The organism is Bradyrhizobium sp. SPXBL-04 (assembly GCF_051853035.1).
GTDB lineage: Bacteria > Pseudomonadota > Alphaproteobacteria > Rhizobiales > Xanthobacteraceae > Bradyrhizobium > Bradyrhizobium zhanjiangense.
The window spans coordinates 967,501-1,080,186 of record NZ_CP182472.1 but is presented as its reverse complement, the minus strand read 5'-3'; the positions used below and the strand labels follow the sequence as shown (position 1 = coordinate 1,080,186).

The 112,686-nt window shown below is 64.7% G+C and carries 108 protein-coding genes and 1 tRNA gene (1 of these 109 only partly in view); 48 read left to right on the top strand and 61 right to left on the bottom strand.

Annotated elements, in window-relative coordinates:
* Positions 1-277, top strand: the end of a protein-coding gene (gene hydA, locus ACNJX8_RS05045; RefSeq protein WP_439359801.1) for a dihydropyrimidinase. The gene continues 1,178 nt to the left of window position 1, outside the view; 277 of the gene's 1,455 nt are visible here — the last part of the coding sequence; its start codon lies beyond the left edge, outside the window; its stop codon occupies positions 275-277.
* 61 nt (positions 278-338) lie between these two features.
* Here the strand turns inward: hydA and ACNJX8_RS05040 are convergent, their stop codons facing one another.
* Positions 339-1,709 (bottom strand): glycoside hydrolase family 3 N-terminal domain-containing protein, encoded by a 1,371-nt coding sequence (locus tag ACNJX8_RS05040; protein WP_439359800.1) that lies wholly within the window; start codon positions 1,707-1,709, stop codon positions 339-341.
* 189 nt (positions 1,710-1,898) lie between these two features.
* On the opposite strand from ACNJX8_RS05040, the gene ACNJX8_RS05035 reads away from it, so the two are divergent.
* The 3 genes from ACNJX8_RS05035 to ACNJX8_RS05025 are packed head-to-tail and all read left to right on the top strand — an operon-like array spanning position 1,899 to position 5,714.
* Complete coding sequence (locus ACNJX8_RS05035; protein WP_439359799.1) at positions 1,899-3,407, top strand: DUF4153 domain-containing protein; 1,509 nt, start codon at positions 1,899-1,901, stop codon at positions 3,405-3,407.
* A gap of 19 nt (positions 3,408-3,426) precedes the next feature.
* Positions 3,427-4,131 carry a response regulator gene (locus ACNJX8_RS05030; RefSeq protein ID WP_439359798.1) on the top strand — a complete coding sequence of 235 codons (705 nt, stop codon included), beginning with the start codon at positions 3,427-3,429 and terminating at the stop codon, positions 4,129-4,131.
* Positions 4,128-5,714, top strand: coding sequence for an ATP-binding protein (locus tag ACNJX8_RS05025; protein ID WP_439359797.1), 1,587 nt, complete (start codon positions 4,128-4,130; stop codon positions 5,712-5,714). Before ACNJX8_RS05030 ends, ACNJX8_RS05025 begins: the two co-directional genes overlap by 4 nt.
* On the opposite strand, the gene ACNJX8_RS05020 is transcribed toward ACNJX8_RS05025, so the two are convergent.
* Both ACNJX8_RS05020 and ACNJX8_RS05015 read right to left on the bottom strand, forming a co-directional pair.
* Positions 5,711-5,851 carry a hypothetical protein gene (locus tag ACNJX8_RS05020; RefSeq protein ID WP_164934688.1) on the bottom strand — a complete coding sequence of 47 codons (141 nt, stop codon included), beginning with the start codon at positions 5,849-5,851 and terminating at the stop codon, positions 5,711-5,713. The genes ACNJX8_RS05025 and ACNJX8_RS05020 overlap by 4 nt on opposite strands.
* Before the next feature lie 62 nt (positions 5,852-5,913).
* Positions 5,914-6,210 carry a hypothetical protein gene (locus tag ACNJX8_RS05015; protein ID WP_439359796.1) on the bottom strand — a complete coding sequence of 99 codons (297 nt, stop codon included), beginning with the start codon at positions 6,208-6,210 and terminating at the stop codon, positions 5,914-5,916.
* Between the two features lie 123 nt (positions 6,211-6,333).
* Between ACNJX8_RS05015 and ACNJX8_RS05010 the strand changes: the two genes are divergently transcribed.
* The 3 genes from ACNJX8_RS05010 to ACNJX8_RS05000 all read left to right on the top strand — a co-directional run bounded on the left by ACNJX8_RS05010 (position 6,334) and on the right by ACNJX8_RS05000 (position 10,382).
* Positions 6,334-7,263, top strand: a complete 930-nt coding sequence (locus ACNJX8_RS05010) for an alpha/beta hydrolase (protein ID WP_128939987.1) — start codon at positions 6,334-6,336, stop codon at positions 7,261-7,263.
* Positions 7,264-7,667: 404 nt separating this feature from the next.
* Positions 7,668-8,891 (top strand): ABC transporter substrate-binding protein, encoded by a 1,224-nt coding sequence (locus ACNJX8_RS05005; RefSeq protein WP_439361810.1) that lies wholly within the window; start codon positions 7,668-7,670, stop codon positions 8,889-8,891.
* 399 nt (positions 8,892-9,290) lie between these two features.
* Positions 9,291-10,382, top strand: coding sequence for an enolase C-terminal domain-like protein (locus tag ACNJX8_RS05000; RefSeq protein WP_439359795.1), 1,092 nt, complete (start codon positions 9,291-9,293; stop codon positions 10,380-10,382).
* A 228-nt stretch (positions 10,383-10,610) separates the two neighbouring features.
* Here ACNJX8_RS05000 and ubiV read toward each other — a convergent pair whose 3' ends face one another.
* From ubiV to ubiT, 3 genes are all read right to left on the bottom strand, one after another.
* The gene (gene ubiV, locus ACNJX8_RS04995) at positions 10,611-11,495 is read right to left on the bottom strand and encodes a ubiquinone anaerobic biosynthesis protein UbiV (RefSeq protein WP_439359794.1); all 885 of its coding nucleotides are present in this window, start codon (positions 11,493-11,495) and stop codon (positions 10,611-10,613) included.
* Positions 11,496-11,562: 67 nt separating this feature from the next.
* Positions 11,563-12,540, bottom strand: coding sequence for a ubiquinone anaerobic biosynthesis protein UbiU (gene ubiU, locus ACNJX8_RS04990; protein WP_439359793.1), 978 nt, complete (start codon positions 12,538-12,540; stop codon positions 11,563-11,565).
* Complete coding sequence (ubiT, locus tag ACNJX8_RS04985) at positions 12,540-13,073, bottom strand: ubiquinone anaerobic biosynthesis accessory factor UbiT (protein ID WP_439359792.1); 534 nt, start codon at positions 13,071-13,073, stop codon at positions 12,540-12,542. The genes ubiU and ubiT overlap by 1 nt, the downstream gene beginning before the upstream one ends.
* A gap of 99 nt (positions 13,074-13,172) precedes the next feature.
* Between ubiT and ACNJX8_RS04980 the strand changes: the two genes are divergently transcribed.
* Together ACNJX8_RS04980 and ACNJX8_RS04975 are read left to right on the top strand one after the other, a co-directional pair.
* Positions 13,173-14,705, top strand: a complete 1,533-nt coding sequence (locus tag ACNJX8_RS04980) for a UbiD family decarboxylase (protein ID WP_439359791.1) — start codon at positions 13,173-13,175, stop codon at positions 14,703-14,705.
* On the top strand, positions 14,702-15,298 hold the full coding sequence (locus ACNJX8_RS04975; RefSeq protein ID WP_439359790.1) for a UbiX family flavin prenyltransferase: 597 nt from the start codon (positions 14,702-14,704) through the stop codon (positions 15,296-15,298). Before ACNJX8_RS04980 ends, ACNJX8_RS04975 begins: the two co-directional genes overlap by 4 nt.
* Before the next feature lie 3 nt (positions 15,299-15,301).
* Here the strand turns inward: ACNJX8_RS04975 and ACNJX8_RS04970 are convergent, their stop codons facing one another.
* Positions 15,302-16,729: a sulfatase family protein gene (locus ACNJX8_RS04970; RefSeq protein WP_439359789.1), complete on the bottom strand. Its 1,428-nt coding sequence runs from the start codon at positions 16,727-16,729 to the stop codon at positions 15,302-15,304.
* Between the two features lie 173 nt (positions 16,730-16,902).
* On the opposite strand from ACNJX8_RS04970, the gene ACNJX8_RS04965 reads away from it, so the two are divergent.
* From ACNJX8_RS04965 to ACNJX8_RS04945, 5 genes are read left to right on the top strand one after another with little or no spacing between them, the layout of a single operon-like run.
* Complete coding sequence (locus tag ACNJX8_RS04965; protein ID WP_439359788.1) at positions 16,903-17,667, top strand: FadR/GntR family transcriptional regulator; 765 nt, start codon at positions 16,903-16,905, stop codon at positions 17,665-17,667.
* A 29-nt stretch (positions 17,668-17,696) separates the two neighbouring features.
* The gene (locus ACNJX8_RS04960) at positions 17,697-19,049 is read left to right on the top strand and encodes an ABC transporter substrate-binding protein (protein WP_245473394.1); all 1,353 of its coding nucleotides are present in this window, start codon (positions 17,697-17,699) and stop codon (positions 19,047-19,049) included.
* Positions 19,046-19,942, top strand: a complete 897-nt coding sequence (locus ACNJX8_RS04955; RefSeq protein WP_091892059.1) for a carbohydrate ABC transporter permease — start codon at positions 19,046-19,048, stop codon at positions 19,940-19,942. Before ACNJX8_RS04960 ends, ACNJX8_RS04955 begins: the two co-directional genes overlap by 4 nt.
* A complete protein-coding gene (locus ACNJX8_RS04950) occupies positions 19,939-20,766 on the top strand; it encodes a carbohydrate ABC transporter permease (RefSeq protein ID WP_439359787.1) in 828 nt (275 codons plus the stop codon). The genes ACNJX8_RS04955 and ACNJX8_RS04950 overlap by 4 nt, the downstream gene beginning before the upstream one ends.
* A gap of 4 nt (positions 20,767-20,770) precedes the next feature.
* Positions 20,771-21,562 carry a shikimate dehydrogenase family protein gene (locus ACNJX8_RS04945; protein WP_439359786.1) on the top strand — a complete coding sequence of 264 codons (792 nt, stop codon included), beginning with the start codon at positions 20,771-20,773 and terminating at the stop codon, positions 21,560-21,562.
* Positions 21,563-21,616: 54 nt separating this feature from the next.
* Here the strand turns inward: ACNJX8_RS04945 and ACNJX8_RS04940 are convergent, their stop codons facing one another.
* The 5 genes from ACNJX8_RS04940 to cpdR form a co-directional block, all read right to left on the bottom strand.
* Positions 21,617-22,096, bottom strand: a complete 480-nt coding sequence (locus ACNJX8_RS04940; RefSeq protein WP_439359785.1) for an L-2-amino-thiazoline-4-carboxylic acid hydrolase — start codon at positions 22,094-22,096, stop codon at positions 21,617-21,619.
* Between the two features lie 128 nt (positions 22,097-22,224).
* On the bottom strand, positions 22,225-22,767 hold the full coding sequence (locus ACNJX8_RS04935) for a DUF488 domain-containing protein (RefSeq protein WP_439359784.1): 543 nt from the start codon (positions 22,765-22,767) through the stop codon (positions 22,225-22,227).
* Positions 22,768-22,790: 23 nt separating this feature from the next.
* Positions 22,791-23,018 carry a DUF2945 domain-containing protein gene (locus ACNJX8_RS04930; RefSeq protein WP_439359783.1) on the bottom strand — a complete coding sequence of 76 codons (228 nt, stop codon included), beginning with the start codon at positions 23,016-23,018 and terminating at the stop codon, positions 22,791-22,793.
* A gap of 199 nt (positions 23,019-23,217) precedes the next feature.
* Positions 23,218-23,292 (bottom strand) — tRNA-Val (locus tag ACNJX8_RS04925).
* A 74-nt stretch (positions 23,293-23,366) separates the two neighbouring features.
* Entirely contained in the window at positions 23,367-23,726 is a 360-nt protein-coding gene (cpdR, locus tag ACNJX8_RS04920; RefSeq protein ID WP_007597092.1) for a cell cycle two-component system response regulator CpdR, read from the bottom strand.
* Between the two features lie 331 nt (positions 23,727-24,057).
* Here cpdR and ACNJX8_RS04915 point away from each other — a divergent pair, with 331 nt between their 5' ends.
* Complete coding sequence (locus ACNJX8_RS04915; protein ID WP_128931305.1) at positions 24,058-24,948, top strand: N-formylglutamate amidohydrolase; 891 nt, start codon at positions 24,058-24,060, stop codon at positions 24,946-24,948.
* Between the two features lie 287 nt (positions 24,949-25,235).
* Here ACNJX8_RS04915 and ACNJX8_RS04910 read toward each other — a convergent pair whose 3' ends face one another.
* Positions 25,236-25,502, bottom strand: a complete 267-nt coding sequence (locus ACNJX8_RS04910; RefSeq protein WP_128939917.1) for a hypothetical protein — start codon at positions 25,500-25,502, stop codon at positions 25,236-25,238.
* On the opposite strand from ACNJX8_RS04910, the gene hisN reads away from it, so the two are divergent.
* Together hisN and ACNJX8_RS04900 are read left to right on the top strand one after the other, a co-directional pair.
* Complete coding sequence (hisN, locus tag ACNJX8_RS04905) at positions 25,474-26,256, top strand: histidinol-phosphatase (protein ID WP_439359782.1); 783 nt, start codon at positions 25,474-25,476, stop codon at positions 26,254-26,256. The genes ACNJX8_RS04910 and hisN overlap by 29 nt on opposite strands.
* A 21-nt stretch (positions 26,257-26,277) precedes the next feature.
* On the top strand, positions 26,278-27,255 hold the full coding sequence (locus tag ACNJX8_RS04900; RefSeq protein WP_439359781.1) for a Bug family tripartite tricarboxylate transporter substrate binding protein: 978 nt from the start codon (positions 26,278-26,280) through the stop codon (positions 27,253-27,255).
* A gap of 153 nt (positions 27,256-27,408) precedes the next feature.
* On the opposite strand, the gene ACNJX8_RS04895 is transcribed toward ACNJX8_RS04900, so the two are convergent.
* On the bottom strand, positions 27,409-28,299 hold the full coding sequence (locus ACNJX8_RS04895; RefSeq protein ID WP_439359780.1) for a LysR substrate-binding domain-containing protein: 891 nt from the start codon (positions 28,297-28,299) through the stop codon (positions 27,409-27,411).
* Between the two features lie 174 nt (positions 28,300-28,473).
* Between ACNJX8_RS04895 and ACNJX8_RS04890 the strand changes: the two genes are divergently transcribed.
* Positions 28,474-29,226, top strand: a complete 753-nt coding sequence (locus ACNJX8_RS04890; RefSeq protein WP_128944478.1) for a sulfite exporter TauE/SafE family protein — start codon at positions 28,474-28,476, stop codon at positions 29,224-29,226.
* 163 nt (positions 29,227-29,389) lie between these two features.
* Here the strand turns inward: ACNJX8_RS04890 and ACNJX8_RS04885 are convergent, their stop codons facing one another.
* Complete coding sequence (locus tag ACNJX8_RS04885; protein WP_439359779.1) at positions 29,390-29,641, bottom strand: GFA family protein; 252 nt, start codon at positions 29,639-29,641, stop codon at positions 29,390-29,392.
* Positions 29,642-29,707: 66 nt separating this feature from the next.
* Positions 29,708-30,340 carry a LysE family translocator gene (locus ACNJX8_RS04880; protein WP_128939922.1) on the bottom strand — a complete coding sequence of 211 codons (633 nt, stop codon included), beginning with the start codon at positions 30,338-30,340 and terminating at the stop codon, positions 29,708-29,710.
* 211 nt (positions 30,341-30,551) lie between these two features.
* Here ACNJX8_RS04880 and ACNJX8_RS04875 point away from each other — a divergent pair, with 211 nt between their 5' ends.
* A complete protein-coding gene (locus tag ACNJX8_RS04875) occupies positions 30,552-32,348 on the top strand; it encodes an adenylate/guanylate cyclase domain-containing protein (protein ID WP_439359778.1) in 1,797 nt (598 codons plus the stop codon).
* Between the two features lie 184 nt (positions 32,349-32,532).
* A complete protein-coding gene (locus ACNJX8_RS04870; protein WP_439359777.1) occupies positions 32,533-35,343 on the top strand; it encodes a di-heme-cytochrome C peroxidase in 2,811 nt (936 codons plus the stop codon).
* A gap of 217 nt (positions 35,344-35,560) precedes the next feature.
* Here ACNJX8_RS04870 and ACNJX8_RS04865 read toward each other — a convergent pair whose 3' ends face one another.
* A complete protein-coding gene (locus tag ACNJX8_RS04865) occupies positions 35,561-36,508 on the bottom strand; it encodes an alpha/beta fold hydrolase (RefSeq protein WP_128937129.1) in 948 nt (315 codons plus the stop codon).
* 207 nt (positions 36,509-36,715) lie between these two features.
* Here ACNJX8_RS04865 and ACNJX8_RS04860 point away from each other — a divergent pair, with 207 nt between their 5' ends.
* The gene (locus tag ACNJX8_RS04860) at positions 36,716-37,180 is read left to right on the top strand and encodes an Hsp20 family protein (RefSeq protein WP_164934697.1); all 465 of its coding nucleotides are present in this window, start codon (positions 36,716-36,718) and stop codon (positions 37,178-37,180) included.
* Positions 37,181-37,391: 211 nt separating this feature from the next.
* Here the strand turns inward: ACNJX8_RS04860 and ACNJX8_RS04855 are convergent, their stop codons facing one another.
* Positions 37,392-38,156, bottom strand: coding sequence for a hypothetical protein (locus ACNJX8_RS04855; protein ID WP_439359776.1), 765 nt, complete (start codon positions 38,154-38,156; stop codon positions 37,392-37,394).
* Positions 38,157-38,646: 490 nt separating this feature from the next.
* On the opposite strand from ACNJX8_RS04855, the gene gltB reads away from it, so the two are divergent.
* Both gltB and ACNJX8_RS04845 read left to right on the top strand, forming a co-directional pair.
* Positions 38,647-43,380 carry a glutamate synthase large subunit gene (gene gltB, locus ACNJX8_RS04850; protein WP_439359775.1) on the top strand — a complete coding sequence of 1,578 codons (4,734 nt, stop codon included), beginning with the start codon at positions 38,647-38,649 and terminating at the stop codon, positions 43,378-43,380.
* Positions 43,381-43,524: 144 nt separating this feature from the next.
* A complete protein-coding gene (locus tag ACNJX8_RS04845; protein WP_439359774.1) occupies positions 43,525-44,976 on the top strand; it encodes a glutamate synthase subunit beta in 1,452 nt (483 codons plus the stop codon).
* 176 nt (positions 44,977-45,152) lie between these two features.
* Here the strand turns inward: ACNJX8_RS04845 and ACNJX8_RS04840 are convergent, their stop codons facing one another.
* Positions 45,153-46,907 (bottom strand): outer membrane beta-barrel protein, encoded by a 1,755-nt coding sequence (locus ACNJX8_RS04840; RefSeq protein WP_128939928.1) that lies wholly within the window; start codon positions 46,905-46,907, stop codon positions 45,153-45,155.
* A gap of 193 nt (positions 46,908-47,100) precedes the next feature.
* On the opposite strand from ACNJX8_RS04840, the gene ACNJX8_RS04835 reads away from it, so the two are divergent.
* On the top strand, positions 47,101-48,108 hold the full coding sequence (locus ACNJX8_RS04835; RefSeq protein WP_249759474.1) for a KpsF/GutQ family sugar-phosphate isomerase: 1,008 nt from the start codon (positions 47,101-47,103) through the stop codon (positions 48,106-48,108).
* Positions 48,109-48,283: 175 nt separating this feature from the next.
* Here the strand turns inward: ACNJX8_RS04835 and ACNJX8_RS04830 are convergent, their stop codons facing one another.
* Positions 48,284-48,841, bottom strand: coding sequence for a carboxymuconolactone decarboxylase family protein (locus tag ACNJX8_RS04830; protein ID WP_439359773.1), 558 nt, complete (start codon positions 48,839-48,841; stop codon positions 48,284-48,286).
* A 71-nt stretch (positions 48,842-48,912) separates the two neighbouring features.
* Between ACNJX8_RS04830 and ACNJX8_RS04825 the strand changes: the two genes are divergently transcribed.
* Positions 48,913-49,308: a winged helix-turn-helix transcriptional regulator gene (locus ACNJX8_RS04825; protein WP_128931289.1), complete on the top strand. Its 396-nt coding sequence runs from the start codon at positions 48,913-48,915 to the stop codon at positions 49,306-49,308.
* A gap of 84 nt (positions 49,309-49,392) precedes the next feature.
* Here ACNJX8_RS04825 and ACNJX8_RS04820 read toward each other — a convergent pair whose 3' ends face one another.
* The 4 genes from ACNJX8_RS04820 to hemH all read right to left on the bottom strand — a co-directional run bounded on the left by ACNJX8_RS04820 (position 49,393) and on the right by hemH (position 53,163).
* A complete protein-coding gene (locus ACNJX8_RS04820; RefSeq protein WP_439359772.1) occupies positions 49,393-49,836 on the bottom strand; it encodes an NfeD family protein in 444 nt (147 codons plus the stop codon).
* Positions 49,837-49,906: 70 nt separating this feature from the next.
* On the bottom strand, positions 49,907-50,908 hold the full coding sequence (locus ACNJX8_RS04815) for an SPFH domain-containing protein (RefSeq protein WP_128931287.1): 1,002 nt from the start codon (positions 50,906-50,908) through the stop codon (positions 49,907-49,909).
* A gap of 228 nt (positions 50,909-51,136) precedes the next feature.
* Positions 51,137-52,114, bottom strand: coding sequence for an ABC transporter substrate-binding protein (locus ACNJX8_RS04810; protein WP_439359771.1), 978 nt, complete (start codon positions 52,112-52,114; stop codon positions 51,137-51,139).
* Positions 52,115-52,125: 11 nt separating this feature from the next.
* On the bottom strand, positions 52,126-53,163 hold the full coding sequence (gene hemH, locus ACNJX8_RS04805) for a ferrochelatase (RefSeq protein ID WP_439359770.1): 1,038 nt from the start codon (positions 53,161-53,163) through the stop codon (positions 52,126-52,128).
* Positions 53,164-53,242: 79 nt separating this feature from the next.
* On the opposite strand from hemH, the gene ACNJX8_RS04800 reads away from it, so the two are divergent.
* The gene (locus ACNJX8_RS04800) at positions 53,243-53,641 is read left to right on the top strand and encodes an MAPEG family protein (RefSeq protein ID WP_439359769.1); all 399 of its coding nucleotides are present in this window, start codon (positions 53,243-53,245) and stop codon (positions 53,639-53,641) included.
* A 158-nt stretch (positions 53,642-53,799) separates the two neighbouring features.
* Here the strand turns inward: ACNJX8_RS04800 and ACNJX8_RS04795 are convergent, their stop codons facing one another.
* The 3 genes from ACNJX8_RS04795 to ACNJX8_RS04785 are packed head-to-tail and all read right to left on the bottom strand — an operon-like array spanning position 53,800 to position 57,631.
* Positions 53,800-54,915: a nickel/cobalt transporter gene (locus ACNJX8_RS04795; RefSeq protein ID WP_439359768.1), complete on the bottom strand. Its 1,116-nt coding sequence runs from the start codon at positions 54,913-54,915 to the stop codon at positions 53,800-53,802.
* The gene (locus ACNJX8_RS04790; RefSeq protein ID WP_439359767.1) at positions 54,912-55,550 is read right to left on the bottom strand and encodes a DUF1007 family protein; all 639 of its coding nucleotides are present in this window, start codon (positions 55,548-55,550) and stop codon (positions 54,912-54,914) included. The genes ACNJX8_RS04795 and ACNJX8_RS04790 overlap by 4 nt, the downstream gene beginning before the upstream one ends.
* Positions 55,550-57,631 (bottom strand): M3 family metallopeptidase, encoded by a 2,082-nt coding sequence (locus tag ACNJX8_RS04785; protein WP_439359766.1) that lies wholly within the window; start codon positions 57,629-57,631, stop codon positions 55,550-55,552. The genes ACNJX8_RS04790 and ACNJX8_RS04785 overlap by 1 nt, the downstream gene beginning before the upstream one ends.
* 137 nt (positions 57,632-57,768) lie before the next feature.
* Between ACNJX8_RS04785 and ACNJX8_RS04780 the strand changes: the two genes are divergently transcribed.
* The 5 genes from ACNJX8_RS04780 (at position 57,769) to ACNJX8_RS04760 (ending at position 62,588) form a co-directional block, all read left to right on the top strand.
* Positions 57,769-58,023, top strand: coding sequence for a hypothetical protein (locus tag ACNJX8_RS04780; RefSeq protein WP_091892120.1), 255 nt, complete (start codon positions 57,769-57,771; stop codon positions 58,021-58,023).
* A gap of 674 nt (positions 58,024-58,697) precedes the next feature.
* Positions 58,698-59,840 (top strand): type III PLP-dependent enzyme, encoded by a 1,143-nt coding sequence (locus ACNJX8_RS04775; RefSeq protein WP_249759466.1) that lies wholly within the window; start codon positions 58,698-58,700, stop codon positions 59,838-59,840.
* A gap of 130 nt (positions 59,841-59,970) precedes the next feature.
* Positions 59,971-60,558: a GNAT family N-acetyltransferase gene (locus ACNJX8_RS04770; protein ID WP_439359765.1), complete on the top strand. Its 588-nt coding sequence runs from the start codon at positions 59,971-59,973 to the stop codon at positions 60,556-60,558.
* A 149-nt stretch (positions 60,559-60,707) separates the two neighbouring features.
* Entirely contained in the window at positions 60,708-61,097 is a 390-nt protein-coding gene (locus tag ACNJX8_RS04765; RefSeq protein WP_128939939.1) for a RidA family protein, read from the top strand.
* Positions 61,098-61,145: 48 nt separating this feature from the next.
* Entirely contained in the window at positions 61,146-62,588 is a 1,443-nt protein-coding gene (locus tag ACNJX8_RS04760) for a homospermidine synthase (RefSeq protein WP_439359764.1), read from the top strand.
* Between the two features lie 157 nt (positions 62,589-62,745).
* On the opposite strand, the gene ACNJX8_RS04755 is transcribed toward ACNJX8_RS04760, so the two are convergent.
* The 11 genes from ACNJX8_RS04755 to ACNJX8_RS04705 all read right to left on the bottom strand — a co-directional run bounded on the left by ACNJX8_RS04755 (position 62,746) and on the right by ACNJX8_RS04705 (position 70,773).
* Positions 62,746-63,075 carry a hypothetical protein gene (locus tag ACNJX8_RS04755; protein ID WP_164934711.1) on the bottom strand — a complete coding sequence of 110 codons (330 nt, stop codon included), beginning with the start codon at positions 63,073-63,075 and terminating at the stop codon, positions 62,746-62,748.
* 101 nt (positions 63,076-63,176) lie between these two features.
* Complete coding sequence (locus ACNJX8_RS04750; RefSeq protein WP_439361809.1) at positions 63,177-63,896, bottom strand: MgtC/SapB family protein; 720 nt, start codon at positions 63,894-63,896, stop codon at positions 63,177-63,179.
* Between the two features lie 20 nt (positions 63,897-63,916).
* Positions 63,917-64,936 carry a WD40 repeat domain-containing protein gene (locus tag ACNJX8_RS04745; RefSeq protein WP_164934712.1) on the bottom strand — a complete coding sequence of 340 codons (1,020 nt, stop codon included), beginning with the start codon at positions 64,934-64,936 and terminating at the stop codon, positions 63,917-63,919.
* A complete protein-coding gene (locus ACNJX8_RS04740; RefSeq protein WP_439359763.1) occupies positions 64,936-65,982 on the bottom strand; it encodes a CobW family GTP-binding protein in 1,047 nt (348 codons plus the stop codon). The genes ACNJX8_RS04745 and ACNJX8_RS04740 overlap by 1 nt, the downstream gene beginning before the upstream one ends.
* A 55-nt stretch (positions 65,983-66,037) precedes the next feature.
* Positions 66,038-66,901 (bottom strand): metal ABC transporter solute-binding protein, Zn/Mn family, encoded by an 864-nt coding sequence (locus ACNJX8_RS04735; protein ID WP_128931274.1) that lies wholly within the window; start codon positions 66,899-66,901, stop codon positions 66,038-66,040.
* Between the two features lie 2 nt (positions 66,902-66,903).
* Entirely contained in the window at positions 66,904-67,773 is an 870-nt protein-coding gene (locus ACNJX8_RS04730) for a metal ABC transporter permease (RefSeq protein ID WP_439359762.1), read from the bottom strand.
* A 6-nt stretch (positions 67,774-67,779) separates the two neighbouring features.
* Positions 67,780-68,535 carry a metal ABC transporter ATP-binding protein gene (locus ACNJX8_RS04725; protein WP_164939302.1) on the bottom strand — a complete coding sequence of 252 codons (756 nt, stop codon included), beginning with the start codon at positions 68,533-68,535 and terminating at the stop codon, positions 67,780-67,782.
* 2 nt (positions 68,536-68,537) lie between these two features.
* The gene (locus tag ACNJX8_RS04720) at positions 68,538-68,762 is read right to left on the bottom strand and encodes a hypothetical protein (protein ID WP_249759463.1); all 225 of its coding nucleotides are present in this window, start codon (positions 68,760-68,762) and stop codon (positions 68,538-68,540) included.
* A 43-nt stretch (positions 68,763-68,805) separates the two neighbouring features.
* A complete protein-coding gene (locus ACNJX8_RS04715) occupies positions 68,806-69,306 on the bottom strand; it encodes a hypothetical protein (protein WP_128931270.1) in 501 nt (166 codons plus the stop codon).
* Complete coding sequence (locus ACNJX8_RS04710; RefSeq protein ID WP_249759462.1) at positions 69,303-69,914, bottom strand: permease; 612 nt, start codon at positions 69,912-69,914, stop codon at positions 69,303-69,305. The genes ACNJX8_RS04715 and ACNJX8_RS04710 overlap by 4 nt, the downstream gene beginning before the upstream one ends.
* 262 nt (positions 69,915-70,176) lie before the next feature.
* Positions 70,177-70,773 (bottom strand): superoxide dismutase, encoded by a 597-nt coding sequence (locus ACNJX8_RS04705; RefSeq protein ID WP_061846478.1) that lies wholly within the window; start codon positions 70,771-70,773, stop codon positions 70,177-70,179.
* Between the two features lie 245 nt (positions 70,774-71,018).
* Here ACNJX8_RS04705 and ACNJX8_RS04700 point away from each other — a divergent pair, with 245 nt between their 5' ends.
* The 3 genes from ACNJX8_RS04700 to ACNJX8_RS04690 all read left to right on the top strand — a co-directional run bounded on the left by ACNJX8_RS04700 (position 71,019) and on the right by ACNJX8_RS04690 (position 73,558).
* A complete protein-coding gene (locus ACNJX8_RS04700; protein ID WP_439359761.1) occupies positions 71,019-71,546 on the top strand; it encodes a GNAT family N-acetyltransferase in 528 nt (175 codons plus the stop codon).
* Positions 71,547-71,628: 82 nt separating this feature from the next.
* Entirely contained in the window at positions 71,629-73,014 is a 1,386-nt protein-coding gene (locus ACNJX8_RS04695; protein WP_439359760.1) for an MATE family efflux transporter, read from the top strand.
* 109 nt (positions 73,015-73,123) lie between these two features.
* On the top strand, positions 73,124-73,558 hold the full coding sequence (locus ACNJX8_RS04690) for a DUF2147 domain-containing protein (RefSeq protein WP_249759460.1): 435 nt from the start codon (positions 73,124-73,126) through the stop codon (positions 73,556-73,558).
* A gap of 7 nt (positions 73,559-73,565) precedes the next feature.
* Here the strand turns inward: ACNJX8_RS04690 and ACNJX8_RS04685 are convergent, their stop codons facing one another.
* Positions 73,566-74,711 (bottom strand): DUF3095 domain-containing protein, encoded by a 1,146-nt coding sequence (locus ACNJX8_RS04685; RefSeq protein ID WP_439359759.1) that lies wholly within the window; start codon positions 74,709-74,711, stop codon positions 73,566-73,568.
* 227 nt (positions 74,712-74,938) lie between these two features.
* Here ACNJX8_RS04685 and ACNJX8_RS04680 point away from each other — a divergent pair, with 227 nt between their 5' ends.
* Positions 74,939-75,325 (top strand): hypothetical protein, encoded by a 387-nt coding sequence (locus ACNJX8_RS04680; RefSeq protein WP_439361808.1) that lies wholly within the window; start codon positions 74,939-74,941, stop codon positions 75,323-75,325.
* 4 nt (positions 75,326-75,329) lie between these two features.
* Here the strand turns inward: ACNJX8_RS04680 and ACNJX8_RS04675 are convergent, their stop codons facing one another.
* The 7 genes from ACNJX8_RS04675 to ACNJX8_RS04645 form a co-directional block, all read right to left on the bottom strand.
* Entirely contained in the window at positions 75,330-75,530 is a 201-nt protein-coding gene (locus tag ACNJX8_RS04675; RefSeq protein ID WP_439359758.1) for a hypothetical protein, read from the bottom strand.
* A 125-nt stretch (positions 75,531-75,655) separates the two neighbouring features.
* Positions 75,656-76,378 carry an SDR family NAD(P)-dependent oxidoreductase gene (locus ACNJX8_RS04670; RefSeq protein ID WP_439359757.1) on the bottom strand — a complete coding sequence of 241 codons (723 nt, stop codon included), beginning with the start codon at positions 76,376-76,378 and terminating at the stop codon, positions 75,656-75,658.
* On the bottom strand, positions 76,371-77,753 hold the full coding sequence (locus ACNJX8_RS04665; RefSeq protein WP_439359756.1) for a class I adenylate-forming enzyme family protein: 1,383 nt from the start codon (positions 77,751-77,753) through the stop codon (positions 76,371-76,373). The genes ACNJX8_RS04670 and ACNJX8_RS04665 overlap by 8 nt, the downstream gene beginning before the upstream one ends.
* A complete protein-coding gene (locus ACNJX8_RS04660) occupies positions 77,740-77,985 on the bottom strand; it encodes an acyl carrier protein (RefSeq protein ID WP_015688794.1) in 246 nt (81 codons plus the stop codon). The genes ACNJX8_RS04665 and ACNJX8_RS04660 overlap by 14 nt, the downstream gene beginning before the upstream one ends.
* Before the next feature lie 147 nt (positions 77,986-78,132).
* Positions 78,133-79,947 (bottom strand): long-chain-acyl-CoA synthetase, encoded by a 1,815-nt coding sequence (locus ACNJX8_RS04655; protein WP_439359755.1) that lies wholly within the window; start codon positions 79,945-79,947, stop codon positions 78,133-78,135.
* 235 nt (positions 79,948-80,182) lie between these two features.
* On the bottom strand, positions 80,183-80,452 hold the full coding sequence (locus tag ACNJX8_RS04650) for a DUF3551 domain-containing protein (protein ID WP_128931260.1): 270 nt from the start codon (positions 80,450-80,452) through the stop codon (positions 80,183-80,185).
* A gap of 34 nt (positions 80,453-80,486) precedes the next feature.
* Positions 80,487-80,765: a DUF3551 domain-containing protein gene (locus ACNJX8_RS04645; RefSeq protein WP_128939955.1), complete on the bottom strand. Its 279-nt coding sequence runs from the start codon at positions 80,763-80,765 to the stop codon at positions 80,487-80,489.
* Positions 80,766-81,189: 424 nt separating this feature from the next.
* On the opposite strand from ACNJX8_RS04645, the gene ACNJX8_RS04640 reads away from it, so the two are divergent.
* Positions 81,190-84,324, top strand: coding sequence for a multidrug efflux RND transporter permease subunit (locus ACNJX8_RS04640; protein WP_439359754.1), 3,135 nt, complete (start codon positions 81,190-81,192; stop codon positions 84,322-84,324).
* 463 nt (positions 84,325-84,787) lie between these two features.
* The gene (locus ACNJX8_RS04635; protein ID WP_439359753.1) at positions 84,788-85,741 is read left to right on the top strand and encodes an IS110 family transposase; all 954 of its coding nucleotides are present in this window, start codon (positions 84,788-84,790) and stop codon (positions 85,739-85,741) included.
* A gap of 64 nt (positions 85,742-85,805) precedes the next feature.
* On the opposite strand, the gene htpG is transcribed toward ACNJX8_RS04635, so the two are convergent.
* The 4 genes from htpG to ACNJX8_RS04615 form a co-directional block, all read right to left on the bottom strand.
* Positions 85,806-87,680 carry a molecular chaperone HtpG gene (gene htpG, locus ACNJX8_RS04630; RefSeq protein ID WP_439359752.1) on the bottom strand — a complete coding sequence of 625 codons (1,875 nt, stop codon included), beginning with the start codon at positions 87,678-87,680 and terminating at the stop codon, positions 85,806-85,808.
* A 126-nt stretch (positions 87,681-87,806) separates the two neighbouring features.
* Positions 87,807-88,238, bottom strand: a complete 432-nt coding sequence (locus ACNJX8_RS04625) for a hypothetical protein (RefSeq protein ID WP_439359751.1) — start codon at positions 88,236-88,238, stop codon at positions 87,807-87,809.
* A 249-nt stretch (positions 88,239-88,487) separates the two neighbouring features.
* On the bottom strand, positions 88,488-89,102 hold the full coding sequence (locus ACNJX8_RS04620; protein ID WP_439359750.1) for a nuclear transport factor 2 family protein: 615 nt from the start codon (positions 89,100-89,102) through the stop codon (positions 88,488-88,490).
* Between the two features lie 146 nt (positions 89,103-89,248).
* A complete protein-coding gene (locus ACNJX8_RS04615; RefSeq protein ID WP_164934704.1) occupies positions 89,249-90,055 on the bottom strand; it encodes a response regulator in 807 nt (268 codons plus the stop codon).
* A 226-nt stretch (positions 90,056-90,281) separates the two neighbouring features.
* Here ACNJX8_RS04615 and ACNJX8_RS04610 point away from each other — a divergent pair, with 226 nt between their 5' ends.
* Together ACNJX8_RS04610 and ACNJX8_RS04605 are read left to right on the top strand one after the other, a co-directional pair.
* The gene (locus ACNJX8_RS04610) at positions 90,282-90,515 is read left to right on the top strand and encodes a NepR family anti-sigma factor (protein ID WP_164934705.1); all 234 of its coding nucleotides are present in this window, start codon (positions 90,282-90,284) and stop codon (positions 90,513-90,515) included.
* A complete protein-coding gene (locus ACNJX8_RS04605; protein ID WP_008543571.1) occupies positions 90,515-91,063 on the top strand; it encodes a sigma-70 family RNA polymerase sigma factor in 549 nt (182 codons plus the stop codon). Before ACNJX8_RS04610 ends, ACNJX8_RS04605 begins: the two co-directional genes overlap by 1 nt.
* A gap of 101 nt (positions 91,064-91,164) precedes the next feature.
* On the opposite strand, the gene ACNJX8_RS04600 is transcribed toward ACNJX8_RS04605, so the two are convergent.
* From ACNJX8_RS04600 to ACNJX8_RS04565, 8 genes are all read right to left on the bottom strand, one after another.
* A complete protein-coding gene (locus tag ACNJX8_RS04600) occupies positions 91,165-91,866 on the bottom strand; it encodes a nitroreductase (RefSeq protein WP_439359749.1) in 702 nt (233 codons plus the stop codon).
* 134 nt (positions 91,867-92,000) lie between these two features.
* Entirely contained in the window at positions 92,001-93,245 is a 1,245-nt protein-coding gene (locus ACNJX8_RS04595) for an acyl-CoA dehydrogenase (protein ID WP_439359748.1), read from the bottom strand.
* Positions 93,246-93,254: 9 nt separating this feature from the next.
* Complete coding sequence (locus tag ACNJX8_RS04590; protein ID WP_439359747.1) at positions 93,255-94,502, bottom strand: acyl-CoA dehydrogenase; 1,248 nt, start codon at positions 94,500-94,502, stop codon at positions 93,255-93,257.
* A gap of 15 nt (positions 94,503-94,517) precedes the next feature.
* Positions 94,518-95,645, bottom strand: a complete 1,128-nt coding sequence (locus tag ACNJX8_RS04585; RefSeq protein WP_439359746.1) for an acyl-CoA dehydrogenase family protein — start codon at positions 95,643-95,645, stop codon at positions 94,518-94,520.
* Between the two features lie 188 nt (positions 95,646-95,833).
* Positions 95,834-97,705: an AMP-binding protein gene (locus ACNJX8_RS04580; RefSeq protein WP_439359745.1), complete on the bottom strand. Its 1,872-nt coding sequence runs from the start codon at positions 97,703-97,705 to the stop codon at positions 95,834-95,836.
* A 43-nt stretch (positions 97,706-97,748) separates the two neighbouring features.
* Positions 97,749-98,555, bottom strand: coding sequence for an enoyl-CoA hydratase/isomerase family protein (locus ACNJX8_RS04575; protein ID WP_128931248.1), 807 nt, complete (start codon positions 98,553-98,555; stop codon positions 97,749-97,751).
* 197 nt (positions 98,556-98,752) lie between these two features.
* Entirely contained in the window at positions 98,753-99,511 is a 759-nt protein-coding gene (locus ACNJX8_RS04570) for an SDR family NAD(P)-dependent oxidoreductase (protein ID WP_128931247.1), read from the bottom strand.
* Between the two features lie 53 nt (positions 99,512-99,564).
* Positions 99,565-100,224 (bottom strand): TetR family transcriptional regulator, encoded by a 660-nt coding sequence (locus ACNJX8_RS04565; protein ID WP_206734307.1) that lies wholly within the window; start codon positions 100,222-100,224, stop codon positions 99,565-99,567.
* A 151-nt stretch (positions 100,225-100,375) separates the two neighbouring features.
* On the opposite strand from ACNJX8_RS04565, the gene ACNJX8_RS04560 reads away from it, so the two are divergent.
* On the top strand, positions 100,376-101,548 hold the full coding sequence (locus ACNJX8_RS04560; protein WP_128931245.1) for an acetyl-CoA C-acetyltransferase: 1,173 nt from the start codon (positions 100,376-100,378) through the stop codon (positions 101,546-101,548).
* A gap of 177 nt (positions 101,549-101,725) precedes the next feature.
* Positions 101,726-103,270: an acyl-CoA synthetase gene (locus ACNJX8_RS04555; protein WP_439359744.1), complete on the top strand. Its 1,545-nt coding sequence runs from the start codon at positions 101,726-101,728 to the stop codon at positions 103,268-103,270.
* A 103-nt stretch (positions 103,271-103,373) separates the two neighbouring features.
* Here ACNJX8_RS04555 and ACNJX8_RS04550 read toward each other — a convergent pair whose 3' ends face one another.
* The gene (locus tag ACNJX8_RS04550) at positions 103,374-103,916 is read right to left on the bottom strand and encodes a methylated-DNA--[protein]-cysteine S-methyltransferase (protein ID WP_128931243.1); all 543 of its coding nucleotides are present in this window, start codon (positions 103,914-103,916) and stop codon (positions 103,374-103,376) included.
* Positions 103,917-104,053: 137 nt separating this feature from the next.
* Between ACNJX8_RS04550 and ACNJX8_RS04545 the strand changes: the two genes are divergently transcribed.
* Positions 104,054-104,872, top strand: a complete 819-nt coding sequence (locus tag ACNJX8_RS04545) for an alpha/beta fold hydrolase (protein WP_439359743.1) — start codon at positions 104,054-104,056, stop codon at positions 104,870-104,872.
* A gap of 2 nt (positions 104,873-104,874) precedes the next feature.
* Positions 104,875-105,687, top strand: a complete 813-nt coding sequence (locus ACNJX8_RS04540; RefSeq protein WP_439359742.1) for an alpha/beta fold hydrolase — start codon at positions 104,875-104,877, stop codon at positions 105,685-105,687.
* 68 nt (positions 105,688-105,755) lie between these two features.
* On the opposite strand, the gene ACNJX8_RS04535 is transcribed toward ACNJX8_RS04540, so the two are convergent.
* Positions 105,756-106,211, bottom strand: a complete 456-nt coding sequence (locus ACNJX8_RS04535) for a carboxymuconolactone decarboxylase family protein (protein WP_439361807.1) — start codon at positions 106,209-106,211, stop codon at positions 105,756-105,758.
* A 99-nt stretch (positions 106,212-106,310) separates the two neighbouring features.
* Here ACNJX8_RS04535 and ACNJX8_RS04530 point away from each other — a divergent pair, with 99 nt between their 5' ends.
* From ACNJX8_RS04530 to ACNJX8_RS04510, 5 genes are all read left to right on the top strand, one after another.
* Complete coding sequence (locus ACNJX8_RS04530) at positions 106,311-107,168, top strand: sigma-70 family RNA polymerase sigma factor (protein WP_439359741.1); 858 nt, start codon at positions 106,311-106,313, stop codon at positions 107,166-107,168.
* A gap of 199 nt (positions 107,169-107,367) precedes the next feature.
* The gene (locus ACNJX8_RS04525; RefSeq protein ID WP_439359740.1) at positions 107,368-108,045 is read left to right on the top strand and encodes a GntR family transcriptional regulator; all 678 of its coding nucleotides are present in this window, start codon (positions 107,368-107,370) and stop codon (positions 108,043-108,045) included.
* Between the two features lie 137 nt (positions 108,046-108,182).
* Positions 108,183-108,983: a phytanoyl-CoA dioxygenase family protein gene (locus ACNJX8_RS04520; protein WP_439359739.1), complete on the top strand. Its 801-nt coding sequence runs from the start codon at positions 108,183-108,185 to the stop codon at positions 108,981-108,983.
* 169 nt (positions 108,984-109,152) lie between these two features.
* Positions 109,153-110,466, top strand: a complete 1,314-nt coding sequence (locus tag ACNJX8_RS04515; protein WP_439359738.1) for an NAD(P)H-dependent oxidoreductase — start codon at positions 109,153-109,155, stop codon at positions 110,464-110,466.
* Positions 110,467-110,646: 180 nt separating this feature from the next.
* Positions 110,647-111,735, top strand: a complete 1,089-nt coding sequence (locus ACNJX8_RS04510; RefSeq protein WP_128931236.1) for a TRAP transporter substrate-binding protein — start codon at positions 110,647-110,649, stop codon at positions 111,733-111,735.
* A 271-nt stretch (positions 111,736-112,006) separates the two neighbouring features.
* Here the strand turns inward: ACNJX8_RS04510 and ACNJX8_RS04505 are convergent, their stop codons facing one another.
* Positions 112,007-112,606, bottom strand: coding sequence for a hypothetical protein (locus ACNJX8_RS04505; RefSeq protein WP_439359737.1), 600 nt, complete (start codon positions 112,604-112,606; stop codon positions 112,007-112,009).
* Positions 112,607-112,686: the final 80 nt, after the last annotated feature.

Sequence of the window (112,686 nt, the reverse complement as noted above, 5' to 3'; positions counted from 1 at the left end):
CGTGGTGTGGGATCCCAAGGCGACCAGGACCATCAGCGCCAAGCGGCAGATGAGCCGGATCGATTACAACGTGTTCGAGGGCTTTTCCTGCATCGGCGGGCCGGCGGTGACGCTGTCGCGCGGCCGCATCGCGTGGAAGGATGGAAGCTTGCGCGCCGAGGCCGGCGACGGCCGTTATGTCGAGCGGCCGCCATTTTCGCCGGTACATCTGGCCAATTCGACCTGGAAAAAGCTGACGGCCCCACACGCGGTCGAACGCGGCGCGGTGACGCCGTAACACTTCTCGCCGCGCGAAGAGCTCAGCCATCTCGGTTGCCTGGCACGGATGCACGCCGCGTTCAATCGCCCCTCGCGCGTGGGGCGGCACGCGCTATCTCAAGTGTACTTCTGGTGAGTAAGGCGGCTCGCGCCTGCTCGGTCGCGAAGCCTCTTTCGAGCCGCGCCGCGCTCGCGCGCAGCATCGCCGCGTCGAGCTTGCCCTGACGCGATCCGTTCAGCGCGCAGGCGAAGACGCGGTAGAACTGCGCACCGTCATAGGCAACCAGCAGCAGATCGACGCCGGCATTGATCGCCTCGACCACGGCCTTGCAGACGTCGTGCTGGTAGATCGCGCCCATGACGAGATCGTCGGTCATCACCATGCCCTGGTAGTTCCAGGTGTCGCGGATGATCCCTTCGACGACGCGTTTCGAATGCGAGGCGGCGCGATCGGGATCGACGGCGGTGAGCGTGACATGACCGACCATGAGCGCGCTGCGCGAATGCGACAGCACCTCGCGGAACGGGAGCCAATCCGTTGCTTCCAGCTCCTTCACCGGCGCATCGAGGTTGGCGCTGAAGTGATGGGTGTCGGTGCGCACGCGGCCGATGCCGGGAAAATGCTTCAGCGTGGCGCCGACGCCTGACTCTTCCAGCCCGCGCACATAGGCGCTCGCGATCGTGCTGACGACAGCGGGATCGGTCGCAATCGCGCGTTGGCCGATCAGCGTGTGGAAATCGAGGCGGTTGCGCCTCGCCGGCGGCTTCAGGTCGAGCACCGGCGCGAGATTGAGATTGACGCCGAGGCCCGCGAGCTCGCGGCCATGGATGCGGCCGAACTCTTCGGCTTTGGCCTGCTGGTCGTCGGGCGCGAGCCCGCTGAGCGTCGCCAGCGCAGGCACCTTCGTCAGCGGCGGCGCGAGGTGCCCGACGATGCCGCCCTCCTGGTCCGCGGCGACGACCAGCGGCGGCAGGCCGGCGGCGCGCCTGATATCCTGGAGCGCTGCGATCTCGGCACGCAGCGCCTCGACCGTCCGTCCCCGGATGTTGTGCCGGGTGACATAGACGCCGCCGATCAGGCCCTCCTCGGCCAAGCGCGCAACCTCAGGAAAGGAGGAATAGCCGACCATGAAGTGAGGCCCGAGTTGTCGCGCCTCAGCGGGGCTCGCGGCGAGGACATCATGCTTGCGCAGCTCGAACTTCAGATGCGCTGCAGACATAAGAACCGGCGGCAGGCACCAGAGCATGACGAGCAGCTTGCCCGCCGTGCTGCGCCAATGCTTTCTGCGCAGCAGGACGATGACGATCATGATGCTTGCGACGACAAGCGCGATGTTTCCGGCGCCGCGCAGTGGCAGCAGATAAGGATCGTTCTTGTTCGCTGCCGCGAACGCGACGACAGGCGCGGCAAGCCAGAGCAGGACGAGACCGATGCGGCGGAGCAATTGCATGATGCATCACGTGCGAGGAGCGGCGAATGCTCCGCACCTATCAAGGCGATTTGCGCTACGCGAGCGGCAAAAGCGCGCCTGCACGAAAACTGCAAAAGACTCCTGAAACCGTGCAGACGATGATCGCGGCTTCTGCACAAGCACCGTTCAGACTTCGTGATGCCACATATCACGAAAGGTCTCTTAGACATGACGAGCCTGGCTTCGACGATCGCAGCGGATATCCAACCGATCAGGCATTCCTCGATTGCGGCCAAGCTTGGCTGCACGCTGGCACTGGCTGCGTTGGCGGACTGGCTGTTCTACGGCGAACGGATCGGGCTGTCGCTGACACTGTTTGCAATTGCGACGGTCTGCGTGTCGGTGCCCTTCAATCATGACTCGCTTGATTCGCGGCGCGCGACGATCGGCGCCGCCATTCTCGTCGCCGGCCTCGTGCCGGCCATCGAGGAGCTCAACACGCTGTCGTTCCTGATCCTCGTTGCGGCGCTGCTCATGGCTCTGCTGCTCGCGACCAATCCGGAAACGACCGAGTTCGCCGAGCGGACCCGCGCGCTACGCAACTTCGTCCTGCTCGGTCCCTTCAGGTTCTTCCTCGATGCGCCCCAGGTGTTCAACATGTCGGCGTTCACCCGCGGCGTCGCGCTGTGGCTGCTGCCGGCAGCGCTCGGCACCGTCTTCGTCGCGCTGTTCGCAGCAGCCAATCCGGTCATCGAGCAGTGGGTGTCCCTGCTCAATCCAAAGCTCATCCTCGAATATGTCAGCCTCCCGCGCGTGCTGTTCTGGGCCTTGATGCTGGCGCTGGTCTGGCCGTTCATTCATGTGCGCTGGCGGCGCAAGACGATTGTCACCACGACCGTTGCCGATGGTCCCGTGCCGCCGCCGCTCCCGTCCCAAGTCTCGGCGGAATTTCTCGGTCCCTCCACCATCCTGCGCTCGCTGATCCTGTTCAACCTGCTGTTCGCGGCACAGTCCATTCTCGACGGCATCTATCTCTGGGGCCACGTGGCGCTGCCCGACAATTTGACCTATGCGTGGTACGCCCATCGTGGCGCCTATCCACTGATCGTAACCGCCCTGCTCGCCGCCGCCTTCGTACTGGTGGCGATGCGGCCGGGCGGGCCGGCCGAGAAATCAAGCGTGATCCGGCCGCTGGTCTATCTCTGGGTGGGCCAGAACGTGCTGCTCGTCGCCTCCTCCATCCTGCGCCTCGAGCTCTACGTGGACGTCTACACGCTGACTTACTGGCGCATCGCGGCCTTCATCTGGATGGGGCTGGTCGCGCTCGGACTGGTCCTGATCGTGACCCGCATCGCCCTCAACCGGTCCAACCAATGGCTCGTCGGCGTCAATCTGATCGCGCTCGCAATCGTGCTCTATGGTTGCTCGCTCGTGAACTTCGATGCCTTCATTGCCGACTACAATGTCGCCCACAGCCGAGAAGCATCAGGTCAAGGCGTGCAGATCGACATCAACTATCTCCTGACGCTCGGGCCGCAGGCGCTGCCCGCCATCGACAAGGCCATCTTGCTGCGGTCTGGCACCCCCGAGAGCTGCCTTGTGTCGCGCCGCGACCGCCTTGTAGAACAGCAGCGCCGGGATCTGGCCTGGCGAAGCTGGGGCTTTCGCAACTGGAGGCTCCAGCGCAGGCTGAACGCCCAGGCGAAAGCTCAGTCCGGCAGCCAACCGGCAGGCTGACGAGCTAGCGGAGAGGTTCTTGGCGCATCGCATTCTCATCGTCGACGACGAGGGTCATATCCGCGAGGTCATCCGTGTCGCCCTCAAGAAGGCCGGCATGGACGTGATCGAAGCGCGCGACGGCAAGGAGGCGCTCGCCCGCTTCGCCGCCGACAGGCCCGATCTGATCGTGCTCGACATCGGCATGCCGGAGTTCGACGGCCTCGACGTCTGCCGCGAGGTGCGCAAAAGCTCCGACGTGCCGATCCTGTTCCTGTCGGCGCGTGACGAGGAGATCGACCGCATCCTTGGTCTCGAGATCGGCGGCGACGACTATGTGACGAAGCCGTTCAGCCCGCGCGAGCTGGTGGCGCGGGTCAACGTCATCCTGCGCCGTCTCGGCCCGCGCAACGGCGAGATCAAGGCCGGTCCCACCGCGCTGGCGCAAGGCAATCTTCTGATCGATCCCGAGCAACATCTGGCATCCTTCGCCGGCACGCCGCTGAAACTGACGGCAATCGAGTTCGGCATTTTGCGCGCCTTCCTGACCCGCCCGACCTCGGTGTTCAACCGCGAGCAGCTGATGCGGGCCGCCTACCAGCTCAACATCCAGGTCTCCGACCGCACCATCGACAGCCACATCCGCAACATCCGCGCCAAGCTCGCGGCGCTGAATTGCGAGAACGTCATCGAGACCATCCACGGCGTCGGCTTCAAGCTTGGCCGCTGCGAGAAAGAGGCATGAGCGCAGCGCCCGACAAATGGCGGCCGTCGCTTGGGCTCGTCATCTTTACGGTGCTGACCACCGTCGCCGTGCTGCCGCTGGTCGGCCTGTTCTTCTTCCGCCTCTACGACAACCAGCTCATCCGCCAGACCCAGGCCGAGCTGATCGCGCAGAGCCGCGTGCTCGCGACGATCTATGCTCAGGAAGTCATTGCAAGGCTCGACAGCGGCCTGACGCTCGGCGCCGAGATGCCGCCGGGCGTGCTGCCCGATCCCGGCGACCAGGTCACGCCGATCCGCCCCGCGCTCGACCTCACCGCCAATGATTTGTTGCGGCGCAGGCCGGATGCGCAGGCCGCAGCCCGGCCGGCAGAGCAGGCCTATGTCGAGATCGGCGCAAAACTGACGCCGATCATCCGCGAGACCCAGAAGGTGACGCTGGCGGGCTTTCGCATCCTCGATCCACAGGGCGTGGTGATCGCCGGCCGACAGGAGGTCGGGCAGTCGCTCGCCCATATCGAGGAGGTCGCGGACGCGCTGCACGGGCAATACCGCGCCACCTTGCGTAACCGCGTGCCGGACAAGCCGCCGCCGCCGATCTATTCCTTCAGCCGCGGTCTCGGCGTGCACGTGTTCTCGGCGATGCCGGTCATCGTCAACAACCGCGTCGCCGGGGTGATCTACACCACGCGGACACCGAGCAACATTTTTGACCATCTCTACCAGGAGCGGGCGAAGTTCGTGCTGGCGGGGCTCGCCGTGGTCCTCGGCACGATCGCGATCGGCCTCGTTTTCTCGCGCACCATTACTCTGCCGATGCGCGAGCTGATCGACCGCGCGACGCGCATCGGCCGCGGCGACCGCGAGGCGTTCCGGCCGCTGCGGCACTACGGCACGCGCGAGTTCGCCCAGCTCTCGCACAGCTTCCTCGGCATGGCCGAGCAACTGGCGCGTCGCTCGGACTATATCGCGACGTTCTCGGCCCACCTCACCCACGAGTTGAAATCGCCGCTGACGTCCATCAAGGGCGCGGCCGAGCTCTTACAGGATTCACTTCAGGGCAAATCGGGCAGCCTGACGCCGGCCGAGCAGACGACGTTCATCGCCAACATCCTGTCCGACACCCAGCGGCTGGAGGCAATGGCGCAGCGGCTGCGTGAGCTCGCACGCGCCGAAAGCCTGCCGCAGAACGAACGAACCGAGCTTGCTCCCGTGATTGCCGATCTCAAGAACCGGTTTCCGGAAAGCGCGATCTCGGCCAGCGGCAGCCTCGACCGCGCGATCGGCATGTCCGGCGAGAAGGCGCTGATCGTGCTGTCGCATCTCGCCGACAACGCGGTGCGGCACAGGGCGAGGACGATCAGGCTGGAGGCGACCTTCGAGCGCACGACCCTGCTGCTGACGGTGAGCAATGACGGCGAGCCGATCTCGGCGCCCAACCGCGACAGGATTTTTGACGCCTTCTTCACCACCCGCCGCGACCAGGGCGGCACCGGGATGGGGCTGGCGATCGCACGCGCGGTGATGGCGAGCCATGGCGGCTCGATCAGGCTCAAGCCGACCGACGAGGGTGCGGCCTTCGAGCTCCAGTTTCCAGCTGCCTAAATGGCGAACACCCAGGCGGCGACGATGGCGGCGATGGTGACGAGACCGGCGATGGTCCAGCCGGCGGCATATTCCAGCTCAGGATGACCGGTCGCCCGCATGATCTCTGCCGGATCGGCGGTATGCTTCTCTGCCATGACAGCCTCGCACGTTACTTCCCGCGTCATATGTAAGTCGCACCAGTCGCCATTAGGTTCCATCACGGACGTGCGAGGAAATCTTTGCGGTCGAGCAGGACTTGATCGGCCGCATCGCAGCATTGCCGCTTCAGCGCTTCCAGTTCGGCGCCTTTGAGGGCAATCGCCGAGCTGCCACCGGGCGGCGTCCGGCACGTGCTGTGCCGGCCGTCCAAAACAAAAACTGCGAAAACAACCCCATGCACAGTAGAAAGCCGTTTCCGGCGCGAGGCTGGATGGCGCTGGGCAACGCCTTGACGGATCGAGATAAAAAAGCCGCGCTGCGCAATCGTCCGGCCGGCTGCGAACTTGCGTTGCAAAAGCGGCCACGTGCCGACCAAAGGTGCCGTGAATTCGCCTCAAGGCCAGCTGACTAATGAGGCGAATTGAAAAGACAGGCCAAACCGGCGAGCCAATATGAGTCCCGCAAGGCCGGCATCACCATGAAGAATTATCTGGCATTTTTCTTAACTCTGACCATGACCACGGCCTCCGCGCACGGACCTTTGCCGGCCAGGCTGTCCCCGCCATCCGATCTCGTGCAAGTGGGCCTCACCGATTCCGACACGACCGCCGGCGGCACCGCGCGGCTGTGCGAGCAGGTCACCTTCTCGCGTGGCCTGCGCTACGGCGAGAGCGAGGCCAATGTGCTCGACGTCGCGACCAGCGCGACCAAGGCGGATACGCCGCGGCCGGTGCTGCTGTTCGTGGCCGGCGACACCTTCACCGGCGACCGCGCGGCGCCCGAGCTGGCCCGGCAGATCCAGGACCAGGCGATGTGCTTTGCCGCGCGCAACGACATGATCGGGGTGCGCGTGAACTATCGCCTGGCACCTTTGGCGCCCTGGCCCGCCGGCGCGAGCGACGTGGCGGCGGCCCTGTCCTGGGTTAACGGCAATATCGACCTGTTCAACGGCGATGCCCGCGAGATCGTCGCGGTCGGCTACGGCGCCGGCGCCTTCCATGTCGCATCCCTGCTGGCGCATCCCGAGCTTCAGGCCGACCGCGCCGATGTCGCCGCCGTCGTCCTGGTGTCCGGCATCTACCGCGCGGGCAAGGACGCGAGCGACAGCGAGAAGGCCTATCTCGGCAGCGACGCCAGCCAATATAACAAGCGATCGGTCTTCCCCGGCATCCTCAATGTCGACGTGCCGATCCTGCTGGCCTGGGCCGCGGACGATTCCGCCGGCGTCGTCGCGCAAGGCGAGACCCTGAAGAAGACGCTCTGCGGCGCCGGCCATTGTCCGCGCAGCACGCTGCTGCGCAGCCGCGACGGCATCGCGAGCGCCTTTGGCCTGGACGGCTCCGGCGACAGCCTCGCCGAGCCGACACTGCTGCTGGTGCATCAGCTCGAGGCGCGGGGGCTGCCATAGGGGGGCTATAGAGCCGGGATCTCCTCACCTCTCCCGCTTGCGGGAGAGGTCGCGCCGAAGGCGCGGGTGAGGGCTTTCTCCTCGTTGGGAGTCTCTCTGTGGAGACACCCTCTCCCCAGCCCTCTCCCGCAAGCGGGAGAGGGGGGCAGACCTTCCTCGCGGTCACAACGGGGGCTCAATCCGGCAAGCCTGATCGGCCTCACGCCGGCTTGAACGATGCCAGCGCGCTTTCCAGCAGCGAAAGGATTCGCGGCGCGTCAACACACCTGCCGTTTTGGCTCAATGCTCTGCAACATCAAACCCGGCGATCAAGCCATACGATCGCCAAACGCTTGACCTACATCAACCAGCCTTGGTGGGGATTGAGCCGGACCTTTTCGGGGGCCAACATCAAGGTGTCGAGCATGCGCGTCACCGGCAGGCTGCTGTTCGTTTTGATCGTCGCTTTGGCTTCGCTTGGGGCGATGTCCCTGCAACACGCGGAGCAAGCCACGACCGACAAGGAAATCCGCATCGGCAATGTCATGCCGTATTCGGGACCGCTCTCGGAGTTCGGCGCCATCGGCCAGGCGGAGGCCGCCTATTTCGACATGATCAACGCGCGTGGCGGCATCAACGGCCGCAAGGTCCGCTTCATCACGCGCGACGACAATTCCGATCCGGCGACTGCGCTGGAGCTGACGCGCAATCTGGTCGAGACCGAGGACGTGCACCTGATGTTCGGGTCGTTCGGCACGCCCGGCAATCTCGCCACGCGCTGGTATCTGAACGAGAAGAAGATCCCGCAGCTGTTCGTCGCCTCCGGCGACGAGGAGCTGAGCCAGCCAAGCGCGTTTCCCTGGACCATGGGCTGGCAGCCGTCGTTCCGGTCGGAGGGGCGCATCTACGCCAACTACATCCAGGCCTATTATCCCCGGAAAAAGATCGTGGTGCTCTGGCAGAACGACCAGTTCGGCCGCATGCTCTACAAGGGCATCCAGGAAGGCCTTGGCGACCTCAACCGTCATGTCCTCGTCGACATCGCCTTCGACATCGCCGACGAACATCTCGACGGACACGTCTCGATCCTCAAGCGCGCGGGCGCCGACATCTTCGTCTTTCTCGGCGTGCCGTCGACGGCATCCAAGGTGATCAAGCTGGCGGCCTCACTCAATTGGCATCCGGTCTTCATCGTGAACGATGCCTCCGCCTCGATCGCCAATGCGATGGCGCCCGCGGGCCTCGAGAACTCCGCCGGCGTGATCTCCGCGGCCTTTCTGAAGGATCCGAGCGATCCCGCATGGAAGGACGATGCCGCCATGAAGGACTGGTTCGCCTTCATGGACAAATACCATCAGGCCGAAAGCACCAACAGCAGCGCCGCGCTCTACGGTTACGCCGCGGCCGAAGCGCTGGCGCAGGTGCTGAAGCAATGCGGCGACGACTTCTCGCGTGACAACATCATGCGTCAGGCGGCTTCGCTTAAGGGTTATCACCCCTCCGTCGCGCTGCCCAACATCAGGATGAATACCTCGCCCAGCAACTATCTGCCGATCAAGCAGATGCGGCTCGTCCAGTTCGACGGCCGTTCCTGGCAGCCTTTTGGTGAGGTGATCGAGACCGCCTTCACCGAAGGCGCGGCGCGGTGAGACGCCTCAGAGCGCGTGTGAGCGCCGAGCGGGGTCACCTCTCCCGCTTGCTTGCGGGAGAGGTCGGCGCGAAGCGCCGGGTGAGGGCTCTTTCCGCTTGGGGATCGTCCCGTTGAGGAGGAGACACCCTCTCCTCAGCCCTCTCCCGCAAGCGGGAGAGGGAGCAGACCTTTCTCGCGACCACAACGAGGGCTCAATCAGGCAACGCTGATCGACCTCACGCCGGCTTGAGCGATGCCAGCGCGCTTCCAGCAGCGAGCGGACTCGCGCTGGATTACCGGACTTCACCACCGCGGTGGTTCAACCCCATTTCATGGTGGTCGCAGCAGGCGCCTTTTCGTTTCATCACGGATGTTTAAGATCGGCGCCGACCTGCATCCGCTCCGCCGGGAGAGACCCATGACCGAGACCATCCGCATCAAGCGCTTCCAGGCGCGGCCCGTGATCGTGCCGATGAACCTGCCGCTCCAGACCTCGACCGGGGCGGTCGCCAAAGCGCCGCTGGTGCTGATCGACTGCGAGACCGACCAGGGCGTACGCGGGCACGCCTATCTGTTCTCGATCACGCCGTCTGCCTTGAAGCCGCTGACGGCCATGGTCACGGAAATGTCGGAGTTCGTCGTCGGCGACGAGCTGCTGCCGTTCGAGATCGAGCGCAAGCTCGCCCAGCGTTTCACGCTGCTGGGCCTCGCCGGACTGCAACGGCTGGCGCAATCCGGCATCGACATGGCGTCATGGGACGCACTCGCGCGTGCACGCGGCCTGCCGCTGGCGCGCCTGCTCGGCGGCGCGCCAAAGCCGGTCAGGGCCTACAATTCGAAGGGGCTCGGCATCATGCCCGCGAGCGCCGCAGTCGAGGAAGCGCACAAGCTGCTGGCCGAGGGTTTTCGGGCGGCAAAGATCCGCGTCGGCCGACCCGATGCGCGGGAGGATCTCGCCGTCGTGCGCGCGGTGCGCAATGCCGTCGGCGATCAGGTGACGCTGATGTGCGACTACAATCAGGCGCTGACGGTCGCGGAAGCCATCCGCCGCGGCGAGATGCTCGACGACGAGGGCCTCACCTGGATCGAGGAGCCGATCCGCCACGACGATTATGAGGGCAGCGCCCGTATTGCGGACGCGCTGCACACGCCGGTGCAGATCGGCGAGAACTTTGACAGCGCCTTCGCGATGCAGGCGGCACTCGCCGCGGAAGCCTGCGACTACGTGATGCCTGATGTCCAGCGCATCGGCGGCGTCACCGGCTGGCTGCGCGCCGCGGCGCTGGCGCACGCCGCCGGCATCGAGATGTCGACGCACCTGTTCTCTGAAGTGAGCGCGCATCTGCTCTGCGTGACGCCGACCGCGCATTGGCTGGAATATGTCGACTGGGCCGACGCGGTGCTGTCGACGCGGCTAAAGATCAAGGATGGCTTTGCGCTGCCGAGCGAGGAGCCCGGCAACGGGATTGCGTGGGACGAGGCGGCGGTCGCCAAATATCTCGTCACATGATCGCCTACCGCCACCTCACCGGCGTCGTCCTGGCGAAGGCCCGTTATCCCAGGGAGTAGTTTGGCGAAGACCGGCTGCTCGGTACTGCGAGCACTCACAATCGAAGGATCACGCGGTATGGGTCCTGGCCTTCGCCAGGACGACCCTGGGGAGATGATGTGCACAACTATTCATCGCCGTGGTAGGCGCGGTAAAGGGCAGGCCCGCGTACGCGTGCAGGATGCGACGTCACGCGAAGGAAAAGCCGGGCTTGCCGCGAAGAAAGCCGTTGGCAAAGGCGACGCCCGGGTAAAGATCGGACAAGCGGCGGCTTGCGCTTTCGGCTGAGTTGCGTCCGTCGAGCACATCGCGAAAGGTTCTGGCAACACCCACCATGTCGCAATCCTGCGGCGATAGGCGCAGCGAGCCGATCCCAGCCTCGCGCAATGCAGCAACGTCTCCAACGAGATTGGTGCAGGCATGCGACAGGGTCTGGACGCCGTTGATCGTGAGGAACTCCTGCTGGTCCAGCGTCTTCAACGCGAGCCCGTCCGGGTCCTTTTCGCAGACGAAGCGGCAATTGTCCTTGGACAGCTTGTGAAGCCGCGCATGGTAACAACGGGCGGAGATCGCCAGCGGCACCCGGCCGAAGGCAAAAATCTCGATCACGGCCTGGGGCACCGCTGCGGCAATCACCGCCGCTGACGAGATCGGCAATTCCGGCGGCAGGCAGATGCGCGCTGCGCCTTGCCGGACGTGAAAGGCCGCGTTGGTCTCGTTGTAGATGTTGACGTAGGGACCGATCGCATGCGGCCGGCCCTTGATCGAGCGGAGGCAGGTCAGATCGTTCACCTCGACCAATGCGCCGTCAGTTGCGCAGAGCTCCTCGGTCTGACGCCGTTCGCGCCGCAGCGACACCAGGATCAGCGAACCCAGCAGAACCTGTTTGCCGGCACGCTGGAGCCGTTCGATCACGTCAGGCAGGTGCTCCGCGAAGAACGGCGAGCGTTTCGAGCAGACGACCTCGCCTACGGACACGACATCGACCGGCGCCTCGTCGGCAATCCGGAAGTAGAAATCGCGCCAGCGGTCCGGCGCCCAATTGTAGAGGACGGGGCCGAGACTCAGCTGCATCGGGGCTTCTCTCATTGATGGCCGGCCGCCATCGGTTGCAATCATCGCCATCAATCATCGCCATTAATCATCGCCATGTCTTGCGATAGGCGCCGAGCGTAGAGGCCTGGCCTTCAGTGAAGGGCCGCAGGCTCACGATGTCCGCTTGGCGCCCCTGCTCGATTGTATCGAGTGCGCGGCGGAAATGACGGACCACGCTCTCGATATAGGCCCGTCCGCGCTGACGCCCCTCGATCTTCAGGGCGGCAACGCCGGCGCTTCGCAATCCCCCGAGCAGCGTCGTGGCATCGAGGCTGACAGGGTCCTCGAAGACGTAGCCGTCGCCATGCGCGGTGGAAAACCGCCCCTTGCAGAGGGTCGGATAGCCCGCGGCCTCCTGCGGGGCGAAGCGGTTGATGGTGAAGCCGCCAAGCCGGGACGTCGTTCCCTGCGCGGTCTCCTCATAGGCTACATGGCTCGCCGGCGAGCAGACGCCCTGCATGTTCGGCGATTTGCCGGTCGCATAGGACGACAGCGAGCAGCGCCCCTCGGCCATCACGCAAAGGCCGCCGAACACGAACACTTCGGTCTCGCACGCCGTCTCGCGGGTGATTTCGGCGATTTCCGCAACGCTGAGCACGCGTGGCAACACGACGCGGCGCGCCCCGAACGTCTCGACGTAGAACGCGATGGCATCGGGATTTGCGGCGGCAGCCTGCACCGAAACATGAAGGCGCTGACCCGGATGACGCTTGGCGACGTAGTCCATGAGCCCGATATCGGCGACGATCAGCGCGTCGGCTCTGGCATCGACGGCATCGTCCACGGCGCGCTGCCAGAGCGTCACGGACGACGCCCGCGGAAAGGTATTGATGGCGACCAGGATGCGCGCGCCGCGTCCATGGGCGAACGCGATTCCCTTACGCAGCTCGTCGCGGCTGAAGTTCAGCCCCGGAAAATTGCGCGCGTTGGTCTCATCGTTGAAGCCGCAATAGACGGCGTCCGCCCCGGCATCGATGGCGCTGCGCAGCGCGGCCGGCGTGCCGGCGGGACAGATCAGCTCCATCACCTCTGCTCCTGCGGCGGGCCGGTCAGCCTGTCCCGCGCGGCCTCGAAGGAACGCCTCACCGGCTCGCCCAACGGACCGAACAGGGAAGCCAGCTCCGCGGCGAGATCGAGCCGCGCATCGTCGATCGCATTGCGCAAGGCCAGCACAGCCTCCATGTCGCCTTCGATTCCGAGCTGGCGCGAAAACATCAGCGCGTCGCCATCGACCCTGCCCTCGACCAGGGCCAGCAGGTTGGCGAGCGAAGCGGAGACATAGGCTTCCAGGCCTTGCGGCAGCTCGCGCACCACCGACAGAAGCGGCGGCGCGGCCTCGACGATGAAGGCGAACGGCAGGTCGACCGGCTTGATCCCGAACCGTGCGCGGCGATGTGGTCCGAGCCGGTCGAGCAGTCCGGGATTGCGCCTCAATATCCGCGACAGGAAACCACCAAGCGCGAATTGCAGCGGCAGCAGCGGCAAGGGACGTATTGCCAGAGCGAGAAGCGGCGGGATTGTCGGCAACGAACCGGACGCGACGGACGAATGACTCATTCCGTCATCTGAGCCGATTGCGCGCAAATGTATTTGAGCGGGAACAATGAAGATCGAAATCACGCCGGCTAGCTTCTGCTTTTTCAGGAGACCGTTCGCTTGCAACGTGACGTTCCGCGCTTCGGCGAATTATCCGACTTCCTGCACTTCCTCGAAGGCAAGGGGCAGCTGCGACGCATTCGCGAACCGGTTTCCGTGGTCCATGAGATCACCGAGATCCACCGGCGCGTGATCGGCGAACACGGCCCTGCACTATTGTTCGAACGCCCGGTCAGGGCCGATGGCCTTCCCTCCGAGATGCCGCTGCTGACCAATCTGTTCGGCACGGTGGAGCGGACCGCGTGGGGCATGGGCATCACGCCGGACCGGCTCGAAGAGCTCGGCGTTTTGCTGGCCGAGTTGCGCGCGCCGCGTCCTCCGCATGGCGTCCGGGATGCCTGGCGCAAGCTGCCGCTGGCCCGCGCCGCCCTTGCCACGCGGCCGCGATCGCGCCCCGCGGCGGCGGTGCAGGATCGCGTGACGATGGGCGAGGACATCGATCTAACAAAACTGCCGGCGCAGATCTGCTGGCCGGGCGAGCCCGCACCCTTGATCACCTGGCCGCTGGTCATCACCGCGCCGCCGGAGTCGTCCGTCGCGGACCAGGAAGAGAATGTCGGCGTCTACCGCATGCAGATCCTCGGTCGCGACCGCTCGATCATCCGCTGGCTCGCCCATCGCGGCGGCGCCCGACATCACCAGCAATGGAAGGCACTGGGACGCGACATGCCGGTCGCGATCGTCATCGGAGCCGACCCCGCGACGATCCTCGCCGCCGTGCTGCCGCTACCGGAGACGATATCCGAGCTGCGCTTCGCAGGTATCCTGCGCGGCGAGCGGCCCGAGCTGACGCCGTGCCTGACGATTCCTCTCGCGGTCCCCTCCGCGGCCGAGATCGTCATCGAGGGCCTCGTCTCGGCAACCGAGACGGCCGCCGAGGGCCCCTATGGCGATCACACCGGCTACTACAATTTGGTCGAGGCCTTTCCCGTGCTTCGGGTCACCGCCATCACGTCGCGCCGACAGCCGATCTATCTCTCGACCTTCACCGGCCGCCCGCCGGACGAGCCGTCCCGGATCGGCGAAGCATTGAACCGGCTGTTCGTGCCGCTGATCCGGCAGCAATTCCCCGAGGTGACCGACTGCTGGCTGCCGCCCGAGGCCTGCTCCTACCGGGTCGCGATTGCTTCCATCAGGAAGCGCTATCCCGGCCAGGCGCGACGGCTGATGCTGGGCTTGTGGTCGATGCTGCCGCAGTTCAGCTACACCAAGCTGTTGATCGTGGTCGACGATGACATCGACATCCGCGACTGGCGCGCCGTGATGTGGGCGGTCGCGACCCGCAGCGACAGCTCGCGCGACCTCGTCACGCTCTCGGACACGCCGATCGACTATCTCGACTTCGCCTCGCCGAAATCCGGCCTCGGCGGCAAGCTCGGAATCGATGCCACCACCAAGATTCCGCCCGAGACGGAGCGGGCCTGGGGCGAGCCCCTGATGATGGATCCAGCCGTGGTCGCCAGGGTCGACAAGATGTGGCCGGCGCTCGGCCTCGGCGCAATGGCTGGACCTCAACTGCGCGAGACCGCATGAGCGCGCGGCATGGCGTCGTCGTCGGCATCAGCGGCGCCTCGGGCGCGGCCATCGGCGTGCGCATCGTCGAGCGGCTGACGGAGAATCCGCTTTGCGCGGTGCATCTCGTGATCTCACCGGCGGCCGAGCGCACGCTCACCGAGGAGGTCGGTGCCGGCGCGCTGCCCCGGCTGCGCGCCCTCGCCTTCCGCGACCATGATCCTGCCGACATCGGCGCCAGCATCGCCAGCGGCTCGTTTCCCGCCAGCGGCATGATCGTGGCGCCGTGCTCGATCCGCACGCTGTCGGCCATCGCCTGGGGACATCTAGACAATCTCCTCGTGCGTGCGGCCGACGTGCAGCTCAAGGAGCGGCGGCGTCTGGTGCTCCTGGTCCGAGAAAGCCCGCTGCATCTCGGACATCTCCGCGCGATGCTCCAAGCGACCGAGATCGGCGCAATCATTGCGCCACCGCTGCCCGCCTTCTACCTGAAGCCGCAGTCGGTGGCCGACATCGTCGACCAGATCGCCTGCCGCGCGATCAACCTGCTGGGCCTGCCCGACGTCTCGGCGCCGGCGTTGAGATGGCACGGCCGTGACGCCGACGATTCATAGGCATCAGCGCGCGGCCGCGTTCAGATCCATCGTCTCCAGCAGGCTGTTCTGCCGCCAGTCGATGAAGGCGTCCTTCAGACGGCTGATGATTCCGGCGTGCTCGGGCATGCCGAAGAGATTGTGCCGTTCGAGCGGATCGGTCGCGAGATCGAACAGCTGCCCGTCCTCGGCGCCGTGAATGAACACGACCTTCCACCTGTCGTCACGCACCATGGTGATCAGCCTTGCGCCGGTCATGGCGACGTCGCCGGCCTGCTCGCTGAACACGAAGCCACGGCCGGACCATTTCTCGCCCTTCAGGGCCGGAAGCAGGCTGCGGGCCTGGAACGGCTTCGGATGCTGTGCGCCGGCGAGATCCAGAATGGTCGGGGCCAGATCGAACAGCTGGCACTTCCCGGCAATGCGGCGCCCGCCGGTGAACCGTCCCGGTGACCAGACCAGCAGCGGGATGCGGGTGACGGGCTCGTACATCGACCATTTCTGACTGAGGCCGTGCTCGCCGAGATTATCGCCGTGGTCCGACATGAAGATGACGACGCAATTGTCGAGATAGCCCCTGTCTTCCAGCGTTTGCAGGAGACGGCCGATCTGCTCGTCGATCATGGTGACGTTGGCATAATAATGCGCGCGCAGGCGCCGCATTTCGTCGTGCGTCGGTGCGAGCTTCCATGACACCGCGTCATGGTCGACTTCGGTGTCGTGGCGACGCTTCTCCTTCAGATAGGCCGGCAGCCCCTCGATCTCGGCCTCGGTCGGCTGCGGCACCGGAAGGTCGTTGCGCGCGAGGTAATGTTCCAGATAGTCCGGCAGCGGATCATAGGGCGGGTGCGGTCCGGGCAGGCCGATCTGCATGAATAGCGCCTCGGGCTTGGGTCGGGTCTCGAGCCACCACATCGCGGTCTCCGCGACGAAGATGTCCGGATGCAGCGATTTCGGCATTTCCCAGGTGAACGCGCCCATGCGGTCGCCATAGTCCGGCAGGCTGCGGTAGCCGGCGCGCGACGGCTTTGTCAGCTTGTGGGCGGCAAAGGCCTTGTCGAGTTCGTCGGCGAACCAACGGCCCTCGAAGAAGCGATCCTTGTTCTCGACGACGAAACGCTCGTGGAAGCCGGCCTTCGCATCGTAGGGGATCGTGTGCATCTTGCCGACATTGACGCAGTGATAGCCAGCCTCCGCCAGATTGGTGACCCACGTCTTCTGCCAGTGCTGCCCGTTCTTCAGCACGCCAGAGGCGTGCGGATAGAGGCCGGAGAACAGCGCCGCGCGCGAGGGAACGCAGCTCGGCGCGTTGATGAAGCAATTGTCGAAATAGACGCCCTCACGCACCAGTCGATCGAGATTCGGCGTCTTCATGTAGGGATGGCCTGTCGCCGCGATCGTGTCGAAGCGTTGCTGATCGGTCATGACCAGGACGATGTGGGGCTTTGTCACGATGGTTTTGTCCTGCGCGGCATTGATCTGGGAGGAGATATGTCTGACATAATAATTCTTGTCAAACCTGCTGCCATGAGATTATCTTGCATGCGACGGCCGGAATTCTTCTCCGCCGCGTCGTCAGCATCTGCAATAAATCAGACATTTGACTTCACGGAACCGGGTTCACCGTGGCCAAGACCGACAGCAGCGATAATCCGCAGGCGAGCGCCCAGGTGGCCCGCGAGGTGGCACGACTGATCCTGACCGGGGTGTGGCGCGAGGGCACGATCTTGCCGCGCGAGGTCGAACTGGCCTCGCGCTTCCGCGTCAGCCGCGCCTCGATCCGCGAATCGCTATCGCTGTTGAAGGCGAAGGGATTGATCGCCTCGAAACAGAAAGCCGGCACGCATGTCCGCGCGCGCTTCGACTGGAACATGCTCGACGAGGAGCTGCTGAACTGGACGCTGTCGGCGCTGCCGACGCAGGAGTTCGCCAAGCAGATCATGGAGGTCCGCCGCATCGTCGAGCCCGAGGCCTGCGCGATCTGTGCGATGCGCGGCACGGATGAGGATTTTGCCCGGATCGAACGCGCCTATCGCGGCATGGACGCGGCCGGCATGGACCGGCGCGCTTATGCCGAGCCCGACTTGCAGTTTCATCGCGGCATCCTGATCGCCACCGGCAACGACTTTCTGATCGCCTTCGGCGCGACGGTCGCAGCAGCCTTGCGGATGTCGTTCAACCTGTCGACGACCAATCCGGGCGCACCACGGAAAAGCCTGCCCTATCATCGCGCGGTGCTTGACGAGATCTGGGCACGCAATCCGGACGGCGCGCGCCAGGCCATGCACAAGCTCATGGATCTCACCGAACAGAACATCGTCTCGGCCCTGTCGCGCCAGCGAAAGAAGGATGCCGAGGACGAGAACGCCCGCACCAGACGGGCGCGTTGAAACCGGCAAACAATAATTGGGAGGACATGATGAAGAACGCATCGCGCGGAAGTTCGCTCACCCGCCGTAAACTCTTGCAGGCCAGCGCCGCGACCGCGGCGCTTACGGCATTTCCCGCGCCGCTGATCGCGCAGACGAAACCGTTTGCCGGCGTTACGCTGCACGGCGCCTCGTTCCAGCACCGCTTCTTCACGCTGCTGCAGAAATACATCCCCGAGTTCGAGGAGAGGACCGGGATGAAGGTCGATCTCCAGCTCTCGGCCTTCCCGGTCTACAATCAACAGGCCAATCTCGAACTGTCCTCCGGCGGCTCGGCCTATGATTTCGTCAACGTCACCTTCATCCTCGCCGCACGCTGGGTCGCGGCGGGATTGCTGGCCAATCTCGACGAGTTCACCGGCGATGCCAATCTGACCCCGGCCGAATGGAATCCCAAGGACTTCGTCGAAGGCGCGCAGGTGCCCTACCGCGACGCCAAGGGCGCGACCTACGGTTATTCCTGGGAAGGCGGCGCGATGCTGATGGGGCTGTCGCGCATGGATCTGATGGAGAAGAAGGGGCTGAAGGTCCCGAAGACGTTCGCCGAGCTCCAGCAGGTCTGCGCCGAAATCAACGGCACCGACGGCGTCAGCGGCATCACCTCGTTCCAGCTGCATCACTGGAATCTGCCGCCCTACATCCAGGGCTTCGGCGGCAACATCTTCCGCAAGCCGCCCTCCGACATCATGCCGGCGTTGAACACGCCCGAGACCATCCAGGGCATCGAATTCTATGCGAACCTCCTGAAGAGCGCGCCGAAGGGCGTACTGACCTACACCGAAGACCAGGCGCGGCAGTCGGTGCTCACGGGACGCGCCAACATCTTCATCCATTCCAGCGCCTGGGTGACGCCGATCCTGCTGTCCGAGGAGAGCAAGGTGAAGGAGACAGCGCGCGTGGTGCGGATGCCCGCGGGACCCGTGCATGACCACCCCGCCTCCAACAGCCAGGGGCTCGGCATTCCCAAGAACGCCAAGAACAAGAAGGCGGCGTGGGAATTCATCAAATGGGCGCTCTCCCCCGACATCTCGATGCGGCTCGTCAAGGAGCACGGCCATTCCTCGGTCTGCCGGCGCTCCATCATCACCAGCGAAGCTTATCGCAAGCTCAACACCGTCAACGGCCAGGATCTGGGCGCGCTCTATCTGGAAGTGCTGGAGCTGCCGGCCAAGGGCGAGAACTACATGGCCTATCGTACCGTGAAGGAGTTCCCGATCGTCGGCGACGTGCTCAACAAGGCGTTCGAGCAGGTCGCAACCGGCCAGCTGCCCGCGAAGGACGCGATGAACGCCGCGCAGGACCAGGCGATCGCCGCGCTCCGCCGTGCCGGGACGCAGCTTTGAGCGAGAGTGGAATTGACGCGGAGCGCCGCAGCTTCATCGCCTGCGCGCTCACGCCGAGCCTGATCGTGCTGTTTGCGGTCGCCGTGCTTCCGGCGATCTATCTCGTCGTGACCAGCCTGACGCCGTTCCAGTTGACGGCGCCGGGCTCGGCGACCGATTTCAGCGTGCCGCTGCGCAATTACGGCCTGCTGCCCGGCGATCCCCGCTTCGTCAATTCACTCTGGGTGCAGGCAAAACTGTCGTGCTGGGGTGTGCTGTTCCAGGTCCTGCTCGGCATGCTGCTCGCGCTGCTCCTCAACGTGCCGTCGCGCTTCGTCGAGTTCGCCCGCACCTTCTTCCTGATCCCGATGGTGCTGCCGCCGATCGTCGTCGCGGTGATCTGGAAGCTGATCTACACGCCCGACATTAGCCCGCTTTATTACGCCGCGCAGCTCCTCAATTTCACCATGCCTGCGCTGACCTCCAGCGTCGATTTCGCGCTGACCGCCATCATCATCGCCGACACCTGGGAATGGTTGCCCTTCACCTTCCTGATGGTGCTGGCGGCGCTCCAGACCATTCCCGACGAATATTCGGAGGCCGCCCTGGTCGACGGCGCCAGCAAGCTTCAGATCTTCTGGTACGTCACCCTGCCCTTCATCACGCCGATCCTCGTCATCTCCGGCATGTTCCGCCTGATCGACAGCGTGAAGGCGTTTCCGTTGATCTTCCTGCTGACCAGCGGCGGTCCGGGCACGGTCACGGAAGTCACGAACTACTATGCGTATCTCCTTGCCTTCGACACCAACGAGATCGGCTATTCCAGCGCGGTCACGGTCGTGATGCTGCTGCTCGTCGCCGGCATCAGCCTTGCCCTGGTCTGGATGGGGCGCCGGCGGGAGGCGATGGCATGAGCCACCATTCCGGACGCCGCGCGACGCCTGGGCGGCTGGTCGCGATCACCGTGACGCTGCTCGTCCTGCTCTCGCCGTTTCTGTGGCTCCTGCAGATGAGCTTCAAGTCCAACGACCAGATCCTGCAATTCCCGCCACCGCTGATCTTCACGCCGACGCTGGAAAACTACATCTCGCTCTGGCACAGCGCGTTCTCGGCCTCCTTCGTCAACAGCCTCTTGAGCGCCTCGCTCTCGACCGCGCTCGCACTGCTGTCCGGCGTGCCCGCGGCCTACGCGCTGTCGCGCTGGGCCGGGCGCGGCAAGCATGCGCTCTCCTTTGCGATCCTGGTGACGCGCATGGCGCCGCCGATCGCCTTCACCATTCCCTTCTTCCTGTTCTATCGCTGGATCGGGCTGCTCGACACCGTCACCGGCCTGGTGCTGGTCTACACCAGCTTCAACCTACCCCTGGTGATCTGGATGATGCAGCCGTTCTTCGACACCATACCGGTTTCGCTGGAGGAAGCCGCCCTCGTCGACGGCGCGCGGACCCGCACGGTGTTCACAAAAATCGTGCTGCCGATGGTGACGCCCGGCATCGCCGCGACCGCGATCCTCTGCTTCCTCTACGCCTGGAACGATTTCTTCTTCGCGCTGATCCTCACCCGGACCAATGCACGCACCGCGCCGGTCGCCGTCGTCAATTTCATGAACTACGAGGGCTGGGAATGGGGCAAGATCGCCGCCGGCGGCTCGCTGGTGATGGCGCCGGTGCTGATCTTCTCGCTCGCGGTGCGCCGTTATCTCGTCTCCGGGCTGACCGCCGGCGCGGTCAAGGGATGATGCCATGAAGCTTCCGACCGGCGCCTCGCGCGTCGTCTTCATCTTCGCCCATCCCGCCGGCCATGTCGGTGCGCCCAGATACTACACGCCTTATTTCGAGGAGCAGGGCCTCGACTGGCACATGGTGCCGATGGACGTGCACCCGGACGATCTCGCCAGGACAATCCGCACGCTGGCGAAATCGCCGAGCACCGCCGGCTTCAACCTGACCATGCCGCACAAGCCGGCGGCGTTCGAACTCTGCGACCAGGTGGGACCTGCCGCGACATTCGAGGGTGTGGTCAACACGATCCGGATCGAAGCGGACGGAAAGCTGGTCGGGGAGTCCTTTGATGGCGGCGGCTTTCTGAACGCCGCGCGCGAGGCCAACATTTTCGATCCCGCGCGCCGCACTGTCGTGATCGGCGCGGGCGGCGCCGGCCGCGCGATCTGCCACGCACTCGCCGCAGCGGGCTTGAAGCGCCTGCGCATCCTCAACGAGATGCCCGCTCCGGCCGAGTTGCTCGCAGCAAAGCTGCGCGGGCAATTCCCCGATCTCGATATCAGCCTCGAGGAGCGCTTCGACGACGTCGGCCTCTGCGTCAACGCCACATCGCTCGGCCTGCGCGCGAGCGACGCGCTGCCGATGGATCCGTCCAATCTGCCGGGGGATTGCGCGGTATTCGACATCATCGCCGCCCGCCGCACCGAATTCATGGAAGCCTGTGCGAGCCGCGGCCTGAAGGTCGTCGACGGCGTCACGATGATCAAGCATCAGCTCCCGCTGCAGACGGCGTTCTGGCGGCTTGGACGGTAAGTCAGCTGCTGATCCCGACGCGACCGAGGCCTGAAGCGGCAAACGCTCTCATGATCATCCGCCCGGATCGCGCCGGTAGCGGAAATCGCAATGAGGTGCGCCTTGCATGATGGTTTGCGTGCGCGTGAGCCTGATGTCGCGGCCGAACCCTTCCGCGGTGGCAAAGTCGGCGGTGCAGACCAGGAGGAAGCCGAGCTCGGGCTCGCCCAGCGCCTTGTAGAACTCGGCATAAGCGCATCGCTTCACGTCGAATGCGAAGACGTCCTTCGACTGCTCGATGACGTCATAGGCGAGCGCGTCGTCGCGGGCATAGGTCTTGAACGCGGACGCGACCGCCTGGCCGAGGTCTGCCTCATTCTCGTTCAGGCTCTTGGCTTTCCAGAATTCCTCGCCGAAGCCGCGATAGAGATCGCCGAGCGCCTTGCGCACCAATGCGTTGGCGCGCGCCTCGCCGAGCTCGGCCTGCAGCGCCTTAACCAGCGGCACCAGCACCTGCGCCTGAATTTTTGCTTGTTCGATGACGGATATGCTCATGGCAAACTCACGTCGCGGATCACGCGGATCAAGGGGAGCGTAGATCCTATGGGTGACGGGCGGCGACCACCAACTCACCCAGAGGATCTACGGACTACGGCAAGCATAGCCGCAATAGCGACGATTGGCTAACTTTGCGCAGGATAAACCAAGCGGCCGTCAGCCATGACGCGCGCCGCCGGATTCATCTCGGCCTGTTTGACCTGCCCTGGTCCCAGAATGTGAAACACGGTCTCGCAGGCGGCGAGCAGATAATCGGTGATGATGCGGCGGTGACATCGCCACCACAATGTTTCCGCGCACATGATGGCGCAGCGCTGCGTCTGCCCGAGATCGCGCAAATGAGCGAGACCTTCGTGAAAGGCCGCGCTCATGGCGTGGTCGGCATAATTGTGGAAGCTGCCATTCTGCCAGAATGCATTGGTCTCGCGCGGCACCTCGCGCTTGCGGCTGCTGCGCAGGCCGCCGAGCGAGGCGATATGCTCGTAGCCGATCGAAACGACCGCGAGCGCCTGCGGCAGCGTATCGCGATTATACTGCGGGTTGGTGCGCGAGCGGGGCACGGTGCGAACGTCGGCCAGATATGTGATCGAGCTGCCCTGCAACAACTCGATGAATCCCTCAATCGAACGCGTGGCATGGCCGATGGTGAAGAAGGGATGAGCCGCCATGGGATGCCTTGCTCACCTCACGTTCAACTCCGCAACAATCGCAACGTCTTTCCCTTGTGCAGGGCGACGTGATCGGTCTTGTCGCTCTTGATCTCGTATTGCGGGTCGTCCGGCGTGGCGTGGTGGACGTAGCCCTTGTAGTCGACGTCCTCGGTGTGCACGCGCAGGATATGGCCGCGCACCCGGCCGGCCTCGGAATTCCAGCTGACGTGGTCGCCGCGCTTGAAGATTTTTGTGGAGGACTTCGGCATGGCGGAACAATGCCGGGGGCGTCTCGGCGTTCCCGAAGACCGAGCAAGCCGTGCCAGTCCGTCTACGCTCTGCGAGCTACACCGGACATGTTTCGCGTTGCTTTAATCGTGGGTTGCCGAGCCGTAGCTCGCGGCGGCAGCCCGCCTGCGCCCGTTGGGCTTCGGCGCGGCATCCTTCTCTCGCTTCGCGAGCGAAGGATGGTGGGCACGACAGGGATCGAACCTGTGACCCCTACCATGTCAAGGTAGTGCTCTCCCGCTGAGCTACGTGCCCTAGAGGTCGTCTAGATCGGGTGGGGTCCCTATAACGGCTCAGGGGAGCCGGCGCAAGGACGGAAGGGGGCCGATTCAGGCCGCCAGCATCTTGTTCACTTCGCTGACCAATTCGCGCAGATGGACGGGCTTGGACAGCACCTTGGCGTTCTTGGGGGCATCCGAATCCGAGTTCAGGGCCACCGCGGCGAAGCCGGTGATGAACATGATCTTGATGTCGGGGTCGAGTTCCGAGGCGCGGCGGGCGAGCTCGATACCGTCCATCTCCGGCATCACGATGTCGGTCAGCAGCATCTCGAACGGCTCTTCCCGCAACCGCTGATAGGCGGCCATGCCGTTGTCATGGGACGAGACCTGAAAACCGGCGTTTTCCAGCGCCTTGACCAGGAAGCGGCGCATGTCGTTGTCGTCTTCGGCGAGCAGGATCTTTGGCATGGCAGGAAACGTCGAATCCCCAGAGGATATCAGCAGAGGTCACTAAGCCCGACAGAGGGTAAATTTGGGGTGAAAATCTTAACCCTGAGACGGCTGCTGCTGCCGGCCCTTTGTGAACCTGAACGCAGCTCGAATCAATCGAGCCGCGCGCGGAGATCCCCACCCCGCTGCCCGCAGGGTTAAGACGTGTTCCAGTGCCCATCACATCTTTTCGCTTGGCAGAATGGTTGCGATTCCGGACAATGACGTCACATAAGAGCCGCTCGATCGGCCGAATCAATGCGATCTGGACCATGCCAGATCCCGGCGCGAAGGGACGAAGCCTGAGAAGATGACCCGGTTTGACGGCGAAACGTCGCCAGCCTTCGAGATCGTGGAGCCCGCGCAATGGCGTGCCCCGGTCATCTTCAACTCGCCCCATTCCGGCTCGACCTATCCGGACGAATTCCTCATCGCATCCAGGATCGACCTGCCGACGCTGCGGCGGTCCGAAGATTCGTTCATGGACGAGCTGATCGGCCATTTGAGCGATCGCGGCTTTCCGACCGTGCGGGTCAACTTTCCCCGCTCCTATGTCGACGTCAACCGCGAGCCCTATGAGCTCGATCCCCGCATGTTCACCGGCCGCCTGCCGAGCTTTGCCAATACCCGCTCGATGCGGGTTGCCGGCGGTCTCGGCACCATTCCGCGCGTGGTCGGTGACGGACAGGAAATCTACCGCGACCGCATCCTGGTCGACGACGCGCTGGGACGGATCGAGACGCTGTACAAGCCCTACCACCGCGCGCTGCGTCGGCTGATCAACAAGGTGCACCAGTTGTTCGGCACCGTGGTGCTGGTCGACTGCCACTCGATGCCCTCGGTCGGCGTCAGCAGAGACGAGCCGCGCCGGCCCGATATCGTCATCGGCGATCGCTACGGCACGAGCTGCACGCCGCTGCTTCCCGACCGCGTCGAGGAAACCATGACGGGCCTCGGCTATTCGATCGGCCGCAACAAGCCCTATGCCGGCGGCTTCATCACCGAGCATTACGGCAATCCCGCGAGCGGCCTGCACGCGGTGCAGCTCGAGCTCAATCGCGCGATCTATATGGACGAACGGCGGCGCGAGCGCAGTCCGCGCTTTGCGCAAGTCGCAAGCGACTTCGGCATCCTCGCCGACGTGCTGGCGACCACGATCCCGTTCGGCGATCTTGGCTCGTTCCAGGCCGCAGCGGAATAGTCGCCTCTTACTCTCGGACGACAGTGCCGCGAGCCAACGGCGCGAACGCGTTTTCGCTTCGCAAGTTTGCGCGCTCTGAAATGAAAACGGAGGCCCAAAGAAAAAAGGGCCGCTTCTGATGAAGAAGCGGCCCAAGTCTAGGGAGGAAACGCCCAAGGAGGGCAGCGGTAACGCCAAGCGCTACCGCACCGCAACAATATGCGACCGCGCCGCACAAAGTGCAAGAGCTTTTCAGTCGTTTCCCATGCAATAGGACATGGCTCAATTGCTTCCACGGAAACCCAGATTCAGTTTCTTTGATAAGGAAATTCAATGGGTTGATAAGTGTTTGCATACAAACGAGGCATGGTCGGAACTAAGTTTTCAACACTGTGATCGATATTTGGCCAGGAGATGACTGAGATGAGGCAGCCGGTTGCGGCATTCAAAATACCAGGGAGCAAATCAAGACAGCGCTGCAAGATTCTGCGGATTTGAGCTAGGCAGAAGCGAGCTTCATCCGACTTTCGCTTTTGAGGACACGCCGTGACGGTGATCGACTTCTCCGCCTTCATCGGACGGCTCGCTACCGCCTCCGGCGAAACCATCCTGCCATTCTTCCGCACCTCGCTGTCGGTCGACGACAAGAGCAAGACCAAGGATTTCGATCCCGTGACGGAGGCCGACCGCGCCGCGGAGGCCGTGATGCGGCGGCTGATCAAGGCCAGCTTCCCCCAGCACGGCATCGTCGGCGAGGAGTTCGGCAATGAGCGCGACGACGCTGACTATGTCTGGGTGCTCGATCCCATCGACGGCACCAAATCCTTCATCGGCGGGTTTCCGATCTGGGGCACGCTGATCGCGCTGCTGCACAAGGGCGCGCCGGTGTTCGGCATGATGCACCAGCCCTTCATCGGCGAACGCTTCTCCGGCGACAACGGCTCGGCCAATTACAAGGGCCCCTCTGGCGAACGCCGGCTCCAGGTCCGGCGCTGCGCCGCGCTGTCGGAAGCCACGACCTACACCACCAGCCCGCTGTTGATGAACGAGAGCGACCGCGCCATCTTCGGTCGCATCGAGCAGGGCGCGCGGCTGTCGCGCTATGGCGGCGACTGCTACTCCTATTGCATGCTCGCCGCCGGCCATGTCGACCTCGTGGTCGAGACCGAGCTGAAACCCTACGATATCGCGGCGCTGATCCCGATCGTGACCGGCGCTGGCGGCGTCGTCACCACCTGGGAAGGCAAGCCGGCCCAGGGGGGCGGCCGCATCATCGCGGCCGGCGACCCCAGGGTCCACGAAGAAGCACTCAAGCTTTTGAACCAATAACAACGCGAGCGGAGGGCTTGCATGACCGTCTCACGCAGGCTGCTCGTTGAATTGTTCTTGGGATTGTTCCTGCTGCTGCCGTCATTGGCATCGGCGCAGAATTTCCCGGCCAAGCCGATCAAGCTGATCGTGCCGTTCCCGGCCGGCGGGCCCAACGACATCATCGCGCGGGTGATCGGCCAGCGCATGTCCGAGCTGTCAGGACAGCCGGTGGTGATCGACAATCGCGGCGGCCAGGGCGGCGTGCTCGGCACGGATGCCGTCTCCAAGGCCGCGCCCGACGGCTACACCATCGCGATCTCCTCAGCCGGCGCGCTCGCGATCAGCCAGAGCATGGAGAAGGTAGCCTATGACACACTGACCGACCTCACGCCGGTGACGCTGGTTGCGACCGTGCCGGAAATGCTCGTGGTCGCGACCAATGTCCCCGTCAAGGACATCGGCGAGCTGATTGCGCTCGCCAAGGCGCAGCCGGGAAAGCTCAACTTCGCCTCCTCCGGCCCCGGCAGCCTGCCGCATCTCGCCGGCGAATTGTTCAAGCTGACGGCGAAGATCGACATCGTGCACGTGCCCTATCGCGGCGCTGCGCCCGCGGTGAATGATCTGTTGGGCCAGCAGGTCCAGATGACGTTCCTCGATCTGCCGGTGCTGCTGCCGCAGGTCAAGGCCGGCGCGTTGCGGCCGATCGCGGTCGGCTCGGCCGAGCGTGCACCGACCGCGCCGGAGGTGCCGACCACGGCGGAAGCGGGGTTTCCGCAGCTGCGCATCGAGAACTGGTACGGCATGGTCGCGCCGAAGGGCACGCCGAAGGAGATCATCGCCGCGCTGCATGGCCTGGCAACGAAGGCGATGGCAGATCCGGCGGTGAAGGAGAAGCTCGCCGCCCAAGGCGCGACGCTGATCGGCGATGAGCCCGAACATTTTCGCAGCTTCATCGCCGACGAGACCAAGAAGTGGGCGAAGGTGATCAAGGACGCCGGGATCGAGACGGCGAAGTAGCGCCGGTTTCTACCTCTCCCGCTTGCGGGAGAGGTCGGCGCGAAGCGCCGGGTGAGGGCTCTCTCCTCTCGGGGAATCTCCCTGGCGGAGACACCCTCTCCCGCAAGCGGGAGAGGGAGCGCACCATCGCTGCGGAGCACCTTAAGTGCCCCTTCACACCGCCGCCGCCCTTAAATGTTCCACCAGCATCTTGGCCGGCCTTGGCAGCGCCTTGAAGCTGCGCGCGCAGATCACGAGCTTCCGGTTGGCGAAAGCATCGCGCAGGCGGACCATGGCGAGCGGCATGGTCTTGGCGCAGCGGCGGGCGGCGGCTTCGGGCACGAGCGCCACGCCGACATCGGCGGCGACCATCTGGCAGATCGCGTCGAAATCGCGCAGGCGCGCGCGGAAATGTGGGCGCATGCCGAGCCGGGCCGCGTGCTTCGAGATGTGCATTTGAAGCGCGGTGGCGCTCGTCAGGCCGACGAAGTCGCAGCCCCCCGCCTCCTGGAAGTCGATCTGGCGACGGCCGGCGAACGGGCCGCGGCGCGACGTCACGAGCGTCAACCGATCCTCGCTGAAGCGGAAGCGCTCGATATGCTCGGGCAGCGCGTGCTCGGCGGCAAAGCCGAGATCGGCAGCGCCCGCGGTGATCGCCGCCGCGATGTCGGTGCTCTCGCGCTCTTCGATGTCGATGGCGACGTCGCGATGCTCGCGCAGAAAGCCGGCCAGTGCCTTCGGCAGGTGTTCCGAGAGCCCTGAGGTGTTGGCGAGGAAATGTACGCTGGCGCGCACGCCGCTGGCGAAGCCGGCGAGATCGCCGCGCATGGCGTCGATCTGGTGGATGACGAGGCGCGCGTGATCGAGCAGGCTCTCGCCGGCCGCGGTCAACTCGACGCCGCGGCGGCCGCGCTTGAGCAGTGCGACGCCGAGCGCGTCCTCGAGGCCCTTGATGCGCGCGCTGGCCGAGGCCAGCGCCAAGTGCGAGCGCTCCGCGCCGCGGGTGATGCTGCGCTGGTCGGCGACCGCGATGAAGAGCTGGAGGTCGACGAGATCGAAGCGCATGACGGGTTTCTCTCAACCTTATTGTTTGAGCATGATCTTGTCGGAAAACCGCTGCGCACTTTGCGCTAACGCGGCCCTCCGGGTCCGGATCATGCTCTAGCCTTCGTTTTGAACGAAGGCTGTCTCCGTAACCTCCAGATTGTGCCGGCTCGCGGCTTCGGTCAATGTGCAGATATGATCGACCCGCTCCTCATTGTCATCGCCGTCGTCTTCCTGGTCGCCGGGTTCGTCAAGGGCGTGGTCGGGCTCGGCCTGCCGACTGTGTCCATCGGCCTGCTCGCGGTAAGCATGGCGCCCAGCCGCGCGATCGCCATCGTGATCGTGCCCGCCATCGTCACCAACATCTGGCAGACCTTCGTCGGCCCTCACTTGCGCGACATCCTGAGGCGGCTGTGGCCGCTGATGATCGGCACCGTGATCGGATGCTGGCTCAATGCCGGCGCGCTGACCGGCCCTCATGCGCGCTACGGCACGATCGTGCTCGGCGCACTGCTTGTCATCTACGCCGTGATCGGCCTGAACAAATTCCACTTCCGCGTCGCGCCTGAGAACGAGAAATGGGTCGGCGGCGTGGTCGGTGTCGTCACCGGCGTGATCTCGGCCTCGACAGGCGTGCAGGTGATCCCCTCGATGCCCTTCATGCAGGCGATCGGCATGGAGAAGGACGAGCTGGTGCAGGCGCTCGGCGTGTTCTTCACGACGGCGACGCTGGCGCTCGCCTTCAACCTGACCGCTGGCGGACTGCTGACGCCGGCCAATGCCGTGCCCGGCGCCGTCGGCCTTGCCATGGCCTTTGCCGGCATGTTCATCGGCCAGTCGGTGCGGGCGCGGATGCCGGCAGAAGCGTTTCGCCGCTGGTTCCTGATCGCGATGATTTTGCTCGGTCTTTATCTGGCCGGCAGCGCGCTGCTGAAGGAATTCGCCTGAAGGCTCAGGACTTCGGGCCGTAGCCGGGCACCCATTTTTCGTGCTGAGGCAGATCGTCCCGGATCGTCCACCACGGCGCGCGCGACGAGGTGAAGACGTGGAGGTGAGGCCGGACTTTCGGATCGTCGTCGAGCAGCCCGGCGGGAATACTGACGGTCGGCAGCTAGCTCGCCTTGCCCGGCGTCAGGCAGCCGCAGGTCTTGCATCGATGGCGGAAACTGCCCGGCGCCGATTCGTAAGCCACCGTCGCATCCGCGCCCGCGACAAAGCGAAACTTGTCGGCGTCGACATGGGCATAGGTCGCGAATGCCGCGCCGGTCAGCTTGCGGCAATTGGCGCAATGACAATGCGTAAGCGAACGCACCGCATCGACTTCGAAACGCACGGCACCGCACAGACAGCTGCCACGAATCATCGAAACCTCCCCGCGCGGCTTCGATCAGGCGAATCGCGCGCTGCTTCAGCCATTCGTTCGAACGAGTTACCGCGTCTCCAGCATGGCGACGCGGATGCCGAGATAGATGAAGAGGCCGCCGAGCGCGCGGTTGACCCAGGCGATCACGCCCTCGGAGCGCCGCAAGCGGTGGGCGGCCCTCGCCGCGAACGCCGCCAGCACCAGGCACCACAGCGTGCCCGTGCAGATGAAGATCAGGCCGAGCGTCAGGAAGGCGAGCGGCTTGTGGGCTGAATCGGCTGCGACGAATTGCGGCAGGAAGGCCAGGAAGAACAGGGCGACCTTGGGATTGAGCGCATTGGTGAAGACGCCCTGGAGGAAGACCCTCCGCAGCGAGCTCCGCACGGGTTCGTCGATGGCCGAGGCCAGCGCCGGGCGCGACCACAGCATCTGAAGTCCTGTGACGACGAGATAGGCCGCGCCGACCAGTTTCAGGATCGAAAACGCGGTCGATGAGGCCATCAGCAGGGCCGAAAGGCCGATCGCCGCGGCCGTGACGTGGAAAAAGCAGCCGCAACTGATACCGAGCGCAGCGGCGGCCCCGCCCCGCCAGCCCATCTGCATGCTGCGTCCGATCACATAGACGGTATCAGGGCCCGGCGTGATGTTGAGCAGCACGCCCGACAGGATGAAAAGCCAGATTTCGTGAATGCCCAGCATGTGAGGTCCCCGCGTCGGCCTTGAGGCGGCATATTCGGTTCGCCCTTCCCCGTCCACTGCCGCAAATGCGTGGGATTTACCTCGAATTTGCAATGCGGATCATACTTTCGCGCCGCCTTATCTGCTCTATAAAGGCAGGGTTCTTGAAACGCGGGATTCGAGGCGACGGCCACGCCGTGGCCGGTCGCAGATCCGTTGGAGTTCCTGGGATATGGAAAGACGTCTGGCTGCCATCGTCTGCGCCGATGTCGCCGGCTATTCGCGCATGATGGGCAGCGACGAGGCCGGCACCCATGCCGCCTTCAAGGCCCATCGCAGCGCGATCCACCCCATCATCCTCAATCACGGCGGCCGCGTCGTGAAGAACACCGGCGACGGCTTCCTGCTCGAGTTTGCCTCGATCGTCGGCGCCACCGAAGCCGCGATGGCGATGCAGACGCTGATGGCGGAGCGCAACCGGCATCTGCCGGCGGACCGCGCCATGCAGTTCCGGCTCGGCATCCACATGGGCGACGTCATCGCCGACGAGGACGAAGTGTTCGGTGACGATGTCAACATCGCCGTGCGCCTGGAATCGGTGGCGAGCCCCGGCGGCTTCGCCATCTCGGCGAAGGCCTATCGCGAAGCGAGCAAGCATCTCACCGTGCCGCTCACCGATGCCGGCAACCATCGCTTCAAGAACATCAAGGACGCGGTCGGGGTCTGGACCTGGACGCCCGAGGGCGCGCCGGCGCTTGCGCCCGAGCTGAGAGAGGCGTCCGCCCTCTCGCAGCAGTACCGCACCGCGATCGTCGGCGTGCTGCCCTTCGCCAATCTCAGCGATGCCCAGGACGAATATTTCTCCGACGGCCTCACCGAGGATTTGATCCACGCGCTGTCGCTGCAATCCTTCTATCGCGTGCTCAGCCGCAACTCGACCTTCGCTTTCAAGGGCAGGAACATCAGCACACGGCTGATCGCGCGCGAGATCGACGCCACCTATCTGATTCAGGGCTCGGTGCGGCGCGCCGGCGCCAAGATCCGCGTCACCGCCGAGCTGATCGCGCCGGAGACCGGCGAGCAGCTCTGGACCGGCCGCTACGACCGCGACATCGGCGACCTGTTCGCGATGCAGGACGAGATCACCACCAACCTGTCCGCCGCCATTGCCACCGAGATCGTACGGGCCGAGGCCTCAGCGCCGGCGCGGCTCTCGACCGACGTGAGCGCCTGGGACCGCTTCCTCAAGGGGCTGTCGCACTACTACCGGCAGACCAAGGAGGATTTGGCGACCGCCGTCGACCTGTTCCGCGAGGCCATCCGGCTCGATCCCAAGCTGTCGATCGCGCACGCCTATCTCGCCACGATCCAGATCCAGAGCATCCAGTTCGGCTGGGTCAAGGGCACGCGGGAGATGTGGGTCGAGGCGATGAACCTCGCCGAGACCAGCGTCAGGCTCGACCCGCGCTCCTCCTTCGCGTTTTCGATCCTGTCCTGGGCCCATGCGATGGAAGGGCATTACGAGGCCGCGATGGACGCCGCCAAGCGTGCGGTCGCGCTCAACCCCTATGATAACGGCGCACGCGGCGTGCTCGGCATCTGCCATTTCGTCATCGGCGAGCACCGCGAGGCGATCGAGCTGTTCTCGATGGCGGCGCAGCGCGACAACAGCGACCCGCGCTACCAATGGGCGGCGCTGAACGCCTTCAGTCACTACCTGTTGCGCCAATATGACGCGACCCTGTCATGGGCGCGCGAGCAGCTCTACATCAACCCGAACCACATGCAGGCGCTGGCGATCCGCGCGGCGGCATTGGCCCAAATGGGACGGAGCGGCGAGGCGAGCGAAGCCGCCAGCGTGCTGATGGGAAACTATCCAACTCTGAATGTCGACAGGCACTTGCGCAACTTCCATTGGAAGCGGCCCGAGGACATCGCCCATTACCGCGAGGGTCTGCTGAAGGCCGGCGTGCCGCTCGGCAAGCTGACCCTGGTGCAGAGCGACGTCAAACGCGCCGCCGAGTCCTGACGGGCCTGCCGCGGTCCCGCCCTTCGCGAAAAGCTGCTCGCGCCCGCTGTTGTTGACAGGACAGTGAAATCAGCCACACTTCATCACACGCTGAAGTAGTATGGTCTGCTGTCGGTTTGTTAGGACTTTCCGCGCTTGATCGGCGCGTCTTTTTTTGCGATTCGCTGCTTTCAGGATTTGGGCCATGCATGACCGCGCTTCGAAGCCGCCCTTCGACCCCTCGATTCAGGTCTCGCCGAACAATCCCTGTCCATTCCTGCGCGGCCTCGTCGGCGAAGGCTTCGTCGATGGCGGGACCGTCTCGCTCCGGACGCTGTCACAGACCATCGCGAATGCAAGCGGCGAGACGGGGGTGAAGAAGATTTCGGCCCGCATCCAGGTCCGCGGCGTCGCGCTGATCGCCAACGGCGCCTGTCACATCCTGCAAAGCATCTTTTGGGGCGCGCAGCTCAATATGTTGCGCGGCGGCCCGCTCGACAAGCTCGGTGCCGGCTCGCGCATCCTCGGCGTCGACGGTCGCGTCAACGAGGACGAGATCGCGCGGCTCGCCAGTTTCGGCGGCACCTATACCGATCCCGATGGCGGCGGCACCGAGACCGGGCTCAACGCCTCGCAAATCCAGACCTTCATGAAGGACAACCTCAAGCGCGCCGGCAATCAATCGCGCTGGTACTACCCGATCCTGATGAAGTTCGAATGGCCGATCCTGCTCAAGATCATGGGCAAGGGTCAGGGTGATGACCGCTATCTCAGCGTGGCCGAGGTGAGGACATTGTTCAACGAGCGCAAATTCCCTGACAGGATCACCCAGCGAGTTGTCAGCCAGCCCGTCACCCCGCCCTCGCTGATCTTGCGCGCTGCCGGCGGACTCGTCGCCGCGCTCCTCGTCTTTGGCATCGTGGCGCTGCGCTTTCCGGATCAATTCCAGCCCATGCTGCCCGGCATTCTCGGGGACCTGGTGGCGCCGCCATTGCCCGAGCACGTCGAACCCCGGGCCGCGTATTGGCTCGAGCAGAACTGGGCGCTGGAGGACCGGCACTGGTTTCATCACGCCAGCCAGGGCACCGCGACCTTCCCGGTGCCCTATCGCTGGTTCATGGCGCTCGAGCAGCCGCGGCTTCATTTCTTCGCAAAGCCCGGCATGCTGCATGACAGCGACCATCTGCAGCGCTTCGGCTTCATCCCGAGCCCGCAGACGATCGACACGGACGACGCCACGCTGCGCCGGTTCGGCTATGCCAACGTCTACGACAAGACGAAGCCGGTGCCGGCGCGGCTCTGGGATCCGCCGGTGAACTGGGGTGCCCAGGCCGAAAACGTCGACGGCCTGCCCGTCGGCTTTGCGCGCATGACCGGCGTACCCGATCCTGCGACCGGGCAGATCGGCGAGGACCGGATCGGCCTGACCTGCGCTGCCTGCCACACCGGCCAGATCCACTACAAGGGCACCGACATCCGTTTCGACGGCGGCCCCGCGATGACCGACCTGAGAAAGCTCGAGGTCACGACCGGCCTGTCGATCGCCTATACGCTGTTCGTGCCGGGCCGCTTTACGCGCTTCGCCGACCGTGTGCTCGGCGCCTCCGCCAGCGATGCGGACCGCGATGCGCTGAAACAGAAGCTGCGTGCGATCAGCACGTTCCTGATCGACTGGGAGAAGACCTACGCGAAGACCATCGACGGCAAGACGAGGTTCAACGAGAAGACGAAGCGGGAAGAGAAGCAGCAGGACACGGAGGAAGGATACGGCCGCCTCGACGCGCTCAACCGCATCGGCAATCAGGTGTTCGCCCAGGACATGACGCTCAGCGGCCTCAGCGGCTTCGAGAAGAATCTGCATGCCAAGGATGCGCCGGTCAGCTTCCCGCCGATCTGGACCGTGCCCTGGCTCAAATTCGCGCAATATGACGCGTCCATCGAGCAGCCGCTGATCCGCAACGCCGGCGAAGCGCTGGGCGTGACCGCGCTGCTCAATCTGTCCGACACTACGCCCAAGGACAGGCTGTTCCGCTCGTCGATGGACATCAAGAATCTGAACTGGATCGAGGATCTGCTGAAGGGGTCGGCGCCCTATCCGAAAAAGCAGCTCTCCGGACTGACATCACCGAAATGGCCGTCGGACATCTTCGGCGATGATGCCTGGAGGATCGATGGCGACCGCGTCAAACGTGGCCGCAAGCTCTACGCGGAGATCTGCGTCGAATGCCATCTCGGGCCGGTCAACGATCCCGTGTTCGACACCGAATTTCCGGCCCAGAGCATCTGGTCCTCGTCGCGGTGGGAAACCATCGGCGATGACAAATTCCTGAACGAGGTTCAGAAGAGCGCCAAAGGCATGGGGACCGACCCGGCTCAGGCCAGCGTGCTGGCGACGCGCACGGTTCAGGTGCCGGGTTTCCTACAGCTCGATCCCACTCAGAAGCTCAATGCCTGGTGGAGCTGCAATCTGCCGGATATTTCTTCGACCGACATGCCATACTCGCTCGGCCTGATGGTGCTCGTGGACATCGTCGCCCGCAAGGCGATGGACGATGCCAAGATCGAGCCGAAGGTTCAGCAAGCCTGGTGGGGTAAGCGCAAGAACTGCCCCAATCCCGGTCCGCAGCCGCCCGATAAAGAGGAGCGGGGGCCCTGGTATCGCGCGCGCCCGCTCAACGGCGTCTGGGCCACCGCGCCTTACCTGCACAACGGATCGGTGCCCTCGCTCTACTGGATGCTGAGCCCCGCGGCCGAGCGCCCGAAATCGTTCTGCATGGGTGGTGGTCGCGACTACGATCCGAAGCAGGTCGGCTTCGCGGTCGCCGACGGCGAGAGCTGCAAGACCGGGCAGTCGCGCTTCTCGACGCGGGCGCCTGACGGCACCGAGTTGTTCGGCAACAGCAATGCCGGCCACTCATTCGACGGCACGCCAGGGCCGGGCAAGGACGGCACCATCGGCCGCGTGCTCAAGGAGCAAGAGCGCTACGACCTGATCGAGTATTTGAAGACGCTGTGAGCACCGTCATTGCGAGCGAAGCGAAGCAATCCAGACTGTCTCCGCGCAGGCAGCCTGGATTGCTTCGTCGCATCAGCGCAAAATTGCTACGCAATTTTGTCGCGACCTCCTCGCAATGACGGAGAATGAAGAACTCTCCGCGAACTCAACTCTCATCATCCTTGCGGAGACTCCCCCCAACCCTCTCCCCGCAAGCGGGGCGAGGGGGGCACCGTCCTCACTTGAATAGCGGCGTGCCCGGCACGAAGGCGTCGAAGGCGGCCCAGAACTGGGAGCGGTAGCGGTCCTGCTCCTGGAGGATCTCATGCTTCGAGCCCGCGATGACGAGATGTGAGCCGGCGCGCAAATGATAGGCGAACTCCTCGATCGCAGCGGTCGAGACCACGGTGTCGCTGGAGGCCGCCAGCATCAGGATCGGCTGGCGGATCTCTGACGGATATTTCAGGCGCTTGAAGGTTTGCATCGCGCTGAAGGCAGCGTCGGCCCAGGCCACCGTCGGTGACGCCAGCCCCAGCGTCGGATCCTCCTCTAGGATCGCGGCGTTGCGCGCATAGCGCACGGGGTCGCTGGTGAGGGGATTGTTGATGAAGGGATCGAGCCCGGTGATGCGGCTGCTGCCGCCGGGGACATAACGGCCGCCCTGCCCGAACAGGCGCATCGTCTTGAGCAGCGCGCGGGCCGGAAACGACGTGGTGCGGCCAGGCAGGTCGATCATCGGCGCCGACAGCACCATGCGGTCGAACCAGCGCTTGCCCGCATGCGCGACCCGCAATAGCACCGTGCCGCCCATGGAATGGGCGAGCGCGAAGAACGGCGGCGGACAATCCGGCAGCACCACCTGCTGCACGAAGGTCTCGACGTCGATCTCGAAATCGGCGAAGTCGCGCACATAGCCCTTGCGCGGATCGCGGAGGCGACGCGAGGAATGGCCCTGTCCGCGCCAATCGATCATCGCCACCGCAAAGCCGCGGTCGCGCAGGTCGCGCACGGTCTCGAAATATTTCTCGATCTGCTCGCTGCGTCCGGTGAAGACGCAGACCGTACCCTTGCGGCCCGCCGGCGGCGCCCAGCGCGCAAAGCGCAGCTCAGCGCCATCGGGGGTCTTGATGGTGCCGCTGACGACGTTTTCGGGGACGGGATTGGACGGGATCGAGACCAGCGTCATAGGCGGCAAGTACTGCAAATCAAGGGGCTAAAGCGCCGAAAAGGCGCAAATGCCGCCCTCTTGAACGCCGTCTCGTTCCACCCATATCATTTTCGTGCAGGCCGCTACCAGTGTTTCGGAACCGGAACATCAGGCTGCACACAGACGAAAGCCCGGCCCGATTGGCGGGCGGGTTACCCAAACAGTCGCTCAATGGAGGACTTGACCATGCGTAGCTATGATCTCACCCCGTTCTATCGTTCCACCGTCGGCTTCGACCGCCTCTTCAGCCTGCTCGACCAGGCCGGCTCGGACGGCAGCCCCGGTTATCCCCCCTACAACATCGAGCGCACCGGCGAGAACGCCTACCGCATCACCGTTGCGGTCTCCGGCTTCGCCAAGGACGAGCTCTCCATCGTCGCGAAGGAAAACACGCTGACGATCAAGGGCGAGAAAGTCGCCAACGAGAACTCGAAGTCCGAAGTGCTCTATCGCGGCATCGCCGCGCGCGCCTTCGAGCGTGCCTTCCAGCTTGCCGATTTCGTGCAGGTGAAGGACGCTTCGCTCGAGAACGGCCTGCTTCACGTTGACCTCGTACGCGAGATTCCCGAGGCCAAGAAGCCGCGCCAGATCGCGATCAACACCAGCGCCCCGAAGGCGCAGGTGATCGAGAACTCGGCGCAAGCCGCCTAACGCACACACGCCACTTCCGAGTTGCGAAAACGCCCCGGTGCTCCGGGGCGTTTTTTTAGCTGACCTCTCCCCAGCGTCGTCCCGGCGAAGGCCGTAACCACAGGGAGACGTTTGGCCAAGATTCGTCGTTCGGTACTCGCACCGAAACCATCGATAGAGCTCGCGGTATGGGTCCCGGCATTCGCCGGGACGACACCGGGAGTTGAGGAGCCTAGTCCAGCCCCTGCGCCGCCGGCATCTCCTGCGTCGGCAGAATCGTTGCCGCCGGCTTGGCCTGGACGGTTGAAGCAGTAGCATCGGCGGGCTTGGCCTGGATGGCCGCGGTTTGCTGCGTGGGCTGCGGCTGTGCCTGCGGCGCCTGAGCCTGCTGCGGCGCGGGTTCGGCCGGCTTCGCCGCTGCCATCGGCACAGCCCCGCGCGGCGGGGCGGCCTTGGGCAACGGCACGGTCCGGCTTGCCACATGCGGGATCGAAGCCGGCGGGCGCGGCGGACCGCTGCGAATCACGGTCGGCGGCGGCAGCGCGCTTTGCGGGCGGTAAGGCGCGACCGCGCGCTCGTCATAGGCGGGCGCCATGCCGTAGGCGTCAGCGGCGGGCATGAAGCGGATGATCCGCCCGTCGCGGGCGTCGATCACCAGCCGCCCATCGTCGCCACGATGGTCGATCACCGCGATGGTGTAGACGGTGTCGCGCAGGCGCGGGATGCCGAGCGGCAAGAAGCCGTTTTCGCGCAGCACCGCGTAGACTTCGGTCGACGGCAGCAGCCCCGGGGCCGCACCGCGCTCCTCGTAGCCATAGCCATAGCCGTAACGCGGCGGCGGGAGCGGCGCGGCCTCCGGCGGCGCGTAGGGCCCGTCGAAATCCGACACCGAAATAACGGCCCCTCTCGCGGTACCGCCCGCGGGAACCTGCGCGTGCGCCGCGCTTGCGGCCAGCGCCAGCGCGGCGGCGGCCACACATCCTGTGAAAAACTTCATGATCGAGACGCTCCTGTCAGGCCCTCCGGAGGCCGCCCTCTTTCGCTTCTCGCGGCGTCGCGCGCCTTCCGAAGGGTTGATCCGAAGCTTCATTGGGGATTTCGGCGCCGGCGGGGCCGGATCAGGGCGCGTTTGCTTCAAAACCGGGGCTGCGCAACTTTTGGAAAGCGATTGATTGACATATCGGGAATCGGGACTTCCGCGCGCTTGTGTGCTAGACAAAAATTTGGCAAGGTGATGGTTAGGACAGGAAGACTGTCTCAATTTTGCTTGCGGTTCCGGCACAGGGATTGCAGCGAGAACTGGTGCTCTCGAGCGCCGGGAAGGTACCAGGCAAAGCCGTTCTCGGGGACGAAGAACGCCTAGGCCTGAATTTAAGAAAATGCGGCTCGCAGCGGACGAGCGGTGACCCAGAGGCGGGTGCCGCGGAACGCCCAAGGTGCGCCGAAGATGGCGGTGAGGCACCTTGCCGCATGGAGAGGACAGGACAATGAACGGGTCGCAATTCGAGCGCGCAAACATCGTGGCAGAACAGCTGTCGGCGACGGTCGCCTCGAAAACGACCGATCCGATTCAGGAGCACAATTCGCGCCCCAAAGCCGAAGGCCTTTACGATCCCGCCCTCGAGAAGGATTCCTGCGGCGTCGGCTTCATCGCCAACATCAAAGGCAAGAAGTCGCGCGAGATCGTCTCGGACGCGCTCAGCATCCTCTGCAATCTCGAGCATCGCGGTGCGGTCGGCGCCGACCCGCGCGCTGGTGACGGTGCCGGCATCCTGGTGCAGATCCCGCACGCCTTCTTCAGCCGCAAGGCCGGGGAGCTCGGCTTCAAGCTGCCGGCGCCCGGCGAATACGCCGTCGGCGCGCTGTTCATGCCGCGCGACACCGCCTGGCGCAACGTCATCAAGAGCATCATCGCCGACCAGATCAAGGAAGAGGGCCTGACCCTGCTGGGCTGGCGCGACGTGCCGACCGACAACTCCTCTCTCGGCGTCACCGTGAAGCCGACCGAGCCCGCCTGCATGCAGGTGTTCATCGGCCGCAACGGCACCGCCAAGACCGAGGACGAGTTCGAGCGCCGGCTCTACATCCTGCGCAAGTCGATCTCGCAGGCGATCTACCTGCGCCGCGACCGCGGCCTTGCGGGCTACTATCCGTGCTCGATGTCCTGCCGCACCGTGATCTACAAGGGCATGTTCCTGGCCGACCAGCTCGGCAAGTACTATCCGGACCTGCACGAAAAGGACTTTGAGAGCGCGCTCGCACTCGTTCACCAGCGCTTCTCGACCAACACCTTCCCGGCCTGGTCGCTGGCGCATCCCTATCGCATGATCGCGCATAACGGCGAGATCAACACGCTGCGCGGTAACACCAACTGGATGGCGGCGCGCCAGGCTTCGGTGAGCTCCGAGCTCTACGGCAAGGACATCAACCGGCTCTGGCCGATCTCCTACGAGGGACAGTCGGACACCGCCTGCTTCGACAACGCGCTCGAATTTCTGGTGCAGGGCGGCTACTCGCTGCCGCACGCCGTCATGATGATGATTCCGGAGGCGTGGGCCGGCAATCCCTTGATGGATGAGAAGCGCCGCGCCTTCTACGAGTATCATGCCGCGCTGATGGAGCCGTGGGACGGTCCCGCCGCGATCGCCTTTACCGACGGCCGTCAGATTGGCGCCACGCTCGACCGCAATGGCCTGCGGCCCGCGCGCTATCTCGTCACCAAGGACGACCGCATCGTGATGGCGTCCGAGATGGGCGTGCTGACGATCCCCGAGGACCAGATCATCACCAAGTGGCGCTTGCAGCCCGGCAAGATGCTGCTGGTCGATCTCGAGCAGGGCCGCCTGATCCCGGACGACGAGATCAAGGCCGAGCTCGCCAAGAGCCATCCCTACAAGGAGTGGCTGGAGCGGACCCAGATCGTGCTGGAAGAGCTGCCGAAGGTGCCGACCACCGTCGTGCGCTCCAACCTGTCCCTGCTCGATCGCCAGCAGGCGTTCGGCTACAGCCAGGAAGACATCACCATCCTGATGACGCCGATGGCGGCCACGGGCGAGGAAGCCGCGGGCTCGATGGGCAACGACACGCCGATCTCGGCGCTGTCGCACAAGGCCAAGCCGCTGTTCACCTACTTCAAGCAGAACTTCGCGCAGGTCACCAACCCGCCGATCGATCCGATCCGCGAGGAGCTGGTGATGAGCCTGGTCTCGATCATCGGGCCGCGACCGAATCTGTTCGATCTGCAAGGAATGGCCACGACCAAGCGCCTCGAAGTGCGCCAGCCGATCCTGACGGACGCGGATCTGGAAAAGATCCGCTCGATCTCGGAGGTGGCCGACACGCACTTTAAGTCGCGCACGCTCGACACCACCTTCCACGCCGGTCTCGGCGCGGCCGGCATGGACCAGGTGCTCGACGAACTCTGCGCGCGCGCCGAAAGCGCAGTGCGCGAGGGCGTCAACATCATCATCCTGTCTGACCGCATGGTCGGCACCGACCGGGTGCCGATCCCGTCGCTGCTGGCCTGCGCCGCCGTGCATCATCACCTGATCCGCACCGGCCTGCGCACCTCGGTCGGCCTCGTCGTCGAATCCGGCGAGCCGCGCGAAGTGCATCACTTCGCCTGCCTTGCCGGCTACGGTGCTGAAGCGATCAATCCCTACCTCGCGTTCGAGACCATCATCGCGATGAAGGACCGGCTGCCCGGCTCGCTCGACGATTACGAGATCGTCAAGCGCTACATCAAGTCGATCGGCAAGGGCCTGCTCAAGGTGATGTCCAAGATGGGCATCTCGACCTACCAATCCTATTGCGGCGCGCAGATCTTTGACGCGGTCGGCCTCAAAGCGGATTTCGTCGCAAAGTTCTTCGCCGGCACGCACACCCGCGTCGAGGGCGTCGGTCTTGCCGAGATCGCGGAAGAGGCGGTACGCCGTCATGCCGACGCGTTCGGCGAGGCCCAGGTCTACAAGAGCGCGCTCGACGTCGGCGGCGAATATGCCTATCGCAGCCGCGGCGAGGACCATGCCTGGACCGCCGAGTCGGTGTCGCTGCTCCAGCACGCCGCGCGCGGCAATTCGCAGGAGCGCTACCGCGCCTTCGCCAAAATCCTCAACGAGCAGTCCGAGCGCCTGTTGACGCTGCGCGGACTGTTCCGGCTCAAGAACGCGGAGGAGGAGAAGCGCAAGCCAATCCCGCTCGACCAGGTCGAGCCGGCCAAGGAGATCGTCAAGCGCTTCGCCACGGGTGCGATGAGCTTCGGCTCGATCTCGCGCGAGGCGCACACCACGCTCGCGATCGCCATGAATCGGATCGGCGGCAAGTCGAATACCGGCGAAGGCGGCGAAGAAGCCGACCGCTTCAAGCCGATGCCGAGCGGCGATTCCATGCGCTCGGCGATCAAGCAGGTCGCCTCGGGCCGCTTCGGCGTCACCACGGAGTATCTCGTCAACTCCGACATGATGCAGATCAAGATGGCGCAGGGCGCCAAGCCCGGCGAAGGCGGCCAGCTGCCCGGCCACAAGGTCGACGCGACCATCGCAAAGGTCCGGCACTCGACGCCGGGCGTCGGCCTGATCTCGCCGCCGCCGCACCACGACATCTATTCGATCGAGGATCTGGCGCAGCTCATCTACGACCTCAAGAACGTCAACCCGACGGGCGACGTCTCGGTCAAGCTCGTCTCCGAGATCGGCGTCGGCACCGTGGCTGCGGGCGTCGCCAAGGCGCGCGCCGACCATGTCACCATCGCGGGCTTCGAGGGCGGCACCGGCGCTTCGCCGCTGACCTCGATCAAGCATGCCGGTTCACCCTGGGAGATCGGCCTCGCCGAGACTCACCAGACCTTGGTGCGCGAGCGGCTGCGCAGCCGCATCGTGGTCCAGGTCGACGGCGGCTTCCGCACCGGCCGTGACGTCGTGATCGGCGCGCTGCTGGGTGCCGACGAGTTCGGCTTCGCCACTGCGCCCTTGATCGCGGCCGGCTGCATCATGATGCGCAAGTGTCATCTCAACACCTGCCCGGTCGGCGTCGCGACGCAGGATCCGGTGCTGCGCAAGCGCTTCACCGGCCAGCCCGAGCACGTGATCAACTACTTCTTCTTCGTCGCGGAGGAAGTCCGCGAGATCATGGCTTCGCTCGGCTTCCGCACCTTCAACGAGATGGTCGGCCAGGTGCAGCTGCTCGACCAAACCAGGCTGGTCGCGCATTGGAAGGCAAAGGGCCTCGACTTCTCAAAGCTGTTCGTCAAGCAGAAGGAAGAGAAGGGCCAGAAGATCTATCACTCCGAGCGTCAGAACCATCATCTGGAGGCGGTACTCGACCGCACGCTGATCGAGAAGGCGACGCCTGCGCTCGACCGCGGCGCGCCGGTCAAAATCGAAGCTGCGATCAACAGCACCAACCGTTCCGCCGGCGCCATGCTGTCGGGTGCGGTCGCCAAGATCTACGGCCATGCCGGTCTGCCGCACGACACCATCCATGTCAGCCTCAAGGGCACCGCCGGCCAGGCGTTCGGCGCCTGGCTCGCCCACGGCGTCACCTTCGAGCTCGAGGGTGAAGGCAACGACTATGTCGGCAAGGGCCTCTCGGGCGGCAAGATCATCGTCAAGCCGCCGAAGAACTCTGCAATCGTGCCGGAAGAGAGCATCATCGTCGGCAACACCGTGATGTACGGCGCGATCGAGGGCGAGTGCTACTTCCGCGGCATCGCCGGCGAGCGCTTCGCCGTGCGTAACTCGGGTGCCGTGGCGGTGGTCGAGGGCGCGGGTGATCATTGCTGCGAATACATGACCGGCGGCATCGTGGTCGTGCTCGGCAAGACCGGGCGCAACTTCGCGGCCGGCATGTCCGGCGGCATCGCCTATGTGCTGGACGAGGCCGGCGATTTCGACCGGCTGTGCAACCTGTCGATGGTCGAGCTCGAGCCGGTGCTGTCGGAAGAGATGATCGCCCAGAGCGCCTACAACCAGTTCGGTGACCTCGAGGCGCACGGCCGGGTCGACGTGTTCAAGAATCTGCTCGCCTCCGACGTCGAGCGGCTGCACGTGCTGATCTCGCGCCATGCCAAGGCGACCGGCTCCAAGCGCGCCGCCGACATCCTGGCCAATTGGAAGGACTGGCTGCCCAAATTCCGCAAGGTGATGCCGGTCGAGTACCGGCGCGCGCTGCGCGAAATGGCCGCCAACGCGGACGCCGAGCCGAAGATCGCGATCGGGGCGTAAGGCATCACACCCCGTCATTGCGAGCGAAGCGAAGCAATCCAGACTTTCTTCCTTGATGCAGACTGGATTGCTTCGTCGCTTCGCTCCTCGCAATGACGGTTGAGGAAACAACAGACGAATTAGCCGGCAGGGACTACGGGTTTAATGGGCAAGATCACGGGTTTTCTCGAAATCGAACGGCATGACCGCAAGTACACCCCGGTCGCCGAGCGCGTGAAGCATTACAACGAGTTCGTCGTTCCCCTTTCCGACAGGGAGGTGCGCGACCAGGCCGCGCGCTGCATGAATTGCGGCATTCCCTATTGCCACGGTACCGGCTCGGTCGCGCCTGGCACGCCCGGCTGCCCGGTCAACAACCAGATCCCGGACTGGAACGATCTCGTCTATCAGGACAACTGGCAAGAAGCCTCGCGCAACCTGCACTCGACCAACAATTTCCCGGAGTTCACGGGACGCATCTGCCCGGCGCCGTGCGAAGCGTCCTGCACGCTCAACATCGACGACAACCCCGTCACCATCAAGACCATCGAATGCGCGATCGTCGACCGCGCCTGGGACAATGGCTGGCTGAAGCCGGAAGTGGCGACCGAGAAGACCGGCAAGAAGGTCGCGGTGATCGGCTCGGGTCCCGCCGGCATGGCCTGCGCGCAGCAGCTCGCCCGCGCCGGCCACGACGTGCACTTGTTCGAGAAGTACGCCAAGGCCGGTGGCCTGCTGCGCTACGGCATCCCCGACTTCAAGATGGAGAAGGGCATCATCGACCGCCGCGTCAAGCAGATGGAAGCCGAGGGCGTCACCTTCCACTACAACAGCCATGTCGGCGCTGACGGCAATGTCGATCCGCGCGAGATGCTGAACGAATACGACGCGGTGGCGCTGACCGGCGGCGCGGAAGCGCCGCGCGACCTGCCGATCCCCGGCCGCGACCTCCAAGGCATTCACTACGCCATGGACTTCCTGCCGCAGCAGAACCGCCGCGTCTCCGAGGAGCCGCTCGGCGGCGTCCAGGAGATCTTGGCCGGCGGCAAGCATGTCGTCGTCATCGGCGGCGGCGACACTGGATCTGACTGCATCGGCACCTCGCTGCGCCAGGGCGCGCTGTCGGTGACCCAGCTCGAGATCATGCCCGCTCCGCCTGAGCGCGAGAACAAGGGCCTGACCTGGCCGAACTGGCCGCTCAAGATGCGGACGTCCTCCAGCCAGGCCGAAGGCGCGATCCGCGAATACGCCGTGCTGACGCAGAAATTTTCCGGCGAGAACGGCAAGGTCAAGAAGCTGCACTGCGTGCGCGTCGACGACAAGTTCAAGCCGATTGCCGGAACCGAGTTCGAGCTCGGCGCCGAGCTCGTCCTGCTCGCGATGGGCTTCGTTCACCCCGTGCACGAGGGCCTCTTGAAGATGCTCGCGGTCGACCTCGACCCGCGCGGCAACGTCAAGGCCAACACGCTCGATTACCAGACCTCGCGCCCGAACGTGTTCTCCGCCGGCGACATGCGCCGCGGCCAGTCGCTGGTGGTGTGGGCCATCCGCGAGGGGCGGCTGTGCGCGCGGTCGATCGATACGTTCTTGATGGGGAAGACGGATTTGCCGCGGTAGCAGCTGTCGTCCTGGCGAAAGCCAGGACCCATACCGCGGAATCTATCCAGGGCAGACGGTACTCATCCCGAACGACCAGTCGTCGCCAAACCACTCCTTGGGGTAATGGGTCCTGGCTTTCGCCAGGACGACGACTGAGAGCTTGGCAGCGCCGATGACCACCGGGCCACGCGCAGCTAATTCTGCAACCTCACCCCCAGCATCACCACCGTCCCCGACGAGCTCGCCCCCGCGACGTTCGAATCCAGGATGTCGTGGCGTAGCGTGCCCTTGATCCAGATGTTGCGGTTGAGCTTGTAGATCAGATTGCTCTCGAGCGAGTAGGTCTTGTCGTTGCGATTCTGGTTCTGGTAGTCGAGCGTGCCGTAGGTGAACTTGCCGACGGCGGTGAGCCAGCGGCGGAAGTCGTGGTCGACTTCGGCCGAATAGGTGCGCACCAGGACGCCGGAAGAGCCGGGAATCGTGGTCTCGGCGATCTGCGTGTCGGTGAAGAACTTCACCGTGGTGAGGCCGCTCGCATTCCAGATCAGCGAGCCCGTGGTGAGGAAGCCAGAGAGCTGGCTGAGACGCGGGTCGACATAATTGCGCGCGGAATAGCCGACCGAGATTTCGCCGGTGAGGATGCGCGAGAACTCGAAGGACGAGCCGACCTTGGCATAGCCGCCGTTTGAATCGCGGAAGTAGCCGTTGCGGTCGGCGGCCTGATCGTGCACGCGGGTGTCGCCCTGGATTTCCACGAACGGCTTGAGGCCCGGCTTCAGGTCGTAGGAGAATCGCCCCACGCCGCCATACTGATTGAAGTCGCGATCGGTATTGGCAGAGGTCGAGCCGTCGGTGAGCTTTGAATCGGTGTAGGCGGTGCGATCGACGGTGGCGCCGGCCGCGACCTGGAAGCGATTGAAAGTCTGGTCGAAGCCGACGGTGGCGCCGTAGGCGGCGTAGACAGGGTATTTCTGCAGGCCGGCCTGCACGTTCGGGCTGCCGGGATTGTCGGTGGCGAGCCGCAGGCGGAGTTGCGAGGTCAGCTTGAAATCGCGGGTGACGTCGACGCGGCCGTCGACATGGCCGGTGAAATCGGGGCGGTCGACCTCGACCGGCGATGGCGAAGGGAAGCCGTTGATCGTCGCCGGCATGTTGTTGGTGTAGCCCGAGAACGAGCCGCGCAGATCAGCAACCAGCGCGTGGCGCTCCCAGTCGGACACCACAAGGAGATCGGGCGCGACCACGTAGGCCGGCGAGCCGACCGGCTTGTTCAGGCGCGCGGGGTTGGTGTCGTAGCCGGTCGAGAGCTCGAGCCCGCCCTTGATCAGGAAGCTGCCGGCATAGTCGCCGACCGCGCCGAACGGATCCTCATCCAGCTTGAGGCGGCGGCGCAGTGGCTGGCCGGGCACGTTGCCCGCCATCGCGGGCGGCACCGGCGTCCTGTGCGCGGTCTCGGACGGCGGCGGCGCGATGCGCGGCGGGGCGAGCGTCCGCTCCGGCGTTGCCGGCGCTACCTTTGAGCCGGGGCCGACCGGGCGCTTCGGCTTCGGCTGTCCGGGATAGAGCTTCGGCTGCTGCCGTTTGCGGTTGAGCGAGTCATAGCCGGAGCCGCTCGCGCCGTTGGCGGCGGGCAGGCCGTAGGTCGGGACCGGATTGGTCGAGCCTTGGCCGGCGCGCGGAGCTGCCGGCGGCTGCTGGCGCCTGCGCGGATCGTTGGGATCGGGCAGAGTCGGCAGCGCATCCGACGGCGCCTGCGGCACGCCGGCGGTGCGGCGCGTCGGCAGCGTCTCGGGGGAGGCGAAGCCGCCGCGGTTGGGATTGAACAGGTCAGGCGTGAGGCTCTGGGCGCCCGCCGGCGCGCTCTCGAAGGCCGTCAGCATGAGGCACGGCAAAGCGGCGCGCAGGAAATGCGCGCGTTTGCTCCGGCCGATGCCTGGAGACGACCCCACGATGGAAGAACTCCAACGAAATCAAACACTTTCACGACGGCCTCCCATCGGTTGGCGGGAACCATCGTTAATGGAGTTAAAACAATTATGGTTAATGACCCGTTGAGGGGTCCGGGGGCCGCGTCGCCTCCACGGCCGCGGCGTGCTAAGCAGGCGCCAACGGGCAAACGTCCCCTCCTCCCTGGATCTGAACATGCCGAGTTCGAAACCGCTGATGACCACATCATCCGGCACCATCCCTGATAGCGTCGAATCCGCGCTCCGCACGCTGGAGACGGAGAGCGGCGGCATCAACGCGCTTGCCGCCGCCCTGCGCGGCCCGCTGGGTGCGGCATTTGCGAGAGCGGTCGACCTGATCCGCAACGCCAAGGGCCGCGTCATCGTCACCGGGCTCGGCAAGTCAGGCCATATGGGCCGCAAGATCGCGGCGACGCTGGCCTCGACCGGCACGCCCGCCTTCTTCGTGCACACCGCCGAAGCCGGCCATGGCGATCTCGGCATGATCACGCCCGACGATGTCATCATGGCGCTGTCCTGGTCCGGCGAGCAGCCGGAGATGAAGAACCTCGTGAATTATTCGGCGCGGTTCGCGATTCCCATGATCGCGGTGACCTCGAACGCGGCGTCCTCGCTGGGACAAGCCGCCGATCTCGTGATCGAGCTGCCGAAGGCGCGCGAAGCCTGCCCGCACAATCTGGCGCCCACCACCTCGACGCTGATGCAGGCCGCGATCGGCGACGCCATCGCGATCGCGCTGCTCGAAGGCCGCGGCTTCACTGCGCTGGAGTTCGCGCATTTCCATCCCGGCGGCAAGCTCGGGGCGATGCTGAAATTCGTCCGCGACTACATGCGCACGGGCGCGGAAATTCCGGTCAAGCCGCTCGGCACCAAGATGTCGGACGCCGTGGTCGAGATGTCGGCCAAGGGGCTGGGCTGCGTCTGCATCATCGACGACGCCGGCGCCATCGCAGGCATCATCACCGACGGCGACCTGCGCCGCCACATGCGCCCCGACCTGCTGACCGCGACGGTCGACGAGATCATGACGAGGGAGCCGAAGACGGTGCCGCCCTCGATGCTCGCGACCGAGATGATCGAGGTGCTGAACACCCGCAAGATCACCACGCTGGTCGTCACCGAGGCCGACAAGGTGGTCGGCATCGTGCATCTGCACGATCTGTTGCGGGCGGGCGTGGCGTAGGGCCGCTGCCTCCACATCGTCATTCCGGGGCGCGCCCGCTTGGGCGCGAGCCCGGAAGGACAGTGAGAGTGTAGTGCTCCTCTCTCTCCTCCGTCATTGCGAGCGCAGCGAAGCAATCCAGACTGCCACTGCGGAAAGACTCTGGATTGCTTCGCTGCGCTCGCAATGACGGCGGTTAGAGCGGTGCCGGAAACCGCGCCGCGCTCTCCTCCAACGGCAGCCTCAAGCCGTTCGCCAGATACGACACCGTGCGGTAGAAGCCGCACAACAGCATGATCTCCAGGATCTGCGCCTCATCGTAATGCGCGGACAGCGCGGCAAACTCGGCGTCACTCAACATCGCACGGTGATGCAGCGCGTCGACGGCCGCGATCAGCGCCTGCTCGGCCACCGACCAGCACGGCGACGTCGCATCGCCGAACACAGTCGCGCGTAATTCATCCTCGGTGAGCTTTGCCGGCCCCGCAAAGATCGCAACATGCACGCCCCATTCGTACTCGCATTGGTTCAGCGCGCAGGTGCGGTTGATGACGATCTCGCGTTGGCGCAGCGAGAGCGGGCCGGGATCGAGCAGGCCGCTGGCGCGAAACTTGTCCCAGGCGCGAGCGCAGCCCGCCATCACCCGGAACAGCAGCAGCGGGGGCGCGCCGCGCATGATGCGATCGAACTGCGCCTGGATCTCCGGGGGATAAGGCGGATCGAGCGGCGCGATACGCGGCATCGGCTGGGACATGGGCCGTCTCCTTTGCTACAATTATTGTAGCGATAAGCTACATTATCTGTAGCATGACGCAAGAGGCGACGATGTCGAAGCAGGCCACTACCAGATCGCGCAGCGTGCGCGGCTCGCGCACCGGGCGGCCGATCATGGCGCTGCTCGACCTCCTGGGGCGGCGCTGGAGCCTGCGAATCCTGTGGGAGTTGCGCGGCGAGCCCCTCACCTCCCGCGGCTTGCGCTCCGCCTGCGACGAAGCTTCGCCGACGGTGCTGCAGGCGCGGCTAACGGAGCTGCGCGAGGCAGGATTCGTGGAGTTGGGCGAGGCCGGAGGCTACGGGCTGACGCCGCTAGGGCGAGAATTGTGCGAGACGTTCATGCCGCTGCACCGGTTTGCGGAGAGGTGGAAAGGCTCTTCTCCCTCTCCCCGCTTGCGGGGAGAGGGTCGGGGTGAGGGGGAGCCTCCGCGCGGACGGAAGCAGTGAAGACTCGCGGAGGCTCCCCCTCACCCGGATTGCATCTGCGATGCAATCCGGCCTCTCCCCGCAAGCGGGGAGAGGCGAAGAATCTCACGCCGCTGCCACCGTCAAATTCGCGCCGTCCACCTGCACCACCTTCACCCTTGTCCCCGCCGGTGTATCCGGGCCGGCAACACGCCACACCGTGTCACCGATACGCACGGTGCCGCTGCCGTCGATGATCGGCTTCTCCAGCGTGAACTCGCGCCCTAACAGCGCCTCGGTGCGCTTGTTCAGGAACGGGCTCGTGCTTGCGTCCGGCTTCGGCCGGGCGAGGCGGCGCCACAACGGTACGGCGGCGACAGCGAAGACCGCGAACATCACGAACTGGATCTGCCAGGACACGGCGACAGCGAATGAGATCAGGCCGACCAGCAGCGCGGCGAGGCCAAGCCAAAACAGAAACACGCCGGGCGCCAGCACCTCCAGTGCCATCAGGATGAAGCCGAAGATCAGCCAATTCCAGGTGCCGAGCGATGCGAACATGTTGGTCATGACACGACCTCTTTATTTTGGCGCATGCCCTTGTCGGAAAACCGGTGTCCACTTTTCCGAGGCATGCGCTTTACCCCTGCCGCGGGGGCACCGCCGGCGGCGTGCCGCCGGTCGGCGGCACTGAGCCGGGACGGCGAGCGGCGGCGGCGGACGCGGCACTCTCGCCGAACGTCGCCTTGGCGATCTCGCCGATGCCGGCGAGCGAGCCCAGCATGCTGGTGGCTTCCACCGGCAGCATGATGATCTTCTGGTTCGGCGCCTCCGCGAACTGGCCGAACGCCTTGATATATTTGTCGGCGATGAAATAGTTCAACGCGGCAACGTCGCCCTTGGAGATGGCTTCCGACACCGCCTGCGTCGCCTTGGCCTCGGCTTCGGCCAGACGCTCGCGCGCCTCGGCATCGCGGAAGGCGGCCTCGCGCCGGCCTTCGGCCTGCAGGATCTGGCCCTGCTTGGCACCCTCGGCGCGCAGGATTTCCGATTGGCGCTGGCCTTCGGCGGCGAGGATGTCAGCGCGCTTGACGCGCTCGGCCTTCATCTGCCGGCCCATGGCTTCGACGAGATCGGCCGGCGGCACGATGTCCTTGATCTCGATGCGGTTGACCTTGACGCCCCAGGGCGAGACCGCGGCGTCGACGACGCGGAGCAGGCGCTCGTTGATCTCGTCGCGATGCGATAGCACCTGGTCGAGATCCATCGAGCCCATCACCGAGCGGATGTTGGTCATGGTCAGGACCGTGATCGCCTGGTTGAGGTTGGCGACTTCGTAGCTCGCCTTGGCGGCATCGAACACCTGGTAGAAGGCGACGCCGTCCACCGTCACGGTGGCGTTGTCCTTGGTGATCACCTCCTGCTCGGGAATGTCGATCACCTGCTCCATCATGTTGATCTTGCGCCCGACGCGGTCGAAATAGGGCACGATCAGATTGAGCCCGGGGCTCAAGGTCTGGGTGTATTTGCCGAACCGCTCGATGGTCCAGTCATAGCCCTGCGGCACCGTCTTCACGCCGGCCACCAGCGTGACGATGACGAGCAAAACCAGAACAATCGCGAAAATGTCGAAACCGCTCATATGTCCTCCAAGGCAGGAAAAAGTCCTTTCCCGCGCTGTCATTGGTCGGGATCAAGACCCTAGCGGTTCAGCGGTCGCAAGTAACGTCGGCATCAGCGCGATTCTGCACAAGACACGCGGAGAGGGAATGCTCACGATATGTATTTGCGGAAGGCTCTTGAAAGCGAGCGGCGCAGACCTACCGACAAATATTAACACATCCGGCCATGCCATCCGCCGCGGACGGCTTCACTCGATGACGTCGTCCGCGATTGCGAGCAGGCCGGCCGGAAGCGTGACGCCAAGCGCTTTGGCAGTCTTCAGATTGATCGTCAGCTCGAACTTGGTGGGATTCTGTACCGGCAGATCGGCCGCCGGCGCTCCGTTGAGGATACGATCGATATAGGAAGCCGCGCGGCGCAGCTGCTCGGCGCTGTCGGTGCTGTAGGACATCAGCCCGCCCTCCTCGACGAAGGTGCGGCTCCAGAACACCGCGGGCACGCGCGCCTCCGCGATCGCCGCAAGCAGATCTGCGCGGTTGGCCATGGTGAAGAAGTCCGGCAGGACCAAGAGGCCGCCGTCCTTCCGCGAGGCCAGTGCGGCGATCGAGCCGGCGTCGTTCACCGGCGTGGGCTCGATGGTCACATGGAGCGTCCGCGCAGCCTCTTCGATGGTGCGCAGCATCAGGGGCGCGAACGGCGCGGTGGCGGGGTTGTAGACGACGAAGACGCGGCGGACGGGCGGCGTGACCTGCGTCAGCATCTCCAGCCATTTGCCGGCGAGCGGGCCGTCGTAATCGGTGAAGCCGGTGATGTTGCCGCCGGGATGCGCGAGGTTTTTGACAAAACCCTGACTGACGGGATCGGTGACGACGGCGAACACGATCGGGATCGTCGCGGTGCGCTGGCGCAGCTCCTCCACCGAGGGCGTGCCGACCGCGAGCAGGATGTCGGGCTTGAGTGCGACCAGTTCGTCCGCAAGGCGCGCAATCCGCGCCCGGTCGCCGCCGCCGCTGCGCCAGTCGATCCGCAGATTATCGCGCTCCTTCCAGCCATGGCCGGCGAGCGCCTCGACCAGGATGGTACTGCGCGCCTGCCCGATCGCATCCTCGGCGACGGTGACCGAGAGCACGCCGAGCCGGCGCGTCGCATCCGGCTGCTGCGCCTGCACTGAGGCCGGCAGTGCCGCGATCATCCCAAGAAGCGCCAGGAGCTCGCGGCGATTCATGGGGCACACCATCAAATCCAGCCCTGAAGCTCGCGCAGCACGAGAGCGCGGATCACGTCCATGCCAGGCTCGCTATTGTTGAGGCAGGGGATCACGGAAAACTGCTCACCGCCATTGTGCTTGAAGATCTCGGCGTTCTCCTGCGCGATCTCCTCCAGCGTCTCCAGACAGTCGGCGGAAAAGCCCGGCGTCACCACCGCGATGCGGCGCACGCCGTCTTTCGCCAGACGCTCCATGGTTTTGTCCGTATACGGCTGAAGCCACTCGTCATTGCCGAAACGCGACTGGAAGGTCAGCAGCAGCTTTGTCTCGTCCATGCCGAGCCGGCGGCGCAGCGCCTCCGTCGTGGCGATACAGTGCTGCTGATAGGGATCGCCCTTGTCGACATAGGATTTCGGCATGCCGTGGAAGGAGGCGACGATCAACTCCGGCTTGAACGGCAGGCTCGCCAGATGCGTCTCGATCGAGGTCGCGAGCGCCTCGATATAGGTCGCATCCTCGTAATAAGGCGGCGTCACCCGCAAAGTCGGCTGGTTGCGTAGGCCGGCGAGCACGCGGAACACCTCGTCGCAGACGGTCGCCGAGGTCGAGGCGGAATATTGCGGATAGAGCGGCACGGCGAGGATGCGCTCGCAGCCCTTCGCGATCAGCGCATCGATGCCCGCTTTGATCGAGGGATTGCCGTAGCGCATCGCCCAGTCCACGACCACATGACCGCGATCCGACAGCGCGACCGCGAGCTTATCGGCTTGCGAGCGCGTGATGGTCTTCAGCGGCGACTCGTTGCGCTCATTGTTCCAGATCTTGCGGTAGTCCAGCGCCTTGGTGCGGGGACGGCTGCGCAGGATGATCCCGTTCAGCACCAGCTTCCAGACCAGGCCCTGGTCCTCGATGACGCGGGCATCCGAGAGGAACTCCTTCAGATAGACCCGCACGCCGGGCGCATCGGCCGTGTCGGGCGTGCCGAGATTGATCAGGAGTACGCCGACGCGCGGCAGGGCGGATTGGGCGGCCGGTTTCGCGCTTTCGACGGGGACGACGCTGGTCATGGCTCTGTGCCTCGCGCGTTGGTCTGAACTTGTCAAGATGAGGCCGGTTTCGCTAGGGTCGCTACCCACGGGAGGGAAGATGACACTCGCGGAATGGTGCGTCCTGGGAGCGCTGCTGCTTTATCTCTCGACGATCGCCTCGATCAAATGGATCAGGTTTCGCACGTTCGACAATTCCCGGCCGCGCGACCCCGCCTTCTATGCGGATGCCATCGCGCAGCGTGCGCTCGGTGCGCACCAGAACGGCATCGAGACCTTTCCGTTCTTCGCCTTCGCGGTGCTGCTCGCCGAATACAGGGACTCGCCGCAGCGGCTGATCGATGAGCTCGCGGCGCTGTTCCTGATCGTGCGGATCGCCTATGTGCTGACCTATCTCGGCAACCGGCCGACGCTGCGCTCGATCCTCTGGAGCATCGGCTTTGCGATCAATCTCGGGATCTTCTTCATGCCGGTCTTGAAGCGGTTTCTGCCGGTGTGACTTTCTTCCTTCTCCCCTTGCGGGAGAAGGTGGCGCGAAGCGCCGGATGAGGGGTTCTATCCCATTCGCAAGACTGCTCGTGAGGAGACAGACCCCTCACCCATCTCGCCGCTACGCGGCGAGCCACCCTCTCCCGCAAGGGGAGAGGGGGAAAAAGCTCAAAAGCACGTCGTCCGTTCGGCGGCGATGTAGCCGAACAGCAGGCCGACACCGAACAGCAATACCAGGCCGGCGGCGCCGAATTCGATGCCGCGCATGAACAGCGCGCCACCGCCGTCGCGCCCGGCGCTGAGGCGGGCGGCGATGTCCTTGGCGGAGACGGCGACGATTGCGATGGCCGCGACCGTGATCGCGGTGCCCAATCCCATCAGGAAGGTCGCGGCGATGCCGGCCCAGAACAGGCCCTGTGCCAGCGCGAACACCAGCACCAGGATCGCTCCCGAGCAGGGGCGGATGCCGACGGTCAGGATCGCGGCGAATCCGCGCCGCCAGCCGCCGGGGCCGGCGAGCTCGCTCGGGGTGGGACCATGGGAATGGCCGCAATGCTCGTCATGGACGTGGTCGTGCCCATGGTGATGGGCGTGACCGTGATCGTGGTGGTGATGAGCGTGGCCATGATGGTTGTGGGCATCATGATGATGGTGATGATCGTGATCATGGTGGTCGTGCGGCACGCCGGCGATCGCCGGCACCGGGTGGGCGGCCTGGAGCGCGCGGATGAACGCACCGCCCTTGACCCAGACCAGCCTCAGCCCGAACAGTCCAATCAGGCCATAGCTCGCGATCTCGATCGCGCCTTCCGCCTTGCACATGGTCTTGGCCGTCGCATTCAGCAGCCAGGCCGACACGCCGACGATCAGGATCGCCACGAGCGACTGCATCAGCGCCGAAGCGAACGACAGCACAATGCCGCGCCGCGCGGTTTCGCGGTTGGCAACGAGATAGGAGGCGATCACCGCCTTGCCATGGCCGGGGCCAGCGGCGTGGAAGATGCCATAGGCAAAGGAGATGAACAGCAGCGTCCACACCGCCGATCCGTCGGACTTCGCCGCCCGGATGGTCGCCGACATCTGGCGATAGAATTCCGACTGTTTACTCAGCAGCCAGCCGATGAGGCCGCTGGCCTCCGGTTCGGCGGCCTGCGCCGGCCGCGGCGCGCCGAACGGGTTTTGCGCGAGAAGATCGTGGAGCGCGGCGTCGGCCACGGACACGACCAGCAGAGCGGCAACGCAGGTGAGAAGCCCGCGCGCGAACCGGGAGAGTTGCGGTTTCAAGGGCAATCCACCGTGATCTTGTTGGCGAACATCATGCCGAAATTCGAATTTTCGCCATTCAGGAAGGTCTGCTCATTGAGCTTCTGCGCGCTCGCGGTGCCGTCGTTCGGCCGCTCGAGCTTCATCTGGCAGCCCGCGGGAGCGCCGACCAGCTTCACCGGATTGTCCTTGGCCATCTGGAAGTCGATGAAGAAGGAGCGGTCGAACACTTCGAGCACCAGCTGCTTGGGCTTGACCGGGGCCTTCAGCGGCAGCGTGAAGTGGAGGGTCAGCACCGTATCCTTGTAATCAAGGAAGTAGTCGACCGGCTCCTGGAAACGCTCCTTCTTGCCGTCGGCTCGCGCAAAGGTGAAGTAGGCGTATTCCCTAAGCGACTCGACATTGGTCTGCGCCAGCGGCCCGAGCTCCTCGCGCGTATAGGCGCCCTTGGTCTTGCTCTCGAGCCCCTGCACCGCATAGGCCGAGAACATGTCGTCGAACGTCCAGGCGTGGCGCACGCCGGTGATGCTGCCGTCGGCGGCATAGAGCAGCTCGCTGGTCGCGGTGATCCAGACATGCGGATGCGCGCTCGCCGCGCCCGCCACGAACGTCATTGCGGCGGCGAGCAGGAAGCCGAACAGCCCGCGCATGCTCATCAGGCCGCCTTGGCGTCGTCGAGCAGGCCGCGGCGGCGCAGCAGCGCGTCGGGCTCCGGCGGGCGGCCGCGGAAGGCCTCATAGGCGGCCTCCGGATCGACCGATCCGCCCGAGGCGTAGATGTCGTCGTGCAGGCGCTTGGCGACCGCAGGATCGAAGATGTCGCCGGCCTCCTCGAACGCGCCGAAGGCGTCGGCGTCCATCACCTCCGACCACATGTAGCTGTAGTAGCCGGCAGCATAATGATCGCCGGTGAAGATGTGGCCGAATTGCGTGGGACGGTGACGTAGCGAAATTTCCTCGGGCATGCCGATCTTCTCCAGCTCTTGTCTCTCGAAGGCGCGCACGTCCTGCGCGGCGGAAGCCGGCTGGGTGTGGAATTCGAGATCGACCAGCGCCGAGGAGACGAACTCGACCGTGGCAAAACCCTGGTTGAATTTTCGCGCGGCAAGGAAGCGTTGCAGGAGGTCGTCCGGCAGCGGCTCGCCGGTCTGGTAGTGGCGGGCGAACTTTTGCAGCACCTCGGGCCGTTCCTGCCAGTGCTCGTAGAGCTGGGACGGCAGCTCGACGAAGTCGGTGAACACGGACGTGCCCGACAACGAGGGATAGGTGACGTTGGAGAGCATGCCGTGCAGGCCGTGGCCGAACTCGTGGAACAGGGTGCGGGCGTCGTCGGGCGACAGCAGCGAAGGCTCGCCCCCGGCTCCCTTGGCAAAATTGCAGATATTGAGAACCAGCGGCGCGACGTCGCCGTCGAGCTTCTGCTGGTCGCGCAGCGAGGTCATCCAGGCGCCGGAGCGCTTCGAGGGCCGGGCGAAGTAGTCGCCATAGAACAGCGCCTTGTGCTTGCCGTCCCCGCCCTTCACCTCCCAGACCCGGACGTCCGGGTGCCAGACCGGAACGTCCTTGCGCTCCTCGAAAGTGATGCCGAACAGGCGCGTGGCGCAGTCGAAGGCGGCGGCGATCATGTGGTCGAGCGAAAGATATGGCTTGATCGCCGCGTCGTCGAAATTGGCGCGCTGAAGGCGCAGCTTTTCGGCGTAGAAGCGCCAGTCCCAGGGGGCGAGCTTGAAATTGCCGCCCTCTTCCGCGATCAGCGCCTGCATGTCGTCGCGGTCGGCGAGCGCGCGCGCCCTCGCCGGCTTCCAGACTCGTTCCAGAAGGCCCCGCACCGCTTCCGGCGTCTTGGCCATGGAATCTTCGAGCCGGTAGGCGGCGAAGGTCGGGTAGCCCAGGAGCTTGGCGCTCTCTTCGCGCAGCTTCAGGATCTCGACGATGGTTGCGTTGTTGTCGTTGGCGTTGCCGTTGTCGCCCCGCGCAGTGAAGGCCTTGTAGACCTTCTCGCGCAGGTCGCGCCGCGCCGAGCTCTTCAGGAACTGTTCGACCGAGGAGCGCGACAGCGTGACGATGGCCTTGCCTTCCATGCCGCGCTCTTCTGCCGCAGCCTTGGCACCGGCGACGAAGCTCTCTGGCAGGCCCTGGCGGTCGGCCTCCCCGAGCTCCAGGACCCAGTCCTGCTCGTCGCCGAGCAGGTGATGGCTAAAGCTGGTGCCGAGCTGGGCGAGCCTCTCGTTGATCTCCGCCATCCGCGTCTTGGCCTCGTCGGAGAGGCCGGCACCGGAACGGTGGAAGCGGGTGTAGGTGCGCTCCAACAGGCGCAGCTGCTCGGGCGTGAGACCGAGATTGGCGCGGTTCTCGTGCAGCTGGGCGATGCGGCCAAACAGCACGGCGTTCATCATGATCGGATTCCAGTGCCGTGCCATCCGCAAGGAGACCTCCTTGTCGATCTCCAGGATGGCCGGGTTGGAATGCGCCGAGACGAGGTCGTAGAAGACCGCCGCGACCTTGCTCAAGAGCTTGCCCGAGCGCTCCAGCGCCGTGATGGTGTTGGCGAAGTCGGGCGCGGCCGGATCGTTGGTGATCGCCGCGATCTCGGCGGAGTGATCGGCGAAGGCCTGCTCGTAGGCCGGGAGGAAGTGCTCCGGCTTGATCTCGTCGAAAGGCGGGGTCGCGAACGGCGTCACCCAGGCCCTCAGCAGCGGGTTGGTCTCGGCGTCCGTAGTTTGGCGCAGTTCTGACATCACAAGTCCCGATTTTTGAGCCGATTTGTTGCAGCCAGCTATAGCACGCGATGGGGCTTTTTTGGGCCGTTTGCCCTTGCTCCCGGCCGCCTTTTCGGGGAGATTGCGGCCCTCGAAGACACGGGATCCCTGAGCTCATGAACGCGCCTGCCTCCTCTTCCCGCCAGATCGCCTGGCCGAGCGTCATCACCGTCATCAGCGCCGCCATCCTGATTGGCGCGGAGGTGTTCGGCGCGGCGTTTGCCGGCGGCTGGGCGCTCGCGATCCTGTTCGGGCTCGGCGATCAGGGCGCGCACATCCTTCAGGCCGTGCTGTTCACACTCGGCGTGCTCGTGATGACCGCGTTCATCCGCGGAGCTCAGCGCGTCGAGCCGTTCACGAAGCGCCGCTGACGCGTCGTCGCGCGCGAGACACGCGCGCTGCGCAGAAAAACTTAACGCGCGTTCATCTTCCACGTCGCTCGCGCAACACTGCGCAAGCAGGTGTTAGGCAATTCTGTTCTCAGCCTAAAAAAATTCTTGCGAAGCAGAGTCAAAACGCTTATGTGCGGATTTGCCCAATTTCGCACGTGCCTGTGGTCGTGTGTCAGTCGGTAGGTATCCGGACAAGAGGCCGGACAGCCGCCAAGGGGTGAAGAAGCCGAGGGGCTCTTCGGAAGTGCGGAAGTCGAGGACTGAAAAGTCGAGCGACCGAAGCAAACCCGGAGCGCCCAGCATCTCTCTCAAAGAGATGCCATGTCGAAGGTGACTTCGCTCTTTGCAACCGTGACTGGCAGCCGGAGGCGAACCGGCGCACCCCGCTCTCAACGGGGGACGCGACTTAAAGCAACGACGGATCGGGCTTTTTTGGTCTCTACCGGCAGTCCAACGCCGGCGCGGGCTACTGAAAAGGCTTGTCCTTCATTGCCAGGTGAGCGGGCGGGAATCTCTCCCAACCAATCCACGGCAGCACAGTCTGGTTTGAGTCGTTTGGCCTCAACGCGCCTCCATCGCGCGATGTGGCCGAAGCACTCTCATCAGACATCACGTTGATACGGCTCCCGTCGCTGGGACCGTTGGAGAGTGCTATGACCGAACGTATCCAGGAATTCCTGCGCAATCGCCGCAAGGATGGCCTCGACACCGAGCCGTGCCTCGTCGTCGACCTCGAGGTCGTGCGCGACAATTACCAGAGCTTCGCCAAGGCGCTGCCCGACAGCCGCGTGTTCTACGCCGTCAAGGCGAACCCGGCGCCGGAAGTGCTGGCCCTGCTCGCCTCCATGGGCTCCTGCTTCGACACCGCGACCGTCGCCGAGATCGAGATGGCGCTGGCCGCGGGTGCGACGCCGGATCGCATCTCCTTCGGCAACACGATCAAGAAGGAGCGCGACATCGCGCGCGCCTTCGCGCTCGGCATTCGGCTGTTCGCCGTGGACTGCGCCGCCGAGGTCGAGAAGGTCGCCCGTGCCGCCCCCGGCGCAAAGGTGTTTTGCCGCATCCTCTATGACTGCGCCGGCGCCGAATGGCCGCTGTCGCGCAAGTTCGGCTGCGACCCGGAGATGGCGGTCGAGGTGCTCGACCTCGCCAAGCGCCTCCGCTTGGAGCCGTACGGCATCTCCTTCCATGTCGGCTCGCAGCAGCGCAAGGTGAAGGCGTGGGACCGTGCGCTGGCGATGGCCTCGCAGGTGTTCCGCGACTGCGCCGAGCGCGGCATCAACCTGTCCATGGTCAACATGGGCGGCGGCTTCCCGACCAAGTACCTGAAGGACGTGCCGCCGGTCGTCACCTACGGCCGGTCGATCTTCCGCGCGCTGCGCAAGCACTTCGGCAACCAGATCCCGGAGACCATCATCGAGCCGGGCCGCGGCATGGTGGGCAACGCCGGCATCATCGAATCCGAGGTCGTGCTCATCTCGAAGAAGAGCGACGAGGACGAAGTGCGCTGGGTATACCTGGACATCGGCAAGTTCGGCGGCCTCGCCGAGACCATGGACGAGTCGATCCGGTACGCCATCCGCACCTGTCACGACGGCGCGGACATGACGCCGTGCGTGCTTGCAGGGCCGACCTGCGACAGCGCCGACGTGCTGTACGAGAAGACCCCGTATCCGCTCCCTGTGACGCTCGAGATCGGCGACAAGGTGCTGATCGAGGGCACCGGGGCCTACACGTCGACCTACTCGTCGGTGGCGTTCAACGGCATCCCACCGCTGAAGACCTACCACATCTGATCCGCCTCTCTTTCGAGGCCTGACGAACCCGGGAGCCGGCCGAGCCGGCTCCTCCCTCACATTTCGATTTCTGACGACGTCTTGGACCGGCGCGCTCGCTCACGTCGGTTCAAGCGGGGACTGACGCGCCATGACTGCTCCTCGGAAGCCACAGATCGCCCTCACCTCGAAAGCCGCTCCGTTTGCGATCCGCAGCGAGCGCGCTGGCGACGTCGCGATGCGTGAAGCGCTGCTCGATGCCTGCTTTGGCGAGAACCGCCATGGCCGGACCTGCCAGCGCCTGCGCGACGGACGCGCGCCTGCCGCAGGCCTTGCCCTGTCGGCCGTGCGCGAGGGACAGCTCGTGGGAACCGTGCGGCTGTGGCACGTCAGCGCCGGAGGCAGGCCCGCTCTGGTCCTCGGACCGCTGGCGGTCGACCCTGCCTGCCGCGAGCTCGGGATCGGCGCCGCGCTGATGCATCAAGCGCTGGCCGCCGCCCGGGCGCGCGGGCATGCTGCGGTGATCCTGCTCGGCGATGCCCCCTACTACGCCCGCTTCGGCTTCTCGGCCGACAAGACCGGTGCGCTGTCGCTGCCCGGCCCATTCGAGCGCGACCGGCTGCTGGCGATCGAGTTCGCGGAAGGCGCGCTCGACCGCGCCGAAGGGATGATCGTTCCGACCGGAGCGGCTCTGCCCAAACGGAGGGCGGTTCGCGCTCTCCAGGCGCACGCGGCCTAAGAGATTGCCATGATGGCAACGACCGAAGCCGCATCCAGCGGCCATACCCGGCTGCGCCTGACTTGATGCCTGTTCCTTTGGGGTTGCGCGAGCCCGAGAAACCCCCTTTAACCCCGCAAAACATCCCCCTTCAGTCGAGGTCCGAGAGCATGTCCCGTCGCCTGATTTCCACTGGCTCCCCGTTCGAGAAGACCGCCGGCTACAGCCGCGCCGTGATCGACGGCGAGTTCGCCTTCGTCGCGGGAACCACGGGCTATGACTACACCACCATGACAATGCCGGCCGATGTCACGAGCCAGTCACGCAACTGCTTCAAGACCATCGAAGCCGCCCTGAAGGAGGGCGGTTTCGAGATGGCAGACATCGTCCGCGTGACCTACTACCTCACCGACATCAAAGATGCCGACGCGCATTTCGCCGTCTGCGGCGAAGTCCTCGGCGACATACGCCCGGCCGCAACGCTTCTCGCCGTCTCGGCGCTCTACAAGCCCGAGATGAAGGTCGAGATCGAAGTCACCGCCAAGCGGCGTAGCGCCTGATCCACCCCTCACCCATTGTCTGCCAGCACGTTCCGGAGAAACCATCCCATGAGTCCCGCCTCGCAGATCTACGCGAAGATCACCGGTCCCATCGTCATGGTCGGCTTCGGCTCCATCGGCAAAGGCACGTTGCCGCTGATCGAGCGGCATCTCGATTACGACAAGTCGCGCGTCACCGTGATCGATCCCAAGGATGAGGGCCGCAAGGCGCATTGCGAGAAGCACAATGTCCGCTTCATCCAGAAGGGCGTGACCAAGGACAATTATCGGGACTTGCTGACCCCGCTGCTCACCGAAGGCGGCGGCCAGGGCTTTTGCGTCAATCTCTCGGTCGATACCGGCTCCACCGACATCATGGAGCTCTGCAACGAACTTGGCGCGCTCTACATCGACACGGTCAACGAGCCCTGGCTCGGCTTCTATTTCGACGCTTCGAAGGGCCCGGAAGCGCGCTCCAATTACGCTCTTCGCGAAGTGACGCTGGCCGCCAAGAAGGCGCGCCCCGCAGGCTCGACGACGGCCGTCTCCTGCTGTGGCGCCAATCCCGGCATGGTCTCCTTTTTCGTCAAGCAGGCGCTGCTCAATGTCGCCGCGGATCTGAAGCTCAATGCCCCCAAGCCGAAGACCAAAGCCGAATGGGCGGACCTGATGCGGCAGGCCGGCGTCAAGGGCATCCACATCGCCGAACGCGACACCCAGCGCTCCAAGAAGCCGAAGGAGCCCGACGTCTTCGTCAACACCTGGTCGGTGGAAGGCTTCCTGTCGGAAGGCGTGCAGCCCTCAGAACTCGGTTGGGGCACCCATGAAAAGTGGATGCCCGAGAATGCGCGGACCCACGAAGCCGGCTGCGGCGCCGCCATCTATCTGATGCAGCCCGGCGCCAACACGCGCGTGCGCACCTGGTGCCCGACCCGTGGCGCGCAATATGGCTTCCTCGTTACCCACAACGAGTCGATCTCGATTGCCGATTACTTCACGGTGCGTGACGCATCGGGCACGGCGATCTACCGGCCGACCTGCCATTATGCCTATCACCCGGCCGACGATGCTGTGCTGTCGCTGCATGAAATGTTCGGCCGCGCGGCGAAGATGCAGGACAAGCACCACATCCTCGATGAGAACGAAATCGTCGATGGCATCGACGAGCTCGGCGTGCTGCTGTTCGGCCACGACAACAATGCCTACTGGTACGGCTCGCAGCTCTCCATCGAAGAGACCCGCAAGCTCGCGCCCTACCAGAACGCCACCGGCCTGCAAGTGACCTCCGCCGTGCTCGGCGGCATGGTGTGGGCGCTGGAGAACCCGAACGAAGGCATCGTCGAAGCCGACGAGATGGATTTCGATCGTCTCTTGGAAATCCAGCTGCCCTATCTCGGCCCGGTGAAGGGTTTCTACACCGACTGGACGCCGCTGATGGATCGCCCGGGACTGTTCCCGGAAGATATCGATACGAGCGATCCCTGGCAGTTCCGGAATATTCTGGTGCGGTGAGGGCGGTTCGCCCCGAGTACACTGTCATGCCCCGGTTTGGCCGGGGCATCCAGTACGCCGCGGCCTCTCCGTATCCACGCTCCTTCTCTGGAATACTGGATCCCCCGCCTTCGCGGGGGATGACACCGAGTATGTGACGATCAGCACGGCCGCACAGCTACTTCTTCTCAATCGGCGGCGCGACCTTCTCGGCTGGAGCGGGCGGCAGCGTGGGCTTGGTCGCCGCGCCCTGCGTCTGGGAATCGGGCCGTGCGGGCTCGGGGGCCGGCGTAGTCGGGCGATCACCGCCGGGCTTGGACTCCGCGGGCGTCTTGCTCTGATCGTCGGACGGGGTGCCCTGGAGCGGTGGCGTTGCCTGCGCCATCTGCATCCGGCTCTCGGCGCGAATCTGCGCCAGCGACAGGCCCGATACCACGACGCCCGCTGCGAACAGCGAAGAGGCGATTATCAGGTCGAGTTTCAGTCTGCGCTTGTCATAGCCTGTCATGTCGATCACCGCATTTGTCCGCGGAATCAACGAAATGGCCGCGCGCGGGTTCCGAGCCTGGCAAGGTGGGAACCGCACGCCGGCGCGCCAGAACGCCGCGCTCAATCCGTGGTGCTGACTTCCCAGGTGGCGTGGCGCACGCCTGGAAGATGCTGGAGATCCGTCGCCACCGCGTTCAGCTCGTTCGGATCGACCGCGGTCGCAACCAGCTTTGCGACGATCTCCAGGATGTCGTCGCCGATCTCGGCCACATCGATATCAGCGACCGAATATTTCGCGGCTTCCAACCTCTCGACGAGGCGGTCGCGCATGTCAGGCAGAGCGTCGGCCGCGACCGTCAGCTTGAAATAGTAGGTCGCCTCCAGTGCACGCTCATTCAGCGGAATGCGGTTGATGGCATTGACCAGCGGGCGCAGCAGCGTGTTGCCGGCAATGACGAACACGGTCAGCGCCGCCGCCTGCGCGACCATGTCGGCGCCGGCACAGGAGCCGACGGCGGCCGAGGCCCATAGCGTCGCGGCCGTATTGAGCCCGCGCACGTCCATGCCCTGCTTCATGATGACACCGGCGCCGAGGAAGCCGATGCCGGAGACGACATAGGAGATCACCCGCACCGCGCCGTCGGCGCCGGTCAGATGCATGGCGAGATCGACAAAGGCGGCGGCGCCGACCGCGACCAGCACATTGGTACGCAGGCCCGCCGTGCGCTGGCGGTACTGTCGCTCGGCGCCGATCAGCGTCCCCAGCACGAAGGCCGTCAACAGGCTGATCAGCGTGTCCGCAAAATCGGCAAGCTGGAAGGTCGCCGCATGGCCCCCTATACGGCGGGAACCATGACAGATTAAAGCTCCAGCAGGCCGCCGTCCCCATTTTCATCCGCGAACGCCAGCAGCGTGCCCTTGGCGTTCCAGGCGAGTCCGGCGACCGGCGGGGTGCCGTTGCGGCGGACCAGGATCTCCGCGCCGTCCTCCAGCCGCACCATCAGCACGGTGCCGTCGCTGTAGCCGGCGGCAAGGATGTCGTTCTTGGGGTGGCAGGCCACCACCGCGACGCGCGCTTGCAGCGGCGCGAGCATCGCGGGCTCCTTGCCCATCGGACCGTCCTTGCCGGCGAACGGCCACAGGATCACGGTGTCGGCGCCCGAGGTCGCCAGCGCCTTGCCGCCGGCGCTCCAGGACATCGAGCGGACGCGGCCGGGATAACCGGTCATGCGCATGTGCCTGTTGTCGGCGAGCCGCCAGCCATGCAGCGCCGCCTCGTGCATCGCAGTGACCAGGAACTTGTTGTCCGGGCTGAAAGTGACGCCGAGATGCGAGCCGGCCCAGGGCAGGAATTCGGCTGTGGCAGCCATGTTGGGAAACCACAGCGTCGCGCCGTTGTAATGCGCGATCGCGAGCCGGAGGCCTTTTGGTGCGAAGGCAAGCCCACCGACGGTCGAGGGCACCTCGATCGACTTCTCCTCGGTCTTGCCGCTCTTGACGGTCGCCGTCTTGCCGGCCGACCAGGCGAAGGCGCCATCTGGATGCAGCGCCACCGCGTCGATCCAGCGCCGCTTCGGATCGGTGGCGAGTAGAGTCACCTCGCCCTTGGCATCGAGCGACACGACCTTGCCGTCGTCGCCGCCCATGACGAGGCGCTTGCCGTCGGAGGCGGTCGAGAGGATGCCGCCGCTGTGCACGGCGACCTTGCTGATCTCGCCCTTGGCATCGACCAACGCGACATTCTCCTCGCCGCCGACGAAGGCGGCCCGATCGGCGAGGAAATGCACTGACGTCACGGCCACGCCGAGCGCGACCGGCTTGACGCGGTCGGTGACGGAGACGATCGAGGCGGAGTCGGGAGCCGGCGTAAACTCTTTCATCACGAGACGATGCAGCTCTCAAAACCCTTGCGGATGGCTTCTTCCGGCAGTTCGCGGCCGATGAAGATGAGGCGGCTCTCGCGCGGCTCGCCCTCCTTCCACTTCCGCTGGTGGTCGCCCTCCAGCATCATGTGGACGCCCTGGAAGACGTAGCGGTCGTCATCGTCGTGGAAGGCGAGGATGCCCTTGGAGCGCAGGATCTTGCCGCCCTCGATCTGCACCAGGTTCTGGAGCCAGGGCATGAACACGTTGGGATCGAGCGGCTTGTCGGTCTTGAGCGCTAGCGATTGCATGTCCTCGTCGTGATAGTGCTTCAGGCCATGGCCGTGATCATGGTGGTGGTGATGGTCGTGGCCGTCATGGTGGTGATGATCATGGTCGTGATCGTCGGCCTCCAGGAAATCCGGTTCGATGTCGAGGATGCGGTCGAGATCGAAGGCACCGCGGTCGAGCACGTCCGCCAGCGCCACCGAGCAGCGCTCGGTGCGGTGGAGTTTCGCATAGGGGTTGATGCCGCGGATGCGGGCCTCGACCTCGGCGAGCTCGCCCTTGTTGACGAGGTCGGTCTTGTTCAGCACGATCACGTCGGCAAAGGCGATCTGGTTCTTGGCCTCTGGCGCGTCCTTCAACCGGTCGGACAGCCACTTGGCGTCGGCCACCGTGACCACCGCGTCGAGCCGCGCGTTCTTCTGCACGTCCTCATCGACGAAGAAGGTCTGGGCGACGGGCGCCGGATCGGCAAGACCGGTGGTCTCGACGATGATGGCGTCGAACTTGCCCTTGCGTTTCATCAGGCCGTCCATGATGCGGACGAGGTCGCCGCGCACGGTGCAGCAGATGCAGCCGTTGTTCATCTCGAACACTTCCTCATCGGCGCCGATGATGAGGTCGTTGTCGATGCCGATTTCGCCGAATTCGTTGACGATGACGGCGTATTTCTTGCCGTGGTTCTCCGACAGGATGCGGTTCAAAAGCGTGGTCTTGCCGGCGCCGAGATAGCCGGTCAGTACGGTCACGGGAATTTTTGGGGCAGTCGCTTCAGACATAACAACTCCGGACTTTAAGGCTTTTCGCGCGACGCGAGGCGGGATGGCCCCTGCCCTAGTGGTCAAGCGCGCTGGTCAGCGCCTTTATATTGTGCCTGACCATGTCAATGTAAGTGGGTGCAGGCCCCTTTTCGCCGGTCAAACCGTCGGAAATCAAGGTCCCGCCGACCTTTGCCCCGGTCTCGGCCGCGATCCGCCGGATCAGCCGGTCGTCGCTGATATTTTCCAGGAACACGGCCGGGATTTTCTGGGCCTTGATCTGGCCGATGATCGCGGCGATGTCGCGCGCGCTGGGTTCGGTCTCCGTGGAGACACCCAAGGGGGCGATGAACTGGATACCGTATTCGGCGGAAAAATAGCCGAAGGCGTCGTGGGTGGAGATCACCTTGCGCCGCTCCAGTGGGATCTTGGCCACGGCCTCGCGGACCTCGCGGTCCAGGGTTTCGAGCTTTTCCAAATAGGCTTTGGCCTGGGCGCGGAAGAACTCCGCGTCATCCGGGGCAGCCGCGGCGAGTGCATTGGCGATGTCGGTGACATAGACCTTGGCGTTGGGGATGGACTGCCAGGCGTGGGGATCGGCGGCCGAACCCAATTTCAGGGGCGTGATACCGGTGCTCGCAGTCACGACCGTCGCCTTGCTGCCCGAGGACTGCACGAGCCGCGGCAGCCACCCCTCGAGGCCGAGCCCGTTGACGATGACGAGATTTGCATCCGCGATTCGCTTCGCATCGCTCGGTGCAGGCGTGTAGACGTGGACATCGCTGTCGGCGCCGACCAGCGTGGTCAGATTGATCCTGCTACCACCGACATTGCGGACGAAATCGGCGAGGATCGAGAAGCTCGCGACCACGTTGAGCCGCTCTGTGGCGTGCAGTGGCGGGGCGATCAGCAACAGCGCACAAAGCAGGATGAGCCGCATCGTCACGCTTCCAGATGCCGGCCGGGAAACAATTGCCGGACGATACCGCCGACGCGGCCGAACAGCACGGAAGCCACGTAGAGCACCGTCGCCACGAGAATGATCGCAGGGCCCGACGGCACACGGGTCTGGAACGAGAGCACGAGGCCGGCATAGCCCGAGGCGGCGGCAGCGACGACCGCGATGCAGATCATGGCGGTGAGATCGCGTGACCAGAACCGCGCAATGCCGGCCGGCAGGATCATGAGGCCGACCGCAAGCAGCGTGCCGAGTGCCTGAAAGCCGTTGACGAGGTTGATCACGACGAGCGCGAGGAAAGCGAGATGCGCAGGTCCCCCGGCGCGGCTCACCGTGCGCAGGAACAAGGGATCGACGCTCTCGATCACCAGCGGGCGGTAGATCACGGCGAGCACGAGCAGCGTCACCGTGGCGTTGAAGGCCACCACCAGCAGCGTCTGGTCGTCCATCGCGAGGATGTTGCCGAACAGCACATGCAACAGATCGATATTGGTGCCCTTGATCGAAACGATGGTGACGCCGAGCGCGAGCGAGGCCAGATAGAAGGTGGCCAGCGAAGCGTCCTCCTTCAGCCCGGTCGAGCGTGCGACCACACCGGCGAGGATCGCGACCGCAAAGCCGGCGATCAGGCCGCCGGCGGTCATCGCGAACAGGTTGAGCCCGGAGAGCAGGAAGCCGACGGCGGCGCCCGGCAGGATCGCATGCGCCATGGCGTCGCCGACGAGACTCATCCGCCGCAGCATCAGGAACACGCCGATCGGCGCGCCCGCCAGCGACAACGCGATCACGGCGGCGAGTGCCCGCCGCATGAACTCGAATTCGGTGAACGGACCGATCAGCGCATCATAGGCCATTTGCGATCACGCCGCCTGCGAACGCCCGTCGTCGGCCGCGCAGGCCGCCGCACTGTCGTCGAAGGCCTCGCACATCCGCATCGCGACCATCAAATTCTCCGGCGTCAGCACCTCGGCCGTCGGTCCCCACGCCACGGGGCCGCGCGCCAGCACCAGCGTCTCGCTGAAATGGGTGCGCACCATCTCCATGTCATGCAACGCGGCCAGCACGGTGCGGCCCTCGGTGTGCCACTCCTTCACCAGCGCGAGCAGATCGGCCGTGGTCTTGCTGTCGATGGCGTTGAAGGGCTCGTCGAGCACGATCAAGGTCGCGTCCTGGAGCAGCACCCGCGCGAACAGCACGCGCTGCATCTGGCCGCCGGAGAGCGTGCCGATCGGGCGGTTCTCGAACCCGTTGAGACCAACGGCGGCGATCGCGCGCAGGATTTTTTGCCGCGCAGCCTTGCCGATGCCGCCGAACAGGCCCGTCCCGCGCCACAGCCCGGTGCCGACGAAATCGAACACCGAGATCGGAAAGCTGCGGTCGATCTCCGCGCTCTGCGGCAGGTAGGCGATGTCCCTGCTGTCGCGGCCTCCGAGATGGATGCTGCCGTCGAGCGGCTTGAGGATGCCGACGATGCCGCGCAGCAACGTCGATTTGCCGGCGCCGTTCGGGCCGATCACGGCGACCAGCGCACCGGGTGCGACCTCGCCGTTGAGATGGTGCACGGCCGGATGCCGGTCATAGCCGAGCGTGACGTTGTGGAAGGCTAGCTGTGCCATGGTCACCTCATCGCCAGGAAGACCATGCCCCAGAGCACGGCGCAGACGGTAAGCGCGGCCGCGAGGCGCCCCGCCATGGTCATGCGCAGGATCGACCACGGCGCCGCTTGAGCCGGATGCGGCGAAGCCGCGTCATGGACATGGGCATGGGTGTGGTCGTGCCCGTGCGAATGGGCGTGGTCGTGGGAATGGTCGTGATGATGGGCGTGAGAGGCGGCGGGAACCATCCCAAGACGTTATATTATAACATTGCGCCTGTCCACGCCGGGCTCAGGGCCGGTCGATCAGCATGGCGATGGCGGCCGCTACGAACGGGAACGGCACCGACACCGCGCAACGGAACCAGACGAACCGGGCCGGCATGAACGGGATCTCCCACAGGATCACCCGCTGGAAGGCGAACAGGGCCCAGGCAACGACATAAGCAACCACCTGAGGCACCCCGCCGCCGGACTTCAATGCCACCGTGCCGATAGAGAAGCCGATCACAGGCCCGCCCGGCGTGGCGGCGCCGGCGACCACGGCAGACGCGACCCCAAGCCAGCCACTGTCCGGCCCGAGCCAGCCGGTGATCACCTCTTGCGGGATGATGGCGGCGATGTAGCCGGAGCCGATCACCCCCAGCGCGATCCGCGGCACGATGTTGATGAAGTCCATCGAGCCTTCGCGCAGAGAAGCCTTGAACACGGCAGGGCTGCGGCGGAAGGCGATCAGGCCGACGCCGAACACCGAGCCCCACAACAGGATGTCGATCAGGAGCGCGGCGCTCACGTCTCGTCGCCCTTCGGGATTGGCTTCGGATAGAGCCGGACATAGACGAAGCGGCCGAGCGCGCCGGCGAGCACCGGCAGCGGCAGCGAGATCACGATCCGCCACAGCGTGAAATCGGTGCCCATGATCGGGATTTCCCAGGCCACCGCCCGGCCGTAGCCGATCAGGGTCCAGCTCACGACCATGGCGATGGTGGCGCCGAAATCGGCACCGACCGCGAGCAGCGCGCTCGCCACCGGATAGGCGGTGAAGGGACCGCCGGGCAGGATCGCGCCGAAGGCGGTGCCGATCAGAAGCCCCATCAGGCCGGATTTCGGCCCGAGCGAGCGCGAGACTTTTTCGTGCGGCAGGATTTCCGAGATGAACGCACCAAGCAGGCAACCGGCGAGCACGCGCGGCAGGATGCCGCCGAACAGCGAGAGGTCGTGGGTGAGAATGTCGAGAACACCATCGGTGCCGTCACGCCGCCAGACCAGACCCGCGCTCACCGCCACCAGGGCCGCGATGATGATGGTCGACCAGCCGATCGGCTTGCGCGCACGCCCCGGCCGCGGCTCGGAGTCCGCGTCCTCGGCAGACGCCGGGTCTTTCGGGGAAGGTTCTGACAACGGGCTCGGTCGGATCGAGGGTGATGCCCATCCTGCTTAAGGGGGCTGCCCATGCGATGCAAACGGAACGATCACAGGCCGATACGCGCACCGCGCAGGGCAATTCCGCACAGCAAAAAGGCGGCCGCGCATGCGACCGCCCTTCTCTACTCTGTCATTCCGGGGCGCGTCAGCGCCGAACCCGGAATCCATCGGGCGTCATCCCGAGTGGACAAATGGATTCCGGGTCGGCACTGGCGCGCCCCGGAACGACTCCAAATGCCTACGCCTTCTCGAACAGCGACTCGACGTATTCCCAGTTCACGAGGTTCTCGACGAACGCCTTGAGATAGTCCGGACGGCGGTTGCGATAGTCGATGTAGTAGGAGTGCTCCCAGACGTCGCAGCCGAGGATCGGGGTGGCGCCGTGCACCAGCGGATTCTCGCCGTTCGGGGTCTTGGAGATCTCGAGCTTGCCGTTCTTGACCTGGAGCCAGCACCAGCCGGAGCCGAACTGGCCGACGCCGGCCGCCTGGAAGTCGGTCTTGAATTTATCGAAGCCGCCGAGGTCCTCGTTGATCTTCTTCTCGAGCTTGCCGGGCAGCTTGGTGCCGCCGCCATTGGGCTTCATCCAGCTCCAGAAGTGGATGTGGTTGTAGTGCTGGCCGGCATTGTTGAACACCGCGGGGTTCTTGCCGAACGAGCCCTTGACGATCTCTTCAAGGGATTTGCCTTCCCATTCGGTCCCCTTGAGCGCGTTGTTGCCGTTGGTGACGTAGGCCTGATGATGCTTGTCGTGATGATATTCCAGCGTCTCCTTCGACATATACTGGCCGAGGGCGTCATAGGCGTAAGGGAGAGGGGGCAGCGTAAAGGTCATGGCTTCTTGTCCGCAACTGGTGGGGAACGAGTTCTAACGGTCACCCCTTATAGAAGGTTCCTGCGTCGTTAAATACCGCCAATTTGCGAAAATGCGTGATGCGAACGCTTGGCACGATTGCATAAAATCGTCGCAGCACGCGGACATTCGCGCGGCCTTGGTGGCGTGATGCAAAATATCATTGCCTTTGAGGCGCTTATGGCAGAACGAATGCACCACGGACCGACCTTGCGAAAGACAGAGCCATGAGCATCGAGATCGACATTTTGAACGGCGACGCCTCGTGGCCGATCGCAGAGCCGCTGCACCAGGCAATCTGGGGCCCACACATGGTTGCGGATAAGCCTTGGGCTCACGTCAAATGGGATAACGCTCATCTTCGCGTGCTGCTCGACACGCCCGACGACGGCCTCGTCTGCCATGTCGGCATCTACTTCCGGACCGTCACCTGGAACGGACAGAAGGTCCATGTCGGCGGCATCGGAGGCGTCTGTACCCGCGAGGACCGGCGCGGTCGCGGCTATGCAACCATGGCGATCGACGCGGCGGTGCACACTATGCGCGCCAACGAGGCGGTGCGCTTCGCGCTGTTGTTCTGCGAGCCGCACAATTTCGCGTTCTACGAGGCGCGCCGATGGCAGCCCTTCAAGGGCGAGGTCTATTGCGAGCAGCCGGAGGGACGAATCCGCTTCGACTACATGGCACCCTACGTCTTCGACATCGTCCGGGCGCCGACGCTAGGCACGATCGACCTATGCGGCCTGCCCTGGTGAGCCCTGCGTGAGCGGAGGGCTACGCCGGCCGCCTCACACCCTATAATATGTCGACCATCATTTAATATTCCGCCCGGTGAACATGACGATCGACGCCCCTGCAGACGCCGTCCCGCCGCTTGCGCCGGTCGCCTCCCCCATCGCCAACCTGCTGACGGCGCCGATCCTGCCGACATTGCTGCGGCTCGCGATCCCAAACATGATCGCGATGGTCGGCAGCACGCTGGTTGCGATCGCAGAGACGTCCTATATCGGTCGGCTCGGCACCATCCCGCTCGCCGCGATCGCGCTGGTGTTTCCGTTCGCGATGCTGACGCAGATGATGAGCGCGGGCGCGATGGGCGGCGGCGTCTCCTCCGCGATCAGCCGCGCGCTCGGCGCAGGAGATCGCGACCGCGCCGCGACACTGGCGCTGCATGCCGCCATCATCGGCCTCTGCGGCGGCCTGTTCTTCACGGTGACGATGCTCATCTTCGGCCGCTCGTTCTTCGCGCTGCTCGGCGGCCGCGAGCGCGTGCTGGAGGAGGCCAGCGGCTACTCGCAGGTGCTGTTCTCCGGCGCGGTCGCGATCTGGCTCGTCAATACGCTGGCCTCGGTGATCCGCGGCACCGGCGACATGCGTCTGCCTTCGATGACGTTGATCGGGGCGAGCCTGCTCCAGGTCGCACTCGGCGGCACGCTGGGGCTTGGCCTGTTCGGCGTGAAGCAATTCGGCATGCCCGGCGTCGCGAGCGGCCAGCTGATCGCGTTCAGCTGTGCCGCGATCTTCTTGCTCTGGTACCTCTTGTCCGGCCGCAGCAGGCTGCCGCTCGACTTCCGCGCCTTCCATTTCGAGCGCGCGATGTTCGTGGACATTCTCAATGTGGGCGCGGTGGCCTGCCTGTCGCCACTCCAGACCGTGCTCACCATTCTGATCTTCACAAAAATCCTCGCGACCTTCGGCACCGAGATGCTGGCCGGCTACGGCATCGGCTCGCGGCTGGAATTCTTGCTGATCCCGATCACCTTCGCCTTCGGCATCGCATCGGTACCGATGGTCGGCATGGCGATCGGCGCCGGACATCTGAAGCGCGCGCGGCGCGTGGCCTGGACCGCGGCCGCCGCCTCTGGACTCACGGTCGGCCTGATCGGCCTCGGGATCGCGCTCGATCCGTCGCTGTGGGTCGCGCTGTTCACGCGGGATCCGGGCGTTACCGCCGCCGCCCACAGCTATTTCCACTGGGCAGGTCCGGCCTTCGTGTTCTTCGGCATGGGCGTGTCGTTGTACTTCTCCTCACAAGGCGCGGCGCGCGTCGGCGGGCCCGTGCTCGCCTCCACAGCGCGGCTCCTGATCGTCGCGATCGGCGGCGTCGGCCTCATGACGTTGCAGGCGCCGGCCTGGACCTTGTTCGCTCTGGTCGGCTGCGCCATGGTCGTGTTCGGGCTCTCGACCGCCGTCTCGGTCGCCTTCGTGCACTGGGGCAAATGAGCGCAGGCGAATAAGCACAGACAGTAAGCGCAGGAATGTGATTCCATCCAGCGTTGCACTATTCTGCCGGACTGCTATGGAGGCGCCGTCATTTTCGGGGGCTCTCTCCATGTTCAGCAGATTCGCGATTCCCTTCGTCGTCCTGGCTGCGCTGCTTGGCGCGACGAGCGCCCATGCGCAGAGCGCCGACGGGACCTGGCTCACCCAGGCGGGTGATGCGCGCGTGAAGATCAGCAAATGCGGCGGCGGCATCTGCGGCCACATCGTCTGGCTGCGCGAACCCATGGACACCGCGACCGGCCAGCCCGCGACCGACAATAAGAATCCCAATCCCGCGCTCGCCAGGCGTCCGATGATCGGCCTGCCATTGTTCAGCGGCATGCAGCCGTCAGCTCCGAACAAATGGTCGGGCCAGATCTACAATGCCGACGACGGCAGCACCTATGCGAGCAGTATCAGCGTGATGGGCGCGGATTCGCTGCGCGTCGAGGGCTGCGTCGGCGCGCTCTGCGGCGGCGAGACCTGGACGCGCGCGGGGCGATAGCCGCCGCTCACGTCGTCATTGCCTTCAACGCCGTCGCAGCCGAGGCATAGCCGCCCCGCGCGCCGTCGATGAAATGGACGTGGTCGCTGCGCAGCGCCGAGGGCGTGAAGCAGGTCATCATCGCAGCGTCCTGCTGATAGAGGCCGTAGCGCACGATGCCCTCGCGCGCGGCTGCAGCGAGACGATCGCTCAGCGCGCGCTCGAGCTCGTTCGTACAGTCGAGGATCATGCGCAATCCGTCGTCATATTTCCTGAAGTCCGAGTTCTCGACCACCTGACGCTTGTAGACGTCTGGCACGAAGCCGCCGACTTTGATGTCGAAGCGCATGATCAGATAGGCGAACAACGTGTAGGCCAGGACGGCGGCCCGGCGGGCAAGCAGCGGGCCGCCGCGCCTGCTGCGGGCTTCATAATCCAGCCCCTGCGGCGGCCATTTCAGCGGCGGCCCCTGCGCCGGCACCGGGCGGCCGCCATCCGGACTGCGCTCGACGAGATGGATGATGTCCTCGATCACCTTGCGGAAAGCCAGCGGGTCAGCGCCACGCGCCGGCATCACCAGCACCGACAGGATCAATCCGCGTGACGCCGGCATCACCTCGAAGCGGCAGGACAGGCCGGAGAGATCGGGCTGCGTGCCGTCCGGCGCCTCGGTCACCGCGAACTCGCCGCGCTTCATCGCGGCGTCGGCCCAGGCGAGGCCGCCGCCGGAGAACATCGCATAGGACAGGTTCGCCGACGGACCGAAGCGTGCGACGCGTACGTCGAGGCCCTGCGCGCGGATGGCGCTGACCGGCACCAGGGCGACGCGCATCTTCAGATCGAGATCCTCACGCACCCAGGTCGCGGTCGCCGCCAGCGCCTCGCGGGCCAGTTCGAGATCGTGAGGCGCGACCGCAAAGCTGGCACCGTCGCCGCCGAACACGAAGGGGAATTCGCGCCCCGCCAACGCGTTGGTCACCGCCGCGATCACGGCGGCGCCGGCCATGTTCACCGCCTTGTAGCGCTGCGCCGCGATAGCCTTGGTCGAATCGACGATGTCGGCAACGCCGACGCTCCAGTCGTCAGGCAGCGGCGCATACAGCACCGGGTCCATCAGGCTGGTGAAACCACGGAAGACCGGAATGCCGCTGTAGAAGGATTCGCCTGATGTCATCGGGTGATGCCGGATGGTTGAGATGGCGCGTTGCGAAAAATAGATACGTGGCAGGATCGATCCGGGTTCGCCGGCCGGCCTCTCCGCGACGTCCCGATCATTGGCCGAAATGGAGCCGGACAACAAGCTCGCACCGCGATGCAGTGCTGCAGTTTGTCATTGATCGACATCAAACGACACACCGCAAAAGGCGTTTACTCTTGATTTATCGAAAATGAATGCCCGGGATCATCGAAGTGTCCGACATCGGCAACAAGGACCCGACCTCACCCGTACGCCGGCGCACGGGCCTCGACGCAATCAGCGCGGTGAAGATGCCGGAACGGCTGACCGCCGCCGTCGATGCCTGGGCTGAAGCCCATCAGCTGACCCGCTCGGATGCAATCTGCAAGCTCGTCGAACTGGCGCTGAAGATCGCGCCTGCCGAACCGGCATCAGCGCACGCGATCACATCGGACGCCACGCAGATTGAATACATCGCCGTGCACGAGATCGACGCACTGCTCGATCCCGCATTGCCGGCAGACGAACGCGAGCGCCGCATCCGCCGCCTCAGCGAGGGGCCGCCGGAGTTCTCACATGAACGAATTGACTTGCCGAAGCATCAGAGGTGAGTGGCTAGTGCAGCTTCTCGTCCTGACGCTTGCGTACCGTTGATGCGGGCACATCGTGACAGCCGACCAGCCGCACGAATTGCTGCGGATACATTTCGTGGCCGTGATCACCGGAATTCTGATGCGACATCGGCTGGCAATGGACATCGTCAGGCCTCGAGCGCGACTGCTCTGCTGACGTCCGGCCCAGATTCGAAGCGGTCATGGACTGCTCCCTATCGATTAGGGCAGATCGATTGACGTAACCCAACCGATTGCGGGGCATCTTACGACCAAATCCGGTGAATTCAAATTGAGCCGGATCAACTCTATTGCGGCGACAGAGTTCCGCTACGCCGTATTCCCCGCGTCGATCGTGAACACGGTGCCGGTGACGTTGCGGCCGCCCTCACCGAGCAGATATTCCACCATGCGCGCGACGTCCTCTGTCTCCGGCAGGCGGCGCAGCGCGCTGCGGCCGGCGATGCGCTTGCGTCCCTCGTCGGAGAGATTGTGCGTCAGCTCGGTGTCGATGAATCCCGGCGCGATCGCATTCACGGTGATGCCGAGCTTGCCGACCTCGCGCGCCAGCGAGCGGGTGAAGCCGGCCGCGGCCGCCTTGGTGGCGCCGTAGACGGAGAGGCCATTATAGCCGGTGGTCGCGATGATCGAGGAGATGTTGATGATGCGGCCGGCGCCATCGGCCATCATCTGCCGCGCGACATATTTGGTGAGGATGATCGGCGACAGCACGTTGAGCTGCACCAGCGCCTCGATCTCGGAATTGTGCATGGTGGCGAGCAGGCCTTCGGTGCCGAGGCCGGCATTGTTGACGAGGCCGTAGATCGGGCCGAATTCGTCGCGGACGAGCTTTGCGAAAGCGGGGATCGCATCGATCACGGCGAGATCGCAGGCGCGGAAATGCAGGCATCCCTCAGACGCGGCGATTGCGGCCTTGAGCTCCTCGCTCTCGCGCCGTGCGGCGGCAATCACGTTGAAGCCAGCGCCGGCAAGGCACCTTGCGATCGCAAGGCCAATGCCGCGGCTGCCGCCGGTGACGAGAACGTTATGCATCGGTGCGCGCCAGTTTGCCGGCCGGAGTGACGTCGAGCGCCTCGACGAAGCGGATCACCGCCGGCACCTTGTGCGAGGCGAGCTGGGCGCGGCACTGGTCAAGGATCTGGTCGCGGATCTCTTTCGCGCGCGCGGGATCGGAGCCGTCGGCGAGGATCACGTCGGCGACGACGATGCCGCCGGTGATCGGGCTGCGGCGGGATTTGGCCCGCGACATCCGCACGTCGGGATGGCGGTTGATCGCTGCCTCGATCTCCTCGGGGTGAACCTTCAGTCCGCCGATATTGATGATGCCGCCGCGGCGGCCGACGAAATAATAGCGATCGCCACGCAGCTCGACGATGTCGCCGCTATCGACAAAGCCGTCCGCATCGGTGAGCGCGGCAGCGTTGCGGCCAATGTAAGCGTGGGCAGTGCGCGTCGAGCGGATGCGCAGCGAGCCGTCGACCACCTTCATCTCGACACCATTGCGGTTGCCGAGATAGTCAGCCGGAAAACCCTCAAGCCCGTCATTGACAGCGAAGCCGACGCCGGCCTCGGTCGAGGCATAGGCATGACCGACGGAGGCCTTGGGGAATGCCGCCTTCAGGCCGTCCAGCACCGCCTGATCGGCGATCTCGCCGGAGAGACGGACGTAACCCGGCGCGAACTGTGCCGCCGAGCCGCTCATCAGGAGCTTGCGCCAGTGCGAGGGCGTGCCGGAGATATGCGAGACGCCGCGCGCATTCAGCCGCGCGACGTGACCGGCCAACGCCTCATGCGGGTCCGACAACACCATCGAGCCGCCGGAGAGGATGGCGCGGAGGAAGATTTGCAGGCCGCCATAGCGGCGGATGTCGTAGAACGTGGCCCACACCGGCGCAGGTCCGCGCGCGGGGCCTTCGGCGACGATTGCGCCGGTGAGTGCTTCCAGCGTGTGCCCGGCGATCTTGGGCACGCCCGACGTACCCGAAGTCAGCATCAGCCATTCCGTGGCACGCTCGGTCTTCGCCGGCGCGGCCGCTTCGAGCGGCAAGTGTGCGGCGACAATGAGCGCGACGCCGGTGTTGGCCCAGCGATCCGGCTCGTCAGTAACGACGGCATCGATCCCGGCATCCGCAATCAACGCGTCGAGATGCGCCGGGTTGAGATCGGGCGGGCACAGCAGCATGCGACGCGCGATGCCGTCGAGCTCGATCATGGCAAGACCTGACCGGAGCTGGTCGGACAGCCTGAGCAGCACGCAGCGGCCGGACAATTCGCGCAGGCGGCCGCCGAGGACCGTCTGCGACAGGATGTCCGTCAGCGACACGCTCGTCTGCGCATCTGACAGCGTGCGGCCCTTCAGCTCCGCGCCGAGATGGTCGCGAAGCGCAAAGATCTCACGCGGGGACATTTTCGTAGGCCCGCACGAAATCGCCCACGGTGGCGGGGAACGCTGCGTCCTCGGAAATGGTGAAGGGGTCGACGCCGGTCTCGTCCTCAAGACGCGCGACCAGGATCGCGAAGGCGAGCGAGTCGAAGCCCGTCTCGTGCAGGGACAGATCGTCCGAGAGTGCAGGAAGCGTGACGTGCTGTTCCTTGGCGATCTGCTGGATCGCTTCAATGACCTTAGACCTTACCGACATGGCTGGCTCGCTTGTTGTTATCGATCGTTCGCGTTGCGGCGGCTCTTGCTGACCGCCTCCCCATGGCCGCCTGTTTACCCGACAGAAGTAAATGGCTTCTTGGACAATTCAGATAAAATTGGACCTATCTGCGGATTTTTCGCAGCGTTACAACCTGATCGCGCCGTCCACGATCTGCGCATAGGCCTCAGCGTCAAGCGCGACATAGGCGCCGGATTTCGGGTCAACCATGAACAGCGGATCCGTTATCGCCTCTGGATCGAAGCCTTCGCGCGCGAGGTCGCCCTTCTTCTGCTTGAAGGTCTCGGTCGCATCGATCTCGCAAGAGATGCGAATGAAAACGGGACGGGCATAGGCCGGCAGGCGCTGTGCCAAATGCGCAGGCAGTGCGGCGATCTCAAAGCCCTCATTCACAACAAGCGCGCTCATGCCGGCGCGGCCGTCGGTACCGGGGATGCTGACGCCGTAGGTGGTGGCATCGATCACGCCGGTGAAATCCCGCACGGCATCGTTCACCTCCGACGTCGCGACGTTCTCGCCCTTCCAGCGGAAGGTGTCGCCGATGCGGTCGACGAAATGGAAGAAGCCCTTGTCGTCGACCCGCATCAGGTCGCCGGTGCGAAACCAGGCATCGCCGCTGGCGAAGACGTCGCGCAGGATCTTCTTCTCGGTCTCGCCCGCGTCGGTATAGCCCTCGAAACGGCCGCCGCCCTGGTCCGCGGTGCCGATGCGGCCGATCGCTTCCCCGGCCTCCCCACGGACGCAGGCGATGCAAAAGCCCTCTTCGTTGCGCAGCGGCGCGCCGGTATCGGGATCGAGCTTGACGAGGCTTGCGGGAAAGCGATGCGCGAGCAGCGGCGGGATGCGGCCGATCGCGCCCGGCTGGCCCTCGACGTTGAACAGCGAGAAATTACCCTCGGTTGCAGCATAGAACTCGAGGATGCCCGGAATGGAAAAGCGCGCCTGAAAGTCTTCCCAGATGTCGCCACGCAGGCCGTTGCCGCAGACGAGCCGCAGACGATGCCGGTTCTCATATTCCGACGGCGGCGCCTTGAGCAGATAACGGCAGAGCTCGCCGATATACTGGAACAGCGTGCAGTCATGCCGGACGATGTCGGACCAGAAATGCGAGGCCGAAAACTTCTCCGCAATCACCACCGAGCCGCCGGCAGCCAGCATGCTGCAGGGCGCGACGATGCCACCGACCGAGTGGAACAGCGGCAGGCAATCATAGAGCCGGTCCTGCGGCGTCGCGCCGGTGAGGCCGGCGAACCAAAAGCCCCAATTGAGGATGCGGCGGTGACTGATGCTGGCGGCCTTGGGCAAGCCCGTGGTGCCCGAGGTATAGATCAGCAGCGCGCGGTCATCGATGGTGATGTTGCCGTGTTCGTCCGGCGAGAGCGCTCCATCGTCGAGCGCGGAAAACGCCACGTCGATCGCACGTTCGCCACGGGCATCGCCATGGGTCCAGACTTTTGCGTCCGTCTCCAGATAAGGCGCTGCGCTGTCCCACATCTCCATCAGCTCATGCGCAACGATGACATGCAACGGCTTTGCGACGTCGACGCAATGTGCGAGCGATTGCCCAATGAGCTTGGTGTTGATCAGCGCAGCCACGCCGCCGACACGGCTGATGCCGAGCCAGGCCGCGACATAGTCGATGCCATTCGGCATGATCAGAGCAACGGTGTCGCCCTTGGCAACGCCAGCCGACCGAGCCCAGCGCGCGTAGCGGTTGATCCTCTTCGACAGACTTTCGTAATCGAGAGTGGCATCGTCGGTCACCAGCGCTGCGCGATCGGGCTGGCGCTGCGCCCAATCGTCAACGACGTCCGCAAACAGACGTCCCGGCAGCGTCTCGATCCGCGCGGTGAGCTCGATCGCCTTCAGCCAGATTTTCGAAGCCGAGGGGGGGCGCGCGGCTTTCGGTTGCTCGAGGACACCGGTGGTCATGCCGTTCATTCTTTCGGGACGTGTCTGCTGATCCGGCAGCTTAGACCTGCGAGCCTGCCCAGATGTTAAGAGACAGGCTAAAACCCGGTTAGTGCGGGATTAACGCTAGCGATCCTTTACCAAGCGGGCGAGTTCGGCGGCATGCTGCCGGCCGAGACGATCGCTGGCGCAAGGTGGAGTTGTCGGGGATCAGGAAGGGGTAGCGGCAGGCCCCAGACGAGACCGCGCGGCAATCCGCCCGGTGCTAACCATTTCGCCTATAACGCGGGCGCGATGCCGGGACGTTGACGGCAAAGTACGGATTGAGATCGCAAGTTGCGGCGCGGCCCGACGCAGTGGCGCGGCACTGCGGTACCGAGACAAAGGAGCACTCGTACCAGTCCCCGCCGCCGCCGTTTGAGCCGGAATAGACGTGCATGCAGACGGGGTAGCGCGGATCAAAGGTCTGCGCATGTGAGGGCGCGGCTACCAGTAAGGCACCGAAAGTCGCGATCAGGCCGAATGAGTGGCGCATGAAAACGGTCCTCGGAAGTCGCATCGCGGAAGCGCTAGTGCACCTTCTTGTAGCGCCGGCGCGGCGGCGGCGGTTCATCGAAAGCGTAATAGGGATTGACGTCGCAGCTGGCCGAGCGGCCTGACGCCGTGGCACGGCATTGCGGCAGCGAAGTGAAGGAGCAGTCGTAATAATCGCCGCCGCCACCGGCGAAGCCGCCGGGCGTGTAGACATGCATGCATACCGGGTAGCGCGGATCGTAGGTCTGGGCGCTGGCATCTGCCGCCACGAAAAGCGTGGCAATGGCGGTGAGGGTCAGGATCGGCAGGCGCATCGGGCAGTCCTCGAATCGTGGCAACGGCACGCGTTATTTCATTTCGATATGGCACAACAGCGCGGAAGAAGCGATTGTTCCTGTTCATACCTCTCCCGCTTGTGACACGCGCCGAAACGGATGAGACACGGCACTGCAACGACGCAAAAGCGGAAAAGAGCTCCGTTTCGGGCCTGCACAGGACGCATATCTCGCGACAGCATTCCTTCGACAAAGGTCGCAAGCATCCGGAGCAGGAATCCGTTCGCAGGCTGCAGCGAACGGACTACTCTTTCGGTTACAACACTGGCCCCGGACCAACGACGTTCCAGGGCAATCAATAGACATAGGGGCTGAAGGAAACGCACATTCGCGCTCGGGGCTCTCGAGCGCGGCTCCGCCCTGCGCGGGGAAAGATGCGCCGGCCGGTCTGCAGGCTCAGGGCATGCAAGAGAGCTTTTCGTCTCTGTTCATCCGCTATCCGATCGGCACCTCGCTGCTGATGGCGGGCATCTTGTTCGTAGGCCTCGTGGCCTATCCTCTGCTGCCGGTTGCACCGCTGCCCCAGGTCGACTTTCCGACCATCCAGGTTTCCGCGTCACTTCCGGGCGGCAGCCCCGAAACCATGGCCTCCTCGGTGGCACAGCCGCTCGAACGCCAGCTCGCGCAGATCCCCGGCATCACGCAGATGACCTCGACGAGCTCGCTGGGCTCGGCGTCAATCACCATCCAGTTCGATCTCAACCGCCTGATCGATGCCGCCGCCAATGACGTGCAGGCCGCGATCAACGCGGCGAGCGGACAGTTGCCGAAGAATCTGCCCTCGCCGCCGACTTATCGCAAGGTCAACCCGGCGGACTCGCCGATCATGATCCTGTCGGCGACCTCCGACACGCTGCCGCTGACCACGGTCAGCGACCGCACCGACGCCCAGCTCGCCCAGCAGATCAGCCAGATCCCCGGCGTGGCGCAGGTGTTCGTCGGCGGGCAGCAAAAACCCTCGGTGCGCATCCAGATCGATCCGACCAAGCTCGTCGCCAAGGGATTGTCGCTCGAGGACGTTCGCAGCCAGATCGCGGCCGCCACCGCGGACAGCCCGAAGGGCAACATCGACGGCACGCGCCGCTCCTATACCATCTACGCCAACGACCAGCTGCTCGAGGCCTCGCACTGGAAGGACGTGATCGTCGCCTACCGCAACGGCGCGCCTTTAAGGATCCGCGACATCGGCGAGGCCGTGTCCGGGCCGGAGGACATGAAAACCGCGGCCTGGGCCGACGGCAAGCGCGGCGTGTTCCTGGTCATCTTCAAGCAACCCGGCGCTAACGTCATCGAGACCGTCGACCGCATCAAGGAGAAACTGCCGCGGCTGATCGCGGCGATCCCGCCCGCGATCAAGATCAAGATCATCAGCGACCGCACCATCACCATCCGCGCGGCGGTCGACGACGTGCAGATCACGCTCATGATCACCATCGCGCTCGTGGTGATGGTGATCTTCATTTTCCTGCGCAGCTTCTGGGCCACGATCATCCCGAGCATCACGGTTCCGCTGGCTCTGCTCGGCGCCTGCTCGCTGATGTGGGTGTTCGGCTATTCGCTGGACAATCTCTCGCTGATGGCGCTGACCATTGCGGTCGGCTTCGTGGTCGACGATGCCATCGTGATGCTGGAGAACATCACGCGCTATGTCGAGCGGGGCGAGAGCCCACTCGCCGCGGCGTACAAGGGCGCCGCCGAGATCGGCTTCACCATCGTTTCCATCAGCGTCTCGCTGGTCGCCGTGCTGATCCCGCTGCTGCTGATGGGTGGCATCATCGGCCGGCTGTTCCGCGAATTCGCGGTGACGCTATCGATGGCGATCTTCGTCTCGCTCGTGGTGTCGCTGACCCTGACGCCGATGATGGCCTCGCGCTTCCTGCGCGCCGACCACGAGGCGCGGCGCGGCCGCTTCTACCAGTGGAGCGAGCGGATGTTCGAGCGCCTGCTCGGCGCCTACGAGCGCGGGCTGGACCTCGCGCTGCGGCACAGCTTCGTCACGCTTCTCATCTTCTTCGGCACCGTCGCGCTCTCGGCACTGCTGTTCATCGTGATCCCGAAGGGCTTCTTCCCGCAGCAGGATAACGGCTTCCTCACCGCGGTGTCCGAGATGCCCCAGGACATCTCCTTCGCCGAGATGAAGCGCCGGCAGGAGGAGCTCAACGCCATCGTGCAGGCCGACCCTGCCGTCGATTCCATTGCGATGTTCATCGGCGGCGGCGGCACGGCGCTGAATTCGGGGCGCATGTATGTCACTCTGAAGCCGATCGGTGAGCGCGATGCCAGCGCACAGCAAATTATCGCGAGGCTGCGGCCAAAACTCGCCGAAGTCGAGGGCGCACGCCTCTATATGCAGGCCTCGCAGGACGTGCGGCTCGGAGGGCGCGCCACCCGGACCCAGTTCGAGTTCACGCTCCAGGACGCCAATCTCGCCGAGCTGAACGACTGGGCGCCAAAGATCCTGGCCGGCATGAGGGGCCTGCCGCAGCTACGCGACGTCGCCACCGACCAGCAGACGGAGGGAACGACGCTGCAGCTTAGGATCAATCGCGACACCGCCGCACGCTACGGCATCCAGCCGCAATTGATCGACGACACGCTCTACGACGCCTTCGGCCAGCGCCAGGTCGCGCAGTATTTCACCCAGACCAATAGCTATCACGTCGTGCTCGAGATCACGCCGGCGCTGCAGGGGCAGCTCGATACGCTCGAGAAGCTCTACATCAAATCGCCGCTCACCGGCGAGCAGGTGCCGCTCTCGGTGATCTGCAACTGGACCAACGTGCCGGTGCGGCCGCTCGCGATCGCGCATCAGGGCCAGTTTCCGGCGGTCACGATCAGCTTCAACCTTGCCGAAGGCGTGGCCTTGGGACAGGCGACCGATGCCGTGCTGCGCGCGGTCAGCGCGATGGGCGCGCCGCCGACGCTATCGACGAGCTTCCAGGGCACCGCGCAGGCGTTCCAGCAATCGCTCGGCACCGTGCCGATGCTGATCCTCGCGGCGCTCGTCGTGGTGTATCTCGTGCTGGGCGTGCTCTACGAGAGCTACATCCACCCGCTGACCATCCTGTCCACGCTGCCGTCGGCCGGCGTCGGCGCGATCGCGATCCTGATGATCTTCGGCTTCGACTTCAGCCTCATCGCCCTGATCGGCGTCATCCTCCTGATCGGCATCGTCAAGAAGAACGGGATCATGATGGTGGACTTTGCCATCGTCGCCGAGCGCGAGCAGCATTTGACGCCTGAGCAGTCGATCCGCCAGGCCGCGCTGCTGCGCTTCCGTCCGATCATGATGACGACAATGGCGGCCCTGCTCGGCGGCGTGCCGCTGATGCTCGGCCACGGCACCGGCGCCGAGATCCGCCAGCCGCTCGGCTACGCCATGGTCGGCGGCCTTCTGGTGAGCCAAGCCCTGACGCTGTTCACGACCCCCATCGTCTATCTCTACCTCGACCGCTTCTCCAACCTGCTTTCGCGCTGGATGGAGGGGAAGCCGGATGCGGAGGCAGCTAGGGACAAGCAGAAGGATGCGGCGGAGTGAGCCGAACCACGACCTCCGTCATTGCGAGCGCAGCGAAGCAATCCAGAGTCTTTCCGCGGAGAGATTCTGGATTGCTTCGTCGCGAGGGCTCCTCGCAATGACGGAGTATGAGGCAACAGCTTCGCTCTTGCAGGTGTCGTAGGGTGGGCAAAGGCGCAAAGCGCCGTGCCCACCATTCCGGTCACGCTGCGCATGTGGAGGGCACGCTTCCGCCGTCGCTCTTCGAGCTATGGCGGACAAGTCGCTTTGCCCACCCTTGTAATAGCGCAATCAGATATTGTCGGCGTGTTCCGTGAGGAATGGCCTGCCGCGGCTGCAACCCGCGGCAGGCCGCTGGCGATCGGATCGCGCCCACCCTGAGCAGTTTGTGGCTGCCCCGTAGCAGGATCGCGCCAGCACCTTCATCGGACCCGGATGGTTGCCGGAACAATCAGGTTCGCTTCACAAGGCAGGGTCGACGAAGATGGCACAGACTAGCACGACGACAGCGGGAATCGATACGTCCAAGGCGAAGCTCGACATTGTAGTTCATGGTCGAGACGAGGGTTGGGAGGTCGCCAACGACCTTCCCGGTTGGCGGAAGCTGGTGCAACTGCTGACCAAAGCTGGCGTCAAGCGAGTCGGGATCGAAGCGACCGGCGGTTACGAGCGTGGGGTAGTGGAGCATTTGCGTGCGGCCGGCGTCATCGTGCTGGTGCTGCAGCCGATCCAGGTCAAGGCGTTCGGCCGCTCCCGATTGCGTCGCGCCAAGAACGATACGCTGGATGCCGCGCTGATTGCGGCCTGCGCGGCATCGCTCGAAGAGGTGAGGAGTGCGCCGGATCCGCGCTTGGCGGAGCTCGCCGAGCAGCTCACCTTCCTCGAGCAGATCGAGGAGGACATCAAGCGCTTCAAGACCCGGCTCGAGCATCTCGATAAGCCTGGGCCACGCCGCATCGTGCTGGATGACATTGCCCGGTTGAAGGCAAGGCGGCTCTCCCAAATCCGTCACATCGCCAAGCAACTACGCGCTCACCACGATCTCGCTGTCCGCCTTGACCTAGTGATGAGCATTCCCGGGATCGGTGAGCGCACGGCACTGGCCCTCCTGGTCCGCATGCCTGAACTCGGCCGTGTCAGCCGGGAGGAAGTCGCAGCCCTTGCCGGGCTGGCTCCCTTCGACAACGATAGCGGGCAGTACAAGGGCCAACGCCGTATCGCCGGCGGCCGCGCTCGCCTGCGTCGCTCTCTGTTTGCGGCAGCCCTGCCTGCGGCCTTCCGCTGGAATAAGGCCGTCATGGCCCTCTATGCCCGCCTGACTGCGGCCGGAAAGGCTCACAATGCCGCTCTCATCGCATGCGCGCGCAAGCTGCTCATCTATGCCAACACCGTCGTGCAACGCGGAACGCCGTGGACTGAAAAACTCCTCGGCGTTTAATGGTTGCTACGAGGTCTGCGTGCGTGGCGAGCTGCTTCCCCATCGCAACGACGTTGGGCGAGCGTCAGCCCAGCCCCTGCAACACCAGCCGGTTCAGCCTCGCCGCAAACGCCGCCGGATCTTCCGGCAATTCGCCGTCCAGGATCTGCGCCTGTTCGAGCAGCAGCAGGCTGAGATCGTCGACGTCCTTGGAGCCGGCCTGCGCCTTGGTGATCGCGCTCACCAGCGGATGGCGCAGATTGATCTCGAGGATCGGCTTGGTCTTCATGCCCCGGTTCTGCTGCGCCAGGATGCGCTCCAGCTCGCGGCTCGGCCCCTGGCTGTCGGCAACCAGGCAGGAGGCCGAGCTGGTGAGGCGCGTCGAGGCCTTGACATCGCTGACGCGCTCGCCGAGCGCGGCCTTGATCACCGCGATGGTGGCGGCTTCATCCGCCTCAGGCTCATCCTTCTTCGCCTCGTCCTTGTCGTCGAGGCGCGGGATCAGGTCGAGGTTGAGATCGCCCTGGCTCAGCGATTTCAGCGGCTTGCCGTCGAACTCCGAGGGCATCGAGGTCCAGAAGGCGTCGACCGGATCGGACAGCAGCAGCACCTCGATGCCGCGCGCAGTCGCGGCCTCGAGCCGCGGATTGGACTTCAGCCGCTCGATGCTGTCGCCGACGAGATAATAGATCTCGGTCTGGTTCGGCTTGAAATCGGCGATAACCTGCTTCAGCGACCGCTTTTCACCCGACGTCGTGGTGAAGCGCGACAGCGCCAGCAGCTTTTCGCGACGCTCGAAATCCTCGTAGATGCCTTCCTTCAGCACTGCGCCGAAGGCGTCCCAGATCTTGGCAAAATTCTCCGCATCCTTCTCGGCGAGGCTTTCGAGCTCAGATACGACGCGGGTCGCCACGGCTTTGCGGATCTGCGCGAGCTGCGGATTGTTCTGGAGCATCTCGCGGGAGATGTTGAGCGGGAGATCCTCGCTGTCGACGACGCCACGGATGAAGCGGAGGTAGCCCGGCAGCAGATCGGCATCATCGGTGATGAAGACCCGGCGGACATAGAGCTTGACGCGGCCCTTACGGTTCGGCTCGAACAGGTCGAACGGTTTCGTCGAGGGTGCGAACAGCAGCACGGCGTAGGAATAGCGGCCCTCCGCGCGGTAGTGCAGCGTCATCGCGGGATCGTCGAAGGCGGAGGCGATCTGCTGATAGGCCTTCTTGTAGTCGTCTGCCGTCAGCTCGGATTTCGAGCGTTGCCACAGCGCGCTTGCCGAATTGATCTGGCGCGGCTCGCCCTCGCCAGGCACGAGCTCGATGGGAAACAGGATGTTGTCGGAATAGGCACCGACGATGCGCTCGATCTCGTAGGTCTCGAGATATTTCTTGGCGTCGTCCTTCAGGTGCAGGACGATCTCGGTGCCGCGCGTCACGCGCGCCGCGTCCTCGTCGCTGGCGCGGGCGATCTCGAATCCGGAGCCGCCGGAGGACGTCCAGGTCCAGACGTCACTCTCACCGGCGCGGCGGCTGACCACGTCGATCTTCTCGGCGACCATGAAGGCGGAATAGAAGCCGACGCCGAACTGGCCGATCAGGCCGAGGCCGTCCTTGGCTTCCTTCAGCTTCGATACGAACGCCTTGGTGCCGGAGCGGGCGATGGTGCCGAGATGATCGATCAGCTCCTGCCGCTCCATGCCGATGCCGTTGTCGGCGATCGTGAGCGTTCCGGCCGACTTGTTCGGGATGATGCGGATCCTGAGCGCGTCGCCCTCGCCGAGCAGGTCCGGACTGGCGATCGCCTCGTAGCGCAGCTTGTCGCAGGCATCGGAGGCATTGGAGATGAGCTCGCGGAGGAAGATGTCGGTTTCCGAATAAACGGAGTGCACCATGAGGTGCAGCAGTTCGGAAACTTCGGCCTGGAAAGGCTGCGTGTGCACAGCCGTATCTGACGTCGTCATGCGCTTACCCGGTCAAATCAAAGGGGAGGAACCCGGATATAGCGCGATGAAACGGCGGATCAAGAGGATGTGAAGGCTCTGCCGCAAGTCGCGACAGAGCAGCCTTGATCGGACCACTGGCGCGGATCAGGTCACACAGCGGCCGGGCTGGAGCAGCTTGGCGATCTCGGTCAGGGAGCTGACCATCGGCTCGCAGGCGATCGTCGGCTTGCTGCGGCCCTGCTTCTGGTTCTTCTGGTTCTGGAGCAGCACCGGCGGCTTGGCATTGCCGGTTTCGATCACCGCGGGGACCCGCAACAACACCGACGTGTCGGCGAGGTCGTTGAGCCGCATCGACACGGTGCGGGTGGCGACCGGTGCCGGCTTGATCTCGCCGAGCCGGTCGGCCTTGCCGGCACGATTGATGTTGTGGCTCGGGGCAAAGTTTGAGCTCTGGCTGGAGATGTCGGCGACCGCCTGCCAGCGGTCGGCCAAATCATGGCCGGAGGCCAGTTGCACGGCACCCAGCGTGGCGGCAATCGCGACGGCGCCCAAAAATACCTTTTGAATCTGTGACATGGCTATTGATCCCTCGCCCCATGGCGATCGCGGGAACAACGCGGGCGGAGGATCGGGGGTTCTTGGCCGTTACGATCACTTAACCGTGTGCGAAAAATGCCGGAGGCCCGCAAAATATTTCGCAAGGCCTGGAACGACTTTTGCGGACGGGAGTCGTCTCAGCAGCCGGCTATTCCCCCCTGCCCCATAAGCCGGCGACGTAGGGCGCGACTGTGGTGATGCCAGTCGCGCCTTACTTTTGTCTGGGGCTCACTTTTGCGTCGCGTTATTTGGCCGTCCCGCCAGCCAGTCCCGCCCCTCGCCATAGAGCTTCTCGACCTCGGGCCCGATCAGGCCCGGCATGTCGCGCTTGACCTTGTAGCCGATCAGCTCCTGCATGTAGGCGAGATGGCGATAGCCCTCGGGAAGCGCGGCGAGCGCTTTCTGGTCGAGCTGAAGCGGCGCGGCGGGATCGACCGGGTCGATCCGGTCCTTCTCGTAGATCGGCTGGCGGCGAACGATGCCCCACCGGGCCTGCCGCTTCTCCAGGAAATCGTAGAAGCGTCCGGTGCAGACGACGTCACAGAGCACGTCGTGCACCAAAGCCCGCTGCGAGATCGTCATCTTGGTTTGTGCGATGGCCCGCTCACCGCTGAGGTCGATGCTGGTGCCGCCGAGGAAATGCAGGATGCGCACCCCCTTGGCGAAGCCCTCCTGGCTGACGCGCATGAAATCCCGCGCCGGCCCCTGAAACCAGGTGGCGGACATCCAGCCTTCTTCATGCCAGACCGTCGCAAAGCGCTCCCAGTCCCCGGCGTCGCGCCACACCGCCCAGTTCTCAAGGAGGTCGCGGATGGCGAGGCGATCGAGCAGCTGCGGGTCCATGAGCACATCTCCGATTGGGTCGATGCACGAGGTTTGAGCGGCGAATGCGATGCCGTCAAGCGCCGCAAGCGGACACGAAAAATCCGGCGCGCCTTGCAGCACGCCGGATCAAATGCGTTGCGAGCGTTCAGACTATGAGCGCACCGTTACGCTGCCGGCGCCTTCGGCGTGCGGTTGCGCGAGTTGCGCTGGAAGAACAGCGCCTGACTCGCCACCGCCGACACCATCGCGGGCTGGAACGGTTTTGAGATCAGGAATGCCGGCTCGGGGCGCTCGCCAGTGAGGAAGCGCTCGGGATACGCGGTGATGAACACCACCGGGACCTCGAAGGTGCGAAGCAGCTCGTTGACGGCGTCCAGGCCCGACGAGCCGTCGGCGAGCTGGATGTCGGCGAGGATCAGGCCTGGCCGCCTGTTCTTGGCCAGCGCCACCGCATCGGCATGGGTGCGCGCGACGCCGACGACGTTGTGGCCGAGATTCTTCACCAGGCTCTCGAGGTCCATGGCAATGAAAGTCTCGTCCTCGATGATCAGCACGTCGGTGGCGATCTCAGCCGCCATCTCGCGACCGGCAGCGTCCGCGAGCCGCCGCGTCTCGCCCACGTCGGTGCCGAGGATGAAGGCGACTTCCTCTTCCGAAAAGCCCTCGAGCGACAGCAGCAGGAAGGCCTGCCGCGGCAGAGGCGTGATATTCGACAACCGCCGCTCCGGCGGCATCGGCAAGGTCGTCACCTCGGCATCGTCGTTGACGGAGACGGAATTCCAGATCTGGGTGAACAGCCGGAACAGGCCGGCGCGCGGCCCATGGCTCTCGTCGAGCACTGATGGATCGCCAAGCATGGCTTCCAACATGGCCGCGACATAGGCGTCACCGGAGGCCTGGCTGCCCGTCAGGGCGCGTGCGTACCGGCGCAACAACGGCAAGTGTTCAGCAACAAGCTGTGAACGGGACATCCCCACTCCATTCATCTTCGGGCCAGACTTGAGGTTACCCTGAGGTCAGCGTTACGCGGGGGCCCGGTTCCCCTGCTCGGCTGATTACGCATCAGCCTGAGAAAAGTTCCGTATTGGGCGGAACTTTTTCTCGCAACTCGCATTGTGCCTATCCAGGGAACGGCTCCCGGTTGAGAAAAATTCTCGATTTTACAGTCACTTAACTCGGGGAAACGTGGAACAGGCCATGAAAGATCTCAAGTCTCAAGCCAGCAAAAGCACGACCCCCGGCAAGGGAGGGCTCACTCCGGAGATCCAATCCCGGATCGGCCATCAGCTGCGCGCCATGTACGACGACGTGGTGCGGCAAGGGGTTCCGGATCGGTTCGCTGAACTGATCAAGAAGCTTGATGCACCGGGAGCGGCCCACCAAGTGGAAAATGAGGGTGGATCCAACGACAACAACAATGGGAGGGATTAATGCCTCTCACGGACTCCCTGCGTAATGACATCCTGGCGGCCGTGCCGAGCTTACGCGCGTTCGCCATCTCGCTCAGCGGCAATGCGGACCGCGCCGACGATTTGGTGCAGGAGACGTTGCTCCGCGCGCTGGCCAACATCGACTCGTTCCAGCCTGGCTCCAACCTGCCGGCGTGGCTGTTCACGATCCTGCGCAACCTGTTCCGCTCCGACTATCGCAAGCGGCGGCGGGAGGTCGAGGACGCCGAAGGCAACTACGCCAAGACACTGAAGACCCAGCCGTCGCAAAATGCGCATCTCGAATTCGAGGAGTTTCGTACGGCGCTCGACAAGCTTCCACAGGACCAGCGTGAAGCGCTGATCCTGGTCGGCGCCTCCGGCTTCTCCTACGAGGACGCGGCCTCGATCTGCGGCTGCGCGGTCGGCACGATCAAGAGCCGCGTCAACCGCGCCCGCTCGAAGCTCGCCGCGCTGCTCTATGTCGAGGGCGCCGAGGACTTTGGGCCCGACGAGACCGTACGAGCCGTGATCGGCGGCAGCGGCGGTTGACGGCAGGCATCATCAGGATCGAGACGGCATGAAGACGGCCGCTTGCGCGGCCGCCTTTGCGCGCGTGCGAGAAACCTGATGGCGCAAGCTTGCAGCGCCGATCACTCGTCCACGAAAGTCACGGTGTCCGCGACATTGGCCCGCGAGGTGCGGTAGCTGTTGACCTTGTGCGCGTGGTCGGCATAGCCGAACGAGATGCCGCAGACGACACGGCGATCGTCCGGCAGGTTGAAGTGACGGCGGATCAAGCCGGAATGGCGCGCGAGCGCCGCCTGCGGAATGGTGCCGAGCCCAAGCGCCTGTGCGGCCAGCATGAAGTTGGAGACATAGGCGCCGCAATCGATCGCACCATAGATGCCGAGCGGCTCATTGGTGTGAATGATCGCGACATGCGGCGCGCCGAAGAAATTGTAATTCTCCAGCGCCTGCCTGGCATAGGCCGCCTTGTCGCCGCGGACGATGCCGAGCGTATTGTAGAGCTGAAAGCCGCTCTCGCGCCGGCGCTCGAGATAGACCCCGACATATTCTCGCGGCGGGGTGAAATCGTAATCGTCGCCGAGACCGCCCGAGGCCTCCTTGTAGATCGCCTGGCGAAAGCGCTCCTTGGCCGCGCCGCTGGCGATGATCACCTGCCAGGGCTGGCTGTTGCACCAGGACGCGGTGCGCTGCGCGGTGGTCAGCACATGCTCGATGATGGCACGGTCAACTTCCTTCGGGAGAAAGGCACGCACGGAGTAGCGCTCGTTGAGGAGCTCTTCGAGCACGCCGATGCGGTCTTGTGTCTGGCTCACTTTTGCATCCATGTTTAGCTCGCGCTCTTCGTAGAGTGGGCAAAGGCGCATGGCGCCGGGCCCACCGACAGACTTACCCCGGAGCATCTGCATATGGTGGGCACGCTTCGCTTTGCCCACCCTACAAGATACAGCGAGAGGTGAGATCAACGTCCCTTGGCCGGGATCTTGTTGTACGGCACGTCCTTGTCGACGCGGATGTCACCCGGCAGACCCAGTACCCGCTCGGCGATGATGTTGCGTAAAATCTCGTCAGTGCCGCCGGCGATGCGCATCGAAGGCGAGGACAGCAGCATCTGCTGGAACTGCCCCTGCACCGTCTCCTCGTCGCTGCCGGTGAGAACGCCGGCTGCGCCCTGCAGGTCCATGGCATAAGTGGCGATGTCCTGGAGCATCATGCCCGACACCAGCTTGCCGATCGAATTCTCCGGGCCCGGCCGCTCGCCCTTCGACAGCGCCGAGATTGCGCGGTAGCTGGTGTATTTCAGCCCGCTCGACTTCACCGCCCAGCTCGCAAGCTTTGAGCGCACGGCCGGATCATCGATCGCAAGCCCATCCTCGAACATCAGATTCGAGCAGAACTCGAACATTTCTGGCACGCCGGTTGCGAGCCGCGCGCCGATCGACATGCGCTCGTTCATCAGCGTGGTCAGCGACACGCTCCAGCCCTCGCCGACGGCGCCGAGGCGCTGGCTGTCGGGGATCACGACGTCGGTGAAATAGACCTCGTTGAACTCCTGCATGCCGTTGGCCTGCTTGATCGGACGCACCTCGACACCTGGGCTCTTCATGTCCAGGAAGAACATGGTGAGGCCCTTGTGCTTTGGGACATCAGGATCGGTGCGCGCAATCAAGAGGCCGTAGTCCGAGTAATGTGCGCCGGAGGTCCAGATCTTCTGGCCGTTGACGATCCAGTTGTCGCCTTTCTTCTCCGCGCGGGTGCGCAGACCCGCAACGTCGGAGCCGGCCGACGGTTCGGAGAACAGCTGGCACCAGATCTCCTCGCCCGAGGCGAGCTTCGGCAGATACCGGCGCTTGGCATCCTCGCTGCCGAAAGCCATCACAGTCGGGCCGCACATGCCCTCGCCGATCTGGAACGGCTGCGTCAGCTTGCCGTAGACGCCCTCCTCCTGCTGCCAGATCACGCGCTCGATCGGCGTCGCGCCGCGGCCGCCATATTCCTTCGGCCAGTGCAGGCAGGCCCAGCCCGCTTCGAACTTCTTCTTCTGCCAGGCCTTGCCGACATCGACGATGTCCTGCTTGGCAAGCCGGATGCGGCCGAGCGAGGATTTTGACAGCTCGGCATGCAGCTCCTTCGGCGCGTTAGCCTCGACCCATTTGCGCGCGGTCTCGCGGAATCCGGCTTCTTGCGGCGTATCGTCGAAATTCATGGCGGACCTCTAACCTCTTCCCTTCGTCGGGATCTTGTTGAACGGCACGTCCTTGTCGACACGGATATCGCCCGGCAGGCCCAGCACACGCTCGGCGATGATGTTGCGCATGATCTCGTCGGTGCCGCCTTCGACGCGCGTACCCGGTGCGCGCAGCAGCATCGCCTGGAAGCGGCCAGCCACTTCGGCGTCTTCGGGGCCGCTGACGACGCCAGCCGCGCCTTGCAGCTCCAGCGCGTAGGTCGCGACGTCCTGGATCATGGAGCCCGCCACCAGCTTGCCGATGGAATTCTCCGGACCCGGCCGCTCGCCCTTCGACAGCGCCGAGATCGCGCGCATGCTGGTGTAGCGCAGGCCGCTCGCCTTCACCGCCCAGTTCGCGAGCTTCGCGCGCACCGCGCGATCCTCGATCGCAGGTCCATCGTCGAGCATCAGGCTGGAGCAATACTCGAACAGCTCCGGAAAGCCGGTCGAGACGCCGGCGCCGATCGACATGCGCTCGTTCATCAGCGTGGTCAGCGAGACGTTCCAGCCGTCACCGACTTCGCCGAGGCGCTGGTGGTCAGGGATGCGGACATTGGTGAAATAGACTTCGTTGAAATCGGAGGCGCCACTGGCCTGCTTGATCGGCCTGACCTCGACGCCCGGGCTCTTCATGTCCAAAAAGAACATGGTGAGGCCCTTGTGCTTGGGCACGGTCGGATCTGTGCGGGTCAAGAGGATGCCGTAGTCCGAATAATGCGCGCCCGAGGTCCAGATCTTCTGGCCGTTGATGACCCAGTCGTCACCGTCCTTCTCGGCCCGCGTGCGCAGGCCCGCGACGTCCGAGCCGCCGGCCGGCTCGGAGAACAGCTGGCACCAGACCTTCTCGCCGGAGGCGAGCGGCGGCAGATAGTTCCGCTTATGCTCCTCGCGCGCGAACGCCATCATGGTCGGCCCGCACATGCCGTGGCCGATGATGAACATGTGGGAGAGCTTTCCGAATGGGCCCTCCTCCTGCTGCCAGATCACGCGCTCGATCGGCGAGGCACCGCGGCCGCCATATTCCTTCGGCCAATGCAAGCAGGCCCAGCCGGCATCGGCCTTCTTCTTCTGCCAGGCCTTTGCGACCTCGAGAATGTTCGCGTTCTTGAGCTGCGTGCGGCCGAGCGAGGATTTGCGCAGCTCGTCCTCGTATTGCTTGGGTGCGTTGGCACCGATCCAGGCGCGGGCGGTGGCGCGGAATTCGGCTTCCTGCGGGGTGTCGTCGAAGTTCATAACGTTGCCCCTCGCTTACGCCGCGTTCTTCTTCCGCATGCGGTCGATCAACTGGTCTTCCCAATAGGTGAGGCTGCCGAGCCCGAGCGCCATGGCGTTGGCGCGGCGGTAGTACATGTGGCAGTCGAATTCCCAGGTAAAACCCATGCCGCCGTGAACCTGGATGTTGTTCTTGGCACAGTGCTGGAAGGCCTGCGTCGCACTGATCCGCGCGGCCGCCGCCGCTTCCGGCAATTCGGCAGCGTTGGTCGAGAGCGCCCAGGCACCGTAATAGCTGTTGGAGCGTGCCAGCGTCGCCGAGACATACATGTCGGCGAGCATGTGCTTGATGGCCTGGAACGAACCGATCTGACGGCCGAAGGCGATGCGGTCGAGCGCGTAGTCTCGGCCCATCTCCAGGGCGCGGTCGGCGCCGCCGACCTGCTCGAACGCGCACAACACCGCGGCGCGGTCGAGCACCTGGGTGAGGATGCTCCAGCCGTCGCCGGCGGCCCCCAGCGGCTCGGCCTTGCAGTCTTTGAAGGAGATCTCGGCCTGCCCGCGGGTCGGATCGAGATTGGTGAGGCTTTTCACCTCAACGCCCGCGCCTTTGAGATCGACCAGGAACAGCGAGATGTCATTCTCACGTCCACTCGATCCCGTGCGCGCGGCAACCACGGCGAAGTCGGCGATGGCGCCATCGGCCACCGGCTTCTTGACGCCGTTGAGCATGCCATTCGCAGCCGTCACCTTGACATTCTTCGGTGACGGATTGCCCTTACCCTCGAACAGCGCCAGCGTGCCGATCGCTTCGCCCGAGGCAATCGCGGGCAGCCACTTCTTCTTTTGCGCGTCGCTGCCGGCGATCAGCAGCGCTTCGGCGGCAAGATACACGGTCGAGGAGAACGGCACCGGCGCATTGGCCCGGCCCATCTCCTCCGCGATCACGCAGAGCTCGAGATGACCGGCACCCGCACCGCCGAATTCTTCCGGGATCGCGACGCCGAGAAATCCCATTTCGGCGAGACCCTTCCAAAGCGCCTTGTCATAGGGCGCCTTGCCGTCGAGCACGATGCGCACCGCCTTGGGCGAGCATTTCTCGGTGAGGAATTTGCGCGCCTGGTCGCGGAGCTGCTTCTGGTCGTCGGAGAAATCGAAGTTCATGGCGGGCTACCTTTTTATTCGTTGTCATTTCATTCATTGATGCCGTCATTCTGGGGCGCAACGAAGTCGCGAGCCCGGAATCCATTCCACCGCGTCAATGCGGCCCGATGGATTCGCTGATGCGCAATTGCGCATCAAAGTTCGCGCTGCGCGCCCCCGGGGAATGACGAGGTGAGAGAGTTGTGCATTCATCGCAGCACGATCACATCTTCATCCGGCTTGTCCGCATAAAGCCGCTCCACCAGCGCTGCGCGGCGCTCCAAGCCGGCGCGCTGGTTGATGTAGCCCTTGTCGGTGAGCTCGTTGCCGTCGATCGAAGGCGGCTCAACCATCAACATGGCGCGCGCGATGACGCGACTGCTGGCGCCTTCGCACTCCCGGTTGTGCGTCTCCAGCCCGCGCCTGAAGCAGGCCATGACCTCAGGGTGCTTCACCGCATCCGCAAAGCTCAGGTCAGGATTGCCGACGAGCTGGCGGCAGGCATGCAGGTTTGGCCAGGCAAGCAGGGCGATGAAGGCGCGATCCTGTCCCGCGACCAGCGCGTCATGCACGACGGGCGTCGTCGCCGCGATCGCATCGGTACGGAGCGAGCCGACATGCACGAAGGTGCCCGTGGTGAGCTTGAAATCCTCCACCACGCGCCCGGCAAAGATGATGCCCTGCACCGGATCGGCATCGTCGACGAAAATGCCGGCATCGCCGATACAGTAGAAGCCTTCCTCGTCGAACATCTTCTTCGTCAGCTCCGGCTGGCCGAAATAGCCTGATGTGACGTTGACGCCGCGCAGGCGCAGCTCGTATTTCGAGCCGCACGGCACCATCTTCAGTTCGACTCCGGGGAACGGCAGGCCGATCAGGCCGACGCGCTCGGTGTCCCAATAGGTGCCGGTCGAGGTCGGCGCGGTCTCGGTCGAGCCCCAGCCGGTGTAGAACACGATGCGCTCGCCGGTCGTCTTCACCGCCAGCGCCTGCATGCGGTCGTAGAGATCGTCCGGCAGCCGCGCACCGCCATAAGCCATGATCGAGAGGTTCTTGAAGAAGGAGCGACACAGCGCGTCGTCCTTCTCCATCGCCGCCGCGAGCGCGGCATAGCCGGCCGGCACGTTGGCGTAATAGGTCGGCGAGATCTCGTGCAAATTGCGCAACGTCTCCTCGAACTGGCCCGGCACCGGCCGGCCGTCGTCGATATGGAGCGTACCGCCTTCGACCAGCACGGGGTGGAATGCCGCATTGCCGCCCATGGTGTGATTCCAGGGCATCCAGTCGAGCACGGTCGGCAGCGGGCCGCCCGGCGTACGCGGCCGCACCTGCATCATCATGGCCGCATTGGCGCACATCATCTCCTGGGTGTTTATGACGGCTTTGGGCATGCCGGTCGAGCCGGAGGTGAAGAGCAGCTTGCCGATGGTCTGCGGCGTGATCTTCGCGATCGACGTCTCGACATCCCTCGTGACCGGCGTCGCCGCGAGCTCGGCAAAGCTGACGCTCTTGATGCCGTCGCAGGGTCGCACGACATGAACGACGGTGACGCCGGTGAGATCGATCGCCCTGAGCGCCTTCTCGAAGGTCGGGCCGTCCTGCACCATCACGACGGCCGGCTTGATCAGGTCGAACAGGTATTTCAGCTTGACGTGATCGTGGCTCATCAAAGAGTAGGCCGGCGATACCGGTGCCGCCGGCGCGCGCGCCTGCATCGCGGCCTGCGTCATCAGCGCATGCTCGATCGAATTGCCGGAGAGGATCGCGACGGGGCGACCGTCAAGCCCGAGATTGAGCAAGCCTTGCGTCAGTGCATCGGCGGTCCGCTTGGCTTCGCTGTAGGAGACTTTTCTCCATTCGCGGTTCGGGCCGCCACGCTGCGCAAGCCAGATGCGCTCGGGCGCTTCCTTCGCCCACTTCGCCAGCGACGCCGGGATATGCTTCTCGTAAGCTTGCAGCGGAATGCGCGACTTCAGCACCAGCGTGCCGTCGCCACGGCGCTCGACCTCGATGTCGCGCGCGAGCCACTGGACCTTGCGAAAGGCGGGCTTCGTCATTACTGCCGCCGCGCTTCCACTCATTTTGCGTCTCCCGGAATTATTGTCCTTTGCGGATCATTCTCGTTCAGCGCTTGATATAGACAGGCTTTCGCTTCTCAAGGAAGGCCCTGATGCCTTCCGAAAACTCCTCGGAACGACTGCACAGGACTTGGTTGCGGTCCTCCATCGCAATCGCAGCTTCCAGCGAACCGGCATCGACGCTCATGTTGAGACATTCCTTGGACAGACGCAGCCCCACGGGCGAGGCCGTCATCATCGCGTCGATATAAGGCGCGGCCGCGTCATCGAGCTTGTCCTCGTCGACGACCTCCGAGACAAGCCCGACCGCCAGCGCGCGCTCAGCGCCGATGAAGCGCCCGGTCAGGATCAATTCCGATGCCACGGACACACCGACGAGGCGCGGCAGGAAATAGCTGGTGCCGATGTCGCAGCCGCCGAGGCCGAGCTTGATGAAAGCGCAGTTCATCCGCGCCGATGTCGTCGCAATGCGGATGTCGGACGCCAGCGCCAGCGCGAAGCCGCCACCGGCCGCGGCGCCCTGCACCAGTGCCAGGATCGGCTGCGGGCAACGCCGCATCAGCATCACGATGTCGGCGATGCGCCGCTGCGAGTCGAGCGACTCGGTCACACCGGGTGGTTCCTGCTGACCGGCGCGGCGCGCCATCGCGGCCTTGAGATCGAGGCCCGCGCAGAAATTCTTGCCGGCGCCGCGCAACACCACCACGCGCGTGTCGCGGTTGCGCTGCAGGCTTTGGAAATAGACGTTGAGAGCATCGATCAGCGCGGGATCGAGCGCGTTGAGGCTGTCAGGACGATTGAGCGTCACCCGGTCGACGCCGTCGTCATGCTCGATCAGCAGCGGTTGGGACATGGGACCTCGCACATCGGTCATGGGCCGGACTGCCACCCTCCCCTGGAGGGGGAGGGTCGGCTCACATTGCGCGCAGCGAAATGTGAGACGGGGTGGGTGACAGTCTCTCCCCACCGAATAGTGCCCGAGTGGAGAGATCACCCCACCCGACGCTTCGCGCCGACCCTCCCCCTCCAGGGGAGAGTAAGAAGCGCCGCTTACCGCGGCGCCATGCGAATGGCGCCGTCGAGGCGGATGGTCTCGCCGTTGAGCATCGGGTTCTCGACGATGTGGACCGCGAGCATGCCGTATTCGGCGGCATCGCCGAGACGCGAGGGATGCGGCACCTGCGCGCCGAGGCTCTTGCGGGCCTCTTCGTTGAGGCCCATCAGCAGCGGTGTGAAGAACAAGCCGGGCGCGATGGTGTTGACGCGGATTTTCTGGCTGGCGAGGTCGCGCGCCGCCGGCAGCGTCAGGCCAACGACGCCGCCCTTCGACGCCGAATAGGCGATCTGGCCGATCTGACCTTCGTAAGCGGCGACCGAGGCGGTGTTGACGATGACGCCGCGCTCTTCACCGACCGGCTCGATCGTGACGAGACGCTCGGCGAACAGCCGCAGGCAGTTGAACGTGCCGATCAAATTGACATTGATGATGCGCGCGAACTTTTCCAGCGGGTAGACGCCGTCACGACCGACGATGCGCTGCGAGCCGCCTATGCCGGCGCAGTTCATCAGCACGCGCGCGACGCCATGCGCGGCTTCCGCCTTGGCGATCGCCGCCTTGATCTGCTCCTCGCTGGTGACGTCGGCATGGAGCGCGACGCCCTTCACCTCGGCGGCGACCTTCTCGGCGTTTTCCTTGCTCTGGTCGATCACGCCGATCTTGGCGCCCTTGGCGGCCATGGCCCGAGCGGTCGCGGCACCCAGGCCCGAACCGCCGCCGGTGATGAGAACGGCTACGTCTTTCAACTGCATCGCTTGTACCTTTCCTTGGGCGTTTCTTCTCTGGACTTGAAGGTTCAGCCGGATCATCCGGCCGCGGCAGCTTCCTCGGCTTGCGTGAGGATGCCGCCGCAAATCAGCGTTTCCATGTGCTTGATGTATTGCCGGCAGACTTCGTCGGTGACCGGGCCGACGCCGGTCGCGCGAGACATTGCGTGCCGGCCGAAGAACAGGTGATCGCAAGCGCCGATCAGGCTGGTGTAGAACAGCACAGGATCGGTGGCGCGGAACTCGCCGCGGCTGACGCCGTCGGCGAGCAGGCGGCGGTGGAAGTCCAGCAGCGGCGCGACGAAGAATTTCGACACCTCATCTGCGCATTCCGGCTTGGTCTCATGCAGGAGATAGTGGATCAGCCGGTTCATATACGGGAACCGGTAATAGGCGCGGATGATACCGCCGATGTGCAGCTTTAGCTTCGCGGTCGGCGTGATCGGCTGCGCCAGCAGATATTCGAGATTGGACAGTTCGGTCGCGGCGTTGCGCTCCAGCAGCGCCAGCAGCAGGCCGTCCTTGTTACCGAAATGGTATTTGACCAGCGCGGCATTGGCGCCGGACTTCTGGGCGATGTCGGAGAGCGAGATCTCGATCGAGGAGCGTTCGATCATCAGCTCGCTCGCGGCCACGAGCAATTTCTCTGCCGTGGAATTCTTCCCGCTGGGGAGCTTGGTCGGTACGCTGGTAGCCACAGAGATCCCTGAACATGCCTCGTGAGGCGCGCAGATAAGCCCAAGCAGCGCCCTATCACAAGAGTTAATTGATCGATTGACTAAACGATCTCGCGTCCCTTAAATCCGTCCCCGACAACCAACCCAATCAAGAATTCAGGGAGAAACCGACATGGCCGAGGCTTACATCGTCGCCGCTGCGCGCACCGCCGGCGGGCGCAAGGGGGGCCGCCTCGCCGGCTGGCATCCGGCCGATCTCGCCGCCAAGGTGCTGGACGAGTTGGTCGACCGCACCAAGGTCGATCCAGCCCTGGTCGAGGACGTGATCATGGGCTGCGTGATGCAGGTCGGCGAGCAGTCCAACAACATCGCACGCAACGCGGTGATGGCGTCAAAACTGCCGGAGAGCGTGCCGGGCACCTCGATCGACCGCCAGTGCGGCTCCTCGCAGCAGGCGCTGCACTTCGCCGCGCAAGCCGTGATGTCCGGCGCGATGGACGTGGTGATCGCCGCCGGCGTGGAATCGATGACGCGGGTGCCGATGGGCCTGTCGTCACAGCTCCCGGCCAAGAACGGTTTTGGCAATTACAAGAGCCCGGGCATCGAGAAGAAGTATCCGAACATCATGTTCAGCCAGTTCACCGGCGCGGAGATGATGGCCGAGAAGTACGGCCTCTCCAAGGATGAGCTCGACGAATACTCCTTTGGCAGCCATCAGCGCGCGATCGCGGCGACGCAAGCGGGTCACTTCAAGAAGGAGATCGTGCCGCTCGAGATCACCCGTGCCGACGGCAGCAAGGACACCCATCACATCGACGAAGGCATCCGTTTCGATGCAACGATCGAAGGCATCAGGGGTGTCAAGCTGATCGCCGAGAACGGCAAGCTCACCGCGGCCAGCGCCAGCCAGATCTGCGACGGCGCCTCCGGCGTCATGGTGGTCAACGAGCGCGGCCTGAAGCAGCTCGGCGTCAAGCCGCTCGCGCGCATCCACCACATGACCATGACCGGCGGCGATCCCGTCATCATGCTCGACGCTCCGCTGCACGCGACCAAGCGCGCACTGGAGAAGGCCGGTATGAAGATCGGCGACATCGATCTGTTTGAGGTCAACGAGGCCTTTGCCTCGGTGCCGACCGCCTGGCTCAAGACCACCGGCGCCGATCCGGAGCGTCTCAACGTCAACGGCGGCGCGATCGCGCTCGGCCACCCCCTCGGCGGCTCCGGCACCAAGCTGATGACCACGCTGGTCCACGCCCTGCATCAGCGCGGTAAGCGCTACGGCCTCCAGACCATGTGCGAGGGCGGCGGCATGGCCAACGTCACGATCGTGGAGCGGCTGTAAGCGCCGTTGCAGTTGCCACACTAAAGGTGTCGTCCCGGCGAAAGCCGGGACCCATAACCACAAGAGTCTGTGGTAGGGGCGAGCTGGGGCGACATCGCATTTCAACGATCTGTTTCGGTGGTTATGGATCCCGGCTTTCGCCGGGATGACACCTTTGTTGTTGCGAGACCAACTTTCATGACTCATCCGTCCGTCTACGCGAAGACAACGCCGAATAAGATCGCCTATCAGATGGCCGGCACCGGCAAGGCGATCACATATCGCGAACTCGACGAGCTCTCGAACCAGGGCGCGCATCTCTTCCGCTCGCTTGGTCTCAAGGCCGGCGACCACATCGCGCTGTTGATGGAGAACCGGCTCGCCTTCATGGAGATCTGCTGGGCGGCACAGCGCAGCGGGCTCTATTACACCGCGATCAGCCGCTATCTGAAGCAAGACGAGATCGACTACATCGTCAAGGATTGCGGCGCCAAGGTCGTGATCACCACGCCGAAATGCGCCGACCAGATCAAGGGCCTGATCAAGGGCGCTGCCGGCGAGCCGATCTTCTACATGATGGACGAGCCGCTACCGGGCTTCCGCTCCTACGACAAGGAAGCAGGCGCGCAGCCGACGACGCCGATCGCGGACGAGGTCGCCGGCTACGACATGCTGTATTCGTCCGGCACCACGGGCCGCCCCAAAGGCGTCAAGAAGGCGTTCGAGGGCAAGCCGATCGACGAGCCGAACGCATTCCTGCGCGTGCTCTGCGCCAACATGTGCGGCATGAACGCCGACACGATCTACCTTTCTCCGGCGCCGCTCTATCACGCGGCCCCATTGCGCTTCAACATGATGGCAGTCGTGCTCGGCGGCGCCTCCATCATCATGGAGCATTTTGATGCCGAGGAATTTTTGAAGCTCGTCGAGAAATACAAGGTCACGCAGTCGCAGCTGGTGCCGACCATGTTCGTGCGGATGCTGAAGCTGCCGGACGAGGTGCGCGCCAAATACAATGTCTCCACGCTGGAGGGCGCGATCCACGCCGCCGCGCCCTGCCCCGTCGACGTCAAAGCCAAGATGATCGAATGGTGGGGACCGATCCTGATCGAGTATTATGCCGGCTCGGAAGGCAATGGCGTCACCGTCTGCAGCTCGAAAGATTGGCTGACGCACCGCGGCAGTGTCGGCCGCGCCGTGGTCGGCAAGGTCAAGATTCTGGACGAGAACGACGAGGAGCAACCGGTGGGCGAGATCGGCACGGTCTATTTCGCCGACGCGCCGGCCTTCACCTATCACAACGACCCTGAAAAGACGAAGAAGGCCTACAACGCAAAGGGCTGGTCGACGCTCGGCGACGTCGGTTATCTCGACAAGGACGGCTTCCTCTATCTCACCGATCGCAAGTCCTACATGATCATCTCCGGCGGGGTGAACATCTACCCGCAGGAGACCGAGGACGTGCTCATCACCCATCCTGACGTCGCCGACGTCGCCGTGTTCGGCGTGCCGAACGAGGAGATGGGCGAAGAGGTGAAGGCGGTGGTGCAACCGCACGACATGAGCCGTGCCGGCAAGGCGCTCGAGGCCGAGTTGATCGCCTATTGCAAGGGCCGCCTCTCCGCCATCAAGTGTCCGCGCTCGATCGATTTCGAGGCCGAGCTGCCGCGCACGCCCACGGGCAAGCTGGTGAAACGCCATCTGCGCGACAAGTATTGGCCGAAGACGGCGGCGAAGATTTAGCGGGGGCTCGTAGGGTGGGTTAGCGTAGCGTAACCCTTGTCTCCACGGAGGCGAAAGAGGTGGGTTACGCCTTCGGCTAACCCACCCTCCGCGTCCCGCAACCTCAATCAAACAGGCTCGGCGTGTGGTTCACCAGCGCGCCTTCGATCTCGAGCATCTTCAGCTTCGTCACCACGCCGCCATTCGCGGAGAAGCCGCCGGGCTTGTTGCCGGCCGCCAGCACGCGATGGCAGGGCACGACGATCGGGCACGGGTTGCGACCGAGCGCCTGGCCGACGTCGCGCGACAGTTCGACGCCGCCGAGTTGCTTCGCAATGTCGCCATAGGTCATGGTCTTGCCGGGCGGGATGGTGCGGGCGATGTCGTAGACGCCGCGATTGAACTCGGGCACGCCGTCGAGATCGAGCGGGATGTCGGTGAGATCATCCGGCTCGCCCGCGAGCAGCTTGACGATGCGGTCGATCGCCCGCTGCACCTCGGCGGTCGGCTCGGCTTCGGTCGCCTCGGCATGGCGCTGATGGATACGGGTGCGGATCTTCTGCTCGCCGCCCATCGGCAATTGCGTGCCGTTGATGCCGCGCGGGCCCCAGGCGATGGCGCACAGGCCGATCCTGGTGTCGAACAGGGCAAAATGCTGGTCGGTCATGGCTTGGTTTCTGGCTTGCTTCTCGTCGCAGGCCCCCTCTTTGATCTCCTGCGAAATCTAGGCTTGGAAATAGTTGCGATCCACCCGGTTTCCGGGAATCTTGCACAGGAGTTCCTGTTCCTTCGCGCGAGCCCAGAATGCAAAGCCTCCACGTCAACGGATACGAGATGCCCTACCTCGACGTGGGCGAAGCCAAAGGCGGCCCGCCGCTGGTCTGCGTGCACGGCTCGCTCTCGGACTTCCGCATCTGGGGTTGCGTGCTCGGACCGCTGACGCAGCGGCACCGGGTGATCGCTGTCAGCTTGAGGCACTTCTTCCCGGCGCGATGGGACGGCGTCGGTGACACCTATTCGATTGCCCAGCATGTCGATGACGTCATCGCCTTCATCGAAAAGCTCGACCTCGGGCCGGTCGACCTGATGGGACATTCCCGCGGCGGGCACATCTGCTTCCGCGTGGCGCAGGCGCGGCCGGACCTGCTCCGGCGGCTGATCCTGGCCGAGCCCGGCGGCGAGCTCGATGCAAGCCTCGATCCCGATCATGTCGGCGGCCCTTCGCCGCTGCTGGCGCGGTTCTCGGCCTCGGCCGAGAAGATCGCAGCTGGCGACGTCGACGGCGGCCTTGCCGTCTTCGTCGACACGCTGGAGGGCCCCGGCACCTGGCCGCGACTACCGGCGATGGTGAAGCAAAATCTGCGCGACAACGCCATGACGCTGATCGGCCAGGTCCGCGACAATCGCCCGCCATTCTCGAAGGCGGACGCGGAGTCCATCAAAATGCCGACGCTGTTCATCCTGGGCGCGCGGACCAAGGGCCTGCTGCCGAAGGTGCTGCACGCGCTCGCGGCGCATGTGCCTTATTCAAAGACGGCGGTCATCCCGAACGCGACGCATCCGATGTTCGAGCAGGCACCGCAGAAATACTCCGAAGTGGTGCTGGATTTTCTGGCGAGCTGATCATGCAGACATTTCGCGTCAACGGTTACGACATGGCCTATCTCGAAGTCGGAGACGGCCCACCGCTGGTCTGCGTGCACGGCACGCTCGGGGATTTCCGCACCTGGTATTCGGTGCTCGGCCCGCTGTCGAAGAACCATCGGGTGATCTCGGTCAGCCTGCGGCACTTCTTTCCGGAGCATTGGGATGCCGTCGGCGACGACTACAAGATGGCCCAGCATGTCGCTGATACGATCGCCTTCATCGAGCAGGTCCAGCCCGGACCGGTCGATCTGATGGGACATTCGCGCGGCGGCCACATCGCCTTCCGCGTGGCGCAGGCCCGGCCGGATCTGTTGCGAAAACTGGTGCTGGCCGAACCGGGCGGCGATCTCGATGCCAGCTTGCCGGTCCCCGCAGGCACACCGACGCATCCGCCGCTCGCCGCACGCACCGCGCGATCGGTCGAGATGATCCGCGCCGGCGACATCGAGGGCGCGCTGCAGAATTTTTACGAAGGCATCGAGGGCGACGGCTCCTGGCGCCGCGTGCCGGCGGCGGCCAAGCAGCAACTCCGCGATAACGCACTGACCTTCCTCGGCCAGATCAACGAGCAGCGCAGGCCCTACACACTCGCTGATGCGCAGGCGATCAGGACGCCGACGCTGCTGATCGGCGGCGGCGCGACGACGGGAAGCCTGTCGGTGATGTGGCGCGTGCTGGCCGAGCACATCGCAGGCAGCAAGACGGCGGTGATCCCAAAGGCCGGCCACTGGATGTTCGAACAGGCGCCGCTGGAGTTCGGCGAGGCAGTGAACAGGTTCTTGGCGGAGTAGGCGCTCTCGTTGCCTCTCCCCGCGTGCGAGGCGAGGGAGTGCACGGTCAGTGCCTCCCTCACACGTGCTCACACCTTCCAAACGCCGACCGGCATCTTGATCGTCGCGTTCAGCCGGTTCCAGACGTTGATCGTTGCAATCGAGAGGATCAGCGTGGCGAGCTCGCGCTCGTCAAAATGCTTGGCGGCCGCGTTCCAGATCGCATCCGGCACCGGATCCTCGCGATCGGCAAGACGCGTGACCGCCTCGGTCAGCGCCAAGGCGGCGCGCTCGGCTTCGGTGAAATAGGGCGCATCGCGCCAGGCGGACACGGCGAACAGGCGTTCATCGGTCTCGCCAAGCTTGCGCGCGACCTTCGGATGCATGTCGACGCAGACGCTGCAGCCATTGATCTGGCTTGCGCGCAGGTGCACCAGTTCCAGGAGCTTTTCCGGCAGGCCCTGTTTGGTCAAATTGCCGAGGGACTGAAGGACATTCATCGCCTCCGGCAGGACCATGACCGGATGGTTCATACGTGCGTGCATCATCTTGCGTCTCCGTTCGAGAATTTCGAAGGTTCCGGTCACATCGACCGGATTGGCTTCGTCATGGGCATGACGGATCGCGATGAGGGAATGTGACCGATGACTGAAGAAAATCTTCTCACCCGCCAGTTCGAGGCCAGCCGGGACCATCTGCGCGCGGTCGCCTACCGGATGCTGGGCTCCCGTGCTGAGGTCGAGGATGCCGTGCAGGAGGCCTGGCTGCGGGTCAGCCGCTACGATATGTCCGACGTCGCGAACCTGCGCGGCTGGCTGACCACCGTGGTGGCGCGGATCTGCCTCGACATGCTGCGCGTACGGAAGTCACGCAAGGAAGAGCCGATGGGTCCGCACGTGCCCGAGCCGGTCGACAAGACACGGGAACGCGAGGCGGAGATGGCCGATTCCGTCGGCGCGGCGCTGCTGGTCGTGCTGGAGACATTGCAGCCGGCGGAGCGGCTTGCCTTCGTGCTGCACGACCTGTTCGCCGTTCCCTTCGAGGAGATCGCGCCGATCGTCGGCCGCTCCGTTGACGCCTCGCGGCAGCTGGCGAGTCGTGCGCGGCGGCGCGTGCAGGGCGCGCCGGTGCCGGAGACGGATCTGTCGCGCCAGCGCGGAATCGTCGATGCCTTCCTCAAAGCTTCGCGCGAGGGCGATTTCGAGGGCCTGCTGGCCGTGCTCGATCCCGACGTCGTATTCCGCGCCGACCAGGCCGCGGTGCGGCTCGGCTCGCTGCCCGAGATCCGCGGCGCGGACGCGGTCGCGCAGACCTTCAAGGGCCGCGCTCAGGCGGCACGGGCCGCGCTGGTCGATGGCGAAATGGGCGTCGCCGTCGTTCTCGGCGGCCAGCTGCGCATCGCGCTGCGCGTCAGCTTCAGGGATGGCCGGATCGCCGGAATCGATGCTACGGCCGATGCCGAGCGAATTGCGACGCTCGATGTGGAGATGCTCGAGCGCTAGATGGCATCGACCCAGGCCAGATCATTTTTCTCGAAAAACAACCCCATGCACAGTAGACGGCCCAGCAATATCAATAGCTTAGCCACTTCCGAAAGGAAGGTCGGGCCACCCTCCGGTACCGCTTGACGCGGTCGATCCCGCAGCGTAGCTTCGAATACGGAATTCCGTATTCCCTCTTGCGCCTCTCGGAGCTGCCGGCGTGATCCCTCTCGACCCGCTCCCGAACCTGATCGACCAGGTCTACGCCCGGATCCTGGAGGCGATCTCCGACCGGACCCTTCAGCCCGGACAGCGCATCCGGCAGAACGAGCTCGCCGACAAGCTCGGCGTCTCGCGCCAGCCGGTGTCGCACGCACTGCATCTGTTGCACCGGCAGGGCCTCGTCGCCGAGAGCGGCAAGCGCGGCTTTGAGGTGACCCAGCTCGACCCCTCACGCATCCGCCAGCTCTACGAGGTGCGCGGCGCCATCGATGCGCTGGCCGCCCGGCTTGCCGCCGAGCGCGCAGCCACTGACGCCGCGGCTCGCGCGCGGCTGGAGGCGGCGCTTGCGGCCGGACGGCGCATCGACCGCAACACGACGCTTGCCGAGCTCATCGTGCTCGACGTCAATTTTCACCGCGCGATCTATCAGCTCGCCGGCAATCCCGTGATCGAGGAGACGATGGCGCCGCAATGGCCGCACATGCGCCGCTCGATGGCGACGGTGCTCGCCGAGCTCGACTATCGCGGCAGCGCCTGGGCGGAGCATGCCGATATCGCCAAACACATTCTCGCGGGCGATGCGAACGCCGCCGAACGCGCGGCGCTGGCGCATGCGCAGACGGCGGGACGGATGACCGAGGAGAGATTGAGGGCGACGGAAGAGGTGGCGGCGTAGTCATTTGCACCTGCGCCGTCATGGCCGGGCTTGACCCGGCCATCCACGCCTTTGCTCGACGAAGAACGTGGATGCCCGGGACAAGCCCGGGCATGACGAGAGAGAAAACAAATAAACAAAACCAAGGAGGACGCCCCATGAAGCTGTCTCAGGAGCAATTGGAGTTCTTCCACCGCGAAGGCTGGCTGTTCCTGCCCGAATTGTTCAGTCAGGAGGAGGTCGAACTGCTCGCGCGCGAGGCGGTCGGCATCTACGACGCCAACCGGCCGGAGGTCTGGCGCGAGAAGAGCGGCGCGCCGCGCACCGCCTTTGCCGCGCATCTCTACAACGAGGCCTTCGGCATCCTGGGCGCGCATCCGCGCATGATCGAGCCGGTCGAGCAGGTGTTCGGCGAGCCTGTCTACATGCACCAGTTCAAGATCAACGCGAAATCGGCCTTCACCGGCGACGTCTGGCAATGGCACCAGGATTACGGCACCTGGAAGCGCGACGACGGCATGCCGGAGCCGCGCGCGATGAACATTGCGATCTTCCTCGACGAAGTCATGCCGATCAACGGCCCCCTGATGCTGGTGCCACGCAGCCAGAACGCCGGCGATCTCGAAGCCTCGCACGATCTCGCCACCACCTCCTATCCGCTGTGGACACTGGACGAGGACACCGTGACGCGGCTCGTCAAGCAGGGCGGCATCGTGGCGCCCACGGGCAAGCCCGGTGGCATGCTGATGTTCCACGGCAATCTCGTGCACGGTTCGAGCGGCAACATCACGCCCTATCCACGCAAGATCGTGTATCTGACGCTGAACGCGGTCTCGAACTACATCCGCACCCCGACGCGGCCGGACTACATCGCGCATCGCGATTTCGCGCCGATCAAGACGGTGGATGACGACGCGCTGCTGCGGCTCGCACGTGCGCCGCGACAGGCGGCGGAGTAACCTGTCATTCCGGGGCGCGACGAAGTCGCGAGCCCGGAATCCATTTATCCGCAGTTTCTGCGGCCCGATGGATTCCGGGCTTCGACGCTGACGCGTCGCTCCGGAATGACGAACGTTGATACTTCGCACTTCGCGTCGCGCAACAGCCAACGCACTCTCGGACACCCACATGAACCTCTTCCGCCTCCTGCAAGCTCGCGCGTCCGCCGGCAAACCCGTTCGCGTCGCGCTGATCGGCGCCGGGAAATTCGGCTCGATGTTTTTGTCGCAGGTGCCGCACACGCCGGGACTGGAGGTGCCTGTCATCGTCGACATCGACCGCGACCGGGCACGCAAGGCCTGCCGCACTGTCGGCTGGGATACAGACCGCATCGCCGCGACCACGTTCACCGATGACGGTGCGCGCGCCATCGCCGGCGGCGCGATAGACGTGGTGGTGGAAGCGACCGGCAATCCCGCCGTCGGCATCAAGCATGCGCGCGCTGCGATTGCGGCGGGCAAGCATATCGTGATGGTCAATGTCGAGGCCGACGTGCTGGCGGGCCCCCTGCTCGCCGAGGAAGCGCGAAAAGCGGGCGTGGTCTATTCGCTCGCCTATGGCGATCAGCCGGCGCTGACGGCGGAGATGGTGGATTGGGCGCGCGCGACGGGATTCCACGTCGTCGCGGCCGGCAAGGGCACAAAATATCTGCCGGCCTATCACGACGTGACGCCTGATGGCGTCTGGCAGCATTACGGCCTCACCGCGAGCGAAGCGCAGTCGGCCGGCATGAATCCGCAGATGTTCAACTCCTTCCTGGACGGCACCAAATCGGCGATCGAGATGGCCGCGATCGCCAATGCCTGCACCCTCGACGTGCCCGCCGACGGCTTGCTGTTTCCGCCCTGCGGCGTTGACGATCTGCCGCACATCATGCGGCCGCGCTCGCGCGGCGGCGTGCTGGAGCGATCGGGCGTGGTGGAAGTGGTCTCTTCACTCGAGCGCGACGGCCGGCCGGTGTTTCGCGACCTGCGTTGGGGCGTCTATGTCGTGCTGGAGGCACCGAACGATTATGCTGCCGACTGCTTCAGGCAATACGGCCTGAAGACCGACGCCAGCGGTCGTTTCGCGGCGATGTATAAGCCCTATCATCTGATCGGGCTGGAGCTGAACATCTCGGTGCTGTCGGCGGCGCTGCGGGGTGAGCCGACCGGACAAGCTAACGGCTTCCGCGGCGATGTCGCGGCTGTGGCAAAACGCAATTTGCGCGCCGGCGAGATGCTGGATGGCGAAGGCGGCTACACCGTGTGGGGCAAGCTGGTACCGGCGGCCGCGAGCCTGAAGACCGGCGCGCTGCCGATCGGCCTCGCGCACAGCGTGAAGCTGAGACATGACGTCGCGCATGGCGCGGTGGTGCGCTGGAGCGACGTCGAGTTCGATGCGGGAAACGAGACGGTGAAAGCACGCAAGGCCATGGAGGCCGCGTTCGCAGCGCAGCATTGAGGGCGTCGCCGGCGGCGCAACCAAATGTGCGCTTGCTTTGCTGCCGCCGTTTCGCCATCCTGACCGCGATCCGGGACATTTGAATTTCGGACACCAAGAAACGTCGGCCAGCGACGAAGACAAAGCGGCGCCAAGATCGCGATCCCCTCGTCGAGGACTCGACATCACAGGAGGGAATGCATGGAACGTCGTAAATTCCTGACGGCAGGCGGGCTGGGCCTTGCCGCAAGCGCAGTTGCTGCACCGGCTATCGCGCAATCGATGCCCGAGGTGAAATGGCGCCTAGCGGCGAGCTGGCCGAAATCTCTGGATACGCTCTATGGCGGCTGCGAATATTTCTGCAAGCGCGTCGCCGAGATCACCGACAATAAATTCCAGATCCAGCCCTTCGCCGCCGGCGAAATCGTCCCGGGATTGCAGGTGCTCGACGCGGTCTCGAACGGCACCGTGGAGATCGGCAATACCGCGCTCTATTATTACTGGGGCAAGAATCCCGCCTTCACTTTCGGCACATCGCTGCCGTTCGGGCTCAACACGCGCCAGCACATTTCCTGGCTGATATGGGGCGGTGGTCAGGACATGCTGAACGAGCTCCTGAAGGAGCATAACGCGATCGGCGTGCCCACAGGCTCGACCGGCGCCCAGATGGGCGGCTGGTTCCGCAAGGAGATCAAGACCGTCGATGATCTCAAGGGGCTGAAATTCCGCGTCGGCGGCTTCGCGGGCACCATCATCTCGAAGCTCGGTGGCGTGCCGCAGCAGATCGCGGCCGGCGACATCTACCCAGCGCTGGAGAAGGGCACGATCGACGCGGCCGAATGGGTGGGGCCGTATGACGACGAGAAGCTCGGCTTCGTGAAGGTGGCGAAATACTATTATTATCCGGGGTGGTGGGAAGGCACCGGTCAGGGCCACAACCTCATGAACCTCGAAAAGTGGAATGCGCTGCCGAAACACTATCAGGCCGCAATCAGCGCGGCATCGCTGGACACCTTCACCTGGGTGACGGGCAAGTACGATTCGGTCAATCCGCCGGCGCTGAAGCGTCTGCTGGCTGCCGGTGCGATCCTCAAGCCGTTCCCGCAGGAGGTGCTCGAAGCCTGCTACGGCGCGGCCAACGGGGTCTACGCCGATCTCGCCAAGAGCAACCCGCATTTTGCCAAGATGTATGCGAGCCTCACCGCCTATCGCAGCGAGTCGCTGGCCTGGATGCAGGTCGCGGAGCTGAGCTTCGACAGCTTCATGATGCGGATGCGGACGCGGACGTAGCTGCATCGCGCGGCAAGCGGCGATACGACGAAAGCCCCGGAGATGTCTCCGGGGCTTTTGCGTTGAGCGCGGCTATGATTGCACAGTTTGGCGAGAGATGGAGCTACCCGAAAGGTGTCATCGCCCGGCTTGACCGGGCGACCCAGTATCCAGAGGCCGGCGTTAGAGAGCTCGCTCTCACCACATCCGCCGCGGCGTACTGGATGCCCCGGTTAAGCCGGGGCATGACAGCAGAGAGGTGCGGTGCATAAAGAGCGCGCCGCCAACTCTCTCAATTCTCGTCGTCACCGAGCGCAGCGACCAGCTTGTCGTAGTACTTGCCGACGAGATCGATGTTGCCTTTGTTCTCGATCTGCGGCGCCGGCGTCTTCAGCGCTTCGTTGAGCTCGTCGACCGCTTCCTTCTTCTCCTTGGCCGGCATCTTCTTGTCGGCCTGCACCTGCGCGATCTGCGCCTTGATCACGGCTTCGGGGCCGACATATTTCTTGGTCGCGGGATCGAAGCCGCCGAGCACGAGACTGATGTTGTCGACCACGTTGTTGTAGTCGTCGTAGCTGACAAAGCCGTGCTTCTTGGCGACCTCCTCGAGCCGCGCGATCACCTTCTGGTCGGGCGCGGTGTTCTCCGGCAGCTTCTCCGTGATCGCGTCCATGTCCTTCTGCGCGGCGAGCACGCCATCGAGCTGCTTGTCGGTCAGTGCGATCTGCTTCAGCGCTGGAGTTTGCTGCTGCTGGGCCGGCGCGGCCTGCTGGGCGGGTGCCGGCTGCTGCTTGGCCTGTGCGAATGCTGCGTCGGAGGAGACGAGGGATACTGCGGACAGAAGGCACGCAGCGCTCAGCACAGTGAGGGTGGGACGAAGCAATGCGGGCATGGAAGTCTCCTCAGATCTTTTGATGGCGAGGTTTCAAGAGCGGAACCGGATTACTGGCCGCGTTGTGAATGGCCCATGAA

Coding starts and splice junctions, on each gene's coding strand:
- ACNJX8_RS04645 (WP_128939955.1), bottom strand. CDS start 80,765: ATGCGCCTGCCGATCCTGACCCTCACCGCCATTGCCACGCTTTTCGTG.
- ACNJX8_RS04875 (WP_439359778.1), top strand. CDS start 30,552: ATGGAAAGACGTCTGGCTGCCATCGTCTGCGCCGATGTCGCCGGCTAT.
- ACNJX8_RS05005 (WP_439361810.1), top strand. CDS start 7,668: ATGCGCGTCACCGGCAGGCTGCTGTTCGTTTTGATCGTCGCTTTGGCT.
- cpdR (WP_007597092.1), bottom strand. CDS start 23,726: ATGCCAAAGATCCTGCTCGCCGAAGACGACAACGACATGCGCCGCTTC.
- ACNJX8_RS04690 (WP_249759460.1), top strand. CDS start 73,124: ATGTTCAGCAGATTCGCGATTCCCTTCGTCGTCCTGGCTGCGCTGCTT.
- ACNJX8_RS04790 (WP_439359767.1), bottom strand. CDS start 55,550: ATGAGCATGCGCGGGCTGTTCGGCTTCCTGCTCGCCGCCGCAATGACG.
- ACNJX8_RS04755 (WP_164934711.1), bottom strand. CDS start 63,075: ATGACAGGCTATGACAAGCGCAGACTGAAACTCGACCTGATAATCGCC.
- ACNJX8_RS04555 (WP_439359744.1), top strand. CDS start 101,726: ATGACTCATCCGTCCGTCTACGCGAAGACAACGCCGAATAAGATCGCC.
- ACNJX8_RS04545 (WP_439359743.1), top strand. CDS start 104,054: ATGCAAAGCCTCCACGTCAACGGATACGAGATGCCCTACCTCGACGTG.
- ACNJX8_RS04700 (WP_439359761.1), top strand. CDS start 71,019: ATGAGCATCGAGATCGACATTTTGAACGGCGACGCCTCGTGGCCGATC.
- ACNJX8_RS04835 (WP_249759474.1), top strand. CDS start 47,101: ATGCCGAGTTCGAAACCGCTGATGACCACATCATCCGGCACCATCCCT.
- ACNJX8_RS04510 (WP_128931236.1), top strand. CDS start 110,647: ATGGAACGTCGTAAATTCCTGACGGCAGGCGGGCTGGGCCTTGCCGCA.
- ACNJX8_RS05025 (WP_439359797.1), top strand. CDS start 4,128: ATGAGCGCAGCGCCCGACAAATGGCGGCCGTCGCTTGGGCTCGTCATC.
- hemH (WP_439359770.1), bottom strand. CDS start 53,163: ATGACCAGCGTCGTCCCCGTCGAAAGCGCGAAACCGGCCGCCCAATCC.
- ACNJX8_RS04940 (WP_439359785.1), bottom strand. CDS start 22,096: ATGAGCATATCCGTCATCGAACAAGCAAAAATTCAGGCGCAGGTGCTG.
- ACNJX8_RS04560 (WP_128931245.1), top strand. CDS start 100,376: ATGGCCGAGGCTTACATCGTCGCCGCTGCGCGCACCGCCGGCGGGCGC.
- ACNJX8_RS04825 (WP_128931289.1), top strand. CDS start 48,913: ATGTCGAAGCAGGCCACTACCAGATCGCGCAGCGTGCGCGGCTCGCGC.
- ACNJX8_RS04895 (WP_439359780.1), bottom strand. CDS start 28,299: ATGCGCTTCGATCTCGTCGACCTCCAGCTCTTCATCGCGGTCGCCGAC.
- ACNJX8_RS04770 (WP_439359765.1), top strand. CDS start 59,971: ATGACTGCTCCTCGGAAGCCACAGATCGCCCTCACCTCGAAAGCCGCT.
- ACNJX8_RS04600 (WP_439359749.1), bottom strand. CDS start 91,866: ATGGATGCAAAAGTGAGCCAGACACAAGACCGCATCGGCGTGCTCGAA.
- ACNJX8_RS04720 (WP_249759463.1), bottom strand. CDS start 68,762: ATGGTTCCCGCCGCCTCTCACGCCCATCATCACGACCATTCCCACGAC.
- ACNJX8_RS04885 (WP_439359779.1), bottom strand. CDS start 29,641: ATGATTCGTGGCAGCTGTCTGTGCGGTGCCGTGCGTTTCGAAGTCGAT.
- ACNJX8_RS04595 (WP_439359748.1), bottom strand. CDS start 93,245: ATGAATTTCGACGATACGCCGCAAGAAGCCGGATTCCGCGAGACCGCG.
- ACNJX8_RS04520 (WP_439359739.1), top strand. CDS start 108,183: ATGAAGCTGTCTCAGGAGCAATTGGAGTTCTTCCACCGCGAAGGCTGG.
- ACNJX8_RS04550 (WP_128931243.1), bottom strand. CDS start 103,916: ATGACCGACCAGCATTTTGCCCTGTTCGACACCAGGATCGGCCTGTGC.
- ACNJX8_RS04615 (WP_164934704.1), bottom strand. CDS start 90,055: ATGTCCCGTTCACAGCTTGTTGCTGAACACTTGCCGTTGTTGCGCCGG.
- htpG (WP_439359752.1), bottom strand. CDS start 87,680: ATGACGACGTCAGATACGGCTGTGCACACGCAGCCTTTCCAGGCCGAA.
- ACNJX8_RS04530 (WP_439359741.1), top strand. CDS start 106,311: ATGACTGAAGAAAATCTTCTCACCCGCCAGTTCGAGGCCAGCCGGGAC.
- ACNJX8_RS04945 (WP_439359786.1), top strand. CDS start 20,771: ATGAAGCTTCCGACCGGCGCCTCGCGCGTCGTCTTCATCTTCGCCCAT.
- ACNJX8_RS04725 (WP_164939302.1), bottom strand. CDS start 68,535: ATGGCACAGCTAGCCTTCCACAACGTCACGCTCGGCTATGACCGGCAT.
- ACNJX8_RS04730 (WP_439359762.1), bottom strand. CDS start 67,773: ATGGCCTATGATGCGCTGATCGGTCCGTTCACCGAATTCGAGTTCATG.
- ACNJX8_RS04585 (WP_439359746.1), bottom strand. CDS start 95,645: ATGAACTTCGATTTCTCCGACGACCAGAAGCAGCTCCGCGACCAGGCG.
- gltB (WP_439359775.1), top strand. CDS start 38,647: ATGAACGGGTCGCAATTCGAGCGCGCAAACATCGTGGCAGAACAGCTG.
- ACNJX8_RS04605 (WP_008543571.1), top strand. CDS start 90,515: ATGCCTCTCACGGACTCCCTGCGTAATGACATCCTGGCGGCCGTGCCG.
- ACNJX8_RS04880 (WP_128939922.1), bottom strand. CDS start 30,340: ATGCTGGGCATTCACGAAATCTGGCTTTTCATCCTGTCGGGCGTGCTG.
- ACNJX8_RS04705 (WP_061846478.1), bottom strand. CDS start 70,773: ATGACCTTTACGCTGCCCCCTCTCCCTTACGCCTATGACGCCCTCGGC.
- ubiU (WP_439359793.1), bottom strand. CDS start 12,540: ATGGAGCTGATCTGTCCCGCCGGCACGCCGGCCGCGCTGCGCAGCGCC.
- ACNJX8_RS04575 (WP_128931248.1), bottom strand. CDS start 98,555: ATGTCCCAACCGCTGCTGATCGAGCATGACGACGGCGTCGACCGGGTG.
- ubiV (WP_439359794.1), bottom strand. CDS start 11,495: ATGCAGCTGAGTCTCGGCCCCGTCCTCTACAATTGGGCGCCGGACCGC.
- ACNJX8_RS04740 (WP_439359763.1), bottom strand. CDS start 65,982: ATGTCTGAAGCGACTGCCCCAAAAATTCCCGTGACCGTACTGACCGGC.
- ACNJX8_RS04950 (WP_439359787.1), top strand. CDS start 19,939: ATGAGCCACCATTCCGGACGCCGCGCGACGCCTGGGCGGCTGGTCGCG.
- ACNJX8_RS04935 (WP_439359784.1), bottom strand. CDS start 22,767: ATGGCGGCTCATCCCTTCTTCACCATCGGCCATGCCACGCGTTCGATT.
- ACNJX8_RS04865 (WP_128937129.1), bottom strand. CDS start 36,508: ATGACGCTGGTCTCGATCCCGTCCAATCCCGTCCCCGAAAACGTCGTC.
- ACNJX8_RS05010 (WP_128939987.1), top strand. CDS start 6,334: ATGAAGAATTATCTGGCATTTTTCTTAACTCTGACCATGACCACGGCC.
- ACNJX8_RS05035 (WP_439359799.1), top strand. CDS start 1,899: ATGACGAGCCTGGCTTCGACGATCGCAGCGGATATCCAACCGATCAGG.
- ACNJX8_RS04580 (WP_439359745.1), bottom strand. CDS start 97,705: ATGAGTGGAAGCGCGGCGGCAGTAATGACGAAGCCCGCCTTTCGCAAG.
- ACNJX8_RS04675 (WP_439359758.1), bottom strand. CDS start 75,530: ATGACCGCTTCGAATCTGGGCCGGACGTCAGCAGAGCAGTCGCGCTCG.
- ACNJX8_RS04860 (WP_164934697.1), top strand. CDS start 36,716: ATGCGTAGCTATGATCTCACCCCGTTCTATCGTTCCACCGTCGGCTTC.
- ACNJX8_RS04665 (WP_439359756.1), bottom strand. CDS start 77,753: ATGTCCCCGCGTGAGATCTTTGCGCTTCGCGACCATCTCGGCGCGGAG.
- ACNJX8_RS04910 (WP_128939917.1), bottom strand. CDS start 25,502: ATGAAGGCGGAGAAGTCGATCACCGTCACGGCGTGTCCTCAAAAGCGA.
- ACNJX8_RS04845 (WP_439359774.1), top strand. CDS start 43,525: ATGGGCAAGATCACGGGTTTTCTCGAAATCGAACGGCATGACCGCAAG.
- ACNJX8_RS04655 (WP_439359755.1), bottom strand. CDS start 79,947: ATGAACGGCATGACCACCGGTGTCCTCGAGCAACCGAAAGCCGCGCGC.
- ACNJX8_RS04890 (WP_128944478.1), top strand. CDS start 28,474: ATGATCGACCCGCTCCTCATTGTCATCGCCGTCGTCTTCCTGGTCGCC.
- ACNJX8_RS04540 (WP_439359742.1), top strand. CDS start 104,875: ATGCAGACATTTCGCGTCAACGGTTACGACATGGCCTATCTCGAAGTC.
- ACNJX8_RS04625 (WP_439359751.1), bottom strand. CDS start 88,238: ATGTCACAGATTCAAAAGGTATTTTTGGGCGCCGTCGCGATTGCCGCC.
- ACNJX8_RS05000 (WP_439359795.1), top strand. CDS start 9,291: ATGACCGAGACCATCCGCATCAAGCGCTTCCAGGCGCGGCCCGTGATC.
- ACNJX8_RS04785 (WP_439359766.1), bottom strand. CDS start 57,631: ATGTCAGAACTGCGCCAAACTACGGACGCCGAGACCAACCCGCTGCTG.
- ACNJX8_RS04735 (WP_128931274.1), bottom strand. CDS start 66,901: ATGCGGCTCATCCTGCTTTGTGCGCTGTTGCTGATCGCCCCGCCACTG.
- ACNJX8_RS04800 (WP_439359769.1), top strand. CDS start 53,243: ATGACACTCGCGGAATGGTGCGTCCTGGGAGCGCTGCTGCTTTATCTC.
- ACNJX8_RS04820 (WP_439359772.1), bottom strand. CDS start 49,836: ATGACCAACATGTTCGCATCGCTCGGCACCTGGAATTGGCTGATCTTC.
- ACNJX8_RS04855 (WP_439359776.1), bottom strand. CDS start 38,156: ATGAAGTTTTTCACAGGATGTGTGGCCGCCGCCGCGCTGGCGCTGGCC.
- ACNJX8_RS04830 (WP_439359773.1), bottom strand. CDS start 48,841: ATGTCCCAGCCGATGCCGCGTATCGCGCCGCTCGATCCGCCTTATCCC.
- ACNJX8_RS04815 (WP_128931287.1), bottom strand. CDS start 50,908: ATGAGCGGTTTCGACATTTTCGCGATTGTTCTGGTTTTGCTCGTCATC.
- ACNJX8_RS04960 (WP_245473394.1), top strand. CDS start 17,697: ATGAAGAACGCATCGCGCGGAAGTTCGCTCACCCGCCGTAAACTCTTG.
- ACNJX8_RS04810 (WP_439359771.1), bottom strand. CDS start 52,114: ATGAATCGCCGCGAGCTCCTGGCGCTTCTTGGGATGATCGCGGCACTG.
- ACNJX8_RS04915 (WP_128931305.1), top strand. CDS start 24,058: ATGACCCGGTTTGACGGCGAAACGTCGCCAGCCTTCGAGATCGTGGAG.
- ACNJX8_RS04975 (WP_439359790.1), top strand. CDS start 14,702: ATGAGCGCGCGGCATGGCGTCGTCGTCGGCATCAGCGGCGCCTCGGGC.
- ACNJX8_RS04635 (WP_439359753.1), top strand. CDS start 84,788: ATGGCACAGACTAGCACGACGACAGCGGGAATCGATACGTCCAAGGCG.
- ACNJX8_RS05020 (WP_164934688.1), bottom strand. CDS start 5,851: ATGGCAGAGAAGCATACCGCCGATCCGGCAGAGATCATGCGGGCGACC.
- ACNJX8_RS04650 (WP_128931260.1), bottom strand. CDS start 80,452: ATGCGCCACTCATTCGGCCTGATCGCGACTTTCGGTGCCTTACTGGTA.
- ACNJX8_RS04660 (WP_015688794.1), bottom strand. CDS start 77,985: ATGTCGGTAAGGTCTAAGGTCATTGAAGCGATCCAGCAGATCGCCAAG.
- ACNJX8_RS04695 (WP_439359760.1), top strand. CDS start 71,629: ATGACGATCGACGCCCCTGCAGACGCCGTCCCGCCGCTTGCGCCGGTC.
- ACNJX8_RS04775 (WP_249759466.1), top strand. CDS start 58,698: ATGACCGAACGTATCCAGGAATTCCTGCGCAATCGCCGCAAGGATGGC.
- ACNJX8_RS04515 (WP_439359738.1), top strand. CDS start 109,153: ATGAACCTCTTCCGCCTCCTGCAAGCTCGCGCGTCCGCCGGCAAACCC.
- ACNJX8_RS04870 (WP_439359777.1), top strand. CDS start 32,533: ATGCATGACCGCGCTTCGAAGCCGCCCTTCGACCCCTCGATTCAGGTC.
- ACNJX8_RS04610 (WP_164934705.1), top strand. CDS start 90,282: ATGAAAGATCTCAAGTCTCAAGCCAGCAAAAGCACGACCCCCGGCAAG.
- ACNJX8_RS04640 (WP_439359754.1), top strand. CDS start 81,190: ATGCAAGAGAGCTTTTCGTCTCTGTTCATCCGCTATCCGATCGGCACC.
- ACNJX8_RS04535 (WP_439361807.1), bottom strand. CDS start 106,211: ATGCACGCACGTATGAACCATCCGGTCATGGTCCTGCCGGAGGCGATG.
- ACNJX8_RS04620 (WP_439359750.1), bottom strand. CDS start 89,102: ATGGACCCGCAGCTGCTCGATCGCCTCGCCATCCGCGACCTCCTTGAG.
- ACNJX8_RS04685 (WP_439359759.1), bottom strand. CDS start 74,711: ATGACATCAGGCGAATCCTTCTACAGCGGCATTCCGGTCTTCCGTGGT.
- ACNJX8_RS04760 (WP_439359764.1), top strand. CDS start 61,146: ATGAGTCCCGCCTCGCAGATCTACGCGAAGATCACCGGTCCCATCGTC.
- ACNJX8_RS04590 (WP_439359747.1), bottom strand. CDS start 94,502: ATGAACTTCGACGACACCCCGCAGGAAGCCGAATTCCGCGCCACCGCC.
- ACNJX8_RS04505 (WP_439359737.1), bottom strand. CDS start 112,606: ATGCCCGCATTGCTTCGTCCCACCCTCACTGTGCTGAGCGCTGCGTGC.
- ACNJX8_RS05040 (WP_439359800.1), bottom strand. CDS start 1,709: ATGCAATTGCTCCGCCGCATCGGTCTCGTCCTGCTCTGGCTTGCCGCG.
- ACNJX8_RS04780 (WP_091892120.1), top strand. CDS start 57,769: ATGAACGCGCCTGCCTCCTCTTCCCGCCAGATCGCCTGGCCGAGCGTC.
- ACNJX8_RS04930 (WP_439359783.1), bottom strand. CDS start 23,018: ATGCCGAAGTCCTCCACAAAAATCTTCAAGCGCGGCGACCACGTCAGC.
- ACNJX8_RS04900 (WP_439359781.1), top strand. CDS start 26,278: ATGACCGTCTCACGCAGGCTGCTCGTTGAATTGTTCTTGGGATTGTTC.
- ACNJX8_RS04765 (WP_128939939.1), top strand. CDS start 60,708: ATGTCCCGTCGCCTGATTTCCACTGGCTCCCCGTTCGAGAAGACCGCC.
- ACNJX8_RS04745 (WP_164934712.1), bottom strand. CDS start 64,936: ATGAAAGAGTTTACGCCGGCTCCCGACTCCGCCTCGATCGTCTCCGTC.
- ACNJX8_RS04670 (WP_439359757.1), bottom strand. CDS start 76,378: ATGCATAACGTTCTCGTCACCGGCGGCAGCCGCGGCATTGGCCTTGCG.
- ACNJX8_RS04570 (WP_128931247.1), bottom strand. CDS start 99,511: ATGCAGTTGAAAGACGTAGCCGTTCTCATCACCGGCGGCGGTTCGGGC.
- ubiT (WP_439359792.1), bottom strand. CDS start 13,073: ATGAGTCATTCGTCCGTCGCGTCCGGTTCGTTGCCGACAATCCCGCCG.